Source organism: Nonomuraea sp. NPDC047529 (genome assembly GCF_040642995.1).
In the GTDB taxonomy this organism is placed as follows: Bacteria; Actinomycetota; Actinomycetes; order Streptosporangiales; family Streptosporangiaceae; genus Nonomuraea.
In genome coordinates this window covers 1-112995 of sequence record NZ_JBEYTJ010000003.1, presented here as the reverse complement: position 1 = coordinate 112995, position 112995 = coordinate 1, and the positions used below count along the sequence as shown (strand labels likewise).

102 protein-coding genes, 1 tRNA gene, 3 pseudogenes and 1 riboswitch (1 of these 107 only partly in view) are annotated in these 112995 nt (G+C 71.9%); of the genes and pseudogenes, 47 read left to right on the top strand and 59 right to left on the bottom strand.

What is annotated here, in order from left to right; all coding sequences use genetic code 11:
• On the bottom strand, nucleotides 1-235 hold the start of the coding sequence (locus ABZ815_RS07020; RefSeq protein ID WP_357694869.1) for a LacI family DNA-binding transcriptional regulator. The gene continues 776 nt to the left of window position 1, outside the view; the window shows 235 of its 1011 coding nt (coding positions 1-235); the start codon lies at nucleotides 233-235; the stop codon falls past the left edge of the window.
• Between the two features lie 152 nt (nucleotides 236-387).
• Here ABZ815_RS07020 and ABZ815_RS07015 point away from each other — a divergent pair, with 152 nt between their 5' ends.
• The 7 genes from ABZ815_RS07015 to efeB all read left to right on the top strand — a co-directional run bounded on the left by ABZ815_RS07015 (nucleotide 388) and on the right by efeB (nucleotide 8234).
• On the top strand, nucleotides 388-1680 hold the full coding sequence (locus ABZ815_RS07015; RefSeq protein WP_357694867.1) for an extracellular solute-binding protein: 1293 nt from the start codon (nucleotides 388-390) through the stop codon (nucleotides 1678-1680).
• Nucleotides 1677-2636: a sugar ABC transporter permease gene (locus ABZ815_RS07010; protein WP_357694865.1), complete on the top strand. Its 960-nt coding sequence runs from the start codon at nucleotides 1677-1679 to the stop codon at nucleotides 2634-2636. The genes ABZ815_RS07015 and ABZ815_RS07010 overlap by 4 nt, the downstream gene beginning before the upstream one ends.
• Nucleotides 2633-3478 (top strand): carbohydrate ABC transporter permease, encoded by an 846-nt coding sequence (locus tag ABZ815_RS07005; protein ID WP_357694863.1) that lies wholly within the window; start codon nucleotides 2633-2635, stop codon nucleotides 3476-3478. Before ABZ815_RS07010 ends, ABZ815_RS07005 begins: the two co-directional genes overlap by 4 nt.
• 2 nt (nucleotides 3479-3480) lie before the next feature.
• Complete coding sequence (locus tag ABZ815_RS07000) at nucleotides 3481-4848, top strand: cellulase family glycosylhydrolase (protein WP_357695412.1); 1368 nt, start codon at nucleotides 3481-3483, stop codon at nucleotides 4846-4848.
• Nucleotides 4849-4971: 123 nt separating this feature from the next.
• Nucleotides 4972-5805: an iron uptake transporter permease EfeU gene (efeU, locus tag ABZ815_RS06995; RefSeq protein ID WP_357694861.1), complete on the top strand. Its 834-nt coding sequence runs from the start codon at nucleotides 4972-4974 to the stop codon at nucleotides 5803-5805.
• 11 nt (nucleotides 5806-5816) lie between these two features.
• On the top strand, nucleotides 5817-6956 hold the full coding sequence (gene efeO / locus ABZ815_RS06990; RefSeq protein ID WP_357694859.1) for an iron uptake system protein EfeO: 1140 nt from the start codon (nucleotides 5817-5819) through the stop codon (nucleotides 6954-6956).
• Nucleotides 6957-6971: 15 nt separating this feature from the next.
• Entirely contained in the window at nucleotides 6972-8234 is a 1263-nt protein-coding gene (gene efeB / locus ABZ815_RS06985) for an iron uptake transporter deferrochelatase/peroxidase subunit (RefSeq protein ID WP_357694857.1), read from the top strand.
• 19 nt (nucleotides 8235-8253) lie between these two features.
• Here efeB and ABZ815_RS06980 read toward each other — a convergent pair whose 3' ends face one another.
• The gene (locus ABZ815_RS06980; RefSeq protein ID WP_357694855.1) at nucleotides 8254-8811 is read right to left on the bottom strand and encodes a CGNR zinc finger domain-containing protein; all 558 of its coding nucleotides are present in this window, start codon (nucleotides 8809-8811) and stop codon (nucleotides 8254-8256) included.
• Nucleotides 8812-8839: 28 nt separating this feature from the next.
• On the opposite strand from ABZ815_RS06980, the gene ABZ815_RS06975 reads away from it, so the two are divergent.
• A complete protein-coding gene (locus tag ABZ815_RS06975) occupies nucleotides 8840-9721 on the top strand; it encodes an arginase family protein (RefSeq protein ID WP_357694853.1) in 882 nt (293 codons plus the stop codon).
• Here ABZ815_RS06975 and ABZ815_RS06970 read toward each other — a convergent pair.
• Nucleotides 9707-10243, bottom strand: a complete 537-nt coding sequence (locus ABZ815_RS06970) for a nitroreductase/quinone reductase family protein (protein ID WP_357694851.1) — start codon at nucleotides 10241-10243, stop codon at nucleotides 9707-9709. The genes ABZ815_RS06975 and ABZ815_RS06970 overlap by 15 nt on opposite strands.
• On the bottom strand, nucleotides 10240-10668 hold the full coding sequence (locus ABZ815_RS06965) for a hypothetical protein (RefSeq protein WP_357694849.1): 429 nt from the start codon (nucleotides 10666-10668) through the stop codon (nucleotides 10240-10242). Before ABZ815_RS06965 ends, ABZ815_RS06970 begins: the two co-directional genes overlap by 4 nt.
• An 83-nt stretch (nucleotides 10669-10751) precedes the next feature.
• On the opposite strand from ABZ815_RS06965, the gene ABZ815_RS06960 reads away from it, so the two are divergent.
• Nucleotides 10752-11399, top strand: coding sequence for a TetR/AcrR family transcriptional regulator (locus tag ABZ815_RS06960; protein ID WP_357694847.1), 648 nt, complete (start codon nucleotides 10752-10754; stop codon nucleotides 11397-11399).
• On the opposite strand, the gene ABZ815_RS06955 is transcribed toward ABZ815_RS06960, so the two are convergent.
• Nucleotides 11396-12970: a DUF4434 domain-containing protein gene (locus ABZ815_RS06955; RefSeq protein ID WP_357694845.1), complete on the bottom strand. Its 1575-nt coding sequence runs from the start codon at nucleotides 12968-12970 to the stop codon at nucleotides 11396-11398. The two genes, ABZ815_RS06960 and ABZ815_RS06955, sit on opposite strands and share 4 nt — an antisense overlap.
• A 106-nt stretch (nucleotides 12971-13076) precedes the next feature.
• On the opposite strand from ABZ815_RS06955, the gene ABZ815_RS06950 reads away from it, so the two are divergent.
• A complete protein-coding gene (locus ABZ815_RS06950) occupies nucleotides 13077-13859 on the top strand; it encodes an SDR family oxidoreductase (protein WP_357695410.1) in 783 nt (260 codons plus the stop codon).
• A 20-nt stretch (nucleotides 13860-13879) separates the two neighbouring features.
• Here the strand turns inward: ABZ815_RS06950 and ABZ815_RS06945 are convergent, their stop codons facing one another.
• A complete protein-coding gene (locus ABZ815_RS06945; protein ID WP_357694843.1) occupies nucleotides 13880-14269 on the bottom strand; it encodes a VOC family protein in 390 nt (129 codons plus the stop codon).
• A gap of 64 nt (nucleotides 14270-14333) precedes the next feature.
• On the opposite strand from ABZ815_RS06945, the gene ABZ815_RS06940 reads away from it, so the two are divergent.
• From ABZ815_RS06940 to ABZ815_RS06910, 7 genes are all read left to right on the top strand, one after another.
• Entirely contained in the window at nucleotides 14334-14762 is a 429-nt protein-coding gene (locus tag ABZ815_RS06940) for a MarR family transcriptional regulator (protein ID WP_357694841.1), read from the top strand.
• A 116-nt stretch (nucleotides 14763-14878) separates the two neighbouring features.
• Nucleotides 14879-15970, top strand: a complete 1092-nt coding sequence (locus ABZ815_RS06935) for an ABC transporter ATP-binding protein (RefSeq protein ID WP_357694839.1) — start codon at nucleotides 14879-14881, stop codon at nucleotides 15968-15970.
• Nucleotides 15963-17078, top strand: a complete 1116-nt coding sequence (locus ABZ815_RS06930; RefSeq protein ID WP_357694837.1) for an ABC transporter ATP-binding protein — start codon at nucleotides 15963-15965, stop codon at nucleotides 17076-17078. Before ABZ815_RS06935 ends, ABZ815_RS06930 begins: the two co-directional genes overlap by 8 nt.
• Nucleotides 17075-18049 (top strand): sugar ABC transporter permease, encoded by a 975-nt coding sequence (locus ABZ815_RS06925; protein WP_357694835.1) that lies wholly within the window; start codon nucleotides 17075-17077, stop codon nucleotides 18047-18049. The genes ABZ815_RS06930 and ABZ815_RS06925 overlap by 4 nt, the downstream gene beginning before the upstream one ends.
• A gap of 62 nt (nucleotides 18050-18111) precedes the next feature.
• The gene (locus ABZ815_RS06920) at nucleotides 18112-18864 is read left to right on the top strand and encodes a carbohydrate ABC transporter permease (RefSeq protein ID WP_357695409.1); all 753 of its coding nucleotides are present in this window, start codon (nucleotides 18112-18114) and stop codon (nucleotides 18862-18864) included.
• 11 nt (nucleotides 18865-18875) lie between these two features.
• The gene (locus tag ABZ815_RS06915) at nucleotides 18876-19139 is read left to right on the top strand and encodes a DUF2160 family membrane protein (RefSeq protein WP_357695407.1); all 264 of its coding nucleotides are present in this window, start codon (nucleotides 18876-18878) and stop codon (nucleotides 19137-19139) included.
• Between the two features lie 17 nt (nucleotides 19140-19156).
• A complete protein-coding gene (locus tag ABZ815_RS06910; protein WP_357694833.1) occupies nucleotides 19157-20938 on the top strand; it encodes an ABC transporter substrate-binding protein in 1782 nt (593 codons plus the stop codon).
• Nucleotides 20939-21042: 104 nt separating this feature from the next.
• On the opposite strand, the gene ABZ815_RS06905 is transcribed toward ABZ815_RS06910, so the two are convergent.
• From ABZ815_RS06905 to ABZ815_RS06885, 5 genes are all read right to left on the bottom strand, one after another.
• Complete coding sequence (locus tag ABZ815_RS06905; protein ID WP_357694831.1) at nucleotides 21043-22323, bottom strand: Gfo/Idh/MocA family oxidoreductase; 1281 nt, start codon at nucleotides 22321-22323, stop codon at nucleotides 21043-21045.
• 10 nt (nucleotides 22324-22333) lie between these two features.
• Complete coding sequence (locus ABZ815_RS06900) at nucleotides 22334-23614, bottom strand: extracellular solute-binding protein (RefSeq protein ID WP_357694829.1); 1281 nt, start codon at nucleotides 23612-23614, stop codon at nucleotides 22334-22336.
• 45 nt (nucleotides 23615-23659) lie between these two features.
• Nucleotides 23660-24526: a carbohydrate ABC transporter permease gene (locus tag ABZ815_RS06895; protein WP_357694827.1), complete on the bottom strand. Its 867-nt coding sequence runs from the start codon at nucleotides 24524-24526 to the stop codon at nucleotides 23660-23662.
• The gene (locus tag ABZ815_RS06890; RefSeq protein ID WP_357694825.1) at nucleotides 24510-25469 is read right to left on the bottom strand and encodes a sugar ABC transporter permease; all 960 of its coding nucleotides are present in this window, start codon (nucleotides 25467-25469) and stop codon (nucleotides 24510-24512) included. The genes ABZ815_RS06895 and ABZ815_RS06890 overlap by 17 nt, the downstream gene beginning before the upstream one ends.
• Before the next feature lie 206 nt (nucleotides 25470-25675).
• Nucleotides 25676-26629, bottom strand: a complete 954-nt coding sequence (locus tag ABZ815_RS06885) for a LacI family DNA-binding transcriptional regulator (RefSeq protein ID WP_357694823.1) — start codon at nucleotides 26627-26629, stop codon at nucleotides 25676-25678.
• 192 nt (nucleotides 26630-26821) lie between these two features.
• Between ABZ815_RS06885 and ABZ815_RS06880 the strand changes: the two genes are divergently transcribed.
• The 5 genes from ABZ815_RS06880 to ABZ815_RS06860 all read left to right on the top strand — a co-directional run bounded on the left by ABZ815_RS06880 (nucleotide 26822) and on the right by ABZ815_RS06860 (nucleotide 32652).
• The gene (locus ABZ815_RS06880) at nucleotides 26822-27712 is read left to right on the top strand and encodes an NAD(P)-dependent oxidoreductase (RefSeq protein WP_357694821.1); all 891 of its coding nucleotides are present in this window, start codon (nucleotides 26822-26824) and stop codon (nucleotides 27710-27712) included.
• Nucleotides 27709-28581 carry a 5-dehydro-4-deoxyglucarate dehydratase gene (locus tag ABZ815_RS06875; protein WP_357694819.1) on the top strand — a complete coding sequence of 291 codons (873 nt, stop codon included), beginning with the start codon at nucleotides 27709-27711 and terminating at the stop codon, nucleotides 28579-28581. The genes ABZ815_RS06880 and ABZ815_RS06875 overlap by 4 nt, the downstream gene beginning before the upstream one ends.
• Nucleotides 28578-29627, top strand: coding sequence for a mandelate racemase/muconate lactonizing enzyme family protein (locus ABZ815_RS06870; RefSeq protein WP_357694817.1), 1050 nt, complete (start codon nucleotides 28578-28580; stop codon nucleotides 29625-29627). The genes ABZ815_RS06875 and ABZ815_RS06870 overlap by 4 nt, the downstream gene beginning before the upstream one ends.
• Complete coding sequence (locus tag ABZ815_RS06865) at nucleotides 29624-31558, top strand: DUF6807 family protein (RefSeq protein ID WP_357694815.1); 1935 nt, start codon at nucleotides 29624-29626, stop codon at nucleotides 31556-31558. Before ABZ815_RS06870 ends, ABZ815_RS06865 begins: the two co-directional genes overlap by 4 nt.
• A 98-nt stretch (nucleotides 31559-31656) precedes the next feature.
• Nucleotides 31657-32652, top strand: a complete 996-nt coding sequence (locus ABZ815_RS06860; protein ID WP_357694813.1) for an acyltransferase family protein — start codon at nucleotides 31657-31659, stop codon at nucleotides 32650-32652.
• 447 nt (nucleotides 32653-33099) lie between these two features.
• Here ABZ815_RS06860 and ABZ815_RS06855 read toward each other — a convergent pair.
• A pseudogene (locus ABZ815_RS06855) lies at nucleotides 33100-33276 on the bottom strand (TetR family transcriptional regulator); the annotation flags it as partial.
• A gap of 68 nt (nucleotides 33277-33344) precedes the next feature.
• On the opposite strand from ABZ815_RS06855, the gene ABZ815_RS06850 reads away from it, so the two are divergent.
• The gene (locus ABZ815_RS06850; RefSeq protein ID WP_357694811.1) at nucleotides 33345-34568 is read left to right on the top strand and encodes an acyl-CoA dehydrogenase family protein; all 1224 of its coding nucleotides are present in this window, start codon (nucleotides 33345-33347) and stop codon (nucleotides 34566-34568) included.
• On the opposite strand, the gene ABZ815_RS06845 is transcribed toward ABZ815_RS06850, so the two are convergent.
• The 6 genes from ABZ815_RS06845 to ABZ815_RS06820 form a co-directional block, all read right to left on the bottom strand.
• On the bottom strand, nucleotides 34563-35318 hold the full coding sequence (locus ABZ815_RS06845; protein WP_357694809.1) for a polyphosphate polymerase domain-containing protein: 756 nt from the start codon (nucleotides 35316-35318) through the stop codon (nucleotides 34563-34565). The two genes, ABZ815_RS06850 and ABZ815_RS06845, sit on opposite strands and share 6 nt — an antisense overlap.
• A complete protein-coding gene (locus ABZ815_RS06840; protein ID WP_357695405.1) occupies nucleotides 35315-35845 on the bottom strand; it encodes a DUF4956 domain-containing protein in 531 nt (176 codons plus the stop codon). Before ABZ815_RS06840 ends, ABZ815_RS06845 begins: the two co-directional genes overlap by 4 nt.
• Nucleotides 35846-35932: 87 nt before the next feature.
• Nucleotides 35933-36595, bottom strand: coding sequence for a response regulator transcription factor (locus ABZ815_RS06835; protein ID WP_357694807.1), 663 nt, complete (start codon nucleotides 36593-36595; stop codon nucleotides 35933-35935).
• Nucleotides 36592-37989 carry a HAMP domain-containing sensor histidine kinase gene (locus tag ABZ815_RS06830; RefSeq protein ID WP_357694805.1) on the bottom strand — a complete coding sequence of 466 codons (1398 nt, stop codon included), beginning with the start codon at nucleotides 37987-37989 and terminating at the stop codon, nucleotides 36592-36594. Before ABZ815_RS06830 ends, ABZ815_RS06835 begins: the two co-directional genes overlap by 4 nt.
• 12 nt (nucleotides 37990-38001) lie before the next feature.
• A complete protein-coding gene (locus ABZ815_RS06825; protein ID WP_357694803.1) occupies nucleotides 38002-38340 on the bottom strand; it encodes a hypothetical protein in 339 nt (112 codons plus the stop codon).
• A 100-nt stretch (nucleotides 38341-38440) separates the two neighbouring features.
• On the bottom strand, nucleotides 38441-39604 hold the full coding sequence (locus tag ABZ815_RS06820) for a DUF6493 family protein (protein WP_357694801.1): 1164 nt from the start codon (nucleotides 39602-39604) through the stop codon (nucleotides 38441-38443).
• 124 nt (nucleotides 39605-39728) lie between these two features.
• On the opposite strand from ABZ815_RS06820, the gene ABZ815_RS06815 reads away from it, so the two are divergent.
• Together ABZ815_RS06815 and ABZ815_RS06810 are read left to right on the top strand one after the other, a co-directional pair.
• Entirely contained in the window at nucleotides 39729-42113 is a 2385-nt protein-coding gene (locus ABZ815_RS06815; protein ID WP_357694799.1) for a hypothetical protein, read from the top strand.
• Between the two features lie 52 nt (nucleotides 42114-42165).
• Nucleotides 42166-43017: an SDR family oxidoreductase gene (locus tag ABZ815_RS06810; protein ID WP_357694797.1), complete on the top strand. Its 852-nt coding sequence runs from the start codon at nucleotides 42166-42168 to the stop codon at nucleotides 43015-43017.
• A 10-nt stretch (nucleotides 43018-43027) separates the two neighbouring features.
• On the opposite strand, the gene thiC is transcribed toward ABZ815_RS06810, so the two are convergent.
• Nucleotides 43028-44506: a phosphomethylpyrimidine synthase ThiC gene (gene thiC, locus ABZ815_RS06805; RefSeq protein WP_357694795.1), complete on the bottom strand. Its 1479-nt coding sequence runs from the start codon at nucleotides 44504-44506 to the stop codon at nucleotides 43028-43030.
• A riboswitch (TPP riboswitch) is annotated at nucleotides 44499-44611 on the bottom strand. Its footprint overlaps the gene before it by 8 nt.
• Before the next feature lie 35 nt (nucleotides 44612-44646).
• On the opposite strand from thiC, the gene ABZ815_RS06800 reads away from it, so the two are divergent.
• Nucleotides 44647-45267 carry a class I SAM-dependent methyltransferase gene (locus tag ABZ815_RS06800; RefSeq protein ID WP_357694793.1) on the top strand — a complete coding sequence of 207 codons (621 nt, stop codon included), beginning with the start codon at nucleotides 44647-44649 and terminating at the stop codon, nucleotides 45265-45267.
• Here the strand turns inward: ABZ815_RS06800 and ABZ815_RS06795 are convergent.
• Nucleotides 45227-47470, bottom strand: coding sequence for a glycoside hydrolase family 95 protein (locus tag ABZ815_RS06795; RefSeq protein WP_357694791.1), 2244 nt, complete (start codon nucleotides 47468-47470; stop codon nucleotides 45227-45229). The genes ABZ815_RS06800 and ABZ815_RS06795 overlap by 41 nt on opposite strands.
• Before the next feature lie 62 nt (nucleotides 47471-47532).
• Between ABZ815_RS06795 and ABZ815_RS06790 the strand changes: the two genes are divergently transcribed.
• The 4 genes and pseudogenes from ABZ815_RS06790 to ABZ815_RS06775 all read left to right on the top strand — a co-directional run bounded on the left by ABZ815_RS06790 (nucleotide 47533) and on the right by ABZ815_RS06775 (nucleotide 49606).
• Complete coding sequence (locus ABZ815_RS06790; protein ID WP_357694790.1) at nucleotides 47533-47880, top strand: hypothetical protein; 348 nt, start codon at nucleotides 47533-47535, stop codon at nucleotides 47878-47880.
• Between the two features lie 2 nt (nucleotides 47881-47882).
• The gene (locus ABZ815_RS06785; RefSeq protein ID WP_357694788.1) at nucleotides 47883-48719 is read left to right on the top strand and encodes a universal stress protein; all 837 of its coding nucleotides are present in this window, start codon (nucleotides 47883-47885) and stop codon (nucleotides 48717-48719) included.
• A gap of 73 nt (nucleotides 48720-48792) precedes the next feature.
• Nucleotides 48793-49095, top strand: a pseudogene (locus ABZ815_RS06780) (GDSL-type esterase/lipase family protein); the annotation flags it as partial.
• 55 nt (nucleotides 49096-49150) lie between these two features.
• A complete protein-coding gene (locus tag ABZ815_RS06775) occupies nucleotides 49151-49606 on the top strand; it encodes a cellulose binding domain-containing protein (protein WP_357694786.1) in 456 nt (151 codons plus the stop codon).
• Between the two features lie 63 nt (nucleotides 49607-49669).
• Here the strand turns inward: ABZ815_RS06775 and ABZ815_RS06770 are convergent, their stop codons facing one another.
• From ABZ815_RS06770 to ABZ815_RS06755, 4 genes are all read right to left on the bottom strand, one after another.
• Nucleotides 49670-50182: a YbaK/prolyl-tRNA synthetase associated domain-containing protein gene (locus ABZ815_RS06770; RefSeq protein WP_357694784.1), complete on the bottom strand. Its 513-nt coding sequence runs from the start codon at nucleotides 50180-50182 to the stop codon at nucleotides 49670-49672.
• The gene (locus ABZ815_RS06765) at nucleotides 50172-50471 is read right to left on the bottom strand and encodes a winged helix-turn-helix domain-containing protein (RefSeq protein ID WP_357694782.1); all 300 of its coding nucleotides are present in this window, start codon (nucleotides 50469-50471) and stop codon (nucleotides 50172-50174) included. Before ABZ815_RS06765 ends, ABZ815_RS06770 begins: the two co-directional genes overlap by 11 nt.
• A 238-nt stretch (nucleotides 50472-50709) precedes the next feature.
• Complete coding sequence (locus ABZ815_RS06760; protein WP_357694780.1) at nucleotides 50710-51375, bottom strand: AIM24 family protein; 666 nt, start codon at nucleotides 51373-51375, stop codon at nucleotides 50710-50712.
• Nucleotides 51376-51496: 121 nt separating this feature from the next.
• Nucleotides 51497-51883 (bottom strand): response regulator, encoded by a 387-nt coding sequence (locus tag ABZ815_RS06755; RefSeq protein ID WP_352349704.1) that lies wholly within the window; start codon nucleotides 51881-51883, stop codon nucleotides 51497-51499.
• A gap of 114 nt (nucleotides 51884-51997) precedes the next feature.
• On the opposite strand from ABZ815_RS06755, the gene ABZ815_RS06750 reads away from it, so the two are divergent.
• Nucleotides 51998-52069 (top strand) — tRNA-Arg (locus ABZ815_RS06750).
• Nucleotides 52070-52237: 168 nt separating this feature from the next.
• Here the strand turns inward: ABZ815_RS06750 and ABZ815_RS06745 are convergent.
• The 6 genes and pseudogenes from ABZ815_RS06745 to ABZ815_RS06720 all read right to left on the bottom strand — a co-directional run.
• Nucleotides 52238-52451: pseudogene (locus tag ABZ815_RS06745) on the bottom strand (IS1380 family transposase); the annotation flags it as partial.
• A 1311-nt stretch (nucleotides 52452-53762) separates the two neighbouring features.
• Nucleotides 53763-54617 (bottom strand): pentapeptide repeat-containing protein, encoded by an 855-nt coding sequence (locus ABZ815_RS06740; RefSeq protein ID WP_357694778.1) that lies wholly within the window; start codon nucleotides 54615-54617, stop codon nucleotides 53763-53765.
• 2 nt (nucleotides 54618-54619) lie between these two features.
• The gene (locus ABZ815_RS06735) at nucleotides 54620-54961 is read right to left on the bottom strand and encodes a CU044_2847 family protein (RefSeq protein ID WP_357694776.1); all 342 of its coding nucleotides are present in this window, start codon (nucleotides 54959-54961) and stop codon (nucleotides 54620-54622) included.
• 511 nt (nucleotides 54962-55472) lie between these two features.
• The gene (locus ABZ815_RS06730; RefSeq protein ID WP_357694774.1) at nucleotides 55473-55778 is read right to left on the bottom strand and encodes a YrhB domain-containing protein; all 306 of its coding nucleotides are present in this window, start codon (nucleotides 55776-55778) and stop codon (nucleotides 55473-55475) included.
• Nucleotides 55779-55793: 15 nt separating this feature from the next.
• Nucleotides 55794-57428 carry a toxin glutamine deamidase domain-containing protein gene (locus tag ABZ815_RS06725; RefSeq protein WP_357694772.1) on the bottom strand — a complete coding sequence of 545 codons (1635 nt, stop codon included), beginning with the start codon at nucleotides 57426-57428 and terminating at the stop codon, nucleotides 55794-55796.
• Between the two features lie 336 nt (nucleotides 57429-57764).
• Nucleotides 57765-58388, bottom strand: a complete 624-nt coding sequence (locus ABZ815_RS06720) for a hypothetical protein (RefSeq protein ID WP_357694770.1) — start codon at nucleotides 58386-58388, stop codon at nucleotides 57765-57767.
• A gap of 100 nt (nucleotides 58389-58488) precedes the next feature.
• On the opposite strand from ABZ815_RS06720, the gene ABZ815_RS06715 reads away from it, so the two are divergent.
• Nucleotides 58489-61605: a BTAD domain-containing putative transcriptional regulator gene (locus ABZ815_RS06715; RefSeq protein ID WP_357694768.1), complete on the top strand. Its 3117-nt coding sequence runs from the start codon at nucleotides 58489-58491 to the stop codon at nucleotides 61603-61605.
• Between the two features lie 27 nt (nucleotides 61606-61632).
• Here ABZ815_RS06715 and ABZ815_RS06710 read toward each other — a convergent pair whose 3' ends face one another.
• Nucleotides 61633-62493 (bottom strand): alpha/beta hydrolase, encoded by an 861-nt coding sequence (locus tag ABZ815_RS06710; protein ID WP_357694766.1) that lies wholly within the window; start codon nucleotides 62491-62493, stop codon nucleotides 61633-61635.
• 126 nt (nucleotides 62494-62619) lie between these two features.
• Between ABZ815_RS06710 and sigJ the strand changes: the two genes are divergently transcribed.
• Nucleotides 62620-63567: an RNA polymerase sigma factor SigJ gene (sigJ, locus tag ABZ815_RS06705; RefSeq protein ID WP_357694764.1), complete on the top strand. Its 948-nt coding sequence runs from the start codon at nucleotides 62620-62622 to the stop codon at nucleotides 63565-63567.
• Nucleotides 63568-63658: 91 nt separating this feature from the next.
• The gene (locus ABZ815_RS06700) at nucleotides 63659-64867 is read left to right on the top strand and encodes an FAD-dependent oxidoreductase (protein ID WP_357694762.1); all 1209 of its coding nucleotides are present in this window, start codon (nucleotides 63659-63661) and stop codon (nucleotides 64865-64867) included.
• A gap of 98 nt (nucleotides 64868-64965) precedes the next feature.
• Here ABZ815_RS06700 and helR read toward each other — a convergent pair whose 3' ends face one another.
• From helR to ABZ815_RS06685, 3 genes are all read right to left on the bottom strand, one after another.
• Entirely contained in the window at nucleotides 64966-67128 is a 2163-nt protein-coding gene (gene helR, locus ABZ815_RS06695) for an RNA polymerase recycling motor ATPase HelR (RefSeq protein ID WP_357694760.1), read from the bottom strand.
• A 285-nt stretch (nucleotides 67129-67413) separates the two neighbouring features.
• Nucleotides 67414-68403, bottom strand: coding sequence for a sporulation protein (locus ABZ815_RS06690; protein ID WP_357694758.1), 990 nt, complete (start codon nucleotides 68401-68403; stop codon nucleotides 67414-67416).
• 180 nt (nucleotides 68404-68583) lie between these two features.
• Nucleotides 68584-68856, bottom strand: coding sequence for a GlsB/YeaQ/YmgE family stress response membrane protein (locus tag ABZ815_RS06685; RefSeq protein WP_357694757.1), 273 nt, complete (start codon nucleotides 68854-68856; stop codon nucleotides 68584-68586).
• A 269-nt stretch (nucleotides 68857-69125) separates the two neighbouring features.
• Between ABZ815_RS06685 and ABZ815_RS06680 the strand changes: the two genes are divergently transcribed.
• Nucleotides 69126-69701: a YbhB/YbcL family Raf kinase inhibitor-like protein gene (locus tag ABZ815_RS06680; RefSeq protein WP_357694755.1), complete on the top strand. Its 576-nt coding sequence runs from the start codon at nucleotides 69126-69128 to the stop codon at nucleotides 69699-69701.
• An 11-nt stretch (nucleotides 69702-69712) separates the two neighbouring features.
• Here the strand turns inward: ABZ815_RS06680 and ABZ815_RS06675 are convergent, their stop codons facing one another.
• The 4 genes from ABZ815_RS06675 to ABZ815_RS06660 all read right to left on the bottom strand — a co-directional run bounded on the left by ABZ815_RS06675 (nucleotide 69713) and on the right by ABZ815_RS06660 (nucleotide 74130).
• Nucleotides 69713-70597 carry an alpha/beta hydrolase gene (locus ABZ815_RS06675; protein ID WP_357694753.1) on the bottom strand — a complete coding sequence of 295 codons (885 nt, stop codon included), beginning with the start codon at nucleotides 70595-70597 and terminating at the stop codon, nucleotides 69713-69715.
• 77 nt (nucleotides 70598-70674) lie between these two features.
• Nucleotides 70675-72489 carry a glycoside hydrolase family 15 protein gene (locus tag ABZ815_RS06670; RefSeq protein ID WP_357694751.1) on the bottom strand — a complete coding sequence of 605 codons (1815 nt, stop codon included), beginning with the start codon at nucleotides 72487-72489 and terminating at the stop codon, nucleotides 70675-70677.
• Between the two features lie 30 nt (nucleotides 72490-72519).
• Nucleotides 72520-73764, bottom strand: a complete 1245-nt coding sequence (locus ABZ815_RS06665) for a DUF6596 domain-containing protein (protein WP_357694749.1) — start codon at nucleotides 73762-73764, stop codon at nucleotides 72520-72522.
• Between the two features lie 33 nt (nucleotides 73765-73797).
• Nucleotides 73798-74130: a YciI family protein gene (locus tag ABZ815_RS06660; protein ID WP_357695403.1), complete on the bottom strand. Its 333-nt coding sequence runs from the start codon at nucleotides 74128-74130 to the stop codon at nucleotides 73798-73800.
• Between the two features lie 341 nt (nucleotides 74131-74471).
• Between ABZ815_RS06660 and ABZ815_RS06655 the strand changes: the two genes are divergently transcribed.
• Entirely contained in the window at nucleotides 74472-76757 is a 2286-nt protein-coding gene (locus ABZ815_RS06655; RefSeq protein ID WP_357694747.1) for a tetratricopeptide repeat protein, read from the top strand.
• Between the two features lie 21 nt (nucleotides 76758-76778).
• Here ABZ815_RS06655 and ABZ815_RS06650 read toward each other — a convergent pair whose 3' ends face one another.
• Nucleotides 76779-77453, bottom strand: a complete 675-nt coding sequence (locus ABZ815_RS06650) for an alpha/beta fold hydrolase (RefSeq protein WP_357694745.1) — start codon at nucleotides 77451-77453, stop codon at nucleotides 76779-76781.
• 11 nt (nucleotides 77454-77464) lie between these two features.
• Nucleotides 77465-78424 (bottom strand): alpha/beta hydrolase, encoded by a 960-nt coding sequence (locus ABZ815_RS06645; RefSeq protein WP_357694743.1) that lies wholly within the window; start codon nucleotides 78422-78424, stop codon nucleotides 77465-77467.
• A gap of 179 nt (nucleotides 78425-78603) precedes the next feature.
• On the opposite strand from ABZ815_RS06645, the gene ABZ815_RS06640 reads away from it, so the two are divergent.
• Nucleotides 78604-79326 (top strand): alpha/beta hydrolase, encoded by a 723-nt coding sequence (locus tag ABZ815_RS06640; protein ID WP_357694741.1) that lies wholly within the window; start codon nucleotides 78604-78606, stop codon nucleotides 79324-79326.
• Nucleotides 79327-79367: 41 nt separating this feature from the next.
• Here the strand turns inward: ABZ815_RS06640 and ABZ815_RS06635 are convergent, their stop codons facing one another.
• From ABZ815_RS06635 to hisG (ABZ815_RS06585), 11 genes are all read right to left on the bottom strand, one after another.
• A complete protein-coding gene (locus tag ABZ815_RS06635; RefSeq protein ID WP_357694739.1) occupies nucleotides 79368-80300 on the bottom strand; it encodes a hypothetical protein in 933 nt (310 codons plus the stop codon).
• A gap of 47 nt (nucleotides 80301-80347) precedes the next feature.
• The gene (locus ABZ815_RS06630; protein WP_357694737.1) at nucleotides 80348-81043 is read right to left on the bottom strand and encodes a LuxR C-terminal-related transcriptional regulator; all 696 of its coding nucleotides are present in this window, start codon (nucleotides 81041-81043) and stop codon (nucleotides 80348-80350) included.
• A gap of 74 nt (nucleotides 81044-81117) precedes the next feature.
• The gene (locus tag ABZ815_RS06625; protein WP_357694735.1) at nucleotides 81118-81843 is read right to left on the bottom strand and encodes a GntR family transcriptional regulator; all 726 of its coding nucleotides are present in this window, start codon (nucleotides 81841-81843) and stop codon (nucleotides 81118-81120) included.
• A complete protein-coding gene (locus ABZ815_RS06620) occupies nucleotides 81840-82769 on the bottom strand; it encodes a PfkB family carbohydrate kinase (protein ID WP_357694733.1) in 930 nt (309 codons plus the stop codon). The genes ABZ815_RS06625 and ABZ815_RS06620 overlap by 4 nt, the downstream gene beginning before the upstream one ends.
• Complete coding sequence (locus ABZ815_RS06615) at nucleotides 82766-83677, bottom strand: hypothetical protein (RefSeq protein WP_357694731.1); 912 nt, start codon at nucleotides 83675-83677, stop codon at nucleotides 82766-82768. Before ABZ815_RS06615 ends, ABZ815_RS06620 begins: the two co-directional genes overlap by 4 nt.
• Nucleotides 83678-83689: 12 nt before the next feature.
• Complete coding sequence (locus tag ABZ815_RS06610) at nucleotides 83690-85783, bottom strand: N,N-dimethylformamidase beta subunit family domain-containing protein (protein WP_357694729.1); 2094 nt, start codon at nucleotides 85781-85783, stop codon at nucleotides 83690-83692.
• Nucleotides 85783-87003, bottom strand: coding sequence for an ABC transporter permease (locus tag ABZ815_RS06605; RefSeq protein ID WP_357694727.1), 1221 nt, complete (start codon nucleotides 87001-87003; stop codon nucleotides 85783-85785). Before ABZ815_RS06605 ends, ABZ815_RS06610 begins: the two co-directional genes overlap by 1 nt.
• Nucleotides 87000-88091 carry an ABC transporter permease gene (locus tag ABZ815_RS06600; RefSeq protein ID WP_357694725.1) on the bottom strand — a complete coding sequence of 364 codons (1092 nt, stop codon included), beginning with the start codon at nucleotides 88089-88091 and terminating at the stop codon, nucleotides 87000-87002. Before ABZ815_RS06600 ends, ABZ815_RS06605 begins: the two co-directional genes overlap by 4 nt.
• Nucleotides 88088-89143: a BMP family ABC transporter substrate-binding protein gene (locus tag ABZ815_RS06595; RefSeq protein WP_357694723.1), complete on the bottom strand. Its 1056-nt coding sequence runs from the start codon at nucleotides 89141-89143 to the stop codon at nucleotides 88088-88090. Before ABZ815_RS06595 ends, ABZ815_RS06600 begins: the two co-directional genes overlap by 4 nt.
• A gap of 124 nt (nucleotides 89144-89267) precedes the next feature.
• Complete coding sequence (locus tag ABZ815_RS06590; protein WP_357694721.1) at nucleotides 89268-90074, bottom strand: HAD hydrolase family protein; 807 nt, start codon at nucleotides 90072-90074, stop codon at nucleotides 89268-89270.
• Nucleotides 90071-90937 (bottom strand): ATP phosphoribosyltransferase, encoded by an 867-nt coding sequence (hisG, locus tag ABZ815_RS06585; protein ID WP_357694719.1) that lies wholly within the window; start codon nucleotides 90935-90937, stop codon nucleotides 90071-90073. Before hisG (ABZ815_RS06585) ends, ABZ815_RS06590 begins: the two co-directional genes overlap by 4 nt.
• Before the next feature lie 183 nt (nucleotides 90938-91120).
• Here hisG (ABZ815_RS06585) and priA point away from each other — a divergent pair, with 183 nt between their 5' ends.
• Nucleotides 91121-91858, top strand: a complete 738-nt coding sequence (priA, locus tag ABZ815_RS06580; protein ID WP_357694718.1) for a bifunctional 1-(5-phosphoribosyl)-5-((5-phosphoribosylamino)methylideneamino)imidazole-4-carboxamide isomerase/phosphoribosylanthranilate isomerase PriA — start codon at nucleotides 91121-91123, stop codon at nucleotides 91856-91858.
• On the opposite strand, the gene ABZ815_RS06575 is transcribed toward priA, so the two are convergent.
• The 5 genes from ABZ815_RS06575 to ABZ815_RS06555 are packed head-to-tail and all read right to left on the bottom strand — an operon-like array spanning nucleotide 91855 to nucleotide 98303.
• Complete coding sequence (locus ABZ815_RS06575; RefSeq protein WP_357694717.1) at nucleotides 91855-92340, bottom strand: NUDIX domain-containing protein; 486 nt, start codon at nucleotides 92338-92340, stop codon at nucleotides 91855-91857. The two genes, priA and ABZ815_RS06575, sit on opposite strands and share 4 nt — an antisense overlap.
• Nucleotides 92337-94115 carry an ABC transporter ATP-binding protein gene (locus tag ABZ815_RS06570; RefSeq protein ID WP_357694715.1) on the bottom strand — a complete coding sequence of 593 codons (1779 nt, stop codon included), beginning with the start codon at nucleotides 94113-94115 and terminating at the stop codon, nucleotides 92337-92339. The genes ABZ815_RS06575 and ABZ815_RS06570 overlap by 4 nt, the downstream gene beginning before the upstream one ends.
• 21 nt (nucleotides 94116-94136) lie before the next feature.
• The gene (locus tag ABZ815_RS06565; RefSeq protein ID WP_357694713.1) at nucleotides 94137-95948 is read right to left on the bottom strand and encodes an ABC transporter ATP-binding protein; all 1812 of its coding nucleotides are present in this window, start codon (nucleotides 95946-95948) and stop codon (nucleotides 94137-94139) included.
• Between the two features lie 29 nt (nucleotides 95949-95977).
• Complete coding sequence (locus tag ABZ815_RS06560; protein ID WP_357694711.1) at nucleotides 95978-97033, bottom strand: Gfo/Idh/MocA family oxidoreductase; 1056 nt, start codon at nucleotides 97031-97033, stop codon at nucleotides 95978-95980.
• Entirely contained in the window at nucleotides 97026-98303 is a 1278-nt protein-coding gene (locus ABZ815_RS06555; RefSeq protein ID WP_357694709.1) for an aminotransferase class III-fold pyridoxal phosphate-dependent enzyme, read from the bottom strand. The genes ABZ815_RS06560 and ABZ815_RS06555 overlap by 8 nt, the downstream gene beginning before the upstream one ends.
• Nucleotides 98304-98528: 225 nt before the next feature.
• Between ABZ815_RS06555 and ABZ815_RS06550 the strand changes: the two genes are divergently transcribed.
• The 5 genes from ABZ815_RS06550 to ABZ815_RS06530 all read left to right on the top strand — a co-directional run bounded on the left by ABZ815_RS06550 (nucleotide 98529) and on the right by ABZ815_RS06530 (nucleotide 103654).
• The gene (locus ABZ815_RS06550) at nucleotides 98529-99248 is read left to right on the top strand and encodes a phosphoribosylaminoimidazolesuccinocarboxamide synthase (protein ID WP_357694707.1); all 720 of its coding nucleotides are present in this window, start codon (nucleotides 98529-98531) and stop codon (nucleotides 99246-99248) included.
• Entirely contained in the window at nucleotides 99235-99939 is a 705-nt protein-coding gene (locus tag ABZ815_RS06545; RefSeq protein WP_357694705.1) for an SDR family NAD(P)-dependent oxidoreductase, read from the top strand. Before ABZ815_RS06550 ends, ABZ815_RS06545 begins: the two co-directional genes overlap by 14 nt.
• A gap of 43 nt (nucleotides 99940-99982) precedes the next feature.
• Nucleotides 99983-100870, top strand: a complete 888-nt coding sequence (gene hisG / locus ABZ815_RS06540; protein WP_357694703.1) for an ATP phosphoribosyltransferase — start codon at nucleotides 99983-99985, stop codon at nucleotides 100868-100870.
• Nucleotides 100871-100941: 71 nt separating this feature from the next.
• Nucleotides 100942-102150, top strand: a complete 1209-nt coding sequence (locus ABZ815_RS06535) for an MFS transporter (protein ID WP_357694701.1) — start codon at nucleotides 100942-100944, stop codon at nucleotides 102148-102150.
• A 64-nt stretch (nucleotides 102151-102214) separates the two neighbouring features.
• A complete protein-coding gene (locus ABZ815_RS06530; protein ID WP_357694699.1) occupies nucleotides 102215-103654 on the top strand; it encodes a cation:proton antiporter in 1440 nt (479 codons plus the stop codon).
• Between the two features lie 27 nt (nucleotides 103655-103681).
• On the opposite strand, the gene ABZ815_RS06525 is transcribed toward ABZ815_RS06530, so the two are convergent.
• Nucleotides 103682-104485 (bottom strand): methyltransferase domain-containing protein, encoded by an 804-nt coding sequence (locus ABZ815_RS06525; RefSeq protein ID WP_357694697.1) that lies wholly within the window; start codon nucleotides 104483-104485, stop codon nucleotides 103682-103684.
• 72 nt (nucleotides 104486-104557) lie between these two features.
• Here ABZ815_RS06525 and ABZ815_RS06520 point away from each other — a divergent pair, with 72 nt between their 5' ends.
• Nucleotides 104558-105157, top strand: a complete 600-nt coding sequence (locus ABZ815_RS06520; protein WP_357694695.1) for a TetR family transcriptional regulator — start codon at nucleotides 104558-104560, stop codon at nucleotides 105155-105157.
• Nucleotides 105158-105166: 9 nt separating this feature from the next.
• Here the strand turns inward: ABZ815_RS06520 and ABZ815_RS06515 are convergent, their stop codons facing one another.
• Nucleotides 105167-105775 (bottom strand): hypothetical protein, encoded by a 609-nt coding sequence (locus ABZ815_RS06515; protein WP_357694693.1) that lies wholly within the window; start codon nucleotides 105773-105775, stop codon nucleotides 105167-105169.
• 97 nt (nucleotides 105776-105872) lie between these two features.
• Between ABZ815_RS06515 and ABZ815_RS06510 the strand changes: the two genes are divergently transcribed.
• The 3 genes from ABZ815_RS06510 (at nucleotide 105873) to ABZ815_RS06500 (ending at nucleotide 111244) form a co-directional block, all read left to right on the top strand.
• Entirely contained in the window at nucleotides 105873-106655 is a 783-nt protein-coding gene (locus tag ABZ815_RS06510; protein ID WP_357694691.1) for an SAM-dependent methyltransferase, read from the top strand.
• 121 nt (nucleotides 106656-106776) lie between these two features.
• Nucleotides 106777-109800, top strand: a complete 3024-nt coding sequence (locus ABZ815_RS06505; protein ID WP_357694689.1) for a hypothetical protein — start codon at nucleotides 106777-106779, stop codon at nucleotides 109798-109800.
• A 55-nt stretch (nucleotides 109801-109855) separates the two neighbouring features.
• The gene (locus ABZ815_RS06500; protein WP_357694687.1) at nucleotides 109856-111244 is read left to right on the top strand and encodes an FAD-dependent monooxygenase; all 1389 of its coding nucleotides are present in this window, start codon (nucleotides 109856-109858) and stop codon (nucleotides 111242-111244) included.
• An 8-nt stretch (nucleotides 111245-111252) separates the two neighbouring features.
• On the opposite strand, the gene ABZ815_RS06495 is transcribed toward ABZ815_RS06500, so the two are convergent.
• Nucleotides 111253-112995, bottom strand: a 1743-nt coding sequence (locus ABZ815_RS06495; RefSeq protein WP_357694685.1) for a WD40 repeat domain-containing protein, incomplete at its 5' end; no start/stop codon positions are given.

The window sequence follows — 112995 nt, the reverse complement described above, 5'->3', positions numbered from 1 at the left end:
TCTCCATGGCCCACGGCGACTCGATCTCGGCGAACACCAGGTCGACCAGGCCGGCGGGGCTGTCGTCCTGGCTGACGCGCCGCTGGTAGCCGTGCTCCTGGAGCAGCCGTTCGACCTTGTGACGGGTCGCCGGCGCCACCTCGGGCCGGCCGTTGATGACCTTGGAGACCGTCGGGATGGAGACTCCGGCCTCTTCTGCGATCAGTGCGATCGTCACGCGCCTCTTAGCTGACACGTTCGGGAGTGTATCCGAAAGTTTCGGACTGGGATCGCTCCCACGACAGCTATTGACGCCCTGGGCAGCACATACCTATGCTCCGACCAACGAAATTATCGGGGGATATACGAAACTTTCATACCGCTCGTGCCCGATGAAGGGACCCCTGGATGAAACGCGGTCTGATCCTCATGGCCACCGCCGTACTCGTCGCCGGATGCGGCAGCGGCGGGAATGACGGCAGTGGCGCGCAGCCCGGCAGCTCGCAGCAGGGCCAGAAGCCCGCCAAGGTGACGCTGGAATGGTGGCACCTGTCCACCTCCGAGCCGCTGAAGTCCCTGTGGGCGCAGCGGGCCAAGGACTTCGAGGCCGCGCACCCGAACGTCACCATCAAGGCGACGGTGCTGGAGAACGACGCCTACAAGGCCAAGCTCACCACGATCACCCAGTCCGGCAAGGCCCCGGACGTCTTCGTCACCTGGGGCGGCGGCGTGCTCAAGCAGCAGATCGACGCCGGCCTGGTCAAGGACGTCTCCGGCGACGTCGCCCCCGTGCTGGACACGTTCACCCCGGCGGCGCTGAGCGCGTACCAGTTCGACGGGAAGACGTACGGGCTGCCCACGGACATCGGGCTGGTCGGCTTCTGGTACAACAAGAAGCTTTTCGCCAAGGCGGGCATCTCGGCCCCGCCCGCCACCTGGACGGAGTTCCTCGGCGACGTCAAGAAGCTGAAGGCGTCCGGCGTCACCCCGATCGCGCTGGCGGGCAAGGAGAAGTGGCCGGGCCACTACTACTGGGCCTACCTCGCCATGCGCATCGCCGGCCTGCCCGCGCTCCAGCAGGCAGGCGTGGACCACGACTTCAGCAAGCCCGACTTCGTGGCCGCCGGGCAGCAGGTCAAGGCGCTGGCCGACCTCCAGCCGTTCCAGAAGGGCTTCCTCGGCGCGGGGTACGGCACCCCCGACGGACAGGCGGCCACGATCTCCAACGGCAAGGCCGCCATCGAGCTCATGGGCCAGTGGGCGCCCGCCGTCCAGAAGGACGCGGGCAAGGGCCTCGGCGACGACCTGGGCTTCTTCCCCTTCCCCGCGGTCGAGGGCGGCAAGGGCGCGATCGGCGACGCCTTCGGCGGCGGCAACGGCCTGTCGGTGGGCGCGGACGCGCCCCCGGAGGCCGTGGAGTTCGTGAAGTTCATGACGCAGATGGACCAGCACACCAAGGCCGTGGAGGCCGGCGGCGTGCTGCCGGTGCTCAAGGGCGAGGAGAACGCGGTCAAGGACGCCAACCTCAAGCAGGTCGCGACCCTGCTGGCCGGGGCCTCCGGCTACCAGCTCTACCTGGACCAGGCCTACCCGCCGGCGGTCGGCCAGCAGGTCAACGACAGCGTGGCCGAGCTGATCGCCGGGACCAAGACGCCGGAACAGATCGGCCAGGACATCAGCGAAGTGGCCAAGAGCGAATGACGACCCTGACCCGAGGGCCGGAGACGGTCACGCTTCCGGCCCCCGCCCCGGCGGGGCGGGGGCGCGGGCGGGCGGTCACGATCGCCCTGTTCCTGCTGCCCGCGCTGGTGCTCTTCCTGCTGCTGGTGGTGGCCCCGATCCTGGTGGCCGGCTACGCCAGCGCGTTCAAGTGGAACGGATTCGGCGGGCTGCCCACCGACTTCGTCGGGCTGGACAACTTCACCAGGCTCTTCTCCTCCGACATCTTCGCCACCGACCTGGCGCACCTGGCGGTCCTGGTCCTGTTCTCGGTGGTGATCCAGCTTCCGTTCTCGCTGGCCGTCGCGATGCTGCTGAACCAGCGCATCCGCGGGCGGGCGGTCTACCGGCTGGTGTTCTTCGCGCCGTACGTGCTGTCCGAGGTGATCACGGGCGTGCTGTTCTCGCTGATCCTCGCCCCGGACGGCGGGATGGCGAACCAGTTCCTGTCGGTGTTCGGGCTGGAGTCGGAGTTCCTGGCCGACCCGGACACCGTGATGCCCGCCCTCTTCCTGGTCATGACCTGGAAGTACTTCGGGTTCCACATGATGATCTACCTGGCCGGACGGCAGGGCATCCCGAACGAGCTGATCGAGGCCGCGCAGATCGACGGCGCGACGCCCTGGGAGACGTTCCGGCACGTCACGCTGCCGCTGCTCGGGCCGACGATCAGGATCAGCGTGTTCCTGTCGGTCATCTACACCATCCAGCTGTTCGACCTGGTCTGGATCCTCACCGGCGGCGGCCCGTCGCACTCCTCGGAGACGATGGCCGTCACCATGATGGAGTTCGGCTTCAAGCGCTCCCAGGTGGGTTACGCCAACGCGATCAGCGTCGTGATGTTCGTGCTCAGCCTCGTCTTCGCCCTCGTCTACCAGCGCGCGGTGATGCGCCGGGACCTGGAGGGCGCGACCACGTCCATGGGAGGCCGACGATGAACCACGGAAGGCCGCCCGCGCGGCGGCGCCGTCCCACCCTGCCCCTGCACGTGATCGCCTGGATCGTCGGCGCGTTCATCCTGGTGCCGATCGTGTACGCGCTGCTCGGCGGGTTCAAGAGCAACAGCCAGCTCTCCGGCAACCCCTTCGGCCTGCCCGATCCCTGGGTGACCTCGAACTACACCGACGTGCTCGGCTCGGGGTCGTTCTGGCGGCAGGTGTGGAACAGCACGTTCATCGCGGTCGCCACGACCGTGGTGATGGTCGGGCTGTCGGCGCTGGCCGCGTTCGTCTTCGCCAGGTTCGCCTTCCGGGGCAGGGAGGCGCTGTTCACGCTGTTCACCGCCGGGCTGATGTTCCCGTTCGCGGTGGCCATCCTGCCGATCTTCGTGCTGCTGCGCACGTTCGGGCTGCTGGACGACCCGCTCGGCGTGATCCTGACACAGGCCGCCTTCGGGCTGCCGCTGACGATCATCATCCTGCGGGGCTTCTTCCGGAGCATCCCGGGTGAGGTCGAGGAGGCCGCGATCATCGACGGCTGCTCGCCGTTCGGGTTCTTCTGGCGGATCCTGCTGCCGATGGCCCGCCCGGCCATGGCGACGGTCTCCGTGCTGGCCGTCGTGGGGAGCTGGAACAACTTCATGCTGCCCCTGGTGGTCTTCAGCGACGAGACGAGCTGGACGCTGCCGCTCGGCATCCAGCAGTTCCAGGGCCAGTACGCCGCCGACACCGCACGCATCCTCGCCTACCTGATCCTGGCCATGCTGCCGGCGCTCGGGTTCTACGCCATCGCTGAACGTCACCTGGTCGGTGGGCTCACCGCAGGTGCGACGAAAGGGTGAACATGCTCCACGTCTCCGGAAGCCGGCTCCTCACCCCCGAAGGCACCCAGGTACGGCTCAGGGGGGTGGGTCTCGGGGGCTGGATGAACATGGAGAACTTCATCACCGGCCACCCCGCGAACGAGACCTCGATGCGCGCGGCCGTGAGCGGCGTGCTGGGCGAGGAGCGGGCCGAGCTCTTCTTCGACCGGCTGCTCACCTCGTTCTTCACCGGCGGCGACGCCGGCCTGCTGGCCGAGCTGGGCATGAACTGCGTGCGCATCCCGGTCAACTACCGCCACTGGGAGTCCGACGCCCGTCCCATGGAGATCGACCCGAGGGGCTTCCGGCACCTCGACCGGGTGATCGGCCTGCTGGGCGAGCGCGGCATCTACAGCGTCATCGACCTGCACGCCCTGCCCGGCTCCCAGAACCAGCACTGGCACAGCGACAACCCGACGCATGTGGCGGCGTTCTGGCAGCACCGCCACTTCCAGGACCGGGCCGTGCACCTGTGGGAGGCGCTGGCCGACCACTACCGGGGGCATCCCTGGGTGGCCGGGTACAACATGGTGAACGAGCCGGGCGACGTCTCGGGCAAGGTGGTCGGCCCGTTCTACGACCGGCTGGTCAAGGCCGTACGGGCCGCGGACCCGGACCACGTCCTGTTCCTGGACGGCAACACGTACGCCACCGATTTCTCGATGTTCCGGGAGATGTACGAGAACACGGTGTTCGTCATGCATGACTACGCCCTGGCCGGGTTCGCCCATGGCGGTCCGTATCCGGGGCTCACCAGGGGCGAGTGGTGTGACCGGGGCCAGCTGGAGGAGACCTTCGCCCGGCGGTCGCAGTTCCAGCGCGAGACCGGCACGCCGTTGTGGGTGGGCGAGTTCGGCCCGGTCTACACCGGCGACCCGGAGCGGGACGCGCAGCGCTACCAGGTCCTGCGCGACCAGCTCGACATCTACGACGCCCATGACGCGGGCTGGTCGCTGTGGACGTACAAGGACGTGGGCCTCCAGGGGCTGGTGCACGCGTCGGGGGCGTACCTGGACCGGTTCGGCGCGTTCATCGCCAAGAAGCGGCGGCTCGGCGCGGACCGGTGGGGCTCGACCATGGAGGAGTGCGCCGACGTGCTCGGCCCGCTGCACCGGCTGGTCGAGACCGAGTTCCCGGGCTGGGAGCCCTACCCGTGGGGCGCCCGCTACCAGACCGACGACCTGATCAGGCACATCCTCTTCGCCCAGGCCCTGCTGCCCGAGTACGCCGAGCTGTTCAGGGGGCTCGGCGACGACGAGCTGCTCGCCCTGGCCGACTCGTTCGCGCTGGAGCGGTGCGTCCGGCGCGAGCCGCTGCTCGACCTGCTGGCCGGCAATCTCATGGGGTGACAAACCGCTCATACAGTCGGGTGCGTCACACCACCGGGCAAACTATCGCCATCACTGCTTGCGCTAGGTATGCTTCGGCTGCCCTAATTTAGGTAAGCCTTTCCTCAGCGAGCGGGAGTGACGGTGTTCGCCAGCTACCTCATCGGACTGCGCGAGGGACTGGAGGCGACTCTCGTCGTCTCCGTCCTCATCGCCTTCCTCGTCAAGAGCGACAGGAAGGACAAACTTCCCCAGGTCTGGACGGGAGTCGCCGCGGCGATCGCCCTGTCCGTCGGCTTCGGCGCACTGCTGACCTTCACCGCCGCCAACCTCGGGCACACCGGGCAGGAGCTGTTCGACGCGATCACCTCGCTGCTCGCCGTCGTGTTCGTCACCTGGATGATCTTCTGGATGCGGCGCACCGCCCGCGCGCTCTCCGGTGAGCTGCGGGGCAAGCTCACCGACGCGCTCCAGATGGGCTCGCTCGCGGTGGTCGTGATGGCCTTCCTGGCCGTGGCCCGCGAGGGGCTGGAGACGGCGCTGCTGTTCTTCGCCGCCGTCCGGGGCGCGACCGCCACCGTCGAGCCGCTGATCGGCATCGCGCTCGGCCTGCTCACGTCCGTGGTCATCGGCTGGGGGCTGTACAAGAGCGCGTTGAAGATCAACCTCACCAAGTTCTTCACCTGGACCGGCCTGCTGCTGATCCTGGTCGCCGCCGGCATCTTCAAGTACGGCATGCACGACCTCCAGGAGGCCAACATCCTGCCGGGGCTGAGCACGTACGCCTTCGACATCAGCGCCGCGCTGCCCGCCGATTCCTGGTACGGCGCACTGCTTTCCGGCATGCTCAACATCACGCCCCAGCCGAGCGTCGTCGAGGCCGTGGCCTGGATCGTCTACCTCGTGCCCACTCTCATTTTCTTCCTGCTGCCCCAGCGGGTGAAGACCACTCCCGCCGCCACCGCACCCGCGGCCTGAACAGGAGCATCATGCGTACCGCCATCAGCCTGTCCTTCGGCGCGCTCGCCCTGGCGACCCTGACCGCGTGCGGCTCGGGCACCACCGCCACGGACACCGGCAAGGGGTCGGCCGCCGCGCCCGGCAAGATCAATGTGGCCGCGTCCGACACCGAGTGCAAGGTCGCGACCGCGGAGATCACAGCGGGCACGAACACGTTCACGATCACCAACGGCGGGTCCAAGGTGACCGAGTTCTACGTGTACGCCCCCGGTGACCGGGTCATGGCCGAGGTCGAGAACATCGTGCCCGGCCTGACCAGGGAGCTGGTCGCCGAGCTGCCGGCCGGCGCGTACGAGACCGTGTGCAAGCCCGGCATGGTGGGCAAGGGCATCCGCAACGCCCTGAAGGTGACCGGCGAGCACAAGGCGCTCAGCTCCGACGCGCAGCTCGCCGGCGCGGTCACCAGCTACAAGCGCTACATCAAGTCGCAGAGCGACACGCTGCTGGTCAAGACCCAGGAGTTCGTGAACGCCGTCAAGGCCGGTGAGATCGCCAAGGCCAAGGAGCTGTACCCGGTCGCGCGGACGTACTGGGAGCGCATCGAGCCCGTCGCGGAGATCTTCGGCGACCTCGACCCGGCCATCGACGCCCGCGAGGCGGACCTGGCCGACGGCGAGGAGTGGACCGGTTTCCACCGGATCGAGAAGGATCTGTGGATCAAGAAGGACGTCAGCAAGGACGGCCCGGTCGCCGACAAGCTGATCGCCGACGTCAAGACCATCGTCGAGAAGTCCAACACCGCCGAGCTGACCCCGCTCAACCTGGCCAACGGCGCCAAGGGGCTGCTCGACGAGGTGGCCTCCGGGAAGATCACCGGCGAGGAGGACATCTGGTCGCACACCGACCTGTGGGACTTCGACGCCAACCTCCAGGGCTCCAAGGCCGCCGTGCAGTCGCTCCGCCCGGTGCTGGAGGAGCGCTCCCCCGACCTGGTCAAGACGCTGGACGAGAAGTTCGCCGCCGCCGACGCCGCGCTGGGCGCGCACCGGAAGGGCGACGGCTGGAAGCTGCACGACGAGCTGTCCAAGGCCGAGCTGAAGGCGCTGTCCGACGCGATCAACGCGCTGGCCGAGCCGATCAGTAAGATCGCTCCGGTCATCGCCAAGTAACGGGAGGTGGGGGCGATGTCGCAGGCCGGCGGGCGGATGAGCCGCCGCAAGCTGTTCGGGCTGGGGGCCGCGGGGGCGGCCGTGCTCGGGGCCGGGGCGGTGACGACCAGGTCGCTGCTGGAGGAGCCGCCGGTCGCGCACGCCGCCTCGACGTCCGATCCGTACCCGTTCTACGGCGGGCATCAGGCGGGCGTCGTCACGCCCGCCCAGGACCGGCTGCACTTCGTCGCCTTCGACGTCATCACCGACAAGAAGGCCGAACTGGTCGACCTGCTCCAGGAGTGGACGGCCGCGGCGGCCCGGCTGACGCAGGGCAAGGAGGCCGGGGCGTTCGGCGCGGTGGGCGGGGCGGCCGAGGCGGCCCCCGACGACACCGGCGAGGCGCTGGGCCTGCCCGCCTCGGGGCTCACGCTGACGATCGGGTTCGGCCCGTCGCTGTTCGACGACCGGTTCGGGCTGGCGGGCAAGCGTCCGGCCGCCCTCGCCGACCTGCCGAAGTTCCCCGGCGAACAGCTCATCCCGGAGATCTCGGGCGGCGACATCTGCGTCCAGGCCTGCGCGCACGACCCCCAGGTGGCCGTGCACGCCATCCGCAACCTGGCCAGGATCGGGTTCGGCAAGGTCTCGGTGCGCTGGTCGCAGCTCGGCTTCGGCCGTACGTCGTCCACCTCGCGGGCCCAGGCCACGCCGCGCAACCTCATGGGCTTCAAGGACGGCACCAACAACATGAAGCTGGAGGACGCCGACCTGCTGCGCGACCACCTGTGGGCCGCCGGCTCGGACGGCACCGCCTGGATGGCGGGCGGCACGTACATGGTCACCAGGAAGATCCGCATGACGGTCGAGACCTGGGACCGCGCCCCGCTCGCCGAGCAGGAGCAGATCTTCGGCCGGGACAAGGGCGAGGGCGCGCCGCTGGGCAAGAAGGCCGAGTTCGACGCCGTGGACCTCGCCGCCAAGGGCCCCGACGGGCAGCCGGTGATCAAGGAGAACGCGCACGTCAGGCTGGCCCACCCGACCAGCAACGGCAACGCCCACCTGCTGCGCCGCGGCTACAACTTCGTGGACGGCTCCGACGGGCTCGGCCGCCTGGACGCCGGGCTGTTCTTCATCGCCTACCAGCGCGACCCGCGCAGGCAGTTCGTGCCGGTGCAGATGAACCTGGCCCGGCACGACGCGCTCAACGAGTACATCAAGCACGTCTCCAGCGGCCTGTTCGCCTGCCCTCCCGGCGTCCAGGACGCGGGCGACTACTGGGGACGCACCCTGTTCGCCTGACCTTGCCCGGCGCCCGCCGTCAGCGGTGGCGGGCGCGGGAGGCCTGGGCGTGGGCGCGGTTGGCGCAGCGGGTCGAGCAGAACTGCCGCTTGCCCGGCCGGCTGCGGTCGATGAAGGCGTCGGTGCACGGCGTGGCCGCGCATCGGCGCAGCCGTTCCCAGTCGCCGGACGCGGCGATCTCCAGCAGCTCGGTGACGGCCCGTACGGCGAGCCGTCCCGCCGGCGCCGCCCCGTCCGACGCGACCAGCCGCAGCCGGGGCACGCCGCCCGCCGCGGTCACCGCCGGCCGCGCGGGCAGCCCGGCCACCCACTCCGCCAGCACCCGCGCCCGGTCGCCGGGCTCGGCGGCCAGCACCGCCCGCAACCGCCCCCGCACCTCCCTGACCTGCCGCAGGTCCTCCTCCCCGACCCCGCCCTGACCGCGCGGCGCCTGGTCGTTCTCGACCGGTTCGCCCAGTTCGCGGCAGAAGCGGTGCAGTTCCGCCACGTCGGGCAATCGTTCGGGATCGTCCAGGTACTCGTCCCACGTGTTGGCCAGATCGACGGCCACGAGACCCGTCTCGATGAACTGGCGCATCCCTCACCCTCCTGCTACTGTCACGACTATGAGCACTATAACCCCTGACAGAAACCTGACCATCCTCGACGCGCCCTCGAACCTGGGCCTGCGCCCACTCGCCGAGGATGTCATCCCCGGCTGCTACAAGGCCCCCTGGGCGCTGCGGAACAACGGGCTGGTCGCCCGGCTCGGCGCGGTCGACGCGGGCACGCTGATCCCGCCCCGATACGTCGCCACCTGGAAGCCGGGCGACGGCGTGCGCAACGGCGAGGCGATCGCCGCCTACACCCGGCGGCTGGCCGACCGCGTGGCCGGGATCAGGGCGTCCGGCGGGTTCCCCGTCCTGCTCGGCGGCGACTGCTCGATCATGCTCGGCCCCGCCCTCGCCCTGCGCAGGACCGGCCGCTACGGGGTGGCCTACCTCGACGCCCACGCCGACTTCCGCCACCTCGGCAACTCCCCGCACGTCGGCGCGGCGGCCGGGGAGGACCTGGCCCTGGTGACCGGCCGCGGCGACGACTACCTGGCCGACATCGACGGCCTGCGCCCGTACGTCCGGGACGAGGACGTCATCGTGCTCGGCGTCCGGGACGACGAGGACGTCCAGGACATCGCCGGCAGCGGGATCGCCTTCGTCGCCGGGAACGACATCCCCCTGGAGGCCGCCGAGCGCGTGCTCGTGCGCGACGACCTGGACGGCTTCTGGATCCACGTGGACGCCGACGTGCTCGACCCGTCCGTGGTGTCGGCCGTCGACTCGCCCTCCCCCGGCGGCCTGACCGGCGAGCAGCTCGCCGGCCTGCTCCGCCGGCTGGTCGCGCTGCCCGGCGCGGCCGGGATCGAGATCACCATCCTCGACCCCGACCTCGACGAGGACGGCAGCCAGGCGGCCACCCTGACCGACATCCTCGTCTCAGCCCTGAGCTGACCCGTGGCCTTCAGGGGCGGAGCCGTCCGCCCTGAGGATGCGGAAGACGGGATGGCGAGGTGCGATCCGCCGGAAACCGTCCAGCGACGCCTTCGGGCCGAGGCCGAGATGGGGGCGCGCGCCGGGCGCGACGGCGGCGTAGCGGCGCAGGATCTCGGGGCGGCGCTCGACCGGCACCTCCTCCAGCCTGATCGGCACCCCCCGCCCGCGGCGGCGCAGCACGGCCCGGCCACCGGCGGCCCGGACGTTGCGCACCCAGTTCGCCTCCGGCCCCAGCATGGACACGAGGAACTCGCCGCCCTCGTACCCCGCGACCACGACGGGCACCGACGTGCGGGCCCCGGTACGGCGTCCCACCACCTGGAGCACGGCCCCCTGGGGCAGCGGCAACCAGCGGGACGCGTACGTCAGCGCGTCGAGCCGGTTCATCGCGCGCATGAGCGCGTTGGGCCGCCCGCCCCGGTACATCAGGCGTTTGAGCGCCGCCAGCCGCCGGACGACGCCCGTCCACGCCGGGGTCACCGCACCCTCCTCCACAACAGCACGACCGCCGCGAGCCCCGGGACCAGCGGAAGGACCTGCGACCAGCCCAGCAGCGGCACGAGACCGACCTCGCCGTTGGTGTCCCGGACGGTCAGCGCCGCCAGCACCAAGCACAGGGCCACCACGAACAGCCCGGACCCCAGCCACCGGGCCCACCCCTTGCCCGCACGGGCCCCCAGGACGGTGACGAGCCAGCCGAGCAGCCCGAGCGCCCCCATGACGACGAGGATCACCGTGTACGCGGTGACGCCCTCGTCGATCTTCGCCGGAGCGAGCCCGGGGTAGCCGGTCCGGAGGTGTTCGGCCAGCCCTGACCGGTAGGCGAACACGAAGAGCGTGACGAGCAGCGTGAGCGCGGCGCCGCCGTACAGCAGGGCGAGGGCGCCCCGCGACTTCCCTGTCATGACATGAGTCCTTTCGTCGGCACAACATTCTTACAACGTATGTTTCTACTATACTTACGCGGTAAGAATCGAGAAAGGGCACCATGTCCCCGAAGCGCACCCGCGGCCAGAACGCCGGCCTCACCCGGCAGGCCATCCTGCGGGCGGCTCTGGCGCTGGCCGACCGCGAAGGGCTGAAGGCGCTGTCCATGCGCCGCATCGGCCAGGAGCTCGGCGTCGAGGCCATGTCCCTCTACCAGCACGTAGGCAGCAAGGACGAGCTGCTCGACGGCCTGGTCGAGCAGCTCGTCACGCAGGCCGCGCCGCTGCTGACCGAGGCCGCCTCATGGCAGGAGGGCCTGCGCGAGTACGCCCACACGCTGCTGCGCGTCCTGCTCGCGCACCCGAACGTCCTGCCCCTGGTGGTCAGCCGGCCCGCGATCACCCCCCAGAACCTGCGCCTGATGGAGGAGGGGCTGCGCGTGCTGCGCTCGGCGGGCCTGCCGCCGGACCGCGCGCTGGACATGCTCTACGCCGTGACCGGTTTCGTCGTCGGCCACGTCGCCATCCTGGCCGCCGGTGGCGGACCAGCTCCGGGCGACGGGATGCGGGACATCCCCGAACCGGACCTGCTGGAGACCCCGCTGCTGGCCGAGGCCACCCGGGCGCGGCGCGCCCAGCCGTCCTCGGGCACCGACCCCCGCTTCGTCTTCGCGCTCGAAGCCATGCTGCGCGGCTTCGGTGAGCCCTAGCGGAACACGTACCCACTCGTGCTGGTCTGTCCGGCGGCGTTCGTGGCGGTGACGGAGGTCCAGGGGCCGGGCGGGACGTAGGGGGCCCACGCCGACTCGGGGCGGCCCGGTCCGTGCCACTGCTGGGCGACGGCGACCTCGCGTCCGCCGGGCGAGGTGAAGCGCAAGGTGCCGCCGCGCAGGTTGTAGCCCTCGACCACGATCCCGGGCCGTCCGTCCCGGTCCTTCCGGTACGCGTTCACGATGATCGGCTGCCGCCGGCCGTCGGCGATGTCGTCGGCCAGGGAGGGGGTGGCCGGGCTCGCCTGGCAGGTGAAGAAGGGGTCCCAGCCGTAGGAGAGGATCTTCGCGGCGAGCCCGCCGGTCGCCATGATCTGCTGGTCCAGCCGGGCCTTGCTGGTACGCCCCCGGAACGGCAACGGCTCGACCCGGCCGCACTCGCCGTCCACCGGGGCGGGCTCGAAGCCCTCGACGTTCACCCACAGCTCGACCCCGGCGGGCACGCTCCGGGCCGCCGCCTCGATGTAGTCCCTGGTGGGCCCGTAGTAGCCGTCGGCGTTGCGCACCCGGCCGACCACCGGCACCAGCCTGGGGGCGACCATGGAACCGCCGTCCTCGATCCCGTGCACGGGGACCTTGCCGGTGCCCCGCCCGTCCTGCACGGCGACGGCCATGGGGGCGCCCGCGCGGGTGGCGGCGATGTCGGCGAGCCCACCGGGCACCTGGCCGGGCGGGAATCCGCGCCCCCTGCGGGCGTCGATGTAGGGGCTGACCAGGATCTTCCTGCCGGGCAGTGCGGCGGCGACCACCGCGTGCTGGGCCGCGTACAGCGCGAGCACGGGATCGCGCGGCCCCCGCTGGCGCATGGCCAGCTCGAACGACTGGTAGACCCCGCCGAAGGCCGACGACCCGCCGAACCGCTCCCGGTAGGCGGCCAGCACCCGCGCGGTGAAGGCGTTCAGCGCGGCGAGGTGCGCGAGGTCCGGCTCCCACGGCTTGCCGCGCCGCTGCGGCGCGGCGGGCAGCCCGGGGAACACCTTCATCCCGTACGCCGCCGCCTCCTCCACCAGATTGCCGACCCCGTCGCCGTCCGTGGAGACCAGCACGAGGTCCTGGACGCGATCGGCGCACGACGCGGCCAGCGACACCCGGTAGAAGACGCGGTCGCCGGCGTCGATCCGGCGGTCCACGCCGGGACAGCGCAGCAGCGAGCGCCCGAACTCCTCGCTGGTCACGTACGTGTACACGTGCCGGACGCGCTTGCCCGGCAGCCGCGCGCAGGGCCGCCCGTCCACCCGGCAGGCGGCGAACTCCGGTTCCATCGGCCCGGCCTCGAACCGGGGCCCGAACGTGACGAGCGTGTCACCGCCGAGCGAGTGGATCGCCTCCACCATCCGCCGCGTCACGCACACGTCGGCCCGCGGCATGACCCAGTAGCCCGTGATCGCGTACGGGGAGCCCGCCCGCGTGTCCCTGGGCGGGCACCCGTCGTCGCCCGCGCCCGCCCCGGCCGGGACCGCGACGAAGACCGCCAGGACCGCCACCACGACCAGCCACCGTAACCGGCGCACCCGTGCTCCCCTCGACGTACCGACCACAGTAGGGACCTACCCGATCCGCGGCCGTACGTGCCCCGGTGCCGGGCGGCCGGGAGGCGGCACGGACAATGGAGTCATGGTGAGCATCGACCTCAGTGGGAAGACAGCGCTGGTCACAGGCTCGACCCAGGGCATCGGGGCGGCCATCGCGGCCGGTCTGGCGGGGGCGGGCGCGCGGGTCGGCGTCAACGGCCGCAGCGAGGGCTCGGTGGCCGCCGCCATCGAGCGCATGGACCACGGCGACCTGGTGGCGGCGCCCGGCGACGTCTCCACCGACGAAGGGCTCCAGCGGATCCTCGGCTCGCTGCCGCGGGTGGACATCCTCGTCAACAACCTGGGCATCTTCGGGGCCAGGCCCGCGATGGAGATCGACGACGCGGAGTGGCGGCGGTACTTCGAGGTCAACGTCCTGACCGCGGTGCGGCTGACGCGCGCCTACCTGCCGGGCATGATCGAGCGCGGCTGGGGCCGGATCCAGTACATCGCCAGCGACTCGGCCATCGTCACGCCCGCCGAGATGATCCACTACGGCATGAGCAAGACGGCGCTGCTGGCCGTCTCGCGCGGGTTCGCCAAGGAGGCCGCCGGGAGCGGGGTGACGGTCAACTCGGTGATCGCCGGGCCCACGCACACCGGCGGCGTGGAGGAGTTCGTCTACCAGCTCGTGGACCGGGAGCTGCCGTGGGAGGAGGCGCAGCGGGCGTTCATGCGCCAGTACCGTCCGCAGTCGCTCATCCAGCGGCTGATCGAGCCCGAGGAGATCGCCAACATGGTCGTCTACCTCAGCTCGCCGCTCGCCTCGGCGACCACGGGCGGCGCCCTGCGCGTGGACGGCGGCTACGTGGACGCCATCCTGCCCTGACCTCCGCCGCCCGCCCGCGCTCAGTACGACTGGAGCTCGATCAGGTTGCCCTCCGGGTCGCGCAGGTGGGCCGTGCGCAGGCCGGGCCCCCAGGCGGGACGGTCCTGGGGCGGCGCGGCGACCGTGGCCCCGAGCCGGACGAGCCGGTCGGTCTCGCCGTCCACGTCGTCGACCTTCATCACCAGCATCACCGTGTCCTGGGCGGCCGACGCAGGCAGCCCGGCGGTGCCGACGACCTCGGCGACACGGTCGCGGCCGAAGAGCACCAGACCGGCCTGGCCGTCGATGTCCCAGTTGGCGTAGGCGGCCTCCGTCAGCACCTTGACCGGCTCCACGCCGAGGGCGGCCCGGTAGAAGGCGACGCTCGCCGGGAAGTCGCGCACCAGCAGCCGAGGGTAGAGGGCGTCCATCCTGGACCTCCAATATTAGTGGGTAACTACCAACTATTGGCAACAACCTACACTTCTGGATGAGATGGAACTGCCACCCACCCTGCTCGGGACGACCACCTTCGTGCTGCACAAGGTCGGCGTCGCCAACCGGCGCGCCCTGGCCGCGCGGCTGACCGCCGACACGGGGCTGAGCCTGTGGGAGTTCGCGGCGCTGGCCACGCTCGACGACTTCGGTCCGGCCGCCCAGCGGGAGGTCGGCGACCGGCTGGGCCTCGACCCGAGCGACATGGTGCGCCTGATGGACGGGCTCATGAACGAGGGCCTGGCCGCCCGGGAGCGCGACCCCGCCGACCGCCGCCGCTACCGGATCTCGCTGACCGCCGCCGGCCGCGACACCCTCGAACGGGCCCGCGCGGTGGTGGCGGACGTCGAACGCGAGACCCTCGCCCCGCTGACGGACGCCGAGCGCCGCCACCTCCACATTCTCGTCACAAAACTCTTCTCCCCTTGACAAATTCCATAACGCAGGTCAACTGAATAACAACAGTCACAACAACTGCCCTCTTTGCACAAAGAATCAGATCATGTTAGATGGAGGGCAAGCTCCGGGAGAGAGGACCGGGCATTGTGACGCTGATTCTCGATGGCGTCCGCGTACGGCAGCGCGGGGAGACCTGGCTCGACGACATCCACCTGGAACTACCCAACGGACTGACCACTCTCGTCGGCCCGATGAACTCGGGAAAGACCACGCTCATGCGGGTCGCCGCCGGGCTGCAGCCGCCTGATTCCGGACGGGTGCTGGTCAACGGAAATGACGTCACCTCGATTTCCGTGCGAAAGCGCTCGGTCGCCTTCGTCTATCAGCAATTCATCAATTACCCGTCCCTCACCGTCCGGCAGAACATCGCCTCGCCGCTGCGGCTGGACCGGTCGTACCGGAAGGACGACATCGACCGGCGGGTGCGGGAGGTGGCCGCGATCATGGGCCTCGGCGACCTGCTGGACCGCAGGCCCGCGGAGCTGTCGGGCGGCCAGCAGCAGCGCACGGCGATCGCCCGCGCGCTGGCCAGGCCCGTGGACGTGCTGCTCCTCGACGAGCCGCTGGCCAACCTCGACTTCAAGCTGCGCGAGCAGTTGCGCGAGGACCTCAAGCGCATGTTCGCCGGCGCGCCTGGCGTCGTCCTGTACTCCACGGCCGACCCGAACGAGGCCCTGACCTTCGCCGCGCCCGCCGTGGTGCTCGGCGAGGGCCGGGTGCGGCACGTCGGCGACCCGGCCACCATGTACGCCGAGCCGCCCACGCTCGACGTCGCGGCCACGCTCAGCGACCCGCCGCTCAACCTGCTGCCCGGCACGGTACGGAACGGCCGGATCGAGGTCCTGGGCACGTCCTTCCCCGCGCCGCCCGTCCCCGCCTCGGGCCACGACGTCGTGCTGGGCATCCGCCCCCACCAGGTCACGATCACCAGGACCGGCCCCGGCGCGCTGGAGCTGCCCGCCGAGATCAGGCTGGCGGAGGTGACCGGCGGCGCGACGTTCCTGCACCTGCTGCTGGACGGACGGCGGCACCTGGTCGCCCACCTGCCGGGCACCCGGCAGTTCACACCCGGCGAGCCGACCACCGCGTACGTGGACCCGCGGCACATCTTCGTGTTCGACGAGGCCGGCGGCCGATTACCGGCGGTCCCGGCGGCGGGGGCCGGCCCGCATGGCTGACATCCGCCTGGAAGGCGTGGGCCACAGCTACGACGGCGGCCGGACCTGGGCGCTCAGGCCGACGACCTGGACGTGGCGCGGCGCCAGGGCCTACGCCCTGCTGGGGCCGAGCGGCTGCGGCAAGACGACGCTGCTCAACATCATCTCGGGGCTGCTCACGCCCACCGTGGGCCGGATCTGGTTCGACGACCGCGAGGTGACCGGGGTCCCCACGGCCGGCCGCGACATCGCCCAGGTCTTCCAGTTCCCCGTCCTGTACGAGGAGATGTCCGTCTACGGCAACCTGGCCTTCCCGCTGCGCAACCGGAAGGTCCCGGCCGAGGAGGTCCACCGGCGCGTTTTGCGGGTCTCGGCCATGCTGGGCCTGGACGACGTGCTGCGCCGCCGGGCACGCCGGCTCGACCCGGGCCGCAAGCAGATCGTCAGCCTGGGCCGCGGCCTGGTACGCGAGCAGGTGGCGGCCGTGCTGCTCGACGAGCCGCTGACCGTGGTGGACCCGGCGCTGAAGTGGACGCTGCGCAGCAAGCTCAAGGAGATCCACCGCGACACCGGCCACACCCTCGTCTACGTCACCCACGACCAGACCGAGGCGCTGACCTTCGCCGACGAGGTGGTCGTCCTCAACGACGGCCGGATCGTGCAGGCCGGGGAGCCGGCGGAGCTGTTCCTGTCGCCCGCGCACGAGTTCGTCGGCCACTTCATCGGCTCGCCCGGCATGAACGTGCTGCCCGCCGAGATCGGCGGCGACGGCGTGGTCAGGATCGGCCCCTCGGCGGTCGGCGCGGCGGGCGCGGCCGGCGCGATGGGGGGTGGGTTGCCGCCCGGGCCGGTGCGGATCGGGGTGCGGCCCGAGTTCGTCCAGGTCGGCGGCCCGGTGCGGAACCCCGGCGCGGCGGGCAGGGTGACCGGGGTCGACCGCATGGGGTCCCATGACCTGGTGCGCGCCGAGATCGGCGGCCATCCGCTGATCGCCAGGACCGAGGCCGGCTCTCCCTGGACGCCGGGCGCGGTCGTGTTCCTGCATTTCCCCGCGGACCGCACGTTCCTGTTCCGCGACGAGGTCAGGTGCGGCTCGCTCGCACCCCTGGACGGAAGGGGTCAGGCATGACCGACCGGACCGCCGTCGCGGGCGGCCGGACAGGCGGCGAAGCAGCCGGCGAGGTCGTCCCGGACGCCGCGCCCGCGACCCCTGCCGAGGCCGCCGGGTCGCGGGCCGATCCCCGTCCGCGGAACAACCGGGCCTGGCTGCTGGTGCTGCCGGTCGTGGTGTCGGTGGCCTTCACCGCCGTGATCCCGCTGATGACCGTCGTGAACTTCTCCGTCCAGGACGTCTTCAGCCCGGTGGACCGGGTGTTCGTCGGCCTGGACTGGTTCCGGCAGATCGCCCGCGACCCCGAGGTGCGCGCGGCGCTCGTGCGCACGCTGCTGTTCTCGGCCCAGGTGCTGCTGGTGGAGATCCCGCTCGGCGTGGTCATCGCCGTGTGCATGCCGCGCCGCGGGTTCTGGGTGTCGGTGGCGCTGGTGCTGGTGGCGCTGCCGCTGCTCATCCCGTGGAACGTCGTGGGCACGATCTGGCAGATCTTCGCCCGCGGCGACATCGGGCTCGGCGGCTGGGCGGTCAACAACGTGCTGCACGTCAACTTCAACTACACGCTCGACTCGGCCGACGCCTGGATCACCGTCCTGGTCATGGACGTGTGGCACTGGACGCCGCTGGTGGCGCTGCTGGCCTACGCGGGGCTGCGGTCGATCCCGGAGCCGTACTTCCAGGCCGCGCAGATCGACGGCGCCTCGGCGTGGGCGACGTTCCGGCACATCCAGCTCCCGCGGCTGCGCGGCGTGCTGACGATCGCGATCCTGCTGCGGTTCATGGACAGCTTCATGATCTACACCGAGCCGTTCGTGGTGACCGGCGGCGGGCCGGGGAACGCGACCTCGTTCCTGAGCATCCTGCTGTCGAAGATCGCCGTCGGCCAGTTCGACCTGGGCCCGGCGGGCGCGTTCTCGCTGCTGTACTTCCTGCTCGTCCAGGTCGCCTGTTACGTCTTCTTCACCGTGCTGACCAGGGCGGGGAGGTGAGCCCGGTGCGCCACCGGCTGCCGTGGGCGCGCACGGTCTTCTGGCTGTACGCCGCCACGCTGATGTTGCCGCTGCTGTGGATGTTCGGCATGTCCATCCGCCCGAACGAGGACATCCTGGGCAGCTTCTCGCTGATCCCGCAGCGCGTGACCTTCGACAACTACGCCACGTTCTTCACCGATCCGTCGTGGTATTCGAGCTACCTGAACTCGATCGTCTACACCTCGATGAACGCGGTCATGTCGCTGGTGGTGGCGCTGCCGGCGGCGTACGCGTTCTCGCGGTTCCGCTTCGCCGGGGACAAGCACCTGTTCTTCTGGCTGCTGACGAACCGGATGGCGCCGCCCGCGGTGTTCCTGCTGCCGTTCTTCCAGATCTACCAGGCGGTCGGGCTGTTCGACACGCATCTGGGCGTGGCGATCGCGCACATGCTCTTCAACGTGCCGCTGGCGGTCTGGATCCTCGAAGGCTTCATGTCGGGGATCCCGCGGGAGATCGACGAGACCGCGGCGATCGACGGGTACTCGCTGCCGCGCTTCTTCGTGCGGATCTTCCTGCCGATGATCCGGTCCGCGCTCGGCGTCACCGCGTTCTTCTGCTTCATGTTCAGCTGGGTGGAACTGCTGATCGCCAGGACGATCACGTCCGTGGACGCCAAGCCCATCGCGGCCACCATGACGCGGACGGTGAGCGCGGCGGGCGTGGACTGGGGGCTGCTGGCCGCGGCCGGCGTGCTGACGATCGTCCCCGGGGCCGTCGTCATCTGGTTCGTGCGCAACTACATCGCCAAGGGGTTCGCCCTGGGGAGGGTCTGACCGTGCAGTGGATGGTGTGGACCGTCCCCACGGCCCTGGTGTTCGCCGGGCTGGCGCTGCTGCTGTGCGGGATGGCCGTGTGGGCCCGGATCTCCCCGCCCGTGGCCCGGCGCGGGTTCCTGCGCATCGAGACCGACCGGGGCGACCGGCTGTACATCGGCCTGATCAGCGCGGCCGTCGTGCTGGCCCTGTGGATTGCAGTCACCGACCTGTCCATGTGGGCGGCGCTCGGCGTCGCGCTGCTGGTCGTGGTCGTGATCGGGATGTGGGGCTGAGAGGAAGGAGCCAGGCGATGAGGCATGCGATGGGTGCTGCGGCGGCGGTCGCGGCGGCGCTGGCCCTGGTGGTGGCCGGTTGCACGAGCGGCGAGGAGAAGCCGAGGAGCGACTTCAAGGAGGCCGACGGCAGGGCGGCGGCGCAACGCTGGGTGGCGGAGGAGTTCACGCCGAGCACGTTGTCGAAGGATCGGCAACTGGCGGAGATGGACTGGTTCATCAAGGCGGCGGCGCCGTACCGGGGCATGCAGATCAACGTGGTGTCCGAGACGATCACCACCCACGAGTACGAGTCCCAGAAGCTGGCCAAGGCGTTCACCGAGATCACCGGGATCAGGATCAAGCACGACCTGATCCAGGAGGGCGACGTCATCGAGAAGCTCCAGACGCAGATCCAGGGCGACCAGAACATCTACGACGCCTACGTCAACGACTCCGACCTCATCGGCACCCACTCGCGCGGCACGTACGTGTTCCCGCTGTCGGACTACATGGCCGGAGAGGGCAGGAACGTCACCTCCCCCACCCTCGACCTGAACGACTTCATCGGCATCAGCTTCACCACCGGCCCCGACAAAAAGATCTACCAGCTCCCCGACCAGCAGTTCGCGAACCTCTACTGGTTCCGCTACGACTGGTTCACCGACCCGGCGATCAAGAAGCAGTTCAAGGACGCCTACGGCTACGACCTGGGCGTGCCGGTCAACTGGGCGGCCTACGAGGACATCGCCGACTTCTTCAGCAACAAGGTCAACGGCGACGGGACCGTCGACGGCAAGAAGGTCTACGGCCACATGGACTACGGCCGCAAGGACCCCTCGCTGGGCTGGCGCTTCACCGACGCGTGGCTGTCCATGGCGGGCAACGGCGACCCCGGCATCCCCAACGGCCTGCCGGTGGACGACTGGGGCATCCGGGTGGAGAACTGCCGACCGGTCGGCTCGTCGGTCACCCGCGGCGGCGACACCAACGGCCCGGCCTCGGTGTACGCCCTCACCAAGTACGTGGACTGGCTGAAGAAGTACGCGCCCCGCGAGGCCGCGGGCATGAACTTCAGCGAGGCGGGCCCGGTCCCGGCCCAGGGGAACATCGCCCAGCAGATCTTCTGGTACACCACGTTCACGGCCGACATGACCAAGAAGGGCCTGCCGGTCGTCAACGACGACGGCACCCCCAAGTGGCGCATCGCGCCCAGCCCGCACGGCGCCTACTGGAAGGACGGCAACAAGCTCGGCTACCAGGACGCCGGCTCGTGGACGCTGCTGAACAACACCCCCAAGGACCGCAGGGCCGCGGCCTGGCTCTACGCCCAGTTCGTCACCTCCAAGACGGTGTCGCTGAAGAAGTCGATCACCGGCCTGACCTTCATCCGCGACTCCGACATCAAGAGCGACTACTTCAAGGACAACGCGGCCAAGTACGGCGGCCTGATCGAGTTCTACAACTCCCCCGCCCGCAAGCAGTGGACCCCGACCGGCACGAACGTGCCCGACTACCCCAAGCTCGCCCAGCTCTGGTGGCAGAACGTGGCCACCGCCGTCACCGGCGAGACGACCCCGCAGCAGTCGATGGACAACCTGGCCAGGCAGCAGGACGAGATCCTGGCCCGGCTGGAACGCCTGTCGCGGGAGCGCCAGGGCTACGGCGGCCAGTGCGCGCCCAAGCTGAACCCCGAGCGTCCGGCCCAGTACTGGCTCGACCAGCCCGGCGCGCCCGCGCCGAAGCTGGCGGACGAGCGCGGCAAGCCCGCCACGCTCGACTACGACAAGCTCATCGCCCAGTGGAAGGCCGGCGGCTGACCAGCCCCCGCACCGTCCCGGCACCGTCCCCGCACCGTCCCCGCACCTTCCCCGCGCCAACCCCCGCACCGGCGCGGGGCCGGTGTGGGGCCGGTGTGGGGCCGTCAGGCCAGGCGGGTGCCGGTGTCCGACAGGCGTACCGGGGTGCCTGACGCGGCCGACAGGTTGGCGGCGACGCCGGTCAGGACGCTGCGGATGCCGTCCCGGTAGCCCGCCTGCCGGGCCAGCGGGTCGTCGGCCGGGCCGCGGAACACGTCGTCCAGCAGCAGCCGGTCACCGCCGCCGTGCCCGCCCGCGCCCGACTCGATCGGCACCTCGCGGGGCTGCTCCCAGTGGGGGCGCAGGGTGAGCCGCTCCCAGGCCCCGGCGGCGTGCTCCTTGGACGCGGCGCTCGGGTCGATCGCCGCGTGCGGCGGCGTCCACGCCCGTTCGACGACCTCCAGCTCCAGCCGTCCCGCCGTCCCGTTGAACGCCACCCGGTAACCCTCGAAGGGCGCGTGGGCGTTCAGCGAGTACGTCAGCAGCGCCCCGCTGTCGTACCGGACCAGGACCGCCATGTTGTCGTCGATGGTGACGCCGTCGCCGAAGACGTCCTGGTCCCGGACGTAGCCGTCCTCGTGCTCGGCGTCCAGGTAGAGGCGCTTGAGCCGGGGATCGGCGGAGATGTCCAGGATGAACGGGTCGCTGCCGAGGCCGGGCGCGCCCTGGCCGCGTTCGGGACGGTCGGCCAGCCCCCGCGACCGCGCGTTGGCCGAGCCGTAGAACCGCAGGGACGTCTGCGCGAAGACGGTCTCCGGCGCCGCCCCGAGCCACCAGTTGACCAGGTCGAAGTGGTGGGTGGACTTGTGCACGAGCAGGCCGCCGGAGCTGCCCCGGTCGCGGTGCCAGCGGCGGAAGTAGTCCGCGCCGTGGATGGTGTCGAGCGTCCACTCGAAGTGCACGGACGTCACCTCGCCGACGGCGCCGTCCATGAGCAGGCGGCGCACGGCCGAGTTGCGCGGCGAGTACCGGTAGTTGAAGGTGACGATCAGCCTGCCGGTGCTGCGCCGGGCCGACTCGGCGATGGCCGCGCAGCTCTCGGCGTCCACGGTGAGCGGTTTCTCCACGATGACGTCGCGGCCGGCGTCCAGGGCCGCGCACACGTACCGGGCGTGCGCGGCGTCCACGGTCGCGACCACGACCGCGTCGGCGAGTTCGAGCACCTTGCCGAACTCGGCGGGGGCGAAGCAGGGCACCTCGTGGCCGATCCGCTCGACGTAGTAGTCCATGCGGGTCCGGTTGCCGTCGCACAGGGCGACGACGGTGCCGGTGTCGCGCCACTCACCGAGCAGGGCGTCGACGTACAGCTGCGCGCGGTGCCCGAGCCCGACGAACGCGTACCTCATGGTCGTCCTCTCAGCCGCCGAGGGCGGCGTTGGCCTCGGTCAGGAACTTCTGGGCGGCGGCGTCGGGCGCCATCCGGCCGAAGATGACCTCTTCGGTGTACCGCTTGAGCATGTCCTCCAGGGCGCTGGCGCCCTTCGGCGGCGCGGCGGGCGGGTCGGACAGCTCGCCCTTGATGGAGTCGACGAACTCCAGCGTCTTCTGGTCCGCGGGCGGCAGCTTGTCCTTGACCGCGGCCAGGACCTTCGAGCTGGCGGGCAGGCCGCGGTCGCTGAGGATGATCCCGCCGACCTCGGCGTCGTTGATCATGAAGTCGATGAACTTGGCGGCCTCGGCGGCGTGCTCGCTCTTGGCGGAGGCGGTGTAGAACATCGCCGGCTGGAGGAACATGCCGCCGCTGCCGGCGCCCTCCGCCTTGGGCAGGCGCAGCAGGCTCATCTCCTTGCCCGACGCCTTGACGACCGCGCCGAGCTGGTTGCTCCACCACATGCCGGACGCGCCGGTGTTGGTGGCCAGCAGCGACTGGTCCACGCTGGTCGCGCCGACCTCGGCGGTCTTGGCGGCGTCGGGGCTGCCCTTGGCCTTGATCGTGTCCAGCATGACCTGCCACCAGGCCACGATCGTCCCGGGCGTGACGGCGATCTTGTTGCCCTGGTAGAAGGGCTCGCCGCGCTGGGCGGCGAAGATCTGCAGGAAGGCGGGGTTCCAGTTGAGCTGGGTGCCGTAGACCGTGCCGCCGCCCTTGGCGGTGATCTTCGAACTGAGGTCGACGTAGTCCTTCCAGGTCCACTTGGTGTCGTCGGGCACCTTCTCCCCGGCCGCCTCCACCACGGACGGGTTGAGCACCACCGAGAAGACGTTCGCGCCGGTGGGGACGGCGAACTGCTTGCCGTCGATGCCGCCGGTGCCGAGCAGCTTGGGGTCGATGTCGCCGGTCTGGACCTTGCCGGTCAGGTCGGCCAGCGTGCCGCGGTCGGCGTACTCGCGCAGGCCGCGGATCTCCAGCGTGATGACGTCCGGGGCGTCGCTGGCGGCCACCTTCGTGGACAGCGTCTCGTAGTAGCTGGCGAAGTCGGAGAACTCGCCCTCGACGTCGATGCCCGGGTTCCTGGCCTCGAACTTCTTGATGGCCTCCTCGGTCATCTTCTGCCGAGCGTCGCTGCCCCAGTAGGAGAAGCGCAGCTTGACCTTCCCGCCGGCGCCCTCGTCGCCGCCGCTGCCGCAGGCCGCGGTGACCGCCAGCACAGCGGTGGCGAGCAGGGCCGCCGACCACATCTTCTTGCCAGAGCTCACGGCTCTACCTCCTGTGGGATTTCTCTGTGTCGGGGGGTGGGGGAACTACTTCAGGCCCGTGGTGGCCACACCACGGATCAGGTACTTCTGACCGGCCAGGAAGAAGCCGAAGATCGGCCCGAGCGCGACGATCGACATGGCGAACATCGGGCCCCAGGACGAGTCGCTGCTGGCGTCGAGGAAGGTGCGCAGAGCCACCGGAGCGGTGAAGTTGTCCGGGTTGTTGAGGTAGAGGAGCTGGCTGAGGAAGTCGTTCCACGTCCAGATGAACGTGAAGATCGCCGTCGTGGCCAGCGCCGGGGTGCAGAGCGGGATGATCACCCTGATGAACGTCCGCCAGTAGCCGGCGCCGTCGATCTCGGCGGCCTCGTCCAGCTCCCGGGGAAGGGAGCGGATGAACTGCACCATCAGGAACACGAAGAACGCGTCCGTGGCCAGCACCTTCGGCATGACCAGCGGCCAGATCGTGTTGATCAGCCCGAGCTTGGAGAACATGACGTACTGCGGCACGATCAGCACGTGGTGCGGCAGCATGATCGTGCCCAGCATGAGGGTGAACCACAGCTTCTTGAGCGGGAAGTTCAGCCGGGCGAAGGCGTAGGCGGCCAGCGAGCAGGCCACCAGGTTCGCCACCACCGACAGCACGGTGATCACCGCGGAGTTCCACAGGTAGTAGCCGAAGGGGTGCTTGAGCGCGGTCCAGCCCTCGGTGTAGTTCTCCAGCGTCACCTCGCCGGGCCACAGGCCGGGCTGCCGGAAGATCAGCTCCTCCGGTTTGAGCGAGCTGGAGATCATCCACAGCAGCGGATAGAGCATGACCAGGCCGAACCCGATCAGCAGCACGTGCTTGACCACCCGGCCGCCCTTGAGCGGGCGGAACAGGACGGGCAGCGGCCTACTTGGTGTCGCCATAGAAGACCCAATACTTGGACGCGAGGAAGTTCACCCCGGTGAGACCGGCGATGATGAGCAGCAGGACCCACGCCATGGCGGCCGCGTAGCCCATGTCGAAGCTCTTGAAGCCCTTGAGGTAGAGGTAGAGCGTGTTGAACATCGTGGAGTCGGCCGGTCCGCCCGAGCCGCCGCTCACGATGAACGACTGTGTGAACGACTGGAACGACTTGATGATCTCCAGCACCAGGTTGAAGAAGATGATCGGCGTCAGCAGCGGCAGCGTGATCGAGCGGAACCGGCGGAACGCGCCGGCGCCGTCCACCGAGGCGGCCTCGTAGTAGCTGGCGGGGATCTGCCGCAGCCCGGCCAGGAAGATGATCATCGGGGCGCCGAACGTCCAGACGTGCAGGATGATCAGCGTGCCGAGGGCGGTGTCGGGGTCGCTGACCCAGCCGGGCCCCTGGATCCCGAAGACCGACAGCACGGCGTTGACCAGGCCCTCGGCCCCGAAGACCTTGCGCCAGAGGATCGCGATCGCCACGCTGCCGCCCAGCAGCGAGGGCAGGTAGAAGATCGACCGGTAGAGCGACAGGCCGCGCAGCCCACGGTCGAGCACCAGGGCCAGCACGAGCGCGAAGGCCAGTTGCAGCGGCACCGAGACGACCACGTAGATCGTCGTCACCTTCAGCGAGTTCAGGTAACGGGGGTCCTCGGTGAACATCTTGACGTAGTTGTCGAACCCGACCCACTTGGCCTCCTCCAGGAGGTTGTAGTCGGTGAACGACAGGTAGAGCGAGGCGACGATGGGACCGATCGTGATGACGAGCAGCCCGGCGAACCAGGGCGCCAGGAACAGGTAGGCGGCCCGCGCCTCGCGGCGGGAACGTCTGGACGCACGGCGGTCTCCGCGCTCGGGCGGGTTCGCGGCGTCCGGGGGTCTCACCGCCACCGAGTCAGCCATGACGGAACTCATTCGTCATCACGGACCTTCCGGCGAGATGTGAACGGATAGCGCTTTCCTATAGCTGGCAGGAAAGTTCCGTCAACCCTTTGCAGGCGTTACATCGCCGTTATCGATATATCGACATCGTGTTTTACCTGGTGACAAGCGCTTACCACGCAGAGGTAGGACGAATATTGCTGCGATTTAGTACAACCGTTTGCAGGTCATCGGGGCGGCGCCGTCGACTCCCGCAGCACCAATCTGGTCTCCAGCGAGGTCGTGGCGCTCACCTCCTGGATGAGCAGGTCGACCGCCAGCCGCCCGGCCGCCGCGGTGGGCATGGCGACCGTGGTGAGCTTGGGACGGTTCAGCCGCCCCGGGACGATGTCGTCGATGCCCACCACGCTGACGTCCTCCGGCACGCTGAGCCCGAGCTCGCCCAGCCCCTCGATGAGCCCGATCGCCATGAGGTCGTTGTAGGCCAGCACCCCGGTCACCCCGGCCTCGCGCACCGCGGACGCGGCGGCCAGGCCACCCCGCTCGGTGGGCGCGTTGGGCCCGATCACGACCAGGTCGACGCCCGCCACCCGCTCGGCGGCCGTCCGGATCTCGCCGCTCGTCCACGAGCCCGCCGGGCCCGACAGCAGCGCGACGCGGCGGTGACCGAGCACGGCCAGGTGCTCGACCGCCATCCGCGCGCCGTGCCCGACGTCCATGAGGACCGTGGCCGCGCCGCGCAGCCGGCGGTTGATCACCACGAACGGCACCCGCTCGGCCAGCCGCTCCAGCGCCTTGTTCGACGAGCGCGGGCTGCACAGCACCACGCCGTCCACCTGCTTGGAGAACGCCTGGATCAGCTCCTCCTCGGCGGCCGGCTCCTCGTCGGTGTCGGCCACGAACAGGTGGTAGTCGCGCTGCCGGGCCGCGGCGTGCGCGGCCTTGATCAGCGGCGGGAAGAACGGGTTGGCGATGTCGGCCACGATCAGGCCCAGGTTGTGGGTACGCCCGGTCGTGAGCGCCCTCGCCGCCCTGTTGGGCCGGTATCCCAGCTCCTCGGCCACCGTCAGCACCCTGGTACGGGTGGCGACGTTCACCATGTGCGGCGCGGAGAACGTCCGCGACACGGTCGATACGTGCACACCGGAAGCGCGGGCCACATCACGAATCGTCACTGTCACAGTCGCCCACCCTAACGCAACCGCTTGCAGGAACCAGGGTGAGGATGAAAGCGCTTGCCGATCAGGCCGCTTCCAGGCGACATGGCATATCACCAGGTAGATGGGGTTGTCAGAAATCGGCTCTTGACGTCTCTCCCTGCGTGACCCATAGGTTTAGTGCAACTGTTTGCAGTCCTGAAGGAGTCCCCCACGGTGAGCAGAGTGCTCGTCACCGGCAGCGCCGGACGCCTCGGCCGCAGCGTCGTCGCCACGCTCGCGGCCGCCGGGCACGAGGTGATCGGCGTGGACCAGGCCCCCGGCACGCCGGTCGAGGCCGCCGCGACGTCACCGGCCGACCTCACCGACACCGGCCAGGCGTACGAGGTCGTCGCCCGGTTCCGGCCGGAGTCGGTGATCCATCTGGCGGCCATCGCGACGCCGTTCAGCCGGCCGGAGTCAGTGATCTTCCAGGTGAACACGCGGCTCGCGTTCAACGTCTGCGCGGCCTCGGTGGAGCTGGGCGTGTCCGGCGTGGTGGTGGCCAGCAGCCCGACGGTCATCGGGTACGGCGCGCCCGGCGGCTGGGCGCCGGCGTACCTGCCGATCGACGAGGAGCACCCGGCGCTGCCCTGGAACGCCTACAACCTGTCCAAACTGGTGGCCGAGCAGACCATGAAGGCGTTCGCGCGGGCGGGCCGGACGAGGATGGCGGCCGTCCGGCCGTGCTTCGTCATCCCGCCCGAGGAGTGGGCGGGCGCGCCCACGCAGTCGGGCCACACCGTCAGGGAACGGCTCGACCAGCCGGAGATCGGCGGCGTCTCGCTGTTCAACTACATCGACGCGCGCGACGCGGCCGAGCTGTTCGCCGTGCTGATCGCGGCGCTGCCCGAGCTGCCGGGCGGCGAGGTCTTCTTCGCCGGCGCGGCCGACGCCCTGGCCAGGGAGCCGCTGGCCGACCTGCTCCCGCAGGCCGTGCCCGGCACCGGGGAACTGGCGGCCGGGCTCACCGGCAGCGCTCCCGCCTTCTCGACGGACAAGGCGCGCCGCCTGCTCGGCTGGGAGCCCCAGCGAAGCTGGCGAACCGAACTGAAGGAATCCGAATGAATCTCAGCGGTGTGCTGTTCTTCCCCGTCACCCCCTTCGACGCCGACGGCGCCCTCGCCGAGCAGGTGCTGGCCGAGCACATCCGGCAGGGCATGGCCCACGGCCCCGGCGGCGTGTTCGTGGCCTGCGGCACCGGCGAGTTCTCCGCCCTGTCGGAGGCGGAGCACGCGCGGGCCGTCCGGGTGGCCACCGAGGTCGTGGGCGGGCGGGTGCCGGTGTTCGCCGGGGCGGGCGGCCCGATCGGCGCGGCGCTGAACCAGGCGCGGGCGGCCCGCGCGGCCGGCGCCGACGGGCTGCTGCTCATGCCTCCGTACCTGACTCAGGGGCCGGGCAGCGGTTTCGCCGCGTACGTGGCCGCCGTCGCCGCCGAGCTGCCGGTGATCGTCTACCAGCGCGGCGCGGTCGTACTCGCTCCGGACGCCGTGGTCGAGCTGGCCGGCGTCCCCGGCGTGATCGGGCTCAAGGACGGGCTCGGCGACATCGACCGCATGCAGCGGACCGTCCTCGCGGTGCGCGAGAAGCACCCGGACTTCCTGTTCTTCAACGGCCTGCCGACGGCCGAGCTGACCATGCCCGCCTACCGCGGCATCGGCGTCGACCTGTACTCCAGCGCGGTCTTCGCCTTCGCCCCCGAGATCGCCGTGGCGTACCTGAAGGGCGACGAGCGGCTGCTGACCGAGTTCTACGCGCCGCTGGTCCGCCTGCGCGACAAGGTGCCGGGCTACCCGGTGGCCCTGGTCAAGGCCGGCGTACGGCTGCGCGGCCTCGACGTCGGCGCGGTGCGCCCGCCGCTGGTCGACGTGGCCGAGGATCACCTCGCCGAGCTGGACGCGCTGATCAGGTCCGGGCTCGCCCTGGCGGCCTCGTGATCACCGGCCTGCGGACCGAGCTGCGGACGGTCCCCCTGCCCCGCCCGTGGGGCCCGGACGTGCCGGCCAACCACGTGATCGTCTGCCACGTGACGCTGGCGGACGACCGCACCGGCACCGGGTTCTCCTGGACGCCGCAGATCGGCGCGCACGCCGTGCGGGCCCTGCTGGAGCACGACCTGCGCGAGGCGCTGATCGGGCTGCCCGCCCACCCCGAGCTGGTGTGGGACCAGCTGTGGCGGCACCTGCGCGAGGCCGGCCCCGGCGGGATCACCACGGTCGCGCTGGCCGGGATCGACCTGGCGCTGTGGGACCTGCGCTGCGGCGACGCCGGGCTGGCCGACGTGCTGGGCCGGCGGCGCGAGCACGTCCCGGCCTACGGCAGCGGCGTCAACCTGCACTACCCCCTGGAGGAGCTGACCGGGCAGGCGCGGCGCTGGGTGGCCGCCGGGTACCGCGGCGTCAAGATCAAGGTGGGCCGTCCCGACCTGGCCGAGGACGTCGCCCGGGTGGCGGCCGTCCGCGAGGTGATCGGGCCCGACCGGCTGCTGATGATCGACGCCAACCAGCGGTGGGACCTCCACCGGGCCAGGCGCGCCCTGGCCGCGTTGCGCGAGTTCGACCTCCACTGGATCGAGGAGCCGCTGCCCGCCGACGACGTGGCGGCGCACGTCGAGCTGCGCCGCTCGACCGACGTGCCGGTCGCGGTGGGCGAGAACGTCTACACCGTGTACGGCTTCCGCGACCTGCTCACCGCGGGCGCCTGCGACATCGTCCAGCCGAACGTCGTGCGCGTCGGCGGCGTCACGCCGTTCCTGCGGATCGCGGAGCTGGCCAGGACGTTCGGCGTGCCGGTCCATCCGCACCTGCTGAGCGAGGTGTCCGGGCAGCTCGCCCTGGCGCTGCCGCTGCCGCCGCTGGCCGAGGACGTCGAGGACGCCTCGTTCGGCAAACTGGGGCTGCTGGCCGAGCCGTACCCGGTGGAGATCGCGGACGGCGTGCTGCGCGTGGGCGGCCACGCGGGACTGGGGTTGCGATGGGCGTGAGGACGGACCCCGTCAAGGTCGTCCTGGCCGGGGCGCACGGGCACGGGCGGCATCACCTGGACGACCTGCGCAGGCTCGCGGCCACCGGGCTGGTCGAGCCGGCCGGGATCTGCGACGTGCGGCCGGTGGAGCTCGACGGCGATCCCCTGCCCTGGTCGCCGGACCTGGGCGAGCTCGTCGCGGCCACCGGCGCGGAGATCACGATCGTCTGCACGCCGATCCACACGCACGCCGACCTCGCCGTCACGGCGCTGCGCGCCGGGTCGCACGTGCTGCTGGAGAAGCCGCCCGCGGCGAGCCCCGAGGCGCACGCGCGGATCGCCGCGGCGGTGGCCGAGACCGGGCTGGCCTGCCAGGTCGGCTTCCAGAGCCTGGGCTCACGGGCCGTCCCCGCGCTGCGGGAGCTGATGGCGAGCGGCGCGCTCGGCCGTGTCCGCGGCATCGGCGGCGCGGGCGCGTGGGAGCGGCCCTCGTCGTACTTCACGCGCTCGTCCTGGGCCGGACGGCGTCGGCTGGACGGCGTGGACGTGGTGGACGGCGCGCTCACCAACCCCTTCGCGCACGCCGTCGCGACCGCGCTCGCCCTGGTGGACGGCCCGGTCGAGACGGTCGAGACCGAGCTCTACCACGCCCATCCGATCGAGGCCGACGACACCTCCTGCCTGCGCGTCCGGATCGCGGGCGGGCCGGTGATCACGATCGCGGTGTCGTTGTGCGCGACCGGCCGGAGTGAACCGTACCTGGTGGTGCACGGGGAGGCGGGGCGGGCGACGCTCACGTACACGCTGGACGAGCTGCGGGTCGAGCGGGCCGACGGCTCGGTCGAGACCACCGTGCACGAGCGCGCCGGGCTGCTGGAGAACCTGGTCGCACACATCCGCACGGGGGCCGAGCTGCTCGTCCCGCTGGCCCGTACGGAGACGTTCACCCAGGTCCTGGACGCGGTGCGGCTGGCCCCCGAGCCGCTGCCCATCGCCGCGCGGCACCAGGTCGTGGAGCGCGACGACGCGGGCGAGGTCACCCACCGGTTCCTGCCCGGCATCGCCGAGCTGACCGCCCGCAGCGCCGAGGAGCTGGCGCTCTACTCCGAGCTCCGGGCCCCCTGGACGGAGGTGGAGCTGCGGGTGGCCGGCACGCCGGTCGCGGCCTACGAATGGCGGCCCGACCTGCCCGTCACCGACTCACCGCGGCCGTACCTGCATCCGGTGCGCACGCTCGGCGGCGTCACCGTCACCCAGGTGCGCCCCGACGACCACGTGCACCACCTCGGCGCCGGCGTGGCGATCGCCGACCTGGGCGGCGCGAACTTCTGGGGCGGCCGCACCTACGTCAGGGGCCGGGGACCGGCCTGGCTGGACGACCACGGAAGGCAGCGGCACGTCGCCTTCACCCGGCTGGACGACGACGGCTTCACCGAGGAGCTGGAGTGGATCGGCCCCGGCGACCGGCTGATCGCCCGCGAGCGGCGCACGGTCGCCGCCCGGCCGGTCGGCGGCGCGTGGGCCCTCGACCTCACGTTCACGCTGACCAACCTCACCGGCTCGCCGCTGGAGGTCAACAGCTCGGCCACGAAGGGCCGGCCCGGCGCGGGCTACGGCGGGTTCTTCTGGCGCGCGCCCGGCTCCTCCTCCGGCCGGGTGACCTTCCCCGGGGACGAGGGGTCCGTGCACGGCAGCCGGGGCCGGTGGGTGGCCATGGCCGGGACCGAGCCGGACGGGCGGGACTGGACGCTGGTGTTCGTGCAGGCCGGCGACGATCCCTGGTTCGTGCGGGTGGCGGAGTATCCGGGGGTCGGGCAGGCGCTGGCGTGGGACCGTCCGCTCGTCGTCGAGGACGCGCTGACCAGGCGGGTGGTCACGGTCGTGGCCGACGGGCGGCTCGACGGGCCGTCGGCGTCGGCCCTGGCCGCCACCGTCGAGGCGATGATCTAGGGCGGTGATCGGGAAGCGCGCCTGACACCCGCTCTTCGGTAAGCCCTCATTCCCGGTTTCCCGGCGGTTCGGCGGGCCGCGGCTAGGGTGCGGAATCTGTGAACGCACCCGTCATCGCCCGCCCCGCCACCGCCAGGGACCCGTTCTTCGACAACGCGAAGTACCTGGCCATCGTGCTGGTCGTGTGCGGTCACCTGATCGAGGACCAGCGCGACGCGCCGCTCGCCCACGCGCTGTACTTCTATGTGTACGTCTTCCACATGCCGCTATTCATCGTCCTAAGCGGCTATTTGTCCCGAAATTTCACGTTTTCGGGGGGCAAGGCGCGCAAACTCATCTCCACGCTCGCCGTCCCCTACCTGATCTTCGAGCTGGCCTACTCGCTCCCCCGCCCGATCCTGTACGGCAAGTTCGAGCTGAGCCTGCTCGACCCCTACTACCTCACCTGGTTCCTGCTCTCGCTGTTCCTGTGGCGGCTGTCCACGCCGGTGTGGCAGCAGCTCAAGTGGCCGCTCGCGGTCGCGGTCGCGCTGTCCCTGCTGACCGGGCTCGACCGGTTGCCCGGCGAGCTGGCCATGAACCGCACGTTCGCGCTGCTGCCGTTCTACGTGCTCGGCCTGATGGTGCGGCCCGAGCACTTCGCGTGGCTGCGGCGGCCTCCCATGCGGCTGGCCGGGTTCTGCGTGCTGGGGCTGGGGCTCGCGGTCGCGCTGCTGGTGCACGAGCGGGTGCCGACCGAGTGGATCAGGTGGCGGCACTCCAACGCGGCCATCGGCGTGGACGACCTCACCGGCACCGCGATCAGGCTGGCGCTGCTGGCGGCGGGGGCAGTGCTGGTGGCCGCGTTCCTGGCGGTCACCCCGTCCCGGCGCACCTGGTTCAGCGGGCTGGGTTCGGCCACCATGTACGCGTACCTGCTGCACGGCTTCGTGGTGAAGGGCGCCGAGCGGCTCGGCCTGGGCCTGCCGCTGTCACTCCTGCTGGGCGTCGTCACCGCCACCCTGCTGTGCGCCCCCTGGGTGCGCCGGCTCTTCCGCTGGGCCGTCGAACCCCGCATGACCTGGGCCTTCACCCCGCTGCGCCGTCCCGGCTGACTCGTGCCTGAGCAGGCGCAGCGCGCCCCTGGACAGCGCGACCAGGATGTCGGCGCACTCGTCCAGGTCGGGGTAGCGGCCCTCCAGGTGGCCCATGGCCAGCGCGTTCGTGGCCGCGTTGACGCCCTCGGCGATCATCTCCAGGCGCCGCCGGTCGCGCTCGTCGCCGGCGGTGTAGCCGAGCGCGGCCAGGTCGGCCGCGTGGTGCTCGCGGTAGGCCGCGGCCGTACGGGCGGCGAAGTCGCGCAGCGAGGAGGACGGGTCGTGCCGCGCGCGCAGCTGGATGCGCAGCAGCTCGGGGTGGCGGCAGATCGCCTCCAGCGGGATGCGGAAGGTGTCGCGGTGGCGTTCGAGGTCGTCGGGCGCCTCGCGGGCCCTGCGCCGCGCCTCCCGCATCGCCCGGCGCAGCCGGTCGCCGCCCTCCTCGCCGAGCACCCGCAGCAGCTCCTGCATGTCCTTGAAGTGCACGTAGAAGCTCGACTGGGCGATTCCTGCGGCCTTGGCGACCTTGCCGGTGGTCAGGCCGGCCTCGCCCTCCTCGTCGAGGAGCGTCAGGGCCGCCCTGATCAGCCTGCGCCGGGTCAGGTCCTTCGCCTCGCTTCTGCTGCGCGGTGTGCTGGTCACGATCGCCTCACGGGACTTGTGTGTGCTTTCACCGATAGTACTATCGGTGAAATCGCCGAAGGAGAGTCATGGCCATCGATTTCACTCTCGCTCCCGAACACGAGGAGATCCGCGGGCGGGTCAGGTCCTTCATCCAGGAGACCGTGATCCCGACGATGTCCGGCGTGGAGGAGGGCGACCGGGACGCCTACCTCCGCACGATCTTCGAGCTGCGCCGCCGGGCGAAGGCCGAGGGGCTGTGGCTGCCGCACATGCCCGAGGAGTGGGGCGGCATGGGCCTCGGCCATGTCGAGCTGGCCATGGTGCAGTCGGAGGCGGCCAAGACCCGCATCGGCCCGTGGGTGCTCAACTGCCAGGCCCCCGACGAGGGCAACATGCACACCCTGCTCCACTGGGCGGACGACGAGCAGAAGGAGAAGTACCTGCGGCCGCTGCTGGACGGCGTCCAGATGTCGTGCTTCGCGATGACCGAGCCCGAGGTGGCCGGGTCCGACCCCACCCTGATCCGCACCGAGGCCGTCAAGGACGGCGACGAGTGGGTGATCAACGGCCACAAGTGGTTCATCTCCAACGCCCGCCGGGCGAGCTTCGCCATCCTCATCGCGCGCACCGAGAAGGACGTGCCCGACGGCTCCCGCGGCGCGAACACGGCCTTCCTGGTCGACCTGCCCAATCCGGGCTGGAAGGACGTGCGCGAGGTCGAGACCATGCACGGCTCGACCGGCCACAGCGAGATCGTGATCGAGGACCTCCGGGTGCCCGACAGCGCGGTCCTGGGCGGCCGGGGCAACGGCCACCGGCTGGGCCAGTACCGGCTGGGCCCGGCGCGGCTCGCCCACTGCATGCGGTGGATCTCGCAGGCCGAGACGGCGCTGGACATGATGGTGGACCGGGCGCTCAACCGCTACAGCCACGGCTCCCTGCTGGCCGAGAAGCAGGGCGTGCAGTGGCTGATCGCCGACTCGGCCATGGAGCTCTACCAGTGCAAGCTGATGGTCCTGCACGCCGCCTCGAAGATCGACAGGGGCGAGGACTTCCGTACGGAGGTGTCGATGGCCAAGCACTTCGTGGCCAACAGCCTCAACCGGATCGTGGACCGGGCGATCCAGGTGCACGGCGCGCTCGGCTACTCGACCGACACTCCGCTGGCGAGCATGTTCCAGCACGCCCGCTGGGCCCGTTTCGCCGACGGCGCCGACGAGATCCACCAGATGCGCATCGCCGAGCGCACGATCGCGGCCTACCAGGCGACCGGTTCGACGAGCGCGGCGACGGGCGGTCTGCCGCTATAGCGCGAAATATCCCCGCATGGCGGGCTGCCAGCGGTTGGCCGGGACGCCCCTCAACGCGGCCACCGCCAGGCAGTACTTGCTCACGCTGACCGGCCGCACCCCCAGCCCGCGCAGCACCCGGTCCACCGGCGCCCGCCCGTCGGCCGACTTCGACTCCAGCAGCACCCGGTCGCCGCGGGCGGGCACGCTCCGGCCGCCGTCGCGGCAGAGCAGGCCGGTGTCGCAGGTCAGCCGGGTCTGCCCGTCCACGAGCGTGACCCGCCGGTAGTCGGTGGACAGCACGGGCCCCAGCGCGTCGGGCACGGCGACGCTCAGCTCTCTGCTCAGCGTGTCACCGACGAACTCCATGGCCTCCGTGGTCAGCTCGCCGGCCGGGGCGGCATCGTAGGGGATGCGGCGTTTGTCGGTGTTGCCGCGCGCGCCGTTCAGCTTCAGCTCCAGCCACCGGCCGCCGCCGTCCAGGTACGTACGGGTGCGCAGCTTGAACCGGCGTCGCCGGTCCTGCCGGTGGTGGCGGAAGGTCAGCAGGTCGGGCGTGTCGAAGTAGGTCGAGGTGTAACGGAACTGGCGAAGGGCCCCGATCCGCAACACCGAGAACCGGTCGCCCAGCTCGGCCGCGAGCCTGGCCATGACCGGGACGCTGACCACGTACTTGTGGTCCGTCCGGCTCATCAGCTCGGGCACCTCGTCCAGCCCGACCGGCGGCAGCCCGGCGGCGACGCCGGCCATCAGCGCGCTCGCGTCCCTCATCGGGCCACCTCGGCGAGCTGGAAGCGCACGTCCACCACGGTCACGTCGCGCACGTAGTCCACCTGGGTGACGACGCAGTGCAGGACGCGGCCGCGCAACCGGCTCTCCAGGTCGGCCCTGAGCAGCTCGGGGTCGGCGTGCACGACGTCCAGCGTCACGACCTGCTGCCGCGTGCGGCCGAGCAGGCGGGGATGGTCGGCGACGTACACGACGGCCAGGAGCACGCCGTCCAGGAAGAGCGCGGTCAGCGGGAGCTGCGAGGCGATGCCGTTCACCAGCCCGAGGACGATCGCCACGAAGTAGTAGGCGATCTCCTGCTGGGTGATCTCGCTGGACCGCAGCCGGATGATCGACAACACCCCGAACAGCCCGAACCCGACCGCCAGGTCCACCCGCTGGACCAGCAGCAGGGAGACCACCGCGAAGATGCCCAGGTTCAGCGCCACGTAGGCGAACAGCAGGTCGCGCCGGTGATGTCGCCGGTAGTACAGGCCGTAGGCCAGGACGGTGATCGCCGCCAGGTCCATCGCCAGTCCGGCCGTCACGGTGTCTTGCCCCTCGTTCTCATGTCCACCAGCCTGTGGCCCGCCGGTGAGGGAGCCGTGAGCCGCCCATTAGGCGGCTCTCATCCGGTAGCCCGTGCCGCGCACGGTCTCGATGCGGTCGGGGCCGATCTTCCTGCGCAGGTAGCGGACATAGACGTCCACGACGTTCGAGCCGGGGTCGAAGTCGAAGCCCCAGACGTGGCTGAGGAGCTGCTCGCGGGTCAGCACCTGGTCGGGATGCCGGCAGAAGATCTCCGCCAGCGCGAACTCTCTGGTGGACAGGTCCACCACGCGGTCCCCGACGTGCGCCCGCCTGGTCCGCAGGTCGAGTGCCAGGTCCCGGACGCGCAGGACGGTCGGCTCGGGCGTGCGGTCGGCCCGCAGCCGCAGCCTGACCCGCGCGAGCAGCTCCTCGAAGGCGAAGGGCTTGGCGATGTAGTCGTCGGCGCCCCCTTCGAGCCCGGCGACCGTGTCGGTCACGCCGCCCCGGGCCGTCAGGATGATCACCGGGATGGCCACCTTCGACTCCCGCAGCCGCCGCAGCACGGTGAACCCGTCGCTGAGCGGCAGCCCGATGTCGAGCAGGAGCAGGTCGAACCCGCCCGAACTGGCCAGATCGTAGGCCGCCACGCCGTCCGTCACCACCGCCGTGACGAAGCCGTTGCCGCGCAGGCCCTTCTCCAGGAAGGCCGCGATCCGGCTCTCGTCCTCGGCGATCAGGATCCGGTTCATGCCCTGGCCAGCGGCAACGTCATCACGAAACAAGCGCCCCCCGCCGGGACGTCCGCCACTCTCACACCGCCTCCATGCGCCTCGGCGATCGACCTGACGATCGCCAGCCCCAGCCCTGCCCCGTCGTGCCCGCCCGTCCGTCCCGCGCCCCTGACGAACCGGCGGAAGATGCGCTCGCGGTCGGCGGGCGCGACGCCCGGCCCGCTGTCCCGCACCCACAGCTCGGCCCGCCCGCCCCGCACGGCCGACCCGACCGCGATGAGATCGTCGTCCATGGTGTGGCGGACGGCGTTCACCACGAGCTGCATGAGCGCCTGCGTGAGCCGCTGCCGGTCGGCCGGGATCCGCGCCTCGGCCACCTGGTCCACCCGCCACCGCCGGTCGCCCAGCGGCCGCGCCTTGGCCACCACGCTCACCGTGAGGTCGGCCAGCTCGACCTCCTCGACCGCGAGGAACCCGGGCTGCTCGGCCTTGGCCAACGTGAGCAGGTCGTCCACGATCCGGTTCATGCGGTCCAGCTCGTCGGTGACCAGGGCCAGCGTCTCCGCCCGCTCGGCCGGATCGTCCCCCATCAGCTCCAGATGCCCCCGGATGACCGTGATGGGGGTACGCAGCTCGTGCCCGGCGTCGTCCACGAACGTGCGCTGCACGGCGAAGGAACGTTCCAAACGGTCGAGCATGTGGTTGAACGTGGCGGCCAGCGCGGCCACGTCGTCGTCACCGGTGACCTTGAGCCGGCGCGTGAGGTCGGCCGAGTCGCTGATCTGCTCGGCCGTCTGGCTCACCAGCCGCACCGGGGCCAGCACCCGCCCCGCCACGAACCATCCCGCCGCCCCCGCCAGGGCCAGCGCGGCCAGCGCCGACAGCCCGAGCACGCCGACCGCGTCCACGATCTCGCCCCGGTGGCGGTCGTAGAAGACGGCGGCGACGAAATGGCCGGGACGGGGGTCGGCCGCCACCCTGACCGGGATGACGGCGTACCTGACCGTGCCCTCGACGCTCTCGGTGTCGCCGTAGGCCGGTCTGGTGGCCGCGGCCAGGACCTTGACCAGCTTCTCGTCCGTGTCGAGCCGGGCCGGGGGCGTGACGGCGGTGATCCGGTCGGCCCTGCCGTCCACCATGCTGAAGAAGGTCTCCCATCGGTCGGGCGAGTTGATCGCCAGGTAGCCGGTGAGCAGTTCCCGCACGTCGGAGACCGGCCGGCCGGTGCGGGGATCGTGGGCGGTGGCGGCGTACCGGCGCAGCTTCTCGGCCTCGTTGGTGAACTCCAGGTTCATCCGGTCGTCGAGGCGGGCGAGCAGGACGGTCCAGGTCGCGAAGATCGAGACCGCCAGGGCCAGGCCGACCACGGCGAGCATCCAGCCCACGATCCGGGCGCGGGCGCTCACCCGCATCCGACCCCCCGCTCAGTCGTCTTCGTCGTCGTCATCATCGTCGTCGCCGCTTTCGTGAGCGTCGTCTTCGTCGTCATCGTCGTCGTCTTCGTCTTCGTCGGCCCAGGCGCGATGGGGGTCGACGTCGCCATCATCATCGCCGCCTCCGGGCTTCGGCGCGGGCGGCTTGACGGGTTCCGCCTCGGTTCCCGGTGACGTGACCGGCCGTACGTCGCCGGCCGACGTCCCCGGCGAGGACGAGACCGTGACGGAGTCGCCCAGATCGGGCCCGTCGTCGGCCGCCCGCACCCATCCGGCCGAGAGGAAGCCCGCCGCCGTCAGCGCCACGAGAATGAGCATCACGCGTTTCATGAGGTTGAGCGTGCGCCCGTCCGAGGAGACCACTCTGAGCCCCGGATGAGGAACCTCTCATCCCCCGCGCCGTCCTCCCCCACCGGAATGTCGGACTCCGTCACCGCTTGAGAGGGGTGGGACCGCTCAGGAGGTGGGGGTTCAGGCGGGCCACGAGGGACGGGGGAAGGGCGGGCAGGCCGTCGCGGATGCGTTCGCCCGCCTCGCCCCCGAACCGCGCCCGATGTTTGAGCACGAGCTGCGCCGCCCTCCCCTGCACCTCGTACGACGCGTGCTGGAACCCCAGGACCAACGCCCCCGCCAGGTCGTCGGCCAGGGCGGGGGACGCGCGTACGGTCTCGTCGAGCCAGCTCAGCCCGGCGCGGGCGAGCTTGACCTCGGCGCGGAACACCAGCCCCTCCACGGCCTCCACCACGTCGGCGGGGTCGGGGTGGTCCAGGTGGCGGACGCGTCTCAGCGCCAGCTCGGCCACCAGGCCGGGAGCGGCGGGCAGCAGGCGCAGGTAGTCGAGGCGGCGCGCAACGACCTCGTCGGCGGCCGGGTCGAGGGCTTCGTGGAGCCGGACGAAGAAGCGCAGGTCGTGGAGCGGCCCGCCGCGCAGGAAGCGGCGTACGCAGCCGTCGAGCAGGACCCCGCGGTCGGCCGCGCGGATCAGCGGGTCGGTAGGGGCCTCGCGCAGGAGCCGCCCGGCCCCTTCCGCCTCGAAGATCCTGGGCAGGAGGGCGGGGAAGAGCGGGTCGGCGGGGCGTAACGCGCCGTCGGAGATCCAGGCCAGCACCAGGGGATCGTGCGCGGGCGGCTCGGCCCGGGTGTGCCGGAGCATGGCCAGGGCCAGCGGGGCTCCCGGGTCGGCGGGGCCGCGCAACCTGGCGGCCAGGCGTACGGCGAGGTCGGCCTGCCAGGCGGCGGGACGGTGACCGAACAGCCGCACCATCGGCCCGGGGGCGCCGAAGTGGGGACGGGCGGAGAAGCCGTACCAGGACTGGAGGTCGCGGCGGTTGACCCAGGCGGCCACGGCGCCGACGGCGCCGAGGGTGGCCGCCCCGGCCAGGCGCAGCAGCTCGGCGGGCGGTGTCCAGCCGACCTCGCCGATCTCCTCCCAGTCGGGGTCGGCGAGGTCGTCGCGCCGGAGGGCGACGTGCTCGCGGAGTGATCCGGCGACGAGCTCGCGCTCGTCGGCGTCGAGGGTCAGCAGGCGGGAGACGAGCGTGTCGGTGTGGCGCGCGTCGATGAGGTCGCGGATCTCGTCCCAGGCGGTCGGCACGCGGGCGAGTCTATTGATCACCTACGACAGATCCGCCGGACGTGGCCGGATGAGGTCAGGGCACTGCCGTTGGGGCGTCCCGAGGAGGAGCATCGGGCTGACGGTGGCACGGGGAGGGGTGGGGATGAAGCGGAAGCGGTCCAAGGGGCAGGGCGGCACGAAGTCGGAGAGCAGCAAGACGAACTTACGCAAGAAGAACAAGGGTGACTCCGAGGAGGAGGTCACGCCCGTCGTCCGGCTGGAGAAGCGGAAGAGCGCGCCGGTCCTGTCCCGGGACCGGGGCGAGGCCATGGAGACCGACGCGCGCCCGCGCACCATCGCCATCTCCAAGCCGCGCAGCGAGGTCTGGGGCGCGGTCACGTTCGCGGCACGGGAGCACGACCTCCCGGCGGGCGCCGTCGTGCACCTGCGCCCCCTGGTGGACCTGCGGGGTGACGCGGGACCGAAGAAGATCGCCGGAGTACTCATCAGCCGGCTCCAGCGCACGCCCTCCCCCTTCGGCAACCGCATGGGCGACCACACGACCTCGTGGCAGGGGGTCGTGGACTCGGTACGCGCCTCGCTGTACGGCCTGACCGTCAAGGAGGCGGCCACGGCGCTGCTGTCGATGCAGGCCGCGGCGCAGGCCCAGGTGAGCGACCCGGACGGCACGGCACGCGACCTGCTGATGCGCCTGGAGGCGGTCGACGCCGACGACGCGACCAGCCGGGTCGAGCCTCTGGAGAACTCCGCCCGCCTGGTCGCCGAGCAGTGCGCCCTGGCCCTGAGCGAGAAGAACGAGAGCAAGGCGGCCCAGGCGCTGGCCACGGCGGTGGCCCAGCATCTGAACTTCCTGAACCATCTGCCGTTCAGCACGGTCCCGCCCGCCTCGGCCAGGGGCTCGACGGGGTCGGGTGAGGGCACGTACCGGGGGGCTCTGCTGGCGTACGAGGTCAAGGCGGCGAAGCTGGCCGCCGAGAAGGGCACGGGCGCCCCCAAACCCCGCCAGTCCGAGCAGAACGAGATGAGAACGGCTCTGTGGAAGATGTTCGCGTTCGACGCGTCGATGCGCGAGTCGTACGTCGAGTACGCGCTCAACCCGCAGTCCTACGGGGACGTGGCCAAGCAGTACGCCGAGCTCCAGTCGATCAACACCGAACTGGACAAGGCGCTGACGGCGGTCGCCACCAACAAGGACCGGGTCACGGCGTTGCAGGGCATCCCGGCCCTCCTCGACCGGATCGAGGACGTGCAGAAGGCACCCGGGATCTACCAGGGCATGCACCGCGCGGCCGGCGCGCTCAGGGCCAAGGCGGAGGACGCGCGCACCCGGCTCCAGCAGCCGCACACCGCGCGCCGGGCGGAGAGCGCCAAGGAGGCGATCTCGTCGGCCAGGAACGCCCGCATCCTCGCCGAGGCCGGCCAGGTCGCCACGGACCTGAAGAAGATCGGCGACGGCGCGCCGGAGTACGCGGTCGTCGTCCTGTCCGACCTCTTGGACAGGCACCTGCGGGTGATGGCCGCCGCCTACCCGCACGCGGTGACCGCGGCCGGGCTGCCCGAGCCGGTGGACGGCAAGCTCGGCCGGGCGGCAGCGGAGATGATGGTCAAGCAGTTCGAGGGCGCGCTGCGCAAGGAGTACCCGGAGCTGTTCCCCAAGAGGGCGGTCCCGGACGCGCTCCCGCCGCTGATCGAGAGCATCACGGCGCGGCTGGCCGACCAGCCGCCGATCACCGTCGAGCCGAAGCGCACCACCTGGGCGTCGGAGGCCGCCGACACGAACCTGGTGGTGGACTTCGACCCGTCGCTGAAGGAGTCCCTGGTCATCAACGGGCGCGCGCCCGCCCCGCCGGGCGTCGCCGGGATGGGCTGCCACACCACCGCCTGGGCGATCGAGACACAGCACGCCAACCACCTCGTCTCGGACGCCACCACCGGCCCCCAGGCGGTCAGGGCGCTGAAGGAGGCCGTGCGCAAGGACCTCCAGTCGCGGATCATGGAGCTGGCCGCGCTGCTGCCCGTCGAACAGATCGAGGGACGCCAGCTCGCGAGCATGTTCGACGAGGCCGCCACGGTGCTGAACGCCTCCGACGCGCCCACGGCCGCGATGGCCTATCTGTCGTTCCGCAACCTCATGCCGTTCGCGACGGTCAACGAGGGCGACCGCGGCGGCCACGCGGAGAAGAAGGACGGCGGGGTGGACATCACGTTCGACCGGACGGCGATGAAGCTGGCCGCCGACCACAAGCAGGAGGAACTGGTCAAGAACGCGAAGTCGGTCGCGGACAAGCTGCTGGCCGAGCGCGACCTGCTCGCCGCCGATCTGGACCGCTGGGAGGACGACGACACGCTGTCCACCGCCGTCGAGACCGTCCGCACCCGGCTCAAGGAGCAGGCCGACTTCCTCAAGCGCGCCAAGAGCGGCGAACTGGCCACGTACGCCAAGGAGGCCGGGACGAAGGTCTTCGACACCAGGCTGGTCGAGCACAAACGGGTGTGGAAGGAGGTTCAGGACTTCAGAAAGGGCTGACCTGGGCAAGCCGTGACGTTACCGATACCCCGCCGGGGGAAGACCGCCGGACATGTCAGACACACCACCACCGCAGACCCAGCCGTACCCGGGCCGTACGGGCGACATGTCCCCCGAGCCGCGCGACGAGATGCGCGGCTACGAGGGCAGGAACCTGCTGGCGGGCAAGAGGACGCTGATCACCGGTGGTGACTCGGGCATCGGCCGGGCGGTGGCGGTCGCGTTCGCCAAGGAGGGCGCGGACGTCGCCATCGCCTACCTCGACGAGCACGACGACGCCAACCACACCCGCGGCCTGGTCGAGCGGGAGGGGCGGCACTGCGTGCTGCTGCCCGGCGACCTGGCCGACCGCGACCACTGCGTGGCGGTCGTGGAGCAGGCCGTCGCCGAGCTCGGCGGCCTCGACGTGCTGGTCAACAATGTGGCCTACCAGGCGCCGGTGGACTCCCTGGAGGAGCTGCCGGACGAGCAGTGGGAGCACACGTTCGCGGTCAACATCCACAGCTACTACCGCGTCACCAAGGCCGCGCTGCCGCACCTGCGGGAGGGCTGCGCGATCGTGAACACCTCCTCGATCAACGGCCTGCGCGGCAACAGGAATCTCATCGACTACGCCGCGACGAAGGGTGCGATCAACGCCTTCACCTACTCCATGGCCCAGAACCTGATCGAACGCGGCATCAGGATCAACGCCGTCGCCCCCGGCCCGGTCTGGACGCCGCTGATCCCGGCCACGATGCCGGAGGAGAAGGTGGAGACGTTCGGCGCGCAGGTGCCCATGAAGCGGGCCGCCGACCCCGACGAGATCGCCCCTTCGTACGTGTTCTTCGCCGCCGACCGGCTGTCCTCGTACTACACGGGTGAGGTGCTGGCCCCGATCGGCGGCGAGACGCTGCCCGGCTGACCGCGGCGGGCTACAGGTAGATCGTGCCGCCCTTCCGGGTGAACTCGGCCGCCTTGTCGGCCATGCCCGCCCGTACCTCGTGGCTGAGCTTCATCGAGCAGAACTTCGGGCCGCACATCGAGCAGAAGTGCGCGGTCTTGGCGGGCGCGGCGGGCAGGGTCTCGTCGTGGAAGGCGCGGGCGGTGTCCGGGTCGAGCGACAGGTCGAACTGGTCCTCCCAGCGGAACTCGAACCGGGCGTCCGAGAGCGCGTCGTCCCACGCCTGGGCCTGCGGGTGGCCCTTGGCCAGGTCCGCCGCGTGCGCCGCGATCTTGTACGTGATCACGCCGGTCTTGACGTCGTCCCGGTTCGGCAGGCCCAGGTGCTCCTTGGGGGTGACGTAGCAGAGCATGGCGGTGCCGTACCAGGCGATCATGGCGGCGCCGATGCCCGAGGTGATGTGGTCGTAGCCGGGGGCGATGTCGGTGACGAGCGGGCCGAGGGTGTAGAACGGCACGTCGTCGCAGAGCTCGCGCTGCAGGTCGACGTTCTTCTTGATCTTGTGCATGGGCACGTGGCCGGGGCCCTCGATCATCACCTGCACGTCGTGCGCGTGCGCGACCTTGGTCAGCTCGCCCAGGGTGCGCAGCTCGGCGAACTGGGCCTCGTCGTTGGCGTCCGCGATCGACCCCGGGCGCAGGCCGTCGCCCAGCGAGAACGTCACGTCGTAGCGGGCCAGCAGGGCGCACATCTCGTCGAAGTGCTCGTACAGGAAGCTCTCGCGGTGGTGGGCCAGGCACCAGGCGGCCATGATCGCACCGCCCCGCGAGACGATGCCGGTCCTGCGGCGGACGGTCAGCGGCACGTGCGCCAGCCGCACGCCCGCGTGCACCGTCACGTAGTCGACGCCCTGCTCGCACTGCTCGATCAGCGTGTCGCGGTAGACCTCCCACGACAGCGCCTCCGGACGCCCGCCCACCTTCTCCAGCGCCTGATAGATCGGCACGGTCCCGACCGGTACGGGCGAGCTGCGGATGATCTGCTCGCGGGTCTCGTGGATGTTCGGCCCGGTGGACAGGTCCATGACCGTGTCGGCGCCCCAGCGGGTGGCCCAGGTCATCTTCTCGACCTCCTCCTCGATCGAGGAGGTGACGGCCGAGTTGCCGATGTTGGCGTTGATCTTGACCAGGAAGTTCCTGCCGATGGCCATCGGCTCGGACTCGGGATGGTTGACGTTGGCGGGGATGACCGCCCGGCCGGCCGCGACCTCCTGCCGTACGAACTCGGGCGTCATGCCCTCCCGGACGGCCACGAACTCCATCTCCTTGGTGACCACCCCGCGCCGCGCGGCGCCGAGCTGGGTGACCGGGGACCCCCACGCCGAGCGGTCGGTACGCGACGGCCCGGAGGTGTCGTAGAGCCGCACCGACGTGCCGTTCGACAGCCTGACCTCGCGCATGGGCACCTGGAGGTCACCGATGTGGATCTTGGAAAAGCGCGCGTCGCTCATCGCGCAAACTCCCTTCGCCGGCATTATCCGGAGCAGGTTCTGGCGGTCGGCGGCTGGCAGCCGTCCTCTCAGCCCGGTCCACACCGGGCTCCCGCGTTGGTCACCGCGATCATAACCTCGCGCGTGGCAGGATCAAGGGGATGTCTGATCCCATTGCGCACACGACCGCCACCTACGACGTCATCGCGAACCAGTTCGACGAGCAGTTCGCCGTCCCTCTTCCTTCGTTCGCGGCCTTCCGCGAACGGTTCGCCTCTTCCCTTCCCGCCGGAGCCACGGTCGCCGACCTGGGGTGCGGCCCCGGGCGCGAGTCGGCCTGGTTCACCGGACGCGGCCTGTCCACCGTGGGCGTCGACCTGTCGATCGGGATGGCCGCTCTCGCCGCCGGGCGAGGCGTTCCCACCGTCCTGGGCGATCTGCGGCATCCGCCGCTGGCGCCCTCGTCCCTGGACGGCATCTGGTCGGCCGCGGCCCTCGTGCACGTGCCGTCCGAGCAGACCGAGTCGACGTTGCGCGCCTGGCACGCGACACTGCGCCCCGGCGGGGTGCTCGCGCTGACCACCGCTCTGGGCGACAGCGAGGGGTGGGAGCCGGTGCCCTACCGGACCGAGTACGAGCGCTGGTTCGTCCACCGCGACGCCGGCGACCTGCTCACGGCGCTGGACTCGGCCGGGTTCGCGGTCGCCTGGCACGAGTCGAGCGTGACCCACCGCACCTGGTTCAGCGTGCTGGCGACAGCGCGTAGCTCTCCCCTGCCCTAGTCTCCAGGTCGAGCGCGAACCCGGGGCCGCGCAGCCGGGCGGTCCCGCCGCGCGCCGACGTCAGCCTGACCTCGGCCGGCACGCCGTCCGTCCAGGTCACCCCCACCGTGAAGCCGCCGCGGGCGCGCAGCCCGTCGAAGGAGCCCGCGCGCCAGGCGGACGGCAGCGCGGGCAGCAGCTCGACGACGCCGGCGTGGCTCTGGAGCAGCATCTCGGCCACCCCGGCGGTCGCGCCGAGGTTCCCGTCGATCTGGAACGGCGGATGCGTGTCCCACAGGTTCGGCAGCGTGCTCGACCGCAGTTGCCCGCTCAGCATGCTCAGCGCGCGGTCGCCGTCCTTGAGCCGGGCCCAGAAGTTGACCTTCCAGGCCATGCTCCAGCCCGTGCCTCCGTCGCCGCGGGCTTCGAGGGTCGTGCGCGCCGCCGCCAAGTGCTCGGGAGCGGTGAGCTGCGTGCCGGGGTGCAGGGCGTAGAGCTGGGAGACGTGCCGGTGCCGGTCGGCGGGGTCGTCGAGGTCGGCCTTCCATTCCTGGAGCTGCCCCCAGGAGCCGACGCGCAGCCCGGGATCGAGCCGGTCGGCCGCCGTGCGCAGCCGTCCGGCGAACTCGGCGTCCACGCCGAGCGTCCGCGCGGCCTCGGCCGTGCAGGCGAACAGGTCCCGGACGATCTGCTGCGGCATGGCCGCGCCCGCGGTGAAGTCGCCGTGCTCGGGCGAGTAGGCGGGCGAGACGACCAGGCTGCCGTCGCGCACGTCGGGACGCAGGTTGGCCAGCCAGAACTCGGCGGCCTCGCGCATCGCCGGGTAGGCGTGCCCGCGCAGGTAACCCTCGTCGCCGTCGAACAGGTAACGCTCGTAGAGCTGGCGCACCAGCCAGCCGGCCGCGTCCGGCATCCAGAACGACGTGGGCCAGTCGTGCACCCCCGTGAACCCGAACGGGTTGGTGTTGGAGTGCACCACCCATCCCTCGGTGCCGAAGATCGACCTGGCGGTCTCGCGTCCGGGCGCGCGCAGCCCCGCCACGAACTCCTGGTACGGCACCGCCGTCTCGGCCAGGTTCGCCGGCTCGGCGGGCCAGTAGTTCATCTGGAGGTTGATGTTGGTGTGGTAGTCCGACTCCCAGGGCGGCGAGTTGGACGCGTTCCACACCCCCTGGAGGTTGGCCGGCAGCGAGCCGGGGCGGGAGGAGGCGATCAGCAGGTACCGGCCGTACTGGAAGTACAGCGTCTCCAGCGCCTTGTCGGACGGGCTCGCGCCCCCTTCGTAGCCGGCCAGCAGGCGGTCGGTCGGCAGGTCGGGCATGATCTGGCCGAGGTCCAGGCGGACCCGGCCGAACAGCGCCCGGTGGTCGGCCTCGTGCTCGGCCCGCAGCTCCCCGTACGGCCGGCGCGCCGCCGCGTCCACGGCCGCCGTGACCCGCGCCGCCGGGTCCGGGCCCCGGTAACCGGGATGGACGGGCGCGTGGTCGGTGCCCGCCGAGAACACGAACACCGCGCTGTCGGCGCCGGTCACGACGACGCGGTCGCCCTCGTCCGTACGGGTGCCGCCCTCGGTCAGCACCTGGACCTGGCCCTCGTACACCAGGCCGTTGTCGGCCAGCACACCCCGGACGCGCAGCCGTCCCGCCTCGGCGGTCACTTCCTCCCCGCCTGGGTGCGCTGTGCCGAACCGTAACGTGAACCCCACCCGCCCCGGGCGTGCCGCCGTCAGCCGTCCGACGATGACGTTCGCCGGGTACGAGGCGAAATATTCCCTGGTGAGCACCACGCCGTCGGCGTCCTCGTACGTCACGGCGGCCACCGCCGTCTCCAGGTCGAGCGTGCGCCGGTAGCCGCCCGAGAAACCACCGGTCACGTCGAGCAGCAGCTCACCGAAGTTCTGGTACGCCCCGAACCCGGGGATGTGCCCCACCGTGCTGTAGGACGGGTTTCCGAGGATTCCGGCCACTTCCTCCGGCGAGGCCGAACCCCGCTCGTCGATCATCCGGCGCACGGCGTCCAACGCGCCGGGCCGCTCCTCGGGCCAGTTGCCCGACGCGCCGGGCTCCGCGCTCCCCGGACCGCCGGTCCACAACGACTTCTCGTTGAGTTGGACGCGTTCCGTCCCGAGGGTCCCGAACACGCACGCGCCGAGCGCTCCGTTGCCGATCGGAAGGACGTGTCCTTCCCAGTCGGGGGCGGGCTCGTCGTACCGGAGCGTCAGCATGGCGATCAGCCTAAGGTTTGACGATCGCCCCTGGCGGTACGGACCCCCTCAGGGGAACTATGATGAAGATCGCCGCTGTGGCCGCGATCGTGGCTCTGACCACGATCGGACCGGCTGCCGCCTCTGGGGACGGCATCGAGCAGCAGGAAGTGAGCAAGCAGCAGTACCGGATCCTGACCGCCCAGTGCCGCTACGCCGACACGCAGGCCCTGCGCGCCAAGTGCAGGCAGGCGGTCCAGGAGAACTACCGCATCGGCCGGCGCAACCGTTCACTCGACTGCCGGACGTACTCCGGCGTGACGGTCTGCGGCGAACTACTCCTCAGCAGGACCGAGCGCGCGTGCATCGACGAGTCCACCAGACAGGGCTTGGCGTACCGCCGCGCCGAAGTGGAATGTTACGTGGCCTGACCATGATCGTCGCAGGTGTCGACGGCTCGCCGACCGGACTGCTGTCCGTCGACTGGGCCGCCAAGGAGGCAGTGCTGCGCGGGGTGTCGCTGACCGTGGCCCACGTGGTGCCCGACTGGGTCTGCCACCCGATCTCCGGCCGGTACGCGGAGGTGGGCAAGTGGATGCGCGACGGCGCCAAGGAAGTGCTCGCGGCCGCCGAGCGGCACGCCCGCGAGCAGGGCGCCGAGGTGACCACGGAACTCGTGCCCGGCGATCCCCGCGCCGCGCTCATCAAGACCGCCGAGCAGGCCGAACTGCTCGTCGTCGGCAGTCGTGGCCTGGGCGGCGTCCGTGGGCTGCTGCTCGGCTCGGTCGCCCACGGGGTGGCCGCGCACGCCCACACGGACGTCGTCCTGGTCCGCGACCCGCCCGCCGTTCCGCGCGGGGAACTGGTGGTCGGTGTGGACCGCTCCGAGGGGAGCCTGCGCGCGCTGAAGTTCGCCTTCGCCGAGGCCGAGCTGCGCGGCGCCCGCCTGCGCGCGGTGGAGGCCTGGGCCTGGCCGCGCGCTTCGGGCTTCGAACCCGCCGATCCTGAGGCCGAACGCGAGACCCGCGAGGCCCTGCGGACGTTCCTCGCCATACCCCGGCAGTGCCATCCCGGCGTGGAGGTGATCGAGGACGTCGTGCACGGCCATCCCGTCGAGGTGCTGCGCGAGGCGGCGTCCGGGGCCGACCTGCTGGTCGTCGGCAGCCGGGGGCACGGCACGCTGAAGGGCATGCTCATCGGCTCGGTCAGCCAGGGCATGCTGCACCACGGGCCCTGCCCGCTCGCGATCGTGAAAGTCACATCGGTGTAGGGGACGTTCCCGCAGGTCGCCGCCTTCCGTTCGGACGGCCGCCTTCCCCGTCTCCCCCGCCCGCTCCTACCATCTGCGCAGGCCACGCGACGGGAGTGGACATGCGCAGGATCAGCGCCTTACTGACGGCGATGCTGGCACTGGCCGGCGCGGTGCTCGTCCTCACCACGTCGCCCACGACGGTGACAACGAGGGTCACGGCGGCTACCTGGCCACCAACATCGCGAACCAGGGTCTGCTGCCCGGCTGGCTCTCGGCCACCAGGCCGGACATCGTCGTCATGCACCTCGGCACCGACGACGTGTGGAGCAACATCGCCCCCGCGACGATCCTGGGCGCGTTCACCACCCTGGTGAACCAGATGCGGGCGAGCAACCCCACCATGAAGATCCTCGTCGCCAAGCTCATCCCGATGAACCCGCCCACCTGCGGTGGACCAGTGGACGGGCTTCAGCACGGGCACCGACACCTACGACGGCGGGCACCCGAACGCCTCCGGCGACCAGAAGATGTCCGACGCCTGGTACCCGGCCCTGACCGCCGCCCTCTCCGGGCCTTCCTCCCCCACCCCCACCTCGGGGAGCGGTGACTGCGCGGCGGCCTACCGGATCACCGGCCAGTGGCAGGGCGGCTTCCAGGGCGAGGTGACCGTCACGTACACCGGCGCCTCCCCGCTGACCGGCTGGGACGTCGGCTGGACGTTCGCCGACGGTCAGGCGGTCAGCCGGCTGTGGGGTGGGCGGCTCACGCAGACGGGCTCGTCCGTGCAGGTCAGGAACGAGACCTGGAACGGCGCCCTCGCCTCCGGCGCCACGACCACCTTCGGCTTCCTCTCCTCCTGGACCACCACCAACACCCCACCGACCGCCACCTGCGCCCGCGCTTGAGGCCCGGTTGGTTGTCGGTACCCACACACGGTCTTTGTCGGCGGGCGGTACCCCCGCAGGGGCTCAGTTGGCGGCCGGCACCGGCGCCGCCACGATGGTGGCCACGCGCGGCGCGGCCAGCCGGACGTAGTCGTCGGTGGTCAGCACCAGGGACCGGTCGAGCCGCGCGGCGTTGAAGTAGATCTCCGGCAGCTCCAGCAGCGAAGGATCGACCACCAGCTCAAGACGAGGGTCGAAGCTGAACGGCAACACCGTCCCGCTGACGCTCCCCGCCAGCTCCTCCGCCCTGTCCTTGTCGGCGAAGGCCACGTACGTGCCCTCCAGCAGCCCCTTGACCGCCTGCAGATCCAGCCGCGCATCCCCCGGCACGACGGCCAGCACGTGCCGGGTCACCTTCTTGCCGACCTTGACCATCACGATCAGGCACTTGGCCGCCTGCTCCACACCGTGCCCCCGCAGGGCGCTCACCAGCTCGGTACGGCCCTCCGCCGGATGGTCGATCACCCGGTAGCGCGCCCCGCCGGCATCGAGATCGGCGATCAGACGTTCGTAGGCGTCGGCCGAGTCACCAGTCACTGCTCAACATCTCCTTGACCTTGGCGATCCGGTCCTCGTCGCGCTGGTAGAAGACCCATTGCCTGATCTTCGTGCCCCGGATCAGCCCCGCCTTGGCCAGCACCTTGAGGTGCTCGCCGCAGGTGGGCTGACTCACGCCCAGCTTCTCGGCGATGAACAGCGAACAGACGCCGTCCCGTACGAGGTCGCCGTCGCGCTGTGGGCGGAAGTGCCGCTCGGGGTCGCGCAGCCACTCAAGGATGAGCAGCCGTTTGTCGCTGGCCAGCGCCTTGACCAGATCCACATCCACCGAGCCAGTATGGCAATTAGCTAATTACCTGTCCACGCCCGAACCGCCACCTGACGTAGAACCGGCACCTGCCCTCGGCGCCCACACGCACTCCCCGGCCGCCGCAGGCCACTGCCTCCTCGGCAACCGCACAAGCCTCCCCGCCGCCGCAGGCCACTGCCTCCTCGGCAACCGCACAAGCTTCCCGGCAGCCGTACAAGTCGGCCGGACAGCTGCACCACCGTCGGCCGCTCATGCCTCACGACGCCTGCACCACTGGCGCCCCTTCGCTGGCCTGCACCAGCACGAATCCCTGCCCCCGGAACGCCAGTTGCATGGCCTCCCCGCTCCCCCGCCCGATCAACGCCCCCGCCTTCATCGTGCGGTTGACCCCGACCTGCAACCCCGTGCTCCAGCACACCGCCGCCTGCCCGTCCACGAACGTCGGCATCCTCGCCACGTCCAGCAGCACCGGCGTGCCGTGCGTGGTCACCGCCACCCACCCGGTGCCGGTCACCGTGGTGTTGAACAACCCGCCGGCCGCGACCCCGGCCCCCTGAACCCGCTGGATGTCCCACCTGAGCTCCGGCCCGAACGCCAACAGGTTCCGCCCGTTGACCGTCAGCCCCTCGTTCTCCAGGTAGAAAAGGTGGATGTCGTCGGCATTGTCCGCCAGATAGAGCAGCCCCTGGCCACGTACCCGCATCAGGGAGGTGCCCTCCCCCGTCACGGCCTTCTTGAGCAACCGGCCGATCCCGCCGGCGCCCTCGTAGTCGAAGTCCATCTGCCCCTGGAAGGCGACCATGGACCCCTGCTTGGCCAGCACCTCGTGCGGCAACTGAACCCGCAACATCTTGCGGTTCTCCAGCGCGAACCCGCCGGGAAGCGGCTGGGCATCGAGGTTGCCAAAGATCGAACTACGCACGCCGTACCTCTCACGTCGATGGTCGTCGCCGCCGACGTGCACCCGGACGCGGCCCGAGCGGCGCCACCCCGCCGCTCTTCACCACCTCCGGCACTCCGCCCCAGCGCCTTCTACAACCCCATCAACTCGGAGCCCCGGAAGCGAGTTCCCGTACCACCTGAATGAGCTCGGCCGGGTCGAACGGCTTGGTCAGGTACGCGTCGACCCCGATCCCCAGCCCACGCCTCCGGTCATCGTCCTGCGCCCGCGCCGTGATCAGGACGACCTTGATGTGACTGGTCGCCTCCTCCGTACGCAACTTCTCCGCCGTCGCCCACCCGTCCAGGCAGGGCATCATCACGTCCAGCGTGATCACGTCCGGCATGACGTCCATCACCCGATCCAGACAGTCCTGCCCATCGGTGGCGGTCGACACCTCGAACCCCTCCAGGTTCAGGTTGACCGCGATGAGCTGCCGGATGACCTCGTCGTCATCCACGACCAGTACTTTGCCAAGAACGTCGCTCACGGGCGCAAAGCTAGCCCGTAGTGGGGCGGTCACGTGGGGTTTTCGCGGGATGCGTTCAAGGAGCGTTATCTGGTGCCGAGTGGTCTCCAGATGCTGATAGCCTTATCACTCGTCGCCCCCTTAGCTCAGGGGATAGAGCACCGGCCTCCGGAGCCGGGTGCGTAGGTTCGAATCCTACAGGGGGCACACAATCTTGATCAGCGACTCAGGTCGCTGACCAGCGCAAACATCACAGGAACGGGCGGGCCTCCAGTCTCACGGAGTCCCGCCCGTTCTCGTTGACGCTAGCTGGTTGTGGGCCAGTTGTAGGCCACGACAGGTAGCTGTCAGCCCCTTGCTGGCACAGGGGCACACGGCGGGGAGGCGGTCGATCAGCCGGGAGACGGTGGGGTCGGAGACGACGTGCCAGACCAGGTCGGGCTGGGAGCGCAGCAGTGCGATGTCGGCCAGGCAGATACCGCCGAGAGCCAGGCTGAGGGCCAGGTCGGCGATGACCTTGCCGCGGTCGTGCACGGCCCCGGGCAGGTCGCCGGCGCTGCAGTCGGATGGACAACGCTTGGTCCAGGCCGGTGACGCGGAGGGTGCGGAGCAGTTGCAGGGCGCCTGCGTGGGAGGCGAGCCCCGAACCGTCTGCGGACACCACGATCTTGCGCTGGGACGCGATGGTCTCCACTCGAATGGTGCCTTCTAATCTGGCGTGGACAGGACTCTATACAAGCCCCGTCCTCCCAGCTCAAAGGCACGTTTCTCATGTGAACGATCAGCTCGGCTCAAATTCCCCGCGAGCGCCCGGGGCTAGTCCCAACGTTGAGCAGGCCGGCTGACACAGCTCCGAGAGCTATGCAGGTCGAATGCGTTGTGGCCAACACAGCTTCATGCTCCGCTTGCGGACCATCACCTGGCCTTACCCAACGAGCACCCTCGAAGCCACTGGTCAGAGGCTTGCACGTATCCTCGACAGCAGCTCTCACGGAGCCGAGTGCGTAGGTTTGAATCCTACAGGGGGGCACAAGATCTCGATCAGCGGTTCAGGCCATTGACCAGCATGAACATCACAGAAGCGGGCGGGCCTCCAGTCTCACGGAGTTCCGCCCGTTTCTCGTTGACGCTCACTGGCTGTAGGCAAGGTTGGGATGGGTAGAGGCCTGAGGGACACATCCGACTCGGGTGCCTATGCGTGTCCGCCTCAGGAGCCGCAACCGCTGATCCGCCCGGCATCGGGCGACACCTTACGGCTCGCCGTTCAGGCGGGACATGAAGCGACAAAGCCGTGAGGCCGGCTGGACGCATGAGTCACAGACGGTCCAGGCACCACCAGAGATCCGCGACCGTCTAAGCCTCGATGAGCCCGAGGGACGTGGAAGACGTGGTGCGGACTGACTATGTCTTCTCGGCCGACAGAGAGCCAGTCATGCTCCCACCAGTTGGGAACCGCTTCGACTTACCCGGGTACGCCGATAGTGCTGCCCGAGGACGGCGGGCCGCCCGCGGAGTGGCCGAACGGATGGTATATCCATGAGCGGTTGGGCGGAAGAAGTCTCGGCACGCTTCGGAACGGCCAAGGAGTGTGAGCGGCTACAGCGCGACCAGTTCGATCCTGCGAACGTACTACTCGGAGGAGACGCAGGTGGAGACAGCAGACATCGTGGTACCAGCCAACCGGTTCGCACTGATCCAGAGCGGCAAGATGGGCGTACCTCCGGCCAAGGACCTTCCATCGGCCTGTCGCCTCTTTGTGTCTAGAAAGAATGGAGGGACGACAGCCCGACGCAGACGTCGTCGGCCAGACCAAGGTCATCGGGGCCATCATGGCATGAGAACCAAGTCGAGCTCGCCCGCGATTGACATCGTCTCTGGGGCCGCAAATGACACAATCTTCTCATTGTATTGCGCCATTACGCAGCGCCCACTCCATGAACCCTTCAGGAGCGTTCCTGATGCCGAGGACCTGGGCTCCCCTCATTGAGACTATTTGCTCCCAATCCCTCAGTCCGGCCAAGTCGGCGCGCTCTAGATTAGTCCCAGAAAAATTCGCACGCAGAACGGTCGTCCCCCGCAAATTGGCTTCGCTGAGATTTGCCTTTGATAGATCACAGTCAATAAGGTTACATGATTCTAGGCTTGCTCGCTGAAGTCTCGCTTCACGAAGACTGGCACCCGGGAGCTGGGCGCCAATGAACTCTATATTGTCGGCACAGTTGGCATCATCGAGGACAGCGTCTTGCAGCTGCGCCTTGCGAAAGCTGGCACCGATCAAAGATGCGGATTTGAAGTTCGCCGCTACCGCTATCACCTCATCAAAGATTGCCCTATCTAGAATCGCCTTACTCAGGTCGGCTTTCGATAGAGTTGCCCCAGAAAGCTTCACCCCAGAGAGGTTCGCTCCCGACAGGGAGGCGCCCGCAAGGTTGGCATAGTTCAAGTCAGCCTCGACAAGGCTCCCGTCCGCGAGCCAACCGGAGTCGCGAAGTTCCTTGACCGAGCGACTGGCCGCCGCCTGATCCGTGCTCCCCATCTCCCAAATCAGTCTCTTCTTAAGTTGGGCACGGTTGGCCTGCTCACTGAGCTTATCAATCAAGAGCACCGTGATTGATATGCTGATAAGACTGGTAGAGAGATTCGCATATAAATCCCCTACCAGTTCCTTACCGATCCAGGTGTCGGGATACCAATAGAACCCGAGAGAGGCTCCCCCAACCACCAGAAGCCATCTAGCCGCAGTCTGCGCCGTCATCGCTAGAGGTCTCCCACCTCACGCGGGACGTCCCTCGCGGCATACTCGAGCGTGATGAAGAAGTGAGAGCTGTCGCGCCCTTGCGTAATCTGGAGTGCCCCCTCCGGCGTGAAGGCCATTCCAAACTCTACCTTCATGCCGTCGGCACGGCTCTCGCTTGTCGCGCTCACTGCACGTCGCAATGAACGCGACACTTTAAGTAGCGCCACTGTAAGATCTTCCTCATCGACGATGATTTCACGGTCGACACCGAATCTTCTTATCTGTCCAGGAGCGTAAACCTGATACTTTACTCCATCTCGCGTGCGTATCGTGATAGTTTCGTCTGGATTCGACGACGCCACTGGACCACTCCCTGGTGTCGGACCGCGTTCTTCATCAGATCAAAGCACATGAATTCTTCCCGCCCATGGGCGCAACTGGCAAGACCGTTTGGGTAATGTGCGCCTCCGACGGCCCGCCGAAGGCGGCGCCAGCTTGGATCAGCCGCTCGGCCCGACAACGCAGGGGCGGCCGTCAGGCCACCACACGGATCTTGACCACTTCGACGCGAACCCGCTGGAGACGGCCGAAGCTACGGCCCACTCCCCGGCGCCTGGGGGCACGCGGTCACGCTCATGAACGGCGCCCTGATTCAGGGTGCCGGGCGCTTCACGGCGTGACCGCCGCTTGGCTGATCGCGGGCACGAGCCGTCAAGGCAGGGTTCGGATGCCGTTCGAGTGGCAGCGCTGCCGTCCATGGCCGTCACGTGGGTGGCGGGACTCGGTAACTGCGCCCATGCCCGGGTTCAGGCTATCGGTGAGTGCGCCATTGTGAGCGCGTCCGTCTCGTGCCCATGCACCGCCGTCCTCGTTTCACTTCTTATGGTCAGGAGATATGCCGTGTCTTGCGGCGTACGCAGCGAGTTGCTGTTCTTCTGGCAATCCATTCATCATCCACGTGTCGCCGCTTTCCTTGACCACGACAACCGGCCCATATCCGGGGCCATGGACGTCGGCGAAATCACGCGTCTCGATGAAACGGGCCGTGTTCCATGGGAAGACGAAACACCAGCCCAGGTCGTCCACGGATTCGTCGCCATAAAGGGCCAGCGGCTTTTCGGCGGTTGAGAAGCCCGCCAGGTAACGCTCGGCGAGCAATGTGGCCTGCTGTCTGTCCACGTCTTCTCTCCTCGGCTAGTTCGTGCGCAGGAATTCCATGTGGGCAAAATTCTCCGGCGTCGCCCAGGAGCCGTTCTGGCCGTCAACAAAGTATACTTTGCCACCGCGGTTCACCACGTTGAAGACATGACCTGCGCGCGGCAGCCCCGTACGCGGGTCGACGCGCATGCCGTGAATGATGCCACGAGCACCGTCCCCGCCTCTGAGCAGCTCCGTGACTATCTCGTCATAATCCTTCACCGCGCGGAACGGCTTTCCTCCGCCTACGGTGTCCGTCACGCTACGAGGCCAGTCGAACGGATGCGAAGGATGGTGCGGGACAGCGGATATCGGCGACGAACCCGAGAGCAGCCGATCCGTCACCACCACACAGCTCTGGCAATTGTTGGTGTATTGCCAGGCCTGCGAGGAGAACTGAGGGTTCACGTCCTTGATGTCGGTGAACAGTACGTCGAACTCCTGTTGCGGTGCGTTGCCCGCATGGCGAGTGATGTTCGGATCTTGGAAGGGTGACTTCGAAGGCAGCCCGGGAGTCGACGAGGTCCTTCGGCGGCCGCCGTCGTCGAAGCCCTTGCGGAGCCGGTTGGCTGCGGTGACCTCGCTTCCCACCCCTGCGGTGGCGATGGTCAGGATGACGTCAGGAACAAGGCGGCCGAACCAGCGGCCTGGGTCCTTCTGCAGGGTTTCCAGATCTGCGAGGGCCTTGCCGAACTCCACGGGCTGCTGCTTCGCGAACGCGGCGGTCTCTCCCGCTCCTCGCAGCCGGTTCAGAAAGCCGATCGGATCTGTGATCAGGCCGAGCTGCGACCAGTTCCACGCGCCCTTGAGCAGGCCCCAGGTGGCCTCGTTCGCTCCCTGTGTGAACGGCGCGGCCACCTTGTCGACGTATTGCCGCGCAGCCTTCCCGATCTGTGGTTGACCGAGCTTCACGCTGAGCCGCTCCACGTTGCCGGCCCAGAAGTCGCCGTACCATGCGATTCCCTTGTTGAGGAGGGAGGTCGCCTTGTCGGAGAACTCTTCGACCGGAGAGCGATCTTGTTCGCGCAGATTGAGCAGAGTGACGAGCATGCCGAGGACGGGCGCGGGACCTCCACCGGCGGTCCCGGAGACTGCCCGTGATCCGTCCATGGCCGGCTGGGCCGGGGCCTTCAGGAGTTCGGCACGGCGTCGCTGAAGGTCTTTGCGCTGATCGACGAGCCAGCTCCCCGCCATGGTGACCGTCCGGCCCGCGCTGGTCGCCAGCCCGATGTGGGACAGGGCTCCGGAAAGCTCATGTCCGGCCTCCTGCCAGTCGCTTCCCACACGGCCGAACTCGGAGTCCAGTGCCTCCATGAGACCGGGAGAGCCGCCGACATAGCCGCCGGGTGGCGTCGGCAACGGTGCTGGAGGCGGGCGGAGCTGGGGGGCATGAATCGTGGGCGACTTTCCGCCCGTGGCGGCAAGCTGTTCGACCGTCTCAAAGGCACGGGTGAACGCGTGCCGCACGGCCAGATGCTGCTCGATCAACCCTTCATGCATACGGGTGGCACCAGGCCCGAGCAGTGCACCGTCGCCGAAAAGCTGATACGTCCTGTCCAGCGCGTTCCCGTGCTCTTCGGCTAATCGCGCGATCGTCGCCAGCGTCAGCTGGGCTTCTTCTGGAGTCGCCATGCGCTTCCACCCGTCCGTGGATACGGCTTGCGCTACGCAAAGGCTAAGAAGGTCTGAAAGCTGAACGAATCAGCTATGCCCAATACGCATGAGCTGTTCGGCTGCCGTCTTTCCGGGTCCGGGCACGCAGGTCGAATGTCGCCGCTCGATGACGGGATACCCGATGCCGAAGCACCGGGCCTACCTCAGCCGCGGGCTGGGTGCTGGGGCATGGTGACGTCTGGCGCGGATGTGGATGGCGGCTGGTTTCCCGCCGGCGAGCATGCGGCGGTCCAGGTCGAAGAATGTCGTGGCGGCGACGAGAACGCTCAGCTTGGCGTGGCCGTAACTGCGGGATCAGAGGCGCGGTCGGGGGATGAACTCTCCCCATACTGGAGTGGCGTCTCCCTCCTCCCCGGGGTCTGCTTCCTCGTCGCGCGGGTGGAAGTCGTGGGTGACGTATTCGGCGAGGTCTCGGCCGTAGCTGATGATGTCCGTTCCCCATATCGACAGCACCTGGCCGCCGTACGTGCCGCGTCCGCCGGGCAGGAAACGATGCCCATAGATCGGGATCAGCTTCGGCGCCCTGGCCAGCTCTTGTGCCGCGACGCGTAACGCCTGCTCATCGCTCTCCGGCCGTGCTCCCCACGACCTCAACCAGTCGCCCCGCTCCACATCCTGCAGAACCACCCGCACAGGCCATCCGACGGGCCGGCGAAGCTCCTCCTCGTCGCCCTCGCGCCAGTCCGGCCAGGGGCGTTCCCATGTGGCGCCCTCGTCCGGCCGGGCGGAGTTGATGGGAAGGCCTGCGGCGAGAAAGGCCCGGTGGTCGTCGGCGAACTCGATGCCGTATTCCTTCCCGATCCAGGCGAACTCCTCGTCGGTCAGGCCGGGCCTGACCTCGCAGACGCCCGACGACGCCAGGCGCCGAGCGGCTTCACGACCGAGGCGGGCCGCATCTGAAGGGGACACGCCGTTCACCCTAGCCGCGATCGTGGCGACGGCCGCGTCCTGTGGGAGCCCGTCCCGTGAGGCGGGGTGCGGCGGTTGTTCGGGGAGGGGCAGGTGGGAAGGTGGCCGGGTGCAGATTTCCCTCCTTGGTCCTGTTGCGGCCACGTCCGACGACGCCTCCCCGATCGACCTCCCCGGCGCGCGGCTGCGGATGTTGCTGACGCGGCTCGCGCTGGAGGCCGGACGGCCGGTGCCGGCGGACGTTCTGATCGACTGCATCTGGGGCGAGGAGCCCCCGGCCGGGGTCGCCAACGCGTTGCACGGGCTGGTCTCGCGGCTGCGCAGGATGTTGGGCGGGCCGGAGTCCGTGGAGCTGGTGGCCGGTGGATACCGGTTGCCGGTGCGTCCCGAGGACGTGGACACGCATCGGTTCGAGCAGCTTGCCGGGCAGGCCAGGCGGGAGCTCGCGGCCGGCAGGCCGGAGGAAGCCTCGACCTTGCTCCGGACCGCTCTGGACCAATGGCGGGGCGACGCGCTGGCGGACGTGCTGGAGGCCGCGTTCGCCCGTGATGTGGCGGCCCGGCTGGAGGAGTTGCGCGCCGCCGTCGCCGAGGACTTCTTCGACGCGGAGGTGCGGCTCGGTCGCCACTCCGAGGTGCTGGCCGACCTGCGCGTCGCGGCCGTCGCCCGCCCGCTGAGCGAGCGCCTGGCCGAACTGCGGATCCGGGCCCTGTCGGCCGCCGGGCGCCAGTCGGAGGCGCTGGCGGTGTACGACGAGGTCCGCGGCAGGCTCGGCGACGAGCTGGGCGTCGATCCCTCGCCCGAGCTGCGCGCGGTCCACCTCGCCCTGCTGCGCGGGGAGCTGAACCGTCCGTCCGTACGGCCACCGTCCGCGCCCAGCCGGCTCCCGGCCAGGCTGACCACCTTCGTCGGCCGGGAACGTGAGCTCGGCGAGCTCGCCCGGCTGCTGGCCGGCGCGCGGCTGGTCACGATCGTCGGACCGGGTGGCGCGGGCAAGACCAGGCTGGCGATGGAGGCCGCCGACCACGTCGAGGAGCGCACGTGGTTCGTCTCGCTCGCCGGGGTCACCCAGCCGGACCAGATCGCGGACGCGGTGCTCAGCGCCTGCGGCGGCCTGTTCGAGGGCGGGTTCAAGCCGCAGGCTCCCGCCACGGCCCGGCTGGCGGCCCAGCTCGACGTCGGCCCGGCCGTACTGGTGCTGGACAACTGCGAGCACCTGGTGGAGGCGGCCGCGCAGCTCGCCGAGCAGCTGCTCGGCCGGCTTCCGCAGCTGCGCGTCCTGGCCACCAGCAGGGAGGCGCTGGCGATCAACGGCGAGGCCCTGTGCCACCTCGGCCCGCTCGACCTGCCCGTGGCGGACGCGGACCTGGCCGAGGCCGCCGAGTCGGACGCCGTGCGGCTGTTCGTCGAGCGGGCGGGCAGGGTGCGCCAGGGGTTCGCGCTCGACCAGGCCACGCTGGGGCACACGGTGGAGATCTGCCGCCGCCTGGACGGCATGCCGCTGGCGCTCGAACTGGCCGCGGCCAAGCTGCGGGCGATGAGCGTGGCGCAGATCGCCCGGCGCCTGGACGATCGGTTCCGCCTGCTCACCTCGGGGAGCAGGACCGCGCTGCCACGTCAGCGCACGCTGCTCGCGCTGGTGGAGTGGAGCTGGGACCTGCTGGAGGAGCCCGAACGGGTGCTGGCCGCCCGCTTGGCCGCCTTCCCCGGCGGCGCCGACCTGGCCGCGCTGGAGGAGATCTGCTCCGACGCGTCCCTGTCCGCCGCCGACATGGTGTACGTCGCGAGCGCACTGGTCGAGAAGTCCATGATCCAGCAGGACGGCGACAGGTACTGGATGCTGGAGACCGTCCGCGCCTACGCGGCGGACCGGCTCGCCGAGCCGATCAACGACCGGTTCCGCGACTACTTCCTGGCGCTGGCCGAGGAGAACGAGCCGCTGCTGCGTACCCGGGACCAGCTGCGGGCCGTCGAGGTCTTCGACGCCGAGCACGACAACCTGGTCGCCGTGCTGCGGACGGCCATTGAGGCGGGCGACGCGGCCACGTCCGCCCGGTTCGTCAGGTCCATGATCTGGTACTGGGGCATGCGCGGGATGTCCACCGAGTCCGACGCGTTCCTGGGCGAGGTGCTGGCGTTCGGCGAAGAGCTGCCGGCGGACGCGCGTACCGCCTTCGAGGTGGTGCGGTCGACGGCGGGCCGGCGAGGCGGGCAGGAGGTCCGCGAGAACCTCAGCCGTCCCGGGGTGACGAAGTACCACAACGCGCTGCCGTTGCTCCGCCTCTCCAAGCTCACCACCCAGGACGCCGGAGACCTGGAGGCCCTGGACTCCCCCGACCCCTGGGTGCGCGCCAGCGCCCACTGGGCCTACGACTTCCGCCTCACGGAACAGGGCGACCAGGAGACCGGCGCCGGCCACAGGGAGGCGGCGCTGCGCCTGTTCCAGCAGGTCGGCGACCGCTGGGGGCTGGTGATGAGCCTGGTGCGGCAGAGCCGCGTCCACGGCCTGCGCGGCGAGCACGACAGCGCGGTCGCGGCCTGCGAGCGCGCCGTCGCGATCGCCTCCGAGCTCGGCACCGAGGAACACCTCTTCATCACCAAGTCGCACCTCGCCCAGAACCGCATGCGCGGCGGCGACCTGGACGGCGCGCTGCACGACGTCCACGCCGCGCGGCGCCAGGGACGCGAGCACGGCCACCGGAGGCTGGAGGCCAGCATGCTGTTCCCGCTCGCCGAGGTGCACCGCCACGCCGGCGACCTGGACCGGGCCCATCAGGCCGTGGACGAGCTGGAGGCGGTCGCCCACCGGCTGCCCGGCCCGCCCGCGCTGAACGGCGACGTGATCGTGTCCTCCCGGATGGCCGTCCTGGTGACCGAGGGGGCCGCGGAGCGGGCGCGCGAGCTGCTGCCCCGGGCGCTGCGCGGCGTGCTCGGGAACACCAACGCCAACGCCATGGCCCGGGGCGCGGAGCTGGTGGCCAGGCTGCTCGGGCTGGAAGGCGACCATGCGGGGGCCGCGACGGCGCTCGGCATGAGCCACGTGATCAGGGGCGTCTTCGACGAGGGCGACCCCGATCTGGGCCGGCTGGTTCCCGCCCTGACCGGGCGGCTCGGCGACGCAGGCTACCTGGAGGCGTACCGGCGCGGCGCGGACCTGCCGCGGCAGGAGGCGATGGACCGGCTCCTGGCGCTCTGCGCAGACCCGTCGGGGGTTGACGTTGGCTGAGCGGGAGGCGGCGGGTCCGTGAGGTCGTCATTCGTGCAGGAAGGTCAGCAGGGAGGCGGCGAGGGCGTCCGGGGCCTCTTCGGCCACGTGGTGGCCGCTGTCGATCGGGTGGCCGGTCACGTCGTCGGCCCAGGTGCGCCAGATCGCCAGCGGGTCGCCGTACAGATCCTCCATGTCGTCCTTGGACGTCCAGAGGAACAGGGTCGGGCAGGTGAGGCGGCGGGCGGCGGCGCGGTCGGCGTCGTCGGCCGCGCGGTCCACGGTCAGGCCGGCGCGGTAGTCCTCGCACATCGCGTGCACGGTCTCCGGGTCGTGGACGGCCCGGCGGTAGTCCTCGTACGCCTCCTGGCCCATCTGCTCGGCGGTGCCCTTGTACCAGGCGTCGGGGTCGGCGTTGATGACGCGTTCGGCGGGTTTGGCGGTCTGGCCGAGGAAGAACCAGTGCCACCAGGACGCGGCGAACCGGGCGTCGGCCCTGGCCAGCGCCTCGCCGATGGGGATGCCGTCCATCACGACCAGACGGGTGACGGCGTCGGGGTGGTCGGCGGCCAGGCGGTGGGCCACGTAGGCGCCGCGGTCGTGGCCGGCGACGGCGAACCGTTCGTGGCCCAGCGAGCGCATGAGGGCGACCATGTCGCGGGCCATCGCGCGCTTGGAGTAGGGCGCGTGGTCGGGGGTGGTGGGCGGCTTGCCCGAGCGGCCGTACCCGCGCAGGTCGGGGCAGACCACCGTGTGGTGCGGGGCCAGGAGGGGGGCGACGCGGTGCCAGGTCGCGTGGGTACGGGGGTGGCCGTGGAGCAGCAGGACGGGCGAGCCCGAGCCGCCGTACCGGACGAACAGTTCAGTCTCGCCCACGTCGATCATGCCGGTCGCGAAGTCGTCGAACATCGGCCGCCTCTACCCACGGCCGCCGCCGATCAACGCGGCCCGGGTCGCGACGCCCGGCAAGCGACGGACGGTCACAGGTGCCGAACCGGCGACCCGCCGCATACGGGGACGTTCTAGGATCGGGCCATGCCTTTGACCGCGGACGACGTCGACCGGTTCGTGACCGCCAGACCCCGCCTGGAGGCCATCGCCTATCGCCTGCTCGGCTCGGCCGCGGAGGCCGAGGACGCCGTGCAGGAGACGTTCCTGCGCTGGCAGGCCGCCGACGCCGGGCGCGTCGAGGTTCCCGAGGCGTGGCTGACGAAGGTGCTCACCAACCTGTGCCTCAACCAGCTCGGCTCCGCGCGGGCGCGCCGCGAGACGTACGTGGGCCAGTGGCTGCCCGAGCCGCTGCTCGCCGGGGACCCGATGCTCGGCCCGGCCGACACCGCCGAGCAGCGCGAGTCGGTCTCGTACGCCGTCCTCACCCTGATGGAACGCCTCTCCCCCAACGAGCGGGCGGTCTACGTGCTGCGGACGGCCTTCGACCACTCCCACCGGGAGATCGCCGAGATCCTCGACCTCACCGAGGCGGCCAGCCAGCAGATCTTCCACCGCGCCAAGAAGCACGTCGCCGACGGCAGGGCCCGTACGGAGGTCGACGAGGCCACCGCCCGGCGGATCGTCGAGGAGTTCCTGGCCGCCGCCGGCAACGGGCAGACCGAGCCGCTGGTACGCCTGCTCACCCAGGACGCCATCGCGATCGGCGACGGCGGCGGCAAGGTCCCGGCCCGCGCCAAGGCGTTCGAAGGCGCCGTCGCGGTCGCGAAGTTCCTGTGGGGCCTGCTCAAGCCCGGCAAGGCCAAGCGCGCCCTGGTCGGCGGCTCACCCGAGATCCACGTCTGGACGGCCAACGGCGAGCCGGCCGTCGTCGCGGTCGTGGACGGCCAGGTCGTCGGCGTCATGTGCATGGAGATCACCACCGAGGGCATCGCCGCGTTCCGCAACCAGGTCAACCCCGACAAGCTCGCCCGCGCGACCGCGCAGTGGGCCGCCACAGACCACGGGGAGCCGCTGCTCAGAGCCTCCTGGTGAGAGGTGTGACGCGCTTCACATCGTGATCCTGTCAGGAAAGCGCGGGCCGTCCGGTTCAGGTGGCGAACCCGCGTCAGACAGGAGCGAGGAAATGCAGCACCGCATCATCGTCCTCGGAGCCGGCTACACCGGAGCCGTCGTCGCCGGCCGTCTCGCCAGGCGGCTGCGCCACGAGGACGTCGCCATCACCCTCGTCAACGCCGAGCCCGACTTCGTCGAACGCGTCCGCATGCACCAGGTGGCCACCGGCCAGGACCTCAGGCCCCGGCCGTTCCGCGAGATGTTCGCGGGCACCGGCGTCGAGCTGCGGCTCGGGACGGTCACCGGCCTCGACGCCGACCGCCGGACCGTCACCGTGACCAGCACGGGCACCGGCAGCGCCGGCGGCGCCGAGGAGCTGGCCTACGACACGCTGGTCTACGCGCTCGGCAGCGGCTGGGACGCCGAGGCCGTGCCCGGGACCGCCGAGCACGCCCACGACATCGCCGGCCGTCCGGGGGCGCTGCGGCTGCGCGAGCGGCTGGCCGGGCTCGACGCGGGGCAGAGCGTGGTCGTCGTCGGCGGCGGGCTCACCGGGCTGGAGGCCGTGGCCGAGATCGCCGAGGCCCGTCCGGACCTCGACGTCGCCCTGGCCGCCCGCGGCGGGCTCGGCGACTGGCTCTCGCCGAAGGGCCGCGCGCACGTGCGGAAGGTCCTGACCGGGCTCGGGGTGAGCGTGCACGAGCACACCGCCGTCACCGGGGTCGAGGCCGACCGCGTCATCACCGCCGGCGAGCCCATCCCGGCCGCGGTGACCGTCTGGACGGCCGGCTTCGCCGTGCACCCGATCCCGCGGGCGACCACGCTGGAGGTCACCGAAAGCGGCCAGATCGTGGTCGACCGGACGATGCGCTCGGTCTCGCACCCGGACGTGTACGCCGTCGGCGACGCCGCCATGGCGATGGGCCCCGGCGACAAGCCGCTGCGGATGTCGTGCGCGTCGGGCATCCCGACCGCCTGGCAGGCCGCCGACTCGATCGCGGCGCGGCTGACCGGCGGGAAGCTGCCGAACACGCCGCTGCGCTACTTCAACCAGTGCGTCTCGCTGGGCCGGGACAACGGGCTGATCCAGTTCGTCACCGCCGACGACCGCGCCGTGCCCACGGTGCTGACCGGGCGGACCGCCGCCGTCTACAAGGAGCTGGTCTGCAAGGGGGCGGCGTGGGGGGTCGCCAACCCGATGCTGGGCCTCCCGGCCCGCCGCCGCCGGGTCACCCGCCCGAGCACCACGACGGGCCCGGCCGCCAAGGCACGGGCATAGAACGCGACGGCGGCGGGTCCCGCCGACAGAGCGCGGGCGTAGAGCGCGGCGGCGGGTCCCGGCGCCGAGGCGCGGGGCTGGAGAGGGGCGGGGTCGCGTCAGGAGGTGGTGAGGATGACGAGTTGGCGGGTCGCCCGGGTCATCGCGACATAACGGTCGACCGCCCCTTCGACGCCCTCGACGCCCCCGCCGAACCTCTCCGGATCGACCAGGACGACCAGGTCGAACTCCAGCCCCTTCGACAGCTCCGGCGTCAGCGACCGGACCCGGGGCCGCTCCCGGAAGCCTGGGTCCCCGATCACGCACGCGATCCCCTCGGCGTTCGCGGCCAGCCAGGCGTCGAGGATCGCCGCCAGCTCCGCGACCGGCCCGCGCGTGACGGGGACGCCGCTCTCCCGGATGGAGCTCGGCACGTTGGCGTCCGGGAGCGCGGCCCGGATGACCGGCTCGGCCTCGGCCATGATCTCCGCCGGGGTCCGGTAGTTGACGCTCAAGGTGGCCAGTTCGACGCGGTCGATGCCGACCCGGCCGAGCCGTTCCTCCCACGACTCGGTGAACCCGTGCCTGGCCTGGGCGCGGTCCCCGACGATGGTGAAACTCCTGGACGGGCAGCGCAGCAGCAACATCTGCCATTCGGCGTCGGTCAGCTCCTGGGCCTCGTCCACGACGATGTGCGCGAACGGCCCGGCGAGCAGGTCCGGCTCCACCGTGGGCAGCTCGGACTCGTCCACCAGGTTCCGCTGGAGGTCCGCCCGGCGCAGCTGCGTCACCAGGCCCTCGCCGTCGTCGTCGGCCTCGATCAGGTTGTCCACGACCTGGGCCATGCGCTCGCGCTGCACGGCGAGGGCGGCCTCCTGCCTGCGCATGCGGCGGGACGCCTCCGGGTCGCCGAGGCGCTGGCGGGCCGCGTCCAGGAGGGGCAGGTCGGAGACGGTCCAGGACTGGGCGTCGGCACGCTGGAGCCGGCGGATCTCGTCCGGGCCGAGCCAGGGGGCGCACAGCCGCAGGTAGGCGGGGACCGTCCACAGGTCGCCGACGAGGTCGGTGGGCTCGATCAGCGGCCAGGCGCGGTTGAAGGCGGCGAGCAGCTCCCGGTTCGCCCGCAGCGACCTGCGCAGCAGGTCCGGTGAGACCTCGTCGGACAGGTCGTGCTTGTCGATGAGGATCGTGAGCAGTTCCTCCCAGATCTGGTCGCGCGCCTCGTTGTGCGGCGTGCCGGGTTCGGCGGCCTCGAACGCCTCGGCCCAGTCCTCGGCGCTCAGCCGGACGTCGGCCCAGTGCGTGGTGACCGTCATGCCCTTGGCGGGCGGGTTCTCGTAGAACCTGACGGCCGGCTCGATCGCCTTCACCAGGTCCGCGGACGCCTTCAGCCGGGCCACCTCCGGGTCCCGCTCGGGGGCCGCCGCCGCCCCCTCGGGCACGAGGTCCCGCAAGGTGCAGGTCCGCACGCCCTCCTCCCCCAGGCTGGGCAGGACGTCGGCGACGTAGGCCAGGTAGGGCTGGTGCGGGCCGACGAACAGCACGCCGCCCCGGGAATGGCCGAGCCGGGGGTCGGAGTAGAGCAGGTAGGCCGAGCGGTGGAGGGCGACGACGGTCTTGCCCGTGCCGGGGCCGCCGTCCACGACGAGGGCGCCGCGGGAGCCGGCCCGGATGATGGCGTCCTGGTCGGCCTGGATGGTGCCGAGCACGTCCCGCATCCTGGGCGAACGGTTGCCGCCCAGGCTGGCGATGAAGGCCGACTGGTCGTCGAGGGCGGCGTGGCCCTCGAAGCCGTCGGCGGTGAACACCTCGTCCCAGTAGTCGCTGATCCGGCCGCGGGTCCAGCGGTATCTGCGGCGGCTGGTCAGGCCCATGGGGTTGGCGTGGGTGGCGCCGAAGAACGGCTCGGCCGCGGGCGAACGCCAGTCGAGCAGCAGGCGGCGTCCGTCGCGGTCGGTGAGGCCGAGGCGTCCGACGTACACCGGTTCGGGGTGGTCGGGGGTGACCATGTGGCCGAGGCACAGGTCCAGGCCGAAGCGGCGCAGCGTACGCAGGCGGGCGGCCAGTCGGTGGATCTCCAGGTCCCGGTCGAGCGCCTGGCGGCCCTTGCCGCCGGGGTTCTTGCGTTCGGCGTCGAGGCGGGCGGACAGGTCGGCGATCGACTGCTCCAGGGTCTCGGCGAGCGCCGCGAAGTGCCGCTCGTCGACGGCGATCAGCGCCGGGTCGGCCTTGGCGGCGAGGTTGCCGGGCAGGTCGAACACGCTGGTGGTCAGGGGATTCATATCTGTGGCTCCGCTACGAGGTCGGTCTTCGCATGGCAAGGCTTCTGGCCTCGGCGGACGATTCTGCGCCACGACGGGGGTCTTGCCGCAAGCCCCCGGGTGCGCTATACGTTGAGAGTGGAAAGGAGTAGAAGCTCCTTTCTCCAACTTTCGCTCCGCAATGCAGGAGCAACCCCCCACAAGGCGACGCACGGCTCAGAGCCTCGACGCGTGGGGCGTCCACCAGGATGCGTGACCGGCGGAAGCCGGTGACCCGCCCCTGACGGGCGGATCACCGGTGCGGGATCACCAGTCGCCGTCGCCGCCCTCGTCCTCGTCGCCCTCGAAGATCTCCTCGACGATCTCGCCCGCCACCAGTCCGCCGACCACGCCGGCGGCGCCGGCCGCGGCCACCGTGCCCCAGCCCGGCCCGCCGCGGTGCTCCTCGTGGTGGCCGTAACCGTGGTGATCGCCGTGACCGTGATGGTCGCCGTAGCCGTGGTGGTCGCCGTGCCCGAAGGACGAGTGGGCGTGGGACGCCAGGCCGGACAGCCAGCGGTCGAGCTCGCCGGGCCAGTCGGTGCGCAGGGCGTCGGCGTGGCTGACGGTGAAGCGGCCGATCGCGTCGCCGGAGTAGCGGCCGGCGCGCTTGTCGGCCTCCAGGACCACCTCCAGCCCCGACGGGTCGGCCACGAAGGTCACTTCGAGCTCGCCGAGCACGCCGGCGTACCGGCCGGCCGGGTAGAACTCGATCTCCTGGTAGAACGGCAGCGTCTGGTGCACGCCGTACAGGTGGCCGGCCTCCAGGTCGGCGGACTTGAACGCGAAGCCGAGCTGCAGCAGTGCCTCCAGGATGCGCAGCTGGGAGGGCAGCGGCTCGACCGCGACCTCGTCGAGGTCGCCCTTGTCGACCGCCTTGGCGATGGCGAGCTCGGTGCGCACGCCCAGCGCCATGCCGTGCAGCGGCTGCCCGCCGATCCGGCTGATCGGCGCCTCCCACGGCACGCCGATCTCGAAGGGGATCGTGCGCTCCTCGCCCTGGCGCAGCACGAACGGGCCGGACACCTGGACGCGGGAGAACTCCCCCGCCCCCGCGTGCTCGCCGTCGCCGTGCTCGAACTCCACGCGGGCGACCAGGCCGAGGGTGACGTGCTCGATCTCGGCGTCGAAGTCGCCGCCCTTGAGCCGTACCTCGCCCGACAGCGTGCCACCCGGCTGGACGCGCGGGGTCGCCAGGACGGTGTCCACGGAGGGCGCGCCGACGCCGAAGGCACCCAGCATGCGTTTGAAGACCACGGCTTTGTTCTCCCTGTCGAAGATCGAAATGTGTGCAGCCGACCCGCACAACGATCTCCGGCGTGCCCCGGTTCCGGACATAGCGAAAACGCATGCCGGGGCGTCGGCGAAGGGGCGGGAACGGCGGGATCCCGGAGCGCGGCGCGTGTGCCGCCCTCCGGGATCCCGACGTGTCCCGGTCTACCTGACGCCGCGTCTGCCGTAGAGGCCCGCCGCCAGGGCCACCCCCAGACCGGCGAGCACCACTTGGATGACCAGTTCGATCCAGTCGATGCCGCGGGTGTCCGCGACGCCGACCGCGGCGGCGACCGCGGTGCCGATGAGGGCCGCGACGATGCCGATCACGATGGTGAGCCAGATGGGAATGCTCTGACGGCCCGGCACGACCAGCCGGCCGAGGACGCCGATGACAAGCCCGATGATGAGGGCGGAGATGATGCCGGTGACTTCCACGCTGCACGCTCCCGTTCTGCCGCGCCGGGTGTCGCCGCCCCTCGTGGGGGGAGGAGCGGCCCCCGGCCTGACAGCGCCATTGCTTCCCTGCCTCATCTCAAAGAAACCGGATGGCTCAGCCTGATATCGGTTCATGGCGGACAGGATCGACGGGTTTGTGCCGTTCACGATGGTGGCGGGACGGGCCGCCGATGCCTACACTGCGGGCACACCCCACGAACAGCAGACGCGAACGAACGGCGCACCGAACCCCTCCTCAGGAGCCCTTTGTGACCGTCAGACGAATCGTGCTGCACGCCCTGCTCGCCGTGACGACCGCGGCGACCGCCGCGACCGCGGCCTCACCGGCGTCCGCCACCGCCTTCACCCTGACCAGCACCGCCTTCACCGAGGGCGGCCTCATCCCGAAGGTGCACGAGTGCACCAGCGGCGGCCAGACCGACCCCGGCCGCCGCAACGAGTCCCCGCCCCTGACCTGGAACGGCGGCCCGGCCGGGACCCGCGGCTACGCCCTGGTCATGAGAGACCTCGACAACAACAACCTCATCCACTGGGTGATCTACGACATCCCGGCGGGCGTGACCTCGCTGCCGCAGAACGTCGAGCACGCCTACCGGCCGGCGACCCCCGCCGGAGCCCGGCAGGTCTACTACCGCGGCAGCGCGAGCCTGTACGGCTACCAGGGGCCGTGCTCGCCCTGGTCGGTCAACACCTACCAGTTCACCGTGCACGCCCTCGACCGGGCCGTGCTGTCGGAACTGACGTCCTCCTCGTCCACGACGACCGCGGCGAGGGTGATCTCCGGCGCGTCCCTGGGGACGGCCGTGCTGTCCGGCGAGTCCTGACCCCTCGGGGATCAGGCGGAGGTCATCCGTCCCGCCGGCGGCTCGTGTCCGCGGGCGGGACGGGACCGCACGAAGGTCCGGATCCGTTCGGCGACGACGTCCGGGGCGTTCAGGTCGGGGGCGTTGTGGTCGAGCCCGGCGACGATCTCGTGGCAGGCGTCGGGCATGACGTGGGCCAGGCGGGCGAGCACGCCGGTGAGGTAGCCGGGGGACCTGCCGCCGCCGAGCAGCAGCGTCGGGGAGTCGACGCCCGTGTACCTGGCGCCGTCGGAGTCCAGCCGGAGGATCTCGCCGATCTCGGCCGGGGTCGTCGCCATCATCGCCCGCGCGTCCCGCCCTTCGGACCCGCGCAGCAGCAGGAACGCCAGCGCGTGGAACACCGGCGCCGGGGCGTCGCCGACGGGGGTCAGGCGGGTGCCCTTGAGGAAGGCCGCCATCGCCGCCGTGCGCCTGCCCTCCTCCAGCAGGCGGTTGAACGCCGGCACCCAGTGGGCGGGGAAGGAACCGTCGATGCTCACGCCGGGTTCGTGGACCATGAGCGCGTCCACCCGCCGGCGCAGCCCGAGGTGCAGGGCGACGAGGCCGCCGTAGCTGTGCCCGAAGACCAGGCGCGCACCCGTGTGGTTCATGACGGCGAGGGCGTCGTCGACCTCCGTCTCCACGCTGTAGGCCGGGCCCTGCGGGCCGCTGGAGCCGCGTCCGCGCCGTTCGATCACGTGCACGCTGTGTGTGCCGGACAGCTCCCGCGCCAGGGCCCCGTAGTGGTGGGCGCGCCGGTTGTTCCCGGGGATCACCAGCAGCCCGGGGCCTCGCCCGGCGCTGAGCAGGGCGATCGTCGTCCCGTCCCGCGAGGTCACTTCCGCCGGCTGCCACTGCGTCGCCATCCTGCCGCCCATCCCGTCCTGCCTTCACGTCGGTGGAGACAGCAGCATGGCCGCCCGCGCTGGTACCCGGCTGTCAGGACGCTGGCAGGTCAGCCGAGGGCGCGGTCGAGGTTGAAGGCGGCGCTGATCAGGGCCAGGTGGGTGAACGCCTGCGGGAAGTTGCCCTGCTGCTCGCCCGTACGGCCGATCTCCTCGGCGTACAGGCCGAGGTGGTTGGCGTAGGTCAGCATCTTCTCGAAGGCCAGGCGGGCCTCCTCCACCCGGCCGGCGCGGACCAGCGCCTCGACGTACCAGAAGGAGCAGATGGAGAACGTGCCCTCCTGGCCGCGCAGGCCGTCGGGGCTGGCGTCGGGGTCGTAGCGGTAGACCAGCGAGTCGGACACCAGGTCGGCGGTGAGCGCGTCGAGGGTGGACAGCCATTTCGGGTCGGTGGGCGAGACGAACTTGGCCAGCGGCATCATCAGCAGCGCCGCGTCGAGCACGTCGTCGTCCTCGTGCTGGACGAACGCCTGCCGCACGTCGGACCAGCCGTGCGCCATGATCTGCCGGTAGAGGTCGTCGCGGGCCGCGCGCCAGTGGGGGATGTCGGCGGGCAGGCCCCGGTGGGCGGCCATGCGCATGGCGCGTTCGATGGCGACCCAGCACATCAGCCGGGAGTACAGGAACTTCTTGCGCCCGCCCCTGGTCTCCCAGACGCCCTCGTCGGGCTGGTCCCAGTTGTCGCAGACCCAGTCGACCAGGGCGCAGACGGCGTTCCAGTGGTCGCTGGAGATGGGCTTGCCCCATTTGTCGTAGAGGTAGACGGAGTCGAGGAGGGCGCCGTAGATGTCGAGCTGGAGCTGGTCGGCGGCGGCGTTTCCGACGCGTACGGGGGCCGAGCCGCGGTAGCCCTCCAGGTGGTCGAGCTGCCGTTCGGGCAGGTCGGTGCGGCCGTCGATGCCGTACATGATCTGGAGGGGGCCGTTGGGTCCGGCGCCGCGCAGGCTGACGTACCGGGTCAGGAACGACATGAACGCCTCCGCCTCGCCGGTGAAGCCGAGCCGGAGCAGGGCGTAGACGCAGAAGGCGGCGTCGCGGATCCAGAGGTAACGGTAGTCCCAGTTGCGCTCGCCGCCGATCAGCTCGGGCAGGCTGGTCGTCGGCGCGGCGACGATGGCGCCGGTCGGCGCGTACGTCAGCAGCTTGAGCGTCAGCGCCGAGCGGTGGACCATCTCCCGCCACCTGCCCCGGTAGCGAGAGGCCGACAGCCATTTGCGCCAGAACGTCACCGTGGCGGTCAGCTGCTCCTCCGCCTCGACGTGCGGGCACCCGAGCGGCGGGACCTCGGCCTCGACCCGGTCGAGCGCGAACACCTCCGACTCGCCCTCCGCGAGGGTGAAGGCCGCCCGCACGTCGCGGCCGTCGGACTCGACCGGCACGGTGGCGCTCAGCGCGAGCGTCAGGTGGGCCGACTCGAAGACGGTCAGGCCGTCGGCCTCGCGGACGGTGTGCGGGTCGGCGCCGTAGCCGAAGCGGGGGGCCACCCGCGCGTGGAAGGGCAGCGAGCCGCGCACGCAGAGCACCCGCCGGATCAGCCGCTGCCGTCCGCGGCCGCCCGGCTCGCCGATGATCGGCATGAAGTCCTGGATCTCGCCCACTCCGCTCTCGGTGAAGAAGCGGGTGATGAGCACGTTGGTGTCGGGGAAGTAGAACTGCTTGGTCCGCGCCGGCACGTCGGTGGCCAGCTCGAACGCCCCGCCCCGGTCGGCGTCGAGGATCGCGGCGAAGACGCTGGGCGAGTCGAAGGCCGGGCAGCAGTACCAGTCGATGGTCCCGTTGGTGCCGACGAGGGCCACGCTGCGCAGATCGCCGATGAGGCCGTGCTCGGCGATCGGCAGGTAGCGGTCACCGTCTGCTCCACCCATCGCAGCAGTTCTCCCAGGTCAGGGCGGTACTCAAACCTCGGGCACGGCTTCCTCCGCCGCGGCCAGGCGGCGGCGCAGGTAGGCGCGTCCGGGCTCGCTGGTGGCCGCCCGCAGCGCCGTCCGGTACGCCTCGGCGGCCTCGGGCAGGCGGCCGAGCCGGTGCAGCAGGTCGGCGCGGGCCACCAGGTAGGGGTGGTGGTCGCGCAGCCGCCGCTCCCCCGCGAGCTCCTCCAGCAGTGCCAGCCCGGCCTCGGGCCCGTCGCGCATGGCCACGGCGACAGCCCGGTTCAGCGCCACCACCGGGGAGGGGTCGAGCGCGAGCAGCACGTCGTACAGGGCCACGATCTGCGGCCAGTCGGTCGTGGCCAGGTCGGGGGCCTCGTCGTGGAGCGCCGCGATCGCGGCCTGGACGGCGTACGGGCCCGGCGGGCCGCCGCTGAGCGCGGTCACCACCAGCGCCGCCCCCTCCTCGATCATGGCCCGGTCCCAGAGGCCGCGGTCCTGCTCGTCGAGCAGCACCGGCTCGCCCCCAGGCCCGGTACGGGCCTCGCGCCGCGCGTGCACCAGCAGCAGCAACGCCAGCAGCCCGGCGACCTCCCGCTCGGCGGGCAGCAGCCGGCGCAGGATCCGGGCCAGCCTGATCGCCTCCTCGGCCAGGTCGAGCCGCTGGAGGTGGGGGCCCGAGCTGGCCGCGTAGCCCTCGGTGAAGATCGAGTAGATGACCTGGAGCACGCCGGGAACCCGTTCCGGCAGCTCGTCGGCGTCGGGCACGCGGAACGGGACGCGCGCCTCCCGGATCTTCTTCTTGGCCCGGACGATGCGCTTGGCCATCGTCTGGGCCGGCACCAGGTAGGCCCGCGCCACCTCGGGGGTGGTCAGGCCGGCCAGGCAGCGCAACGTCAGCGCGCCCCGGTCCTCGGCGGGCAGCGCGGGGTGGGCGCAGGTGAAGAAGAGTCGCAGGCGTTCGTCGGGCAGGCCGCCGTCCTCGCCTGCGGGGGCCTCGGGGCCGGCCCGCTCGGCCTCGGCCGCCAGGACGGCCAGCCGGGTGGCGAGCGCCTGCTCCCGCCTGAGCCGGTCGACCGCCCTGCGCCGGGCCGTGGTCATCAGCCACGCGCCCGGATTGGGCGGCACGCCCTCGGCCGGCCAGTGTCTCAGCGCCGCCTCGACGGCGTCGGAGGTGACCTCCTCGGCCAGGTCGAGGTCGCCGAAGCGGCGGACGAGCGCGGCCAGCAACCGGCCGCGCTCCTCACGGAAGACGTCCTCGATCTCACGCACCGAAGACCCCGAAGCGCTCACGCACCGGAGAACTCACGCGTCGAAGTCGGCGACCGGGCGCACCACCACCGAGCCGCCGCCGCGCGCCCCCGGGCAGCGGACGGCCCAGTCGAGGGCGGCGTCGAGGTCGGGCACGTCGATCACGTAGAAGCCGCCCAGGACCTCGTGCGTCTCGGCGTACGGGCCGTCGGTCACGGTGGGCGTGCCGTCGCCGCCCACCCGGACGGTGGTGGCGGTCACCAGGTCGGCCAGCGACTCGCCGGAGACCAGGACGCCCGCCTCCCGGACGGACTTGTCGTAGGCCACCCACTCCTGGAAGTCGCCCGGCTCCTGCTCGTCGGAGGTGCCGGAGTTGATCAGCAGCATGTACTTCACGGTGTTCCCTTTCCGCGGTCGGCGTACGGCGGGGCCGCCGTACGCCATCACCACGAACGGGACCCGCCCGGATGGACATGTCGCGGCGATGAGTTTTCCGACGGCGGCCGGTCATTGCCGGGACACGTCACTTCAGGAGGACCGATGAGCGTACTGGAACAGCGGCTGCGGGGTGTGCTGGGCGGGTTCGTGGAGCGGGGCGAGGTGCCGGGGCTGGTGGGGCTCGTCCACCATCGGGGCGAGCGACCAGCACCTCACCCCATTTTCCGGCAGATAAGGTGGGTATGCGGCGCTTGGGGGGATTTCGCCGCTCACCAGCATGAGGGGGACGGGTGGCGGAATCGTTCGGCACGATGCTGAGGAGCCTGAGACACGCCGCCGGGCTGACCATCGAGGAGCTCTCCCACGCCTCCGGCGTCAGCGTGCGGGCCATCGGCGACATGGAGCGCGGCGCCAGCCGTGGCCCCCAGCGGCGCACCGTCGAGGCCCTGGCCGAGGCGCTGCGGCTGGACGAGCCGCGGCGGACGGCGCTGTCGGACGCCGCCCGCGCCGGCCGTCCCCGCCAGGAGGCCGCCGCGCCGGGCGCCTGCGAGCCGCCCCGCGGCGTGGGCGACTTCACCGGCCGGGAACGGGAGCTGGACCTGCTGCGCGACCTGGCCGCCCGGACGGCCGAGGACGCGCCCGCCGTCGTCGCCGCCGTCTCGGGGACCGCCGGCATCGGCAAGACCGCGCTGGCCGTACGCGCCGCCGCGCACCTGGCCGACCTGTTCCCCGACGGCCGCTTCTACCTGGACCTGCGCGGCATGGACCCGGTCCCGCTGGACCCGGGCACGGCGCTGTCCAGGCTGCTCAACGCCCTGGGCGTGGCCGAGCGACGCATCCCGGCCGACGAGGAGGACCGCGCCGGCCACTACCGCGCCCTGCTGCGCGAACGGCGCTGCCTGGTCATCCTGGACAACGCCGCCCACGAGGCCCAGGTGCGCCCGTTGCTGCCCGCGGAGGGCCCGGCGATGACGCTGGTGACCAGCCGCCGCCCGCTGGCCGGGCTCGAAGGCGTCCACCAGCTGCCGCTGGCGCATCTGGCCGCCGGGGAGTCGGCCGCGCTGCTGCGCGCGATCGTCGGCGCCGAGCGTGCCGAGGCCGACCCGGACGGGGTGGCACTGGTGGCCGACCTGTGCGGGAACCTGCCGCTGGCGCTGCGCATCGCCGGCAACCGGCTGCAGAGCAGGCCCGGCTGGACCCCCGGGAATCTGGCCGCCCGCCTCGGCGACGAGGGACGCCGGGTGGAGTCGCTGGCCGCCGGCGACCTGTCGGTGGCGGCGGCCTTCGCGCTGTCGTACCGGCAGCTCTCGGCGCCCGCGCGGCGCGCCTTCCGCCGTCTGGCGCTGGCCGCCGCGCCGGACTTCGGGGTGCCGATGACGGCGGTCCTCGCCGAGCTCGGCCCGGACGACGCCGAGGACGCCCTGGAGGAGCTGGTCGACCTGGGGCTGCTGCAGTCGCCGTATCCCGGCCGCTACCGCTTCCACGATCTCGTACGGCTGTTCGCCCGCGCCCGGCTGTCCGAGGAGGAGTCCATGTCGGCTCAGCGGCAGGCGCGGCGGCGGATGGACGACTGGCTGCTGGAGGTGGCAACCGTCGCCGGACGCTGGTTCGAGCCGGACTACGGCGCGCCGCCGCCCGGCTGGAGCTCGCTGGTCGAGCTGGACAGCGCCCGGCAGGCGCAGGAATGGCTCCAGGCCGAGGGCACGGCATGGCTGGCGGCGCTGCGGCAGGCGGCCCGCGTCGGCGAGCACGCGCGGGTCGTCGAGGTGGCCGAGGCCATGCACTGGTTCTCCGACCTGTGGATGCACTGGGGACACTGGCCCGAGGTGTTCGAGCTGTCGTCCGCGGCCGCCCGCGCGACGGGCGACCGCGCGCAGGAGGCGGTGCACCTCAACTACCTGTCCTGGGCGCGGACGTACTGCCAGGGCCGGTACGCCGAGGGCGAGCGCACCGCGCTGCGCGCGCTGGAGCTGGCCCGCGAGGTCGGCGACGTGCGCCAACAGGGCTGGGCCCTGACCTACGCCACCTGGGCGCTGTGGGGTCGCGACGACCGGCCCGCCCTGGAGACCGGCCTGGAGCACGCGCGGCGGGCGGCGGAGTGCTTCCGCCTGGCCGGCGACCCGGAGGGCTACGCCCAGGCCGTGCTCAGCGTCGGGAACGGCCTGCGCAGGCTCGGCCGCATCGAGGAGGCCGTACGGCACGGGCTGGAGGTGCTGGAACGGCTGCGCGACCCGGCGTTCGGCGGCACGCCGGTCATCGTCGCCCACGCCGTCGGCGCGGCGCTGGACCTGCTGAGCGACGGCTACTTCGCGCTCGGCCGCTGGCAGGAGGCCGCCGACCACTATCGCGAGGCGCTGGTAGAGCTGCGCAAGCGCCCGATCAACCGGGCCACGGCCCATACGCTGACGAACCTGGGCCGGGCGCTGGTCGAGCTGGGACGGCTGGAGGAGGCCCGCGAGGCGTTCCAGGAGGCCCAGGAGCTGTACGAAGCCTCCGCCGACACCGTCCGCGCCGCCCGCGTGGCCGCCGAGCTCGCCCGGCTCAGCCCGGTCGCGACCCCGGGGGCCACCGGCTGAACCAGGCCGGGCGCGCGCCGGTCAGGGCTCCACGAAGCGTTCGACGAAGGTCAGGGCAGTGCCGCAGACCTCGCGCCAGCCGCTGTCCACGGTCATCGAGTGCCCGCGCCCCGGCAGCTCGACGATCTCGGTCAGGTGGTGCCGGTTGCGCGCCTGGCGCAGGTAGGAGGCGTGCGCGGCGGCCCACGGGACCGTGCGGTCCATCTCGCCGGTGATCAGCAGCAGCGGCCCCCGGTCCGGCGCCGTGCCGTCGAGGCTCCACGGGTCGGCCGCCTCCCCCGCCGGGACGGCGTACGTCTCGTACAGCCGCCTGGCCTCCTCCTCCCCGACGGCGTTGGCCACGGCGTGCCGGAACCGCCCGTACGTGAGCGTCCCGCGGAACGGCGCCGGGCTGATCGCCACGCAGGCGCAGGCCAGCCCGCGCCCGGCGAGGATCTGCGCGACCAGGCCGCCGGCGGCGTGGCCGACGACGGCGGGCCGGCGGGTCAGTCCCCCGACCAGCCCCGCGAAGTGCGCCGCCGCCTCGCCGTCCGCCGGCCAGGCCGGGATCACGGGGACGAACCCCGCCTGTCCGAACACCTCGGCCCAGGGCTCCCAGCTCTCGGCCAGCAGCCACGGATCGTGCACGAAGACGACCGGGACCCGGCCGGTGGCGTTGGCGTGGCGTACCTGGTCGAGGTCGTAGGCGGAGGACATGGCGCGGCGGGTCAGCTCTCGTGCAGGGCCCGGCGCAGCGTGCCCACGGCCAGCTCGATCGCCGACTCGGCCGCGTACGTGCCGCGCAGCGCGTTGAGCATGACGAAGTCGTGGATGATGCCCTGGTAACGCACGGCGGTCACGGGCACCCCGGCCTCGCGCAGCTTGGCGGCGTACGCCTCGCCCTCGTCCCGCAGCACGTCCGCCTCGCCGGTGATGACCAGCGCCGGCGGCAGGCCGGTCAGCTCCTCGACGGTGGCCCGCAGGGGGGACGCGGTGATCTCGGCGCGCTCGGCGGCCGAGGTCGTGTACTGGTCCCAGAACCACTGCATGCCGTCGCGGCGCAGGAAGTAGCCCTCGGCGAACTGCCGGTAGGAGCCGGTGTCGAAGGAGGCGTCGGTCACCGGGTAGAAGAGCACCTGCCCGCGCAGCGACAGCCCGCCGCGCTGCTTGGCCATGATGGTCAGCGCGGCGGTCATGTTGCCGCCGACGGAGTCGCCGGCCACCGCCAGGCGCGTGGCGTCCAGGCCCTTGGAGGCGCCGTCGGTGACGATCCAGCGGGCGACCGTCCAGTTCTGCTCGATGGCGACCGGGTAGCGGTGCTCGGGCGACAGGTCGTACTCGGGGAAGACCACGGCGGCGCCGGCGCCGGTCGCCAGCTCGCGGACCAGCCGGTCGTGGGTGTGGGCGTTGCCGAAGACCCAGCCCGCGCCGTGGATGTAGATGATCACGGGAAGGTCGCCGGTGCTGCCGGCGGGCCGCACGATGCGGGCCCTGACCTCGCCGGTGGGGCCGCCGGGGACCGTCACCCACTCCTCGTCCACGGCGGGCAGCTCGACCGGGCCGGACTGGACCTCGTTCACGGCCTTGCGGCCCTCCTCCGGCGGGAGCTGGAACAGGTACGGCGGCTCGGCGGTGGCCTCGGCGAACGCCTGGGCGGCGGGTTCCAGGACAGGCTTGATCATGATCACTCCAGGAAGAAGGGGTGGGAAGCAGGGGGGCCGTCATCCATCAAAGCGACCGTCCCGGGGAAAGACGAGGCGGAACCACAGGCAGAAGTACGTTTCCGCCTCGTGCACGCGAGCGGCCGGGCTGTTGGATCGCTACCGGGGCCGACCGGTCCCCTTTGCCCAGAGAAGGAGCCTTTCCCATGACGGAGAGCATCACCCCGACGGTCGTCCTCGTGCACGGCGCGTTCGCCGACGCGGCGAGCTGGACCGGCGTCATCGCCGAGCTCCAGCGGGACGGCATCCCCGTGGTCGCGCCGCCCAACCCGCTGCGCGGCCTGGCCTCCGACGCCGCCTACGTCGCCTCCGTGGCGGCCCAGATCGACGGCCCGGTCGTGCTGGTCGGCCACTCCTACGGCGGCGCGATCATCACCGTGGCCGGCACGGCGGACAACGTCGTCGGCCTCGTCTACGTCGCCGCGTACGTCCTGGAGGAGGGCGAGAGCCTGGCCGAGCTCCAGGGACGCTTCCCCGAGCCGCCGCTCGGCGCGAGCCTGCGGCAGGCGTCCTACCCGCTGGCCGGCGGCGGCACCGCCGTGGAGCTCACCATCGCCGCCGACGCCTTCCCCGAGGTCTTCGCCGCGGACGTGCCCGCCGACGTCACCCGCGTCCTGGCGGTGGCGCAGCGGCCGCTGGCGGCCGGGGCGTTCACCGAGCCGGCGGCCACGACGGCCTGGCGGGCCAAGCCGTCGTGGGCCGTCGTCGCGGACGCCGACCAGGCCATCAACCCCGACGTGCAGCGGTTCGGCGCCGAGCGGGCCGGCGCGACCGCCGTCGAGGTCGCGGGCGCCTCGCACGCGGTCGCGGTGTCCCGGCCGAAGGAGGTCGCCGACGTGATCCGCGCGGCCGTCCGCGCCACCTCCTGACGGCAGCCAAGGCCGCCAGGAGGCGGGTGGAGGCCGGGTGGTCAGGACTGCTTGCCGAGGCCCTGGAAGCGGCTCTCGATGAAGTCGCCCCAGGTGGAGTTCAGCGTCATCAGCTCGCCGTCCACCATCTTCCACTGGCGGGCCTTGTGCTGCGGGTAGGCGAAGAGCACCGACGACAGGCGCTCGTAGCCGGCGGGCATCGGCCTGGTGTGCACCCGGTGCGTGGACGGCCGGAACCGCCCGTCGGAGGCGCTGGTGAGCATCCGGCCGATGTTGCAGAGCACGACGTCGGTCCCGGCGATCACCGGCTCGACCCAGGTGCCGTCGTGCAGCACGTACTGCAGGCCCTGGTCGGACGGGGGAAGCTGGAGGCCGAGCATCTGGATGCCGGAGTGCTCGTGGGCCAGCACCTGGCGGTCGCCCACGTCCCGGTAGTGGATCACCCGCAGGTTCGTCGCGTCGTGCGACAGGTCCAGCTCGGGCGTGCCCGGCGGCATCATCCCCCGGACGACCTCGCCGAAGAGCGAGATCAGCCGGAAGGCGATGTCGAACACCTCGGCGGCGCGGGTGCCGAACGCCGGGAAGGCCCGCAGCACGTCACCCGCCCCGGGCGGCTGGTCGCCGATCATGGCGCCGCTGACGTGGATGAACTCCTTCGGGTCGGGCACGCCGTTGGCCAGGCGCGGGATCTCCGAGTTGTACGGGAAGAACCCGTGCGTGCCGCCGACGGCGAGCTGCGGGACGACGTCGTAGGCGTAGTCGGACAGGGCGGGCCCGGTCGCCCGGCAGGCCGCGGCGAAGTCGTTCATCATGGCCGCTACGCGCTCGCCGATGCCGGGCACCTCCGCGGCCATGAAGCCCCATCCGGTCAGCTGCGACCTGATGGCGTCGGTGGCGGCGGCCATGTCCGCCTCGATGTCGTGCAGCCTGACGACGGGAGCGCGGCCGCTGAGTTCCATGAGAGGGACGTCCATTGTCACTCCGTTTCTCGATGACCGATCGGGATGGTTCGTCGTACGTGCTACGTGCCGGTGCCGCTCAGGTGGCTCGGGATGCGGGCGGCGGGGTCGAGGCCGAGACGCTGGGCGACCAGGGCGACCTCGGTGCGGTTGGAGCAGTTGAACTTGACGAGCAGGTTCGAGATGTGGCGCTTGACGCCGTGGATGGAGATGCCCATCGCGCGGGCGATCTGGTGGTTGCTCATGCCGCGCAGCAGCAGCGCCAGGACCATGTGCTCGCGTTCGGTCAGGCGTCCGAGCAGGTCGGGGCCGCTTCTGGACGGGGCGGGCGCGTCGCCGCGCAGCAGCCGATCGAAGGTGCCCGACAAGCCCGCGACATTGATCTCGTCCCACAGCAGGCAACCGGCCAGGCCGTACCGCTGGGCGACGCAGGGCGCGAGCTCCTCCCCCTGCCGCACCATGGCCAGGATGCGCGGGCGGGCCCGGCAGGGGCGTCCGCCGAGCACGTCCGCCAGGACGGCGAGCGGGATCACCGCCACGTCGAAGTCCTCGCCGGCCAGCAGCAGCCTGGCCTCCGCCGAGCTGCGCACGACCGCGACCCCGGCCACGTTCGACACCTTCATCAGCAGCGGCGGGAGCCCGTAGAAGGAGACCTCGTCCTCGGCGAGCCAGAAGACGGACAGCCTGGAGCACCTCGCACGGAGGCTGGAAGGGGAGGCCGGGATCGGCTGGCCGGCCTCCAGCGTGATGGCACTCATCGCATGATCCTCTCTGCGTCGGCGAACGGCGGTCGGTCGGTACGCGGCGGCGGCTCTCTCGGTCGTGGGACTCGTCAGTCTCGGCGTCTCACCAGGTGGAAGGAGAAGTCGGTGCCCCTGTGGTAGTCCTGCGAATACAGCAGCGGCCGTCCGGCGCTGTCGTGGTGGGTCTGGAGCAGCAGCAGCCAGGCGCCGCCGTCCTCGGGGGTGCCGATGCGCTCGGCCTGGGCGTGGCTGAGGGTCACCGCCCTGACCTGGGCGACGGCGTAGGCGATGGTGTGGCCGTACTCGGTGAGGAGCTGGAACAGCGACCCCGTCCAGTCCACCTCGTCCATGGGGCGGCCGATGAGGGAGCGCGGGAACAGGTCGATCGAGTACAGCAGCGCGTCGTCCCGGTGCCGGCGCAGGCGTTCCAGCCGGACGATGGCCTCGCCGGGCGGGAGTTGCAGCAGCTCGCGCTGGTGGCGGTCCGGCTCGGTGGCCACGACGTCGAGGACGGTGTTGTCGGCCGTGAACCCCCGGCTGGCCAGCATCTCGGTCACGCCTTCGAGGCGGGTCAGCGGCCGGTCCAGGCTGGGCTGGGTGGTGAGGTAGCGGCCGTCGCCGTGCCTGGCCTGGATGAGCCCTTCCTGCTCCAGGAGCTTGAACGCCTCCCTGATGCTGGTGCGCCCGACGTCGAACAGGGTCATGAGCTCGTTCTCCGACGGCAGCCTGTCACCGGGGCGCAACCCCTGTTCGACGATCAGGGCGTGCAGCCGGTCACGGATCTGGATGGCCAGGGTGGGATGACGTCGTGTCACGCGGGTCTCTCCTGCACGGACGGACCGCGGAGCGGGGCGATGCCGAGCTCGGCGGCCGATGGGTAGCTGGGGGCACAGAACCGGCGCGTGACCGAGACGGTCGCCACCTGGCAGGCGAGCCGGACGCCGCGCACCAGGCCCGCGCCGGCGCAGAGGGCGGCCGCCAGGGCGCCGGTGAAGGCGTCACCCGCGCCGGTGGTGTCCACAACGCGCACGCTGGGGACGTCGATCAGCATAGTGCCGCCGTCGTCGGCGATCTCGGCGCCGTGCTCGCCGCGGGTGACGACGACGGCGCGGCCCCTGGTCCGGCCGCGCAGGTCGTCCAGGTCGCCGGGGGTCGGCCCGGCCAGGGCGGCCAGCTCGCCCTCGTTGAGCACCAGCAGGTCGGCCCGGGCCAGCAGCTCCTTCCCGGTCCCTTCGCGGAACGGGCCCGCCGGGCTGGGGTTGAGCAGGACGCGCACGCCCGCCGGGGCGGCCGTCGCGGCGGCGTAGGAGATCTCCAGCGGGATCTCGCCCTGGAGGACGAGCACGGACCCGGTGGGCAGTCCGGCGGCGACGGCGGCCGCCTGGGCGGGCGGCAGCAGGTCGGCGGCCCCCGGCCAGGTCATCACCATCTGCCTGCCGCCGGAGTCGACGTAGACGAAGCTGCGCCCGGTCGCCACGCCGACGGCCGTGGTGCAGTCGCCGACCTCGATGCCCTCGGCGCGCAGCTCGGCCAGCGCCACCGGCCGGGCGGCGTCGTCGCCGAGGCAGCCGACGAACCGGGCGGGTGCGCCCAGCCGCGCGGCGGCCACGGCCACGTTCGCGGCCTTGCCGCCGTGCGCGGTGGCGTAGTCGGCGGCGTTGACGCTCTCGCCCGGCTCCGGCAGGTGGTCGCCGAACATGTACAGGTCGACGATGTAGGCGCCGATCGCGACGACGGTCACGAGCCCAGCCCCAGGGCGCAGGGCGCGATGCTGTCGGCGTCGACGGTCACGCGCACGTCGGGGTGGCGGTGCGCGAAGGTGACCGGGAGCAGCACGTCCGGCTCGGTGGTGAGCAGGAGGACCCGGACGATGTAGCGCTTCCAGGCGCCGCCGTCGGTGACGAGGTGCAGCCGGCGGGCGGAGAGGATCTCCGACATGCCGACGGTGATCGCCATGCGCGGGATCGCCTGCGTGTAGCCGCCGGTCACACGGTGGGAGTGGGCCACGATCGTGTCGTCGAGCAGGGGGACGACGCGCGTGGTCGAGGCGGCGAACTCCTCGGCGGTGTACTGGTGCCAGCGCGTGGACGGCGGCTCGTTGAAGGCCAGGTGCCCCCGGTAGCCGAAGCCCGCGAAGCAGGTGTCGGCGCCGCCCGCGCCGCGCAGGCGCTCGCCGAACGCGTCGGGGTCGAACACGTCGGGGAAGACGACGTTGTCGGGGTGGGGCCGCAGGTCGGGGTCGAGGAGCTCGTAGAGGTTGCGGTCGCAGTAGCCGCGGAAGCTGAAGGGATGCGAGGGGTCCACCGGCCGGCCCTGCCAGTCGAGGAACTCGTCCATGTGGAAGGCGAACACGTCGGCCCAGCTGATGCGCTCCTCGTTGCAGATGCGCGCGAGGATCGGGTACTGCGCCTTCGGTCCCACGGGCAGGATCCAGCGGGTGGGCTCGCCGCGCATGTTGCGGGCGCGTAACTCGTCGGCCATCTCGCGGGCCAGCCGGTAGTAGAGCTCGGTCGTGTCGGGGTAGACGGTCAGCGGGTGGCGGGCGATGGCCGCCACGTCCTCGGCGGGCATGGACAACAGCTCGTCGGTCAATTCGGCCGACGTGCGGGGATAGGGGTAGTCGAGGTGCCTCGCGCTGGCGGTGGTCACGTCACTCCTCACTCACAAGCTGCGGGAGAGCAGGAATCGGGACAGGACGTTGCGGGTGATTCGCCTGATGTCACCGTCACAGCAGGCGAGACTGGTCACCCAGTTGACGGATCCGGCGGCGAAGACCGCGCCGCCTGATCCGAGCCGTCGCAGGGTCATGTCGGCGCGTACGGTCTCCGCGCCGGTTCCGGCCTCCTCGGTAGGGGGCCGGTAGTGGTGGCTGTGGCCGCCCGCGGAGGTCGCGAGCAGCAGGGTGTCCGGTGGGGTGCCGAGCTCGGGCGCGGCCCGGTCGATCTCGTCCCCGGCCGCCCCGCCGAGCGCGAGCCCGCAGCAGCCAACCGGGTCGGTCCCGACGCCCTCGAAGACCCAGGACGCCTCCTCCCGGTGGCTGTCGGGCAGCCGGGTGTACCCGGGTGCGGGCCCCCACCCCTGGGCGGCGAAGCCGACGCCGAGCAGCTCCTGCGGCGCGAGGCCGCGGTGCCGCCAGAGGCCGCCGGGCTCGCCGGTGGAGGTCAGCACGTCCTCGCCGGGCTCGTCGTCCCACCAGTCGCCGACGTGGCCGCGGCGGACCTCGATGGCGTGCGGGTGACGGGGATCGACGCCGGTCACCCAGTAGAACCCGTTGCCGCCCAGGTACATGAGCCGGCCGCCGCCCGACACGTACGCGCCGAAGGCCGCGCGGCCGGGGGCGGTGACGTACTCGGGGTGGCTGCCGGTCAGGACGACGCGGTAGGCGGACAGCAGGTCGGCGCCGCCTTCGTGCACGTCCTCGTCGGCCAGCACGTCGAAGGCGAACCCCGCCGAACGCAGCCAGCGCAGCAGCAGCAGGTCGGCGGCGAAGTGGCGTGGCGCGCCGGTCATCCACCAGCGGTAGCCGGGGGTGAGGTTGAGCACCGGGCGGAGCCTGGAGGAGTGGGTGACGTGGCCGCCCTCTCTCCGCTGGTCGTACAGGGACAGGCCGAGCTCGCGGTGCTCGTTGAGGTAGGCGTCCACCGGGGAGAGCGTGATCACGCGGTCGGTGACCCGCCTGTAGTCCCCGAAGTACTCGGCCTCGCTGGACTGCCGGTGGTTGGCGTAGGCGAGGTAGGTGAACGTGGGCAGGACGACCGCGACCGGGCTCCTGCGCGTCCCGTCCGGGCGCACCACCACGGGGAGGACGCACGACTGGCCCCGGGTGCGCAGGCGCACGCCGAGCACGGTGGAGCCGGCGTCCTCGGGGACGGTCAGCTCGCACGTCACCGGCCAGCGGGCGTCGTCGAGGTCCTCCGGGCTGACCTGAAGCGCGGTGCGGGCGACGCCTCCCGGCCCGATCAGCCCGGCGAGCGGCCGGTTGACGGCGTTCGCGTGGCGCCCGTTCCCGCTGACGTCCGGGACGACGGGGGCGCCGGGCCCGGCGGAGGGGTCCCAGAGGGCCAGCAGGTCGGGGCCGAGGTGTTTGACCAGCTCGGGAGCGGTGGCCAGGTCGCGCAGCGGGGCGTGTCCCGGGGTGGTGAGCAGGCCGTCCGTCACCATCGGGAGGGCGATCCGGCCCGCGTACGGGTGCTCGTCGCCGGCCCCGATCCGCAGCTCGCCGGACGTGGACGGCAGCGGCAGGCGGGCCCGGCCGGCGCTCACGCCCGGGGTGCGGAAGTCGTTCAGGTGCAGGACGGTCATCAGCGGCGCCGCGTCCCACGCCACGGCCAGCAGCGACCACTCCCCCGCCGGGACGGCCGCGCGCAGGCGGCAGCCCATGCTCCCGGAGGGCGTCAGCACGGTCGCCTCCGGCCGGCCCTCCTCGTCGAGCGCCAGCAGCAGCCGCCAGCCGGAGGCGCCCAGACGGGCCACGACCTGGCGCGCCCCGAGCCGCTTGGGACGGATCCACAGGGCCAGGCCGCCCCGGGGAGGCGTCGGCACCGAGGCCGCCTCCAGCCGGGAGCCGGGCCGCAGCGGCCGGGGCTCGATCGTCACGGGCACGGCCGGGGTCAGGTCGCCCTCCCGCACGAGGTCCACGAGGGCGACGTCCGCCTCCCCGGACGGACCCGAGGCGTGTACGGTCAGCCGCTCGCCGGGGGCGGCCGACCAGCGGTCGGCGTACCCCATCAGGCGAGGCTCCCGGTCGATGGCCATCACGCGTCTCCTCGCCGGTAGGGGATGCCGACGTAGGCCGGCATGCGGAGCCGTTGGGCGACCGTGACCAGCACCAGGAGCGTGGTGAGGTACGGCGTGGCGTACACGAGCTGGGTGGGGACCGAGTCGGTGCCCTGGAAGAGCGCGAAGGCGGCGGCGCCGAGCAGCGCCAGTGTCGCGGCCGGGCGCAGCCGCGTGCGGACGAGCACGATCGCCGCGACCCAGGCCAGCACGGCCCCGAGGAGCAGCAGCACGTGCACCGCGCTCGCCTGGCGCAGTTGCAGCGCGTCGGCGTAGCCGAACAGCAGGGCCCCCGCCGCCGTGCCGGTCGGGCGCCAGTTGCCGAAGATCATGGCGGCCAGCCCGATGAAGCCCCGGCCGCCGGTCTGGCCCTCACGGTAGACGGTCGAGGAGACGGTGACCAGGTAGGCCCCGCCGAGCCCGGCCAGCCCGCCGGAGACCAGCACGCCGTAGTACCGCATCCGCAGCACCGGGACGCCGAGCGAGTCCGCCGCCGCGGGATGCTCGCCCGCCGAACGCAGCCGCAGCCCGAACGCGGTCCGCCAGAGCAGCACGAAACTCAGCGGGACCAGCGCGACGGCGACCACGGTCAGCAGCGAGACCTCGTGCAGGAACCCCCGCACGATCCCGGCGAGGTCGGACACCAGGAAGAACCGGCCGCGCTCCAGCCCGCCCAGGAGATCGGGCGAGCCCCCGCCGCCCGCCAGGACGGGCACGCTCACCGTGCCGATCGACCCGCGCACCGGCGGCGACTGGGTGGCCCCCGCCCCCGGCAGGCCGCTGAAGGCGATGACCGACATGAACCGGGCCACGCCCACGGCCAGGATGTTGATCGCGATGCCGCAGACGACCTGGTCGACCCCGAACGTCACGGTGACGACCGCGTGCAGCAGCCCCGCGGCGACCCCGCCGAGCGTGCCGGCCAGCACCCCGGCCCAGACGCCGTACGCGTACCCGGCCCAGGCGCCGCAGACCGTCCCGATGATCATCATGCCCTCGATGCCGAGGTTGGCGACGCCCGCGCGCTCGCTCCACAGGCCGCTGAGCCCGGCGAGCCCGATGGGGACCGCCAGCCGCAGCGCCGCCCCCATGACGCCCGACCCGGTGAGCTCGTCGGCGCCGGTGAACACCCTGACCGCCGACATCGCCAGCAGCAGGACGAGCGCGGCCCGCCACCACCGGTACCGTGCCGTGCTCACGCGGACGGCTCCAGCGCCGGGGAGGCCTGCTCCCGTACGAGCCGCTCGGCGCGTCTGCGTTCCACGCGCCGCGCCACCTCGTAGGCGACCACGACGCTGAGCACGATGACGCCCTGCATGATCGTGACGATCTCCTTGGGGATGCCCTCGATGTCGAGGATCAGCGCCGACCGTTCCAGGAACCCGAAGAGCAGGGCGGCCAGCGCGATGCCCGCCGGCGTGTTGCGGCCGAGCAGGGCCACGGCGATCCCGGTGAAGCCCGCGCCGGAGGGGAAGTCCATGCCGTACCGGTAGGTCTGGCCCAGCAGGTCGGGCAGCCCGGCCAGGCCCGCCAGGCCGCCGGACAACAACATCGTCACCAGGATCATCCGGCGCGGGTCGATGCCCTGGACGCGCGCCGCCACCGGGTTCAGGCCGCCGGCCTTCAGCTCGTAGCCGTAGCGGGTGCGGGTGAGCATCAGGTGCACGGCCACCCCCAGCACGACCGCGGCGAGCGCGGCCGAGCCGAGCTGGTCGCCCGAGGGCAGCGTGAGCTGGGGCAGCCGGGCCGACGGCGGCAGCTCCGGCGTCGAACCGGAGGTGCTGCCGGCGGCGAAGACCTCGGCCAGCAGGTAGGCGACGACGGCGGTGGCGACGTAGTTCAGCAGCAGCGTGGACAGCACCTCGGAGACGCCGCGCCACACCTTGAGCACCGCGGCGATCCCCGCCCACAGGGCCCCGGCCAGCACGGCGACCAGGCAGACGAACGCCAGGTGCAGCGGGCCCGGCAGCCGCACGGCCGTCCCGGCGACCGCCGCGAACAGCGCGGCCACGTGGTACTGGCCCTCGACCCCGATGTTGAACAGCTTCATCCGGAAGGTGACGGCCACGGCGAGGGCGGCGAAGAAGTAGACGGCCGCCCGGTTCACCGCCGAGACGAGCGAGTCCGGCCGGACCCCGAACTCCAGCATCGTCAGGTACGTCCGCCCCGGCGCGGCCCCCACCGCGGCCAGCAGCGCGGTGGCGACCGTGAGCGCGATCAGCAGCGCGAGCGCCGGCACGGCGAGCACGCCCACCGCCTCCCGGCCCGCCGCCCGCGCCCGGCTCACCGGCTCTCCGCCGGCCTGACGGGCACCTTGATCTGGCCCGAGACGATCTGCTTGCGCAGCTCCTCCAGCCGCGGCTGGATGTCGGTGAGCTCGCCGCCGCTGGTGGCGTAGCCGACGCCGCCCTCCTTGAGCCCGAACTCGCGCACCCCGGCGATCGGCCGGCCCGCCGCCGCGTCCCGGACGATGCTCAGCACCGCGACGTCGAGCTGCTTGGTGGCGCTGGTGAGGATCACCCCGGCGAGCCCCGGATCGACCGTCTTCCGCTGGTCGACGTCGACGCCGATCGCCCACTTGCCGGCCGCCTTGGCCGCCTGGAAGACGCCGAGCCCGGACGCGCCGGCGGCGTGGTAGACGACGTCGGCGCCGCCGTCGTACATGCCGCGGGCCGCCTCCTGGGCCTTGTCGGGCGCGGAGAAGCCGCTGAAGTCGGGCGGCTGGGACATGAACACGCTGGAGAGCTGGATCGCGGGTTTCACCGCGCGGGCGCCGGCCTCGTACCCGGCGAGGAACTTCTCCTGCGGCGGCGTCTGCACCCCGCCGACGAAGCCGATCCTCCCGGTGGCGGACTTGAGCGCGGCCGCCGCACCGACCAGGTAGCTGGCCTGCTCCTCGCGGAACACCACGTTGGTGACGTTGGGCAGCTTCACGGTGGCGTCGTCGATGATGACGAACTGGGTGCGGGGGAAGGCGGGGGCGACCTTAGCCAGCGGCTGGGCGTAGAAGAAGCCGACGGCCAGCACCGGGTTGTGGCCGGTCTGGGCCAGCAGCCGCAGGATCTCCTCCAGGTCGGACCCGGCGGCGTTGGGGCTGAGCTCCTTGGCGGTGACGCCCAGCTCGGCCTTCGCGCGGTCGACGCCGGCCCCCACCGAGTCGTTGAAGGACCTGTCTCCGCGTCCGCCGCGGCTGAAGGCGACGCCGACCGAGGTGGCGCCCTTCGTCCCGGCGGCGGGGCCGCCGGCGGAGTCGACGGCGGTGCAGGCGGCGAGCGAGCACAGCGCCGCGCAGAGGGCGAGGACGCGGACGAGCACAGGGGCAGCGGCTAATCGGGGCACTGGGGCACCTCTCAGACGGGACGCCCGCGCCTGGCGCGGGCCCTGGCGGCCTGCCTCCGCAGGCCGATCCTGGCCGGTGCGTTCCCGGCTCCAGCGCCCATCATGAATACTCGTCAGACAAGCGTCAATACTTCTCTGAGAAATCGGCCATGGCGTGCCTTTCCAGCCACGCGGCCACCCCGTCGTCGTCGTTGGAGAAGGTCACCTCGCCGACCGCGCCGAGCACGGCGGGGTGGGCGTTGGCGACCGCCACCGCGGTTCCGGCCCAGGTCAGCATGGGGAGGTCGTTCGGCATGTCGCCGAAGGCGATCACGTCGGCGCTGCCGAGGCCGAGCCGGGCCGCCATCGACTTCAGGGCCGCCGCCTTGGTGACGCCGGCCCGCATCACCTCGCAGAACACGTCCGCCGAGATGGTGACCTCGCAGCCGGTCAGGAGGCCGCGCACGGTCTCGTAGTACTGGCGGGCGGCCCCTTCGAGCTGGACCATGAGCTTGCCGACGTCGTGCCGGCCGATCTCGCCCTCCAGGCGGGGGACGCGCCGGGCGTCGCGGGCCAGCGGCTCGGGCAGGTGGAAGGCGTCCTCCAGCAGCAGCTCAAGGCGGCACTCGGCGCCCAGGCGCACGCCGGGGAAGCGGTCGCGCAGCACCGACAGCGCCGCGGCGAGCGGCTGCCGGTCCAGCGGGCGGAAGTCGACCACCTCCTCGCTGCCGAAGTCGAAGGTGATCGAGCCGTTCCCGCAGACGGCGACGGCCGCGTGGTCCAGGGCCGCGGCCACCGGACGGGTGTCGCGCACCGGCCGGGCGGTCGCGATGACGAACACGTGCCCGGCGGCGCGGGCGCGGCGCACGGCCGTCCTGGTGCGCTCCGAGACCTGGCCGCTGGAGTCCAGGAGCGTCCCGTCGAGGTCGCACACGATCATCCGCCGGCTCACGTGGTGACGTCCTTCCCGACGCCCGACCCGATGACGTCGAGCGCCCCGGCGGCCAGGAGGCCGCCGATGGTCTCGGCCAGGCCGCGCCGGGCGGCCAGCCCCTGCACGACCACCAGGCCCTCGGTCAGGCCGGTGCCGGCCCGCCAGGACCGCTCCGGCATCGACCCGGCCACGCGCGGCAGGTCGCGCGGGGAGGTGCGCACGGTCAGCAGCACGTGCGCCGCTCCCCCGTCCACCGAGGTGAGCAGCCGGGCGATCCGCTGGATGGCGGCGCGTCTGCCGGCGTCCCGCCAGGCGGCCGGGCTCGCGACGAGGTGCGGGGAGCACGTTCGTAACGTGGCGATGACCCGCAGGTCGTGGTCGTCGAGGGCGGAGCCGGGCCCGTCGGCCTCGACGACGGCGTCGGCCAGCTCGGGGACCTTGGCCTCCGTGGCCCCGAAGGACGGGACGATCCGTACGGGCAGCGGCACGCTCTGGAAGAACTGCCTGACGATCTTCGGGTACTCGGTGGCGATCCGGGCCCCGGCCGGCAGGCCGGCGGCGTCCACGGCGGGATGCCCGTCGGGGACGGCGAGCACGAGCCGCCAGGGGGGCACGCACCCGCTCACCTCGACGAGCTCGACCTTCGCGCCGGTCTCCTCGATCCAGTCGGTGCCGGTCACGCCGAAGTCGAAGACGCCTCTCTCCACGGCGAGCGGGATCTCCCGCGGTTTGTGGAAGACCACCTCGACCCCGCCGTCGTAGGCGATGGCGGCCCGGTAGCCGCGCTCGGACGGGCGGCGCACCTCCAGCCCGGCGGCGGCGAAGAGGTCGAGGACGGGACGCTCCAGGAACGTGCCCTTGGGCAGCGCGAGCGAGACCATGCAGTCCTCCTCGGAACAGGGGGACCGGCCCCCGGCGACTGGGCGTGCGGCGCGCACCGGCAAGCGTCCCCGTCCGGCCGGGCGGCGGCAAGTGAACCATGGTGGTGGCCGAAGGTTGACTTCGATTTCTGACCATTGTTGGCGATGATGGAAAAGGGGGGTACACGGGAGAGGAAACGACGAGTGTCCACATGCCTGACCCTCCTGCCCGCCGTCGACGTGCGCGGCGGCCGGGCCGTCCGCCTGGTGCGCGGCGAGTCCGGATCCGAGACCTGGTACGGCGACCCGCTCGACGCGGCGCTGGCCTGGCAGGACGCGGGCGCCGACTGGGTGCACCTGGTGGACCTCGACGCCGCCTTCGGCACCGGCTCCAACCGGGCCCGCCTCGCCGAGGTCGTCGGCGCCCTGGACATCCCGGTCGAGCTGTGCGGCGGCGTGCGCGACGACGCGGGCCTGGCCGCCGCGCTGGCGACCGGCTGCGGCCGGGTGGTGCTCGGCACGGGCGCGCTGGAACGTCCGGCGTGGGTGGCCGAGGTCATCGCCCGGCACGGCGACCGGGTCGCCGTCGAGCTGGACGTCTGGGGCACCACCGTACGCAGCCACGGCTGGACCCGCGACGCCGGCGAGTTGTACGAGACCCTGGCCCGCCTGGACGCCGCCGGCTGCGCCCGGTACGTCGTCACCGACATCGCCAGGGACGGCACGCTCGGCGGCCCCAACCTCGACCTGCTGCGCAAGGTGTGCGCCGCCACCGGCAGCCCCGTCGTGGCCTCCGGCGGCATCTCCTGCCTGGACGACCTGCGCGCCATCTCCTCCCTGACCTCGCTGGGCGTCGAGGGCGCGGTGGTCGGCAAGGCGCTGTACGCCGGCAGGTTCACCCTGCGCCAGGCCCTGGACGCGGTACGCAAGCCGGAGCCCTAACCCGGCCGCATGGCCAGCGCGCGCAGGGCCAGCTCGACCATGCCGGAGCCGGGGGAATCGGCGGCCAGGCGGCGCAGGGCGTCGCCGTCCAGCCAGCGGGACTCCTCGAACTTGTCCTGTTCGATCCGGGGCCGGGTCAGGTCGCCCTCGACCGTGGCCAGCACGTCGATCTCGCGTCGGAGGCCGCCGTCGCCGCCGGTCCAGTCGAAGACGTCCACCAGGCCGCCCACCCGCAGCAGCCGCCAGCCGGTCTCCTCCTCGATCTCCCTGGCCAGCGCCGCGCACAACGTCTCGTCCTGCTCGACGTGCCCGCCGACGATGTCCCAGCAGCCGGGGAAGAGCCGCACGTGGGCCGCCCGCCGCTGCAGGAACACCTCGCCGCCAGGGTTGACCAGCACCGCGCCCACCACGCAGCGCACGCCGGCCGCGGACGCCTCCCGCTGGATCGGCTCGAACTCCGGCGGATGGGGTGCGCAGGTCATGCGGTCTCCTGGTGGGCGTAGTAGGTGGCGTAGAGCGCGGCGAACGGGCCGTCGCGGCGCAGCAGCTCGTCGAACCGGCCCTGCTCGGCGATCCTCCCGCCGTGCAGCACCAGAACGCGGTCGGCGCGCCGGATGGTGGACAACCGGTGGGCGATCACCAGGACCGTGCGGTCGGCGCACAGCCGCGACAGGGCGTCCTGGATGCCGCGTTCGGTCAGCGGGTCGACGCTGGCGGTCGGCTCGTCCAGCAGCAGGATGTCCGGTTCGCGGACGAACATGCGGGCCAGGGCGATGAGCTGCCGCTGCCCGACCGACACGCCCTGACCGCCCGCGGCCAGGCGGTCGTCCAGGGACATCGGCATGCTGCGGTCCCACACGCGGTGGCCGATCCGCTCGACGGCCCGTACGACGTCGTCGCGGCCGGCGCCGGGGCGGCCGTAGGCGATGTTCTCGGCGAGCGTGCCGGCGAAGATGAACGGGTGCTGCGGGACGACCCCCACCCGCCGCCGGTAGGCCCGCAGGTCGAGGCCGCGGATGTCCCGGCCGTCGACCAGCAGTTCGCCGCCCTGGAAGTCGTAGGCGCGGGCGATCAGCTTGGCCAGCGTGGACTTGCCGCCGCCGGTGTGCCCGACGACCGCCACCGTCTCGCGGGCCGCGACGCGCACGTCGAAGTCGCGGAACACGGTGGCGCCGGAGCCGTACCGGAAGTGCAGGCCGCGGGCCTCGATCGCGCCGGTCAGCCCGGTCACCGGCGCGTTCCCGCTCTGGACGACGGCATGATCACTGTCGATCAGCGCGAACACCCGCTCGGCGGCGGCCAGCCCCTGCTGGAACAGGCTCCAGAACGAGGCGGCCTGGGTGACCGGCTGCCAGAGCATGCCGAGCGCCTGGAGCGCGAAGTACCACTCGCCCGCCGAAAGCCTGCCGAACACCGCGAACCGCCCGCCCTGGTACAGCACGACCGCCGTGGCCAGCCCGGCCAGCAACGTCAGGACCGGCAGGATGACCGCGTAGATGAGGCCCTGCCGGACGTAGACGCGGTACGACAGCCGGTTGACGTCGTCGAAGTCGCCATGGACGGCCTGCTCGCGGCCGAAGCTCTTGGCGACCGCGATGCCGAGCATGGTCTCGTGCACGTTGGCGTTGACCTTGGCCATCACCCGCCGCGTGGCCGCCGCCGCCGTACGGGCCACCCGGCGGAAGGCCAGGGCCGTGCCCAGCAGGAACGGCAGCGCCGCCACGATGACCAGGCCGAGGCCGGGGTCGATCCAGAACACCACGCCGCCGAGCAGCACCACCAGGAAGAGCTGGCTGATCAGGTTCAGGGTGAGGGTGAGCACCGAGCCGAAGCCCTCGGTGTCGCCGGTGACCCGGCTGAGCACCTTGCCGACCGAGTTCTCGTCGTAGAAGGCGACGTCCTTGGCGAGCGCGGCGTCGGCGGCCTCGCACTGCAACTGATACACCATGCCGCCGACCAGCCGGGCGGTGATCGCCTGGCGGGCCCAGTTCATCGCCCAGGCCAGCACCGCCGCCGCGACCACGAACACGCACAGCAGCAGCCCGGGGCCGCTGCCGCCGCCGGCCTGGTCGATCAGGCGGGAGACGACCACCGGCACCGAGGCGGTCAGCAGCACCGAGCCCGCGACGAGCAGAGCCGAGCCGATCATGCCGGCGCGGTGGGCGCGCAGCTGGCGCAGGATGCGGGCCAGCAGGCGGCGGTTGCCGTACACGCGGTCGTAGGCGTCGGCGTGCAGGCCGGCGAACAGGTCGCTCACGGCCGCCGCCGATCCTGGGCGTCATCCACTGTAGATCTCCCGGTAGAGCGCGCAGCGCGCCATCAGTTCGTCGTGCGAGCCCTGGTCGACGACCCGGCCGCCGTCCAGCAGCAGGATGACGTCGGCGCGGCGGATCTGGCCGGGGCGGTGCGAGACCAGCACCGTCGTGCGGCCCGCCGTCGCGCGCTCGACGGCCTCGGTGATGGCCGATTCGGTACGGGCGTCCACCGCGCTGGTCGCGTCGTCGAGGGTGAGGATGCGCGGGTCGGTCAGCAGGGCCCTGGCGATGGCCAGCCGTTGCCGCTGCCCGCCGGACAACGTCGTGCCGCCCTCGTTGAGCACGGTGTCGTAGCCGTCGGCCATCCCCTGGACGAACTCGTCCGCGCACGCCTGCTTGGCGACGCGCAGGACGTCCTCGTACCCGGCGGCGTGCGGCGCGCCGAAGGCGACGTTGTCCAGCACGCTCTTGGAGAACAGGAAGATCTCCTGGTCCACGTGGCCGATCTGGCGGCGCAGCGCGCCCGGCTCCCACTCGCGCACGTCACGCCCGTCGATCAGCACGCGGCCCTCGGTGGCGTCGTACATGCGGTTGACCAGTTTGATCAGCATGCTCTTGCCGCTGCCGGTGGGGCCGACGACGGCCAGGGTGCGGCCGGCGGGCAGGTGGAAGGAGACCTCGCGCAGGATGTCCCTGCCCTCGTGGCGGAGCGAGACCCGGTCGAAGGTGATCGAGCCCTCGACGTCCGCCGTCGTGCCGCGCGTGTCCTCGCGCTCGCCGGGGGCGCCGTCGATGATCTCCCGCATGCGCGCGGCGGCGGCGAAGCCCTCCTGGATCACCGGCACAGCCTGCTCGGACATGGTGACGGGCTGCGCGAACAGCAGTAGCCAGCCGAGGTAGGTCACCACCTGGGACAGCGCCAGCTCCCCCTGCGAGTAGAGGTAGAGGGAGTGCAGGGAGCCGGTCACCATGGCCAGCGCGAAGCTCAGCGCGGGCAGGTAGACCGCCTGCGCCCGGCCGCGCCGGACGAAGGCGTCCCGGTAGGCGGCGGCGGCCGACCGCAGGGCGCGCCGCTCGAAGTCCTCCTGCGTGGCGGCCTTGACGGTGGCGATGCCCGACAGCGTGGTGGAGAAGCGTTCGTTGAGGTCGGCGAAGGTCTCGCGGGTGCGCATGACCAGCGGGTAGAGCCGGCGCAGGTGGTAGCGCAGCGCGTAGGCGAACACCAGCACCAGCACGCCGGGGGCCAGCAGCAGCCGCGGGTCCAGCGAGGCGATGAACAGGATCGGCACCAGCAGGGCCAGGACGCCGTTGGCGGCGGTGGCCGCCCCCGGGCTGAGCATGTAGTCGACGAGCCTGGCGTCGTTGATCGCGCGGGCCAGGATGTCGCCGATGCGCTGCTGGTCGTGGAAGGCCATGCGCTTGGCCAGCAGGCTGCGGTACAGCTCGTCGCGTACGTCCCGTTTGACGCGCTGGGCGACGACCTCCATCGAGCCGTTCGACAGCAGGTCGGCGACGAACCGGCCGGCCGCCAGCAGCGCGGCCGCCAGCGCCGCCACCCCGACCGCGCCGAGGTCGTGCCGGGGGCCGGTGGCCTCGGCGAACGCCGTGCCGATCTGGACGGGCACGAGCGTGGAGCACAGGCTCGCCGCCACGGCCGCCAGGGTGAACAGCAGCAGCGAGAGCCGGTGCCGGCCCAGATGACCGGCCACCCACCGGCCCACCCCCCGTGACGCGACCGGCCGCCCCTCGCGCGTGCCTGGGCCGGTCCGCCGGTCGGCCTGATCGTGCGACGCGACCGGCCGCCCGCCCGCGGCCGGTCGCGCCCGTTCAGTCATGCCTCCCCCTTCTCGTCAACGGCCCCCGCCTAGGCCGAGGCCCGGACGGAGCCGGTCAGCAGGCCGAAGCCGTTCGTCGCGGCCGTGTTCAGCTCCGCCATCACCCGGTCGCACAGGGCGGAGGCGGCCAGCGCGTCGGAGACCGACGGCACGCCCTTGACCGCGGGACGTGCGCCCGTTCGGGCCTCGGCCGACCGCTGCGCGCAGACGTCCACGAACGCCTGGAGCTCGGGCCCGAAACCGCTGCGCGCCCACCCGTGGTCCAGGTTGCGGGTGCTGTGCAGCTCCTGGCCGTACGGCACGCCGTCGGACAGTTCGAGCGTCACCCGCTCCAGCGACGGCGCGCTGTACCGGCTGCCGTCCATGCCCTGCACGGTGACGCCCACCATGAACCGCTTGACGTGGTTGCCCATGCGCAGCGTGGACAGCGAGCCGTCGTGGTGCCGCAGGAACAGGTTGACCTGGAACCGGTCGGCGTCACTGGCGATGGCGTGCGCGTCCACCTGGACGACCGGCGACGGCACGAACCAGCGGGCCAGGTCGAGGGCGTGCACCCCGTTGTGCCGGATCCACGCCTCCAGGGTGGTGTCCACCCCCCACTGCGGCGCGGACGGGTGGCGGCTGTAGAAGTCGATGGTCACCGAGCACGGCGTGGCCCGGATCTCCTCGCTCAACTCGTGCAGCCGTTGCAGCGTCTCGGCGTAGCGGAAGTTGAAGCCCACCTGGACGTGCCGCCCGGTGCGCCGCACCACGTGCTCCAGGTCCTGGAGCGAGGGCGTGGACGGCCCGGCCGGCTTCTCGACGAAGCAGTCGACCCCGCGCTCGGCGAGCTGCCGGACCAGCAGGTACGACGGCTCCGGCGGGACGGCCAGCACGGCGGCGTCCACCATCTCCAGGTCGAGCTCGTCCACCGACGAGACGCAGGTCGCGCCGCCGGCCAGCGACTGCACGTCGGCGGCCAGCGACAGGTCGGGGTCGACGCAGGCCACGACCTGGTGGCCGCGGATGCGTTGCAGGAACGGGAAGAGGTTCTGCTGCATCTGACGGCCACAGCCGACCAGGGCGAGCCGGAGGAGGTCAGCCACGGCCGGCCTCCGCGGGCGCGCTCCACGCCTCGAACGCCTGCCGCGCCCGGTCGCGCAGGTCGTCCCAGTCGAGGTCGCGGTGGGCCAGGCACACGAAGGACGGGTGCCCTTCGAGCAGCAGGATGCCGACCCCGGCGAGCTCGGCCAGCAGCGACTCGCGCCGCTCCTTGTCGCCCAGCAGCCCCACGTCGTGGTAGACCAGCTCGAACATGCCGCCGCCGAGCACCGGACGGGCGCCGACCAGGGCCTCGACCCCGGCGTCCGCGGCGCCCGCGGTGAAGGCGGCGGCCACCTGCGTGCCGATCCGCCCGATCTCCGTCCAGCCGTCGGGCGAGTCTCCGACGGGCTTCTCCAGGACGTCGCGGGTGGCCAGCGCGGCGTAGACGGCGATCATCTCCTTGGAGAAGGTGCCGCTCAGCCGGGCCTTCTCGGCCAGCGCGAGCAGGTCCGCGTCACCGGCCAGGATGCTCAGCGGGGCGCCGTTGGCCAGCGCCTTGCCGATCACGATCAGGTCGGAGCCGAGGGCGTTGTCGTGGTCGTAGCCGAGTGCCGAGATCCGGCCGCCGGTCTTGGTCTCGTCGAAGACGGTGAGCAGGCCGGCCTCGCGGCACATGGCGACGGCCTGGCGCAGCACGTCGGCCGTGGTGAAGGAGGCCAGGTACGCGTCGAAGACGAAGCAGCCCAGCCGGCCGCGGTGCCGTTCCAGCAGCTCGGCCAGGGATTCGAGGCGCAGGTCCACCCAGTTGGCCACCGGCTCGGAGTCGCCGACGCCGCGCATGGCGTCGGTGTAGCGGAGCTTGTCCCGCAGCGGCGAGTGCAGCGGCTCGTGCCACTTGAGCGAGTCGGCGATCTGGGCGTCGTGCCAGCCGACATAGCCGCTGCGGATGACGCCGAGCCTGCCGGTGCGCATCGCGGCCAGCCGGAAGGCGGCGGTGACGGCCTCGGAGGCGGTCTTGAAGAACGCGCCGCGGTCGCCGGGCCGCTCGCCGAGCAGCCTGTTCAGGTATTCCTGGTGGAACGTGGTGTAGCCCGGCAGCATGACGCCGTTGCCGAGATAACCGCAGAGAATTTCGTTGAACTGGGCGTCCGCGTGGCCGATTATCACTGGCCCATAACCCATGACGAAATCGATGTACGGTACGCCGTTCGCGTCGGACACCTCGCCCCGCCGCCCCCGCGAGAACAAGAGCTGCTGCCCCGCCGACCTGAACTTTCGCGTGATCTTCGAGTGAGCTATGCGCTCATATTCCGACAACGATCCTCCCCCCATTGGGATTTGAATTAAGATCGGAATTCTCAATTTCAGAAGACAGTACCGTCCGGTCGCCGGGGCCCGTCAAGTACTCTTTCTTCCAGGATCCCGGGCACGGTCGGACGACATATCAAGACCGCGAGACGGACGTCAAGTGCTCCTTTTTCCAGGGGCACGCCGCCTTGACAATCAGGTGCCCGCAATATCAAGTTGTGTGGGCCATTGTCGGCGGATGGAGGCCACGTGGATAACGGAACCGAACCGGGAAGTCCGGCCGGCCGCGGAGAGCCGGATATCGTCGGGCGCAGTAAGCGTCTGTGGCTGCTGCCGGAGGGGCGCTGCCTGGTGCAGATAATCCCCAGCCTGCGCAGTTTCACGTACCACCGCGATGAAATCGTCGAACGCACCGGGCCGCTCCGGCTCGATTTCTACGAAAGGGCGGCGGCCCGGCTGGCCGACGCCGGGGTGCCGTGCGCGTTCCGGGAACGGGTCTCGGCCGACTCGTACGTGGCCGACTACTGCCCGGCGCCGCCGTTCGAGGTGATCGTGAAGAACCGGGCCACGGGATCGACCACCCGCAAATACCCCGGCCTGTTCGAGGACGGCGCCCCGCTGCCGCGCCCGGTCGTGAAGTTCGACTACCGGACCGACCCCGAGGACCAGCCGATCGGCGAGGACTACCTGCGGGCGCTCGACCTGCCGGTGGAGGAGATGCGCGAGCTGTCCCTCGCCGTCAACGACGTGCTGCGGTCCTGGCTGCGCCCGCTGGAGGTGTGGGACTTCTGCCTCATCTTCGGGCAGACCGCCGACGGCGGCCTGACCGTCATCTCCGAGATCTCCCAGGACTGCATGCGCCTGCGCCACCAGGACGGCTCCCCGCTCGACAAGGACCTGTTCCGGGACGGCGTGGCCGGCGAGGAGATCGTGAACCAGTGGAGCCGCGTCCTCGATGTCATCACATGAGACCCCGGCCGCACTGGTCACCGGCAGCAACCGGGGCAGCGGGCTGGCCATCGCCGAGGAGCTGCGCGAGCGCGGCTACCGCGTCTTCTCCCTGAACCGCTCGCTCGCCGGCGAGGACTGGCTCGGCGAGCACAAGTGCGACCTGTCGGACCCCGCGCAGATCGCGGAGGCGACCGCCCAGGTGCTCGGCGCGGCGGGCCGGCTCGACGTCTGCGTGTCCAACGCGGTGGACCGGGTGCTCGACCCGATCGCCGACCTGCGCGGGGAGGACTGGGAGCGGCTGGTCGCGATCAACCTGAGCGCCTGCTTCCACCTGCTCAAGGCCGTCCTGCCGGCGTTGCGGGCCGCCCGCGGGATGTTCGTCGCCATGGGCAGCCACGCCGGGACCCGGTACTTCGAGGGCGGGGCCGCCTACAGTGCCACCAAGGCCGGGCTGAAGGCACTGGTCGAGACGCTGTTGCTGGAGGAGCGGCGCAACGGGGTGCGGGCCTGCCTGGTCTCGCCAGGCGCCATCGCCAACCTCGACGGCGACGGGTCGCCGCACAAGATGAGCACCCGGTCGGTGGCCCGCTGCGTGGGCACCATCGTCGGCTCCTGGCCGGACGACCTCGTGGTGGGCGAGATCGAGGTGCGGCCGTCCAGCCTGCCCGAGCCGCCCGTCGTCGGCATCGACCGGCTGCTGCACGTGTGACCCCGCGCCCCCCTCGTCGCCGCCGTGCTCGCAAGGAGGAACCATGATCTCGCTCGCCCTGCCGAAGGGGTCGCTGGAGCGGCGGGCCCTGGAGCTCTTCGCGACCGCGGGGCTCCCCGTACGGCGGCGCTCCGAACGCTCCTACCGCGGCACGGTGGACCACTCCGGCGTGTCGCACGTGGCCTTCTACAAGCCGCGCGAGATCCCCCTGGTCGTCGGGGACGGCACCTTCGACCTCGGGCTGACCGGCGCCGACTGGGTGGAGGAGAGCGGGGCCGAGGTCGAGGTGGTGGAGTCGTTCGACTACTCCAGGAACACCGAGCGGCCGTGGCGGCTGGTGCTCGCGGTGCCGTCCGGCCACCCCGCCCGCAGCGCGGCCGACCTGGACGACGGGGTCAGGGTGGCCACCGAGTACCCGAACATCGGCCGCCGCTTCTTCCGCGAGGCGGGACGGCGGGCCGAGGTGGTCGTGTCCTACGGCGCGACCGAGGCCAAGATCCCCGAGCTGGCCGACGCCCTGATGGACGTCGTGGAGACCGGCCACTCGCTCCGCCAGAACGACCTGCGCGTCATCGAGACCGTCCGGACCTGCGGCGCGCAGCTCGTCGCCAACCCGGCCGCCTACGCCGACCCGGCCAGGCGCGACGTGATCAGGAACGTCGCCCTGCTGCTGCGCGCCGCCTGGGTGGGCCCGGCCCACGTGCTGCTGACGGTCCGCGCCCCCGCCGACCGGCTGGCCGAGGTGGTGCCCGCGATGCCGGGCCGGTCCTGGCGCTCGGGCCCCGACCTGGCCGACGGCGCCATGGTCGTCGTCCAGGGCGTCCTGCCCAGGCGGGACGTGCCCGAGACGATCGACGCGCTGCTGTCGGCCGGGGCCGTCGACGTCACCGAGTCGGCCATCGGCATCCTCGCCACGGGAGAAGCGGGTTGATCGAGGCCGCCGGCATGGCGAAGATCGGACGTGGGAACCCTGGCCCGCGGAACGCAGTGCGAAGGAGACTCATGGACCCCCGGTCGGCGGCGAAGATCACGGAGGCGTCCCCGCCACGCTCCCCCTGGCTGACGATCCTCGTCGTCTACGTCGGCGGGGTCGTCGCCGCGATGAGCCTCGGCAAGTTCTCCTCGGTCGGACCGGCGGTGGCCGCCCAGCTCGGGCTGTCGCTGTCGGAGCTGGGCTGGGTGATCTCGGCGGTGGTCGGCGTCGGGGCCGCGGTCGGCCTGCCGGCGGGCTACCTCGTCCGCCGCTTCGGCACCGGGCGGTCGCTGGTCACCGGGCTGGCCCTGATCGCGGCGGCGGGCGCGGCGAGCATGGCCGCCGACGACTTCGTCTGGCTGCTCATCGCCCGCGGCGTCGAGGGCGTCGGCTACGTCCTGGTCACCATCTCCTGCCCGGCGCTGATCCTGCGCCTGGCCCAGGAGCGCGACCGGGGCACCGCCCTGTCGGTGTGGGCGACGTTCGTCCCGGTCGGGCTGGGGGCCAGCACGCTGGCCGGCGGCGCGGCCGGCGACGCGCTGGGGTGGCGCGGCTGGACCGGGCTGATCGCCGGGCTGACGCTGCTGACCGCGGTGGTGACGTGGGCGCGGCTGCCACGCGGCGGCGCGGCGCAGGCCGCCGGGCCGGTCCCCCGGGCGCGGGCGCTGGCCTGGCCGGGCGTGCTCGCCGCGGCCTTCTGCCTGACAGCGCTGGTGACCATCCCGGTGATCGTGCTCCTGCCCACCCTGCTCATCGAGCAGTACGGCCGCTCGGCCGCCGCCGCGGGCGCGCTGACCTCGGTGATCTCGCTGCTCGGCGTGGCCGGCGGGCTGGCGGTGGGCGTCCTGCTGCGCAGGGGCGTACGGGTCGGCGTGCTGGCCCTGTCGGGGTTCCTCGTCGTGCCGGCCGCCTGGATCCTGTACTCCGGCGGCTCCTCCGCGGGCGCGCTCACCGGCGCCGGCGTCATCTCCATGGAGAACGGCTTCCTGGGCGCCCTCGTCTTCGCCGCGCTCCCCCTGATCCTGGAACGCCTCGACCACGCCGACGTCGGCAACGGCGTCATCGCCCAGGCCGGCAGCCTCGGCTCCCTGCTCGGCCCCCCGCTGTTCGGCCTGGTGGCGAGCGACTTCGGCTACCCGGCACTGATCCCCGTCATCGCCGTCGGCATCGTCGCCGCCGTCGGCGCCCTGCTGCTGATCGGCCGGCGGGCGGCAGGGCCGCTCCCGGCCGCGGACTGAGCCGGCCGCCGGAGCCGGCGAAGGGCCGGGCAGCCCATCGCGGAGTACGCAGGAAGGTGCGACCATGCGCGGAGACGACCCGCTCGACGACACCGAACAGGCCCTGCTGCCCCTCCCGGCCCGGGGCCTGGCGGTCGCGCTGCTGCTGATCGCCGTGGCCGGCGTGTCACTCCTGCTCGTGTTCGGGCCGGGCGCGCAGGAACCGGGGCATCCGGCGGCGCCGGCCGCGCACGCCGGAGTGCCGCCCGCCCAGTCGATCCTGCGCCTGTTCCTCGCGGTGGCGGTCATCGGCGGGCTGGCCTCGCTGGGCGGCGTCCTGGCGCGCCGGGCGGGCCAGCCGTCCGTGGTGGGGCAGATGGTGGCGGGGCTGCTGCTCGGGCCGTCGGCGCTGGGCTCGCTGGCGCCGGGGGTGTCCGCGCTGATCCTGCCCGGCTGGGTGGCGCCGCAGCTCGAACTGCTGGCCCAGACCGGGCTGGCGATCTTCATGTTCACGGTGGGACGGGAGTTCGACCCGGCCGCCCTCGGCCGGCAGCGCACGGTCGTGGGCGTCGCCGCGCTGGCCATGATGGCCGTGCCCTTCGCCCTGGGAACCGTCGCGGCGCTCCCGTTCGCCGACGCGCTGGCCGGGCCGTCGGCGTCGGGCACGGCGTTCGTGCTGTTCGTCGGGACCGCGCTCAGCGTCACCGCGTTCCCCGTGCTGGCCAGGATCCTCCAGGAGGCCGGGCTGACCGTCACCCGGCTGGGCTCGCTGGCGATCCTCTGCGCGGGGCTGGCCGACGTGCTCGCCTGGTGCGCGCTGGCCGCGGTGATCGCCCTCGCCCACGCCGGCTCCCCGGCGGGCGTCCTGACCTCGCTGGCGCTGGCCGCCGCCCTGGTGCTCGCCGTGACCCTCGCCGTACGTCCCGCACTCGCCGCCCTGGCGGCCCGGCACGCCGACCGGCGGCTGCCCGCCCCCGCCGCGCTCGCGCTCGTCCTGGGCCTGATCTTCGCCCTGGCCGCGGCGACCGACGCCATCGGCGTGCACGCGATCTTCGGGGCGCTGCTGGCGGGGGTCGCCTTCCCCCGGGAGGCGCCCGTGCTCGGCGCGGTGCCCGAACGCCTCGGCTCGCTCAACCGCGCGATGCTGCTGCCGGTGTTCTTCGCCTCGATCGGGCTGCGCACCGACGTGCACCTGGCCTTCGGCCACCCGGCGGTGCTGCTGGGCGGGGCGGTGCTGCTGGTGGCCGCCGTCCTCGGCAAGCTGGGGGCGGCCGGGGTGATCGCCTGGGCGGGCGGCATGCCGGGACGGCTCGCGCTCGGGCTCGGCGTGCTGATGAACGCCCGCGGCGTCACCGAGATCGTCGTGCTGAGCACCGGGCTCGGCATGGGGCTGATCGCGCCCGGCACGTTCACGGTGCTCGTGCTGATGGCCCTGGTCACCACCATGATGACGGCGCCGGCCCTGCGCCGGCTCGGCCTCTACGCCCCGGCCAGGGCCGAGCCGCGGACGCCGCAACCGGCCTGAACCGGCCACCGTGGCGGGCAGCGGCGGCTACCCGGCCCTCCGAACTGCGGTGAGCACCAGGACGTCGTAGTGGACGGTGAAGGCGCCGCCGACCGCGTCGATCGCGGCCCCGACGCCCTCCAGCAGCTCGCGGCGCCGCTCCGGCGGCAACCCGGTGGCCGGGCCGTGCGTGGGCACCTGCTCCAGCCACTCGTCCCGGGTGTAGACGCGCTCCCATGCGTACTGCCGGCGCTCGGGCTCGCCGAACGCGTCCGCCGCGCGCACGCCGTCGGTGATCTTGTCGAGCAGCGACGAGTACAGGTCCACCGCCGGACCGGCCTGGCCGAGCGCCGGCAGGTCGGGCAGGATGCGGCGGTAGACCTCGGCGAAGGCGTCGCGCAGGACGTCCGGGGGCTGGAAGACGTTCCAGAACAGCGCCAGCACGCCGCCGGGCCGCAGCACCCGGGCCGCCTTGTCCGCGCCCGCGACCGGGTCGATCCAGTGCCAGGTCTGGCCGGCGACGACCGCGTCGAACGTGCGCCCGGCCGGGTCCCAGGACTCGAAGGCGGACACCTCCACCTCGATGCCGTCGCGCCGGGCCAGCTCGGCCATGCGGGCGTCGACGTCCACGCCGGACACCCGGCAGCCGGCCGCCTGGAACTGGCGGGCCGCGATGCCGGTGCCGATGCCGACGTCGAGGACGTCCGGGCCGGGGGCGGCGGCGGCGATCCCGGCGATCATCTCCTCGGGGTAGCGGGGGCGGGTGCGGTCGTAGCGGTCGGCGTCCGCGCCGAAGGACTCGGCCATCCCCCGGTGGCGGTGCGGCTCGTTCTCGGAGCTGTTAGTGGGCATGCGCCCACTCTAGTGGGCATGTGCCCACTCGTCTACGCTGAACGGGATTCGTGAACGAAGGAGACCGGCCCGGTGCCCACAGGCGTAGCCCTCCGCGACGTACGCGAGCAGCTCTTCGACGCCGCCGAGCGCGTCCTGCTCCGAGACGGCCCCAACGCTCTGACCAGCCGGGCGGTCACCACCGAGGCGGGCTGCGCCAAGGGTGTGCTCCACCGCCACTTCGCCGACTTCGACGCCTTCCTCGCCGACCTGGTGACCGACCGCATCCGCCGCGTCGAGGCCCAGTCCGCCGCCCTGCGCGAGAGCGCCGGCACCGGCACCGTCGCCGGGAACCTCACCCTCGCGCTGCTGGAGCTGTTCGGGTCGGTCGCCGTGGCCGTCGTCGGCCTCGTCATCTCCCGCGACGGCCTGCGCGCCCGCCTGCGCCAGGCCGGGTCGTCGGGCATCCCGCTCCTGGCCGAGGCCACGACCATGATCGCCGCCTACCTGACCGCCGAGCGCGAGATGGGCCGCATCGCGGTCGACGCCGACGTCGACGCCCTCGCGCTCACCCTGATCGGCAGCGGCCACCTGCTGTTCGCCGGCAGCGAGGGCGACCCGCCCGGCGCCACCGCCGTCGAGTGGATCGTGACCACGGCCATCGCCGACGCGGTGCAACGCCGCCTGCTCTGACCCCCCGCCTCACGCCGGTGTCGGCGACGCGGGCCGCTGGTCCCGGCCCGAGGCCAGGCGACCGCGCTCGGTCTGCGGATTGTTGTGCTCGCGCGCCCACCGCTGGATCTCCGACGACTTGTCGGGCAGTCCCGTCTCGTCCGCGACTCCGACGCCGAGCCTCGCCGCCGCGTCCGGCCCGGTCTCCACCGGCCAGACGGTCACCCGGTAGAACTCGAACGGCACCTTCGGCACCGCGGCGGGGGCGATGTCCCGGCCGCGGGCCTGCACACGCATGCCGTAACGGCCCGGCCCCTGGGGCGTCAGGACGGGCAGGGCGTCCGGCGGGGAGTGCATCATGCCGGACAGGCGTACCTCGCCGGTGAAGGTGACGAGCTCCACCTCCTCGGTCTCGTCCCAGCCCTCGGGGTCGGGGGGCGGCGCGGTCTCGGCCAGCCGGACGGTCACGTCCACGACGCCGGTGTGGATGCCCGTCCGGATCACGGCGGCGCCGGGTGCGGCGGCGACCAGCCCGTTGGGGACGGTTCCCGGATGGTCGCGGCCCGGCTCGCCGACCAGGAGGCAGTGGTAGGTGACGTGCACGTCGGCCCTGGCATGGGCGAGAGGTGGGCGGCTCATCCCTGGAACCTTAGACCCGGCCGGGCGGGCGTGGCCCGCGGAAGGATCTTGGGGCTACGATCTCCCACATAGCCCCTTTCGTCCGGAAGGCGTCGCGATGAGCGAACGTTCGCTGAACACCGATGTTCCGAGCCCCGCCCGCATCTACGACCTGTGGCTGGGCGGCAAGGACAACTACGAGATCGACCGGATGGTGAGCGCGCAGATCCTCGCCGCCGTGCCCGACCTGCCGGTGCTGGCCCGTACGAACCGGGAGTTCCTCGGCCGCGCGGTGCGGTACATGGCCGGGGAGGCGGGCATCCGGCAGTTCCTGGACATCGGCACCGGCATCCCCACGGCCGACAACACCCACCAGGTCGCCCAGGCGGTCGCCCCCGACAGCCACGTCGTGTACGTCGACAACGATCCCATGGTCCTGGCCCACGCGCGGGCGCTGCTGCGGGCCGCCCCCGCGGGCACGACTGCCTTCGTCGACGCCGACCTGCGCGAGCCCGACAAGATCCTGGCCGCCGCCGCCGAGCATCTCGACTTCGACCGGCCGATCGGGCTGACCCTGCTCGGCGTCGTGGACTTCATCCCCGACACCGGACAGGCCCGCTCGATCATCGCCGAACTGCTGGCCGCGATGGCGCCGGGCAGCCATCTGGCCGTCTCCCACGGGCTCGTCGGCAGGCAGCTCGAAGAGGGCGTCCGCCACTGGAACGAGAGCGGCGGCGCGCCCATGACGCTGCGCACCCTGGACGAGGTCACGAGCTTCTTCGACGGGCTGGAGCTGCTGGAGCCGGGCGTGGTGGCGCTGCCACGCTGGCGTCCCGTCCCCGAGACGTTGTATGCCGACCGCGAGGCCGTCTACTACGCGGGCGTCGGCCGCAAGGGCTGATCTTCCCGGGCTTCGTGCCGGTCCGGTGGATGCCGCCTTCCGGACCGGCGTACGCCGCCTGGCGGGCGCGCGTACCCTGAGTCCCCGATCGACTTCGCTGGGTGACGGGATGCGGTGCGGGATGGACGACGGGTTCGGCGCGGGGCTGGGGAGCGAGCGGGACCGGTGCGCGCGGGATCCGTGCCCCTGGCCCTCCGGGCCGTTCACGGCCGGGGACGCCAGGTGGCTCTTCGGGCGTGAGCGGGTGGTGTCGGAGCTGGTGGGGCTGCTCTCGGACCCCGGCCGTCCCGGCCATCCCGTGGTGCTGACCGGGGCGGCCGGGGTCGGGAAGACGTCGGTGCTGGCGGCCGGGCTGGTGCCGGCCGTCCTGGAAGGGGCGCTGCCGGGGGGCGGCACCGGGGTGTTGTGGCGTACGCCGGGCTCGCCGGTCGGGGGCGGCGGGCGGCCGGTGGAGTCGTGCGCGCTGCTGGTGGTCGACCGGTTCGAGGAGTTGTTCACGGCTCGGGCCGAAAGCGAGCGGGCGGCGTACGTCGAGGAGCTGTGCCGGCTCGCGGCGGGCGGGCTGCCGGTGGTGATCGGGATGCGGGCCGGCTGCTACGAGCGGTGCCTGGGGTTTCCACCACTGGTGGAGGCGTTGCGGGCACGGTCGCTGCCGCTCGGCCCGATGACCGGCGCCGAGCTGCGCCGCGCGATCACCGGACCGGCCCGGGTCGCGGGCCTGTCCCTGGAGCCGGGGCTGACCGAGACGATCCTGCACGACCTGGGGGCCCGCGACGACGCCCCGGCGGCGGCCGACGCGCTGCCCCGCCTCTCCCACGCGATGCGCGCCACCTGGCACCACCGCGACGGCGACACCCTCACCCGCCACGCCTACCACCCCGCCACCACCGCACCACCACCGCCTGCCGACGACGCCCTCTGCGTAACGGCGCGGCCCACCGAGGGCTTTCTCGTGGAGGCGTCCCCGGCCCTGGAGGGGGGTGGGGGCGGGGAACCGTCGGGTCCGGTGCCTGGTTCGCCCGCCCGCGGCGGGGGGTGTCCGGTCCGGCGGAGGGTGCGGGGGCTGGTGGTGGCGTTGGTGGTGCTGGTCGTGGTCGCCGGGGTGGGGGCCGGGCTGGCGTGGCAGAAGAGCGGCCGGGCGAGCGACGCCCGCGTCACCGCGCTCGCCGAACGGGCCGCCGCCCAGGCGCGGGCGCTGCGGACGACGGACCCGGCGCTGGCGATGCAGGTGGCGGTGGCCGCCCAGGGCCTGGCCGACACCCCGGGCACCCGGGGCACGCTGCTCGACACCGCCGAGCCGTACGCCACCCGGCTGCGCTCCACCGGCGACCGCCTGCGCGCGATCGCCTACAGCCAGGACCACGCCCTGCTCGCGACCGGCGCCGACAACGGCGTGGTCGAGCTGTGGGACGCCGCCGACTCACGCCGCCGCACCCCGCTCGCCACCCTGCCGCGCACCGCCGGGCCGGTCGGCGCGCTCGCCTTCCGCCCGTCCGGCGGGGACCGCGTCCTGCTGGCGGCCACCCGGGACGGCGTCGAGGTGTGGAACGTCGTGGACCCGGCCCGCCCCCGGCACGTCGCCGCCCTGCCCGGCGCGTCCACGGCCGCGTTCACCCCGGACGGCCGCACGGTGCTCGCCGCCGCGGCGCACGGCGTCCGGCGGTGGCGGCTGGCTGGCCGGCCGGTCCCCCTCCCCCCGGTACGCACGTCCGCCCAGGTCACCCGCTTCGCCGTCGGCGACGACGCGGTGGTCACCGGCCACGACGACGGCAGCGTGCGCCTGTGGGACCCGGCGGCCCCCGCCTCCCCCGCCGACACGATCGCGACAGGCCTCCAGGACGCCCCCGCCGCGCTCGCGATCAGCCCCGACGGCAGCGCGCTGGCCTGGTCCGCCCCCGACCGCGGCACCTGGCTCTGCCGCCTGGACGCTCGGCGCTGCCACCGTCCCACCCGGTACGGCGACCCCGCCGGCGCCCTGGCCTTCAGCCCGGACGGCACCGTCCTGGCCGCCGCGGGCGACGACCGCACGGTCCGGCTGTGGAGCCTGGCCACCCGCGCGGAGGTCACCTCGTTCCCGCATCCCGACCGCGTGCTCGGCCTCGCCTTCACCGCCGACGGTCAGGCGCTGGCCACCGGGTCCGCGGCCGGCGCCTTCTACCAGTGGCGCCATCCGGTACGCGTGCCCGACCCGGTGACCGAGCTGGCCCTGAGCCGGGACCGGACGCTGATGGCCACGACCGGCGCGCGCGGCGGCGCGCTGTGGGACGTCCGCGATCCCCGGCACCGCGTGCTGCTGTCACGCTGGAACGTTCCACGGGCCGCCGGTCTGGCCCTGAGCGGCGACGCCCGCCGCCTGGCCACCGTCGAGCGCGGCGTGGCCGTGACCGTGTGGGACATCCGCGACCCCTACCGCCCGGCCCGGCACGTCCGGCTGCCGGTGCGCGGCCTGGCGGTCGCCGCGCTCAGCCCCGACGGCCGCACCCTGGCGACGGGCGACCACGGCGGGCGGCTGCTGCTCTGGGACGTCACCGGCCCCCCGCGCCGCCTGGCCGCCCGCGACGGCTTCGGCGACGTCGGCGCGCTCGACTTCAGCCCCGACGGCGGCCGGCTGGCCAGCGGTGGCGCCGACCGCGGCGTACGGCTGTGGGACGTGCGCCGCCGCGCCCTCGACCAGGTCGCCCACCACGAGGAGCACGCCGACGCGGTGGCCGCCGTGCGCTTCGGCCCCAAGGGCGACGTGCTGGTCAGCACCGGCCACGACCGGACCGCCCGGGTCTGGAGGATCGCCGACCTCCGCCGCGTTCCCCGTCCGGCGGTCCTGCGCGGGCACGACGACACCGTCCGGATCGCCGGGTTCAGCCCCGACGGCGCCGCCCTGGCCACCACGGACGCCTCCCGTACCACCCGCGTGTGGGACCTGCGGTCCCGCCGGCCGATCGCCGTGCTGTCCCACCCCGACCTCGGGACCGTCCTGTACGCCGACGACCACACCCTCGTCTCGGCCGCCGGCCACGACCTGCGGCTGTGGGACCTGCGGCCGGAGGCGGTGGCGGCGGTGGTCTGCGAGGCCGCCGGGATGCCGCTCACGCGGGCCGAGTGGCGGCGGTACTTCGACGACCTGTCCTACCGTCCGCCCTGCCTGTGACCCCGTGGCAGGGCGGTGACAGAGATCCGGCAGCGGCCGCTGGCACGGTCGCCCCATGACAGACAGGACGGACGTGCTCATCGTCGGCGCCGGGCCCACCGGCCTCACCCTCGCCGTGGAGCTGGCCAGGCGCGGGATCGCGCACCGCGTCGTCGAGCGGGCGGCGGCGCCCTCGGCGGGCTCCAAGGGCAAGGGCCTGCAACCGCGCACGCAGGAGATCTTCGACGATCTCGGGATCATCGACCGGGTCCTGGCCGGGACGACGCCCTACCCGCCCATCCGGGTCAGGATCGGGCGGCTGCCGGTCTACCAGGGCCGCATGCACAGGCCGGCGGCGGCGAGCGACGAGGTGCCGTACCCGATGGTGCGGATGCACCCGCAGTGGCGCACCGAGGCGGTGCTGCGGGAGCGGCTGGCCGAGCTGGGCGGCGAGGTCGAGCACGGCGTCGAGCTGACCGGCTTCGCGCAGGACGCGGAGGGCGTGACGGCCCGGCTCGGCACCGGCGCGACGCTGCGGGCCGGATACCTGGTCGCCGCCGACGGCGGCCGCAGCACGGTACGCAAGGCGCTCGGCGTCGGCTTCACCGGCGAGACCCGCGAGGAGGAGCGCATGGCCCTCGGGGACGTGCGCGTCGAGGGACTGGACCGGGAGCACATCCACGCCTGGGTGCGGCCGGGCAGGGGGATGGTGGCGCTCTACCCCATGGCCGGCACCGACTGCTTCCAGTTCATGGCGCCGCTGAGGCCGGGCGCGACGCCGGACCTGACATCGGCCGGCTTCCAGCGGCTCTTCGCCGAACGCTCGATGCTGCGCAGTGCCCATGGTGTCCGCATCACCGAGCTGCTGTGGTCCTCCCTCTACCGGGTCAACATCCGGCTGGCCGACGCCTACCGCGCCGGACGCGTCCTCCTGGCCGGGGACGCCGCCCACGTGCACTCCCCGGCGGGCGGCCAGGGGCTCAACACCGGCGTCCAGGACGCCTACAACCTGGGCTGGAAGCTCGCCCGCGCGCTGACCGGCGGGCCGGCGTCGCTGCTGGACACCTACGAGGAGGAGCGCCGCCCGGTCGCCGCCCGCGTGCTCGGCCTCAGCACGGACCTGCACGACAGGAAGTCGTACAAGCGGGACGAGGAGACCTACCAGCTCCAGGTCGGCTACCGGGGCGGCTCGCTGGCCCGCGCGGGCGGCGAACGGGTGCCCGACGGGCCGCTGCGGCTGGCCGACGGCTCCCGGGCGCGCATGTTCGACCTGCTGCGCGGCCCGCACTTCACGCTGCTGTCACCGGATCCGGCGCCCCGCGTGCCGGGCGGGCCCGAGGTGCGGGCGTACGCGCCGGCCGAGCCGTACGGCGGGGTGCGGCACACGCTCGTGCGCCCGGACGGCCACGTCGGGATCGCCACGGACTCCGCCGCCGAGCTGGCCGGCTACCTGACGCTGGTGTGACGGCGCGATCACCCGCAGACGGGCCGGTAGGGCAGCGCGGGCACGTACGTCCGCCATTCCCGCTCGGTCAGCGCCCGCCCGGCGCGGGCGCAGACCGTCCGCGCCACCAGTTCGGCGACGGCCGGGACGCGTCCGATGGTCCCGCCGGCGTCCACCGTCAGGACGTGCGACCCGTCGGGGGTGAAGGCGACCGACAGCAGCTCGCCCTCGTCGCGGTCGAGGCCGCCGCCCGGGTCAGCGGACAGCCCGAGGTCGACGCCGGTCCTCGGGTCGATCAGGCGGACGCGGCCCTGCCCGGCGTCGGCCGCGACCAGGTCCTCGACCGGCGAGTACGCCGCCGTCCCGGCGAAGGAGAACCCCTCGGTGTCCTCGACCAGCCGCCGGCCGCCCGCGTCCCACGTGCTCAGCCGCCCGCGCGAGTCGAACACGACCACCCCGTCCCCCGCGTGGGTGAAGCGCACCCAGGCGCCCAGGACGTCCTTGCCGAAGACGCCGAACGGCGAGCCCGCGGCCCGGCCGTCCGATGCCCGCAGCAGGCGTACGTCCAGGCCGGTCACCGCTAGCCGCCCGCCGTCGGGCGCGAACGCCAGGTCCACGACCCCTCTCACGCGCGTGCTCCACAGGCGGCGGCGGGCCCGCCAGTCCCAGAGCTCGACCGCGTCCTCGCCGTTTCCGGGGCCGTCGAGCACGAGCGCGAGCCGGCCGCCGTCGGGGCTGAAGCGGACGAGCTCGGGCTGCGCCTTCCCGATCCCGGCCGGGAAGCCGCCCACGGGCTTCCGCGTCGTGGTGTCCAGGACGGTGACGTCGTGGCCGGACGCCAGCGCGACGTCGTGCCCGTCGCGGCTGAAGCCGAGCGCCTGCGCGGCGGGCAGGCGGCCGGACGTGCCGCCCTGGACCTGGCGCAGCGTGCCGTCCACGACGAGGTGCAGCCCGTCGTCGCCGAGGTCGGCCCGCTCGTACGGCGGCCCTTCGCTCGGCTCGTTCAGCAGGTCGGCGACGTCCACGGCGAACACCTGGTCGCCGACGAGGTAGCGGAAGGTCGTACCGTCGAAGGCGGCGGCCGGACGGGTGCCCGCCTCGCCGTCGCCGCGCACCGGGACGACGCTGAGCAGGTGGCTGTCGGGCAGGCGCCAGAACTGCACGGTGGCGTCGGTGACGGTGGCCAGCAGCCGGCCGCCGCGGTCGAAGACGGGATCGCCCTTGTTCCAGGCGCCTTCCGTGCCCTCGCCGATCTCCTCCGTCCAGCCCTCCTTCGTCTGGGTCAGGGTCAGGGTGCCGTCGCCCGACGTGGCCAGCCACCGGCCGTCGGGGCTCAGCGTGCCGCGCCTGGCGGCGGGGTCGGCGGCGTCGGCGACGGTCCACTGCTCGCTGTTGTCCGGCTCGACGATCACCTTGCGGCCCTCGTGCCGGCGGACGGCGTTCTCCCAACCTTCGACCAGGTCCTTGACCCGGTTGACCGGCCAGGTTCCGACCGGCCGGCCGGTCCGGGCGTCCCACGCGCGGGCGCGGCTCTCGGTGGCGGCGACCAGCGTGCGGCCCGAGGGGGACAGCCCGATGTCGGACACCGGGCCGCCGCCGAGCCCCAGGCCGGAGATCAGCGCGGTGCGGCGGCCCGTGCGCACGTCCCACAGCCGCGCCTGGTCCTGGCCGACGCTGAGCAGCGTGTGCCCGTCGGCGCCCAGCGCCCGCAGGGTGCTGCGGGCGGCGGCGGGGTCGCGGAACATGCCGCGCTCGCGCTGCGCGAGCGCGGC

What these genes read in the sequence shown, in the direction of transcription:
- ABZ815_RS06795 (WP_357694791.1), bottom strand. Translation starts at nt 47,470, where the DNA reads ATGCTGACGCTCCGGTACGACGAGCCCGCCCCCGACTGGGAAGGACAC.
- ABZ815_RS06650 (WP_357694745.1), bottom strand. Translation starts at nt 77,453, where the DNA reads ATGTCCTCCGCCTACGACCTCGACCAGGTACGCCACGCCAACGCCACC.
- ABZ815_RS06545 (WP_357694705.1), top strand. Translation starts at nt 99,235, where the DNA reads ATGTCATCACATGAGACCCCGGCCGCACTGGTCACCGGCAGCAACCGG.
- ABZ815_RS06980 (WP_357694855.1), bottom strand. Translation starts at nt 8,811, where the DNA reads ATGCGCCAGTTCATCGAGACGGGTCTCGTGGCCGTCGATCTGGCCAAC.
- ABZ815_RS06830 (WP_357694805.1), bottom strand. Translation starts at nt 37,989, where the DNA reads ATGCGGGTGAGCGCCCGCGCCCGGATCGTGGGCTGGATGCTCGCCGTG.
- ABZ815_RS06930 (WP_357694837.1), top strand. Translation starts at nt 15,963, where the DNA reads ATGGCTGACATCCGCCTGGAAGGCGTGGGCCACAGCTACGACGGCGGC.
- ABZ815_RS06910 (WP_357694833.1), top strand. Translation starts at nt 19,157, where the DNA reads ATGAGGCATGCGATGGGTGCTGCGGCGGCGGTCGCGGCGGCGCTGGCC.
- ABZ815_RS06725 (WP_357694772.1), bottom strand. Translation starts at nt 57,428, where the DNA reads ATGGCGACTCCAGAAGAAGCCCAGCTGACGCTGGCGACGATCGCGCGA.
- ABZ815_RS06675 (WP_357694753.1), bottom strand. Translation starts at nt 70,597, where the DNA reads ATGGGCGGCAGGATGGCGACGCAGTGGCAGCCGGCGGAAGTGACCTCG.
- ABZ815_RS06575 (WP_357694717.1), bottom strand. Translation starts at nt 92,340, where the DNA reads ATGACCTGCGCACCCCATCCGCCGGAGTTCGAGCCGATCCAGCGGGAG.
- ABZ815_RS06785 (WP_357694788.1), top strand. Translation starts at nt 47,883, where the DNA reads ATGATCGTCGCAGGTGTCGACGGCTCGCCGACCGGACTGCTGTCCGTC.
- ABZ815_RS06875 (WP_357694819.1), top strand. Translation starts at nt 27,709, where the DNA reads ATGAATCTCAGCGGTGTGCTGTTCTTCCCCGTCACCCCCTTCGACGCC.
- ABZ815_RS07000 (WP_357695412.1), top strand. Translation starts at nt 3,481, where the DNA reads ATGCTCCACGTCTCCGGAAGCCGGCTCCTCACCCCCGAAGGCACCCAG.
- ABZ815_RS06555 (WP_357694709.1), bottom strand. Translation starts at nt 98,303, where the DNA reads ATGGGGGGAGGATCGTTGTCGGAATATGAGCGCATAGCTCACTCGAAG.
- ABZ815_RS06920 (WP_357695409.1), top strand. Translation starts at nt 18,112, where the DNA reads ATGTTGCCGCTGCTGTGGATGTTCGGCATGTCCATCCGCCCGAACGAG.
- hisG (WP_357694719.1), bottom strand. Translation starts at nt 90,937, where the DNA reads ATGGTCTCGCTCGCGCTGCCCAAGGGCACGTTCCTGGAGCGTCCCGTC.
- ABZ815_RS06505 (WP_357694689.1), top strand. Translation starts at nt 106,777, where the DNA reads ATGGACGACGGGTTCGGCGCGGGGCTGGGGAGCGAGCGGGACCGGTGC.
- ABZ815_RS06850 (WP_357694811.1), top strand. Translation starts at nt 33,345, where the DNA reads ATGGCCATCGATTTCACTCTCGCTCCCGAACACGAGGAGATCCGCGGG.
- ABZ815_RS06635 (WP_357694739.1), bottom strand. Translation starts at nt 80,300, where the DNA reads ATGGACGTCCCTCTCATGGAACTCAGCGGCCGCGCTCCCGTCGTCAGG.
- ABZ815_RS07015 (WP_357694867.1), top strand. Translation starts at nt 388, where the DNA reads ATGAAACGCGGTCTGATCCTCATGGCCACCGCCGTACTCGTCGCCGGA.
- ABZ815_RS06925 (WP_357694835.1), top strand. Translation starts at nt 17,075, where the DNA reads ATGACCGACCGGACCGCCGTCGCGGGCGGCCGGACAGGCGGCGAAGCA.
- efeO (WP_357694859.1), top strand. Translation starts at nt 5,817, where the DNA reads ATGCGTACCGCCATCAGCCTGTCCTTCGGCGCGCTCGCCCTGGCGACC.
- ABZ815_RS07005 (WP_357694863.1), top strand. Translation starts at nt 2,633, where the DNA reads ATGAACCACGGAAGGCCGCCCGCGCGGCGGCGCCGTCCCACCCTGCCC.
- ABZ815_RS06670 (WP_357694751.1), bottom strand. Translation starts at nt 72,489, where the DNA reads ATGGGTGGAGCAGACGGTGACCGCTACCTGCCGATCGCCGAGCACGGC.
- efeB (WP_357694857.1), top strand. Translation starts at nt 6,972, where the DNA reads ATGTCGCAGGCCGGCGGGCGGATGAGCCGCCGCAAGCTGTTCGGGCTG.
- ABZ815_RS06790 (WP_357694790.1), top strand. Translation starts at nt 47,533, where the DNA reads ATGAAGATCGCCGCTGTGGCCGCGATCGTGGCTCTGACCACGATCGGA.
- ABZ815_RS06740 (WP_357694778.1), bottom strand. Translation starts at nt 54,617, where the DNA reads ATGACGGCGCAGACTGCGGCTAGATGGCTTCTGGTGGTTGGGGGAGCC.
- ABZ815_RS06610 (WP_357694729.1), bottom strand. Translation starts at nt 85,783, where the DNA reads ATGGCCATCGACCGGGAGCCTCGCCTGATGGGGTACGCCGACCGCTGG.
- ABZ815_RS06525 (WP_357694697.1), bottom strand. Translation starts at nt 104,485, where the DNA reads ATGCCCACTAACAGCTCCGAGAACGAGCCGCACCGCCACCGGGGGATG.
- thiC (WP_357694795.1), bottom strand. Translation starts at nt 44,506, where the DNA reads ATGAGCGACGCGCGCTTTTCCAAGATCCACATCGGTGACCTCCAGGTG.
- ABZ815_RS07010 (WP_357694865.1), top strand. Translation starts at nt 1,677, where the DNA reads ATGACGACCCTGACCCGAGGGCCGGAGACGGTCACGCTTCCGGCCCCC.
- ABZ815_RS06710 (WP_357694766.1), bottom strand. Translation starts at nt 62,493, where the DNA reads ATGTTCGACGACTTCGCGACCGGCATGATCGACGTGGGCGAGACTGAA.
- ABZ815_RS06800 (WP_357694793.1), top strand. Translation starts at nt 44,647, where the DNA reads ATGTCTGATCCCATTGCGCACACGACCGCCACCTACGACGTCATCGCG.
- ABZ815_RS06835 (WP_357694807.1), bottom strand. Translation starts at nt 36,595, where the DNA reads ATGAACCGGATCCTGATCGCCGAGGACGAGAGCCGGATCGCGGCCTTC.
- ABZ815_RS06530 (WP_357694699.1), top strand. Translation starts at nt 102,215, where the DNA reads ATGCGCGGAGACGACCCGCTCGACGACACCGAACAGGCCCTGCTGCCC.
- ABZ815_RS06700 (WP_357694762.1), top strand. Translation starts at nt 63,659, where the DNA reads ATGCAGCACCGCATCATCGTCCTCGGAGCCGGCTACACCGGAGCCGTC.
- ABZ815_RS06825 (WP_357694803.1), bottom strand. Translation starts at nt 38,340, where the DNA reads ATGAAACGCGTGATGCTCATTCTCGTGGCGCTGACGGCGGCGGGCTTC.
- ABZ815_RS06940 (WP_357694841.1), top strand. Translation starts at nt 14,334, where the DNA reads ATGGAACTGCCACCCACCCTGCTCGGGACGACCACCTTCGTGCTGCAC.
- ABZ815_RS06975 (WP_357694853.1), top strand. Translation starts at nt 8,840, where the DNA reads ATGAGCACTATAACCCCTGACAGAAACCTGACCATCCTCGACGCGCCC.
- ABZ815_RS06890 (WP_357694825.1), bottom strand. Translation starts at nt 25,469, where the DNA reads ATGGCTGACTCGGTGGCGGTGAGACCCCCGGACGCCGCGAACCCGCCC.
- ABZ815_RS06630 (WP_357694737.1), bottom strand. Translation starts at nt 81,043, where the DNA reads ATGAGTGCCATCACGCTGGAGGCCGGCCAGCCGATCCCGGCCTCCCCT.
- ABZ815_RS06960 (WP_357694847.1), top strand. Translation starts at nt 10,752, where the DNA reads ATGTCCCCGAAGCGCACCCGCGGCCAGAACGCCGGCCTCACCCGGCAG.
- ABZ815_RS06945 (WP_357694843.1), bottom strand. Translation starts at nt 14,269, where the DNA reads ATGGACGCCCTCTACCCTCGGCTGCTGGTGCGCGACTTCCCGGCGAGC.
- ABZ815_RS06510 (WP_357694691.1), top strand. Translation starts at nt 105,873, where the DNA reads ATGAGCGAACGTTCGCTGAACACCGATGTTCCGAGCCCCGCCCGCATC.
- ABZ815_RS06535 (WP_357694701.1), top strand. Translation starts at nt 100,942, where the DNA reads ATGGACCCCCGGTCGGCGGCGAAGATCACGGAGGCGTCCCCGCCACGC.
- sigJ (WP_357694764.1), top strand. Translation starts at nt 62,620, where the DNA reads ATGCCTTTGACCGCGGACGACGTCGACCGGTTCGTGACCGCCAGACCC.
- hisG (WP_357694703.1), top strand. Translation starts at nt 99,983, where the DNA reads ATGATCTCGCTCGCCCTGCCGAAGGGGTCGCTGGAGCGGCGGGCCCTG.
- ABZ815_RS06640 (WP_357694741.1), top strand. Translation starts at nt 78,604, where the DNA reads ATGACGGAGAGCATCACCCCGACGGTCGTCCTCGTGCACGGCGCGTTC.
- ABZ815_RS06515 (WP_357694693.1), bottom strand. Translation starts at nt 105,775, where the DNA reads ATGAGCCGCCCACCTCTCGCCCATGCCAGGGCCGACGTGCACGTCACC.
- ABZ815_RS06840 (WP_357695405.1), bottom strand. Translation starts at nt 35,845, where the DNA reads ATGGACCTGGCGGCGATCACCGTCCTGGCCTACGGCCTGTACTACCGG.
- ABZ815_RS06915 (WP_357695407.1), top strand. Translation starts at nt 18,876, where the DNA reads ATGGTGTGGACCGTCCCCACGGCCCTGGTGTTCGCCGGGCTGGCGCTG.
- ABZ815_RS06845 (WP_357694809.1), bottom strand. Translation starts at nt 35,318, where the DNA reads ATGAGGGACGCGAGCGCGCTGATGGCCGGCGTCGCCGCCGGGCTGCCG.
- ABZ815_RS06905 (WP_357694831.1), bottom strand. Translation starts at nt 22,323, where the DNA reads ATGAGGTACGCGTTCGTCGGGCTCGGGCACCGCGCGCAGCTGTACGTC.
- ABZ815_RS06660 (WP_357695403.1), bottom strand. Translation starts at nt 74,130, where the DNA reads ATGCTGCTGATCAACTCCGGCACCTCCGACGAGCAGGAGCCGGGCGAC.
- helR (WP_357694760.1), bottom strand. Translation starts at nt 67,128, where the DNA reads ATGAATCCCCTGACCACCAGCGTGTTCGACCTGCCCGGCAACCTCGCC.
- ABZ815_RS06500 (WP_357694687.1), top strand. Translation starts at nt 109,856, where the DNA reads ATGACAGACAGGACGGACGTGCTCATCGTCGGCGCCGGGCCCACCGGC.
- ABZ815_RS06815 (WP_357694799.1), top strand. Translation starts at nt 39,729, where the DNA reads ATGAAGCGGAAGCGGTCCAAGGGGCAGGGCGGCACGAAGTCGGAGAGC.
- ABZ815_RS06895 (WP_357694827.1), bottom strand. Translation starts at nt 24,526, where the DNA reads ATGGCGACACCAAGTAGGCCGCTGCCCGTCCTGTTCCGCCCGCTCAAG.
- ABZ815_RS06965 (WP_357694849.1), bottom strand. Translation starts at nt 10,668, where the DNA reads ATGACAGGGAAGTCGCGGGGCGCCCTCGCCCTGCTGTACGGCGGCGCC.
- ABZ815_RS06810 (WP_357694797.1), top strand. Translation starts at nt 42,166, where the DNA reads ATGTCAGACACACCACCACCGCAGACCCAGCCGTACCCGGGCCGTACG.
- ABZ815_RS06565 (WP_357694713.1), bottom strand. Translation starts at nt 95,948, where the DNA reads ATGACTGAACGGGCGCGACCGGCCGCGGGCGGGCGGCCGGTCGCGTCG.